The 115343-nt window shown below is 38.8% G+C and carries 89 protein-coding genes, 8 tRNA genes and 1 other RNA gene (1 of these 98 only partly in view); 67 read left to right on the top strand and 31 right to left on the bottom strand.

The genetic code is table 11. From position 1 onward, the window contains the following. Positions 1-108 precede the first annotated feature (108 nt). Positions 109-543, top strand: coding sequence for a hypothetical protein (locus tag BM143_RS16670; protein WP_090025663.1), 435 nt, complete (start codon positions 109-111; stop codon positions 541-543). Positions 544-568: 25 nt separating this feature from the next. After that, positions 569-5614 (top strand): DUF4132 domain-containing protein, encoded by a 5046-nt coding sequence (locus BM143_RS16665; RefSeq protein WP_090025661.1) that lies wholly within the window; start codon positions 569-571, stop codon positions 5612-5614. A 116-nt stretch (positions 5615-5730) separates the two neighbouring features. On the opposite strand, the gene BM143_RS16660 is transcribed toward BM143_RS16665, so the two are convergent. Then, positions 5731-6066, bottom strand: a complete 336-nt coding sequence (locus tag BM143_RS16660) for a DUF3276 family protein (protein WP_034701927.1) — start codon at positions 6064-6066, stop codon at positions 5731-5733. Positions 6067-6165: 99 nt separating this feature from the next. Next, entirely contained in the window at positions 6166-7827 is a 1662-nt protein-coding gene (locus tag BM143_RS16655) for an ABC transporter ATP-binding protein (protein WP_090025659.1), read from the bottom strand. A gap of 90 nt (positions 7828-7917) precedes the next feature. Here BM143_RS16655 and BM143_RS16650 point away from each other — a divergent pair, with 90 nt between their 5' ends. From BM143_RS16650 to BM143_RS16630, 5 genes are all read left to right on the top strand, one after another. Further along, complete coding sequence (locus tag BM143_RS16650; RefSeq protein WP_034723291.1) at positions 7918-8823, top strand: transcription antitermination protein NusB; 906 nt, start codon at positions 7918-7920, stop codon at positions 8821-8823. A 1-nt stretch (position 8824) separates the two neighbouring features. After that, positions 8825-9340, top strand: a complete 516-nt coding sequence (locus BM143_RS16645; protein WP_090025657.1) for a DUF1573 domain-containing protein — start codon at positions 8825-8827, stop codon at positions 9338-9340. 9 nt (positions 9341-9349) lie between these two features. Continuing rightward, a complete protein-coding gene (yajC, locus tag BM143_RS16640) occupies positions 9350-9712 on the top strand; it encodes a preprotein translocase subunit YajC (protein ID WP_090025655.1) in 363 nt (120 codons plus the stop codon). 314 nt (positions 9713-10026) lie between these two features. After that, entirely contained in the window at positions 10027-10761 is a 735-nt protein-coding gene (locus BM143_RS16635) for an SDR family NAD(P)-dependent oxidoreductase (protein WP_090025653.1), read from the top strand. A 377-nt stretch (positions 10762-11138) separates the two neighbouring features. Then, the gene (locus BM143_RS16630) at positions 11139-11984 is read left to right on the top strand and encodes a mechanosensitive ion channel family protein (protein ID WP_090025651.1); all 846 of its coding nucleotides are present in this window, start codon (positions 11139-11141) and stop codon (positions 11982-11984) included. Between the two features lie 125 nt (positions 11985-12109). On the opposite strand, the gene ligD is transcribed toward BM143_RS16630, so the two are convergent. The 3 genes from ligD to ku form a co-directional block, all read right to left on the bottom strand. Further along, positions 12110-13978 carry a DNA ligase D gene (gene ligD, locus BM143_RS16625; RefSeq protein WP_090025650.1) on the bottom strand — a complete coding sequence of 623 codons (1869 nt, stop codon included), beginning with the start codon at positions 13976-13978 and terminating at the stop codon, positions 12110-12112. 71 nt (positions 13979-14049) lie between these two features. Continuing rightward, positions 14050-14655: a DNA polymerase ligase N-terminal domain-containing protein gene (locus BM143_RS16620; protein WP_090025648.1), complete on the bottom strand. Its 606-nt coding sequence runs from the start codon at positions 14653-14655 to the stop codon at positions 14050-14052. Further along, positions 14655-15437, bottom strand: coding sequence for a non-homologous end joining protein Ku (gene ku, locus BM143_RS16615; RefSeq protein WP_072921334.1), 783 nt, complete (start codon positions 15435-15437; stop codon positions 14655-14657). The genes BM143_RS16620 and ku overlap by 1 nt, the downstream gene beginning before the upstream one ends. Before the next feature lie 145 nt (positions 15438-15582). Between ku and BM143_RS16610 the strand changes: the two genes are divergently transcribed. Both BM143_RS16610 and BM143_RS16605 read left to right on the top strand, forming a co-directional pair. After that, positions 15583-16152: a Crp/Fnr family transcriptional regulator gene (locus BM143_RS16610; protein WP_090025832.1), complete on the top strand. Its 570-nt coding sequence runs from the start codon at positions 15583-15585 to the stop codon at positions 16150-16152. A gap of 213 nt (positions 16153-16365) precedes the next feature. Then, positions 16366-17640, top strand: a complete 1275-nt coding sequence (locus tag BM143_RS16605; RefSeq protein ID WP_090025646.1) for an adenylosuccinate synthase — start codon at positions 16366-16368, stop codon at positions 17638-17640. Positions 17641-17705: 65 nt separating this feature from the next. On the opposite strand, the gene BM143_RS16600 is transcribed toward BM143_RS16605, so the two are convergent. The 4 genes from BM143_RS16600 to BM143_RS16585 form a co-directional block, all read right to left on the bottom strand. Continuing rightward, a complete protein-coding gene (locus BM143_RS16600) occupies positions 17706-19037 on the bottom strand; it encodes a M12 family metallopeptidase (RefSeq protein ID WP_090025644.1) in 1332 nt (443 codons plus the stop codon). A 340-nt stretch (positions 19038-19377) separates the two neighbouring features. Further along, positions 19378-20109 carry a carbon-nitrogen hydrolase family protein gene (locus BM143_RS16595; RefSeq protein WP_090025642.1) on the bottom strand — a complete coding sequence of 244 codons (732 nt, stop codon included), beginning with the start codon at positions 20107-20109 and terminating at the stop codon, positions 19378-19380. 43 nt (positions 20110-20152) lie between these two features. Beyond that, complete coding sequence (gene aspS / locus BM143_RS16590; protein ID WP_090025639.1) at positions 20153-21907, bottom strand: aspartate--tRNA ligase; 1755 nt, start codon at positions 21905-21907, stop codon at positions 20153-20155. A 158-nt stretch (positions 21908-22065) separates the two neighbouring features. Beyond that, entirely contained in the window at positions 22066-22425 is a 360-nt protein-coding gene (locus tag BM143_RS16585) for an ankyrin repeat domain-containing protein (RefSeq protein WP_167375304.1), read from the bottom strand. A gap of 112 nt (positions 22426-22537) precedes the next feature. Between BM143_RS16585 and BM143_RS16580 the strand changes: the two genes are divergently transcribed. Both BM143_RS16580 and BM143_RS16575 read left to right on the top strand, forming a co-directional pair. Next, positions 22538-23932 (top strand): MATE family efflux transporter, encoded by a 1395-nt coding sequence (locus tag BM143_RS16580; RefSeq protein ID WP_072921338.1) that lies wholly within the window; start codon positions 22538-22540, stop codon positions 23930-23932. Positions 23933-24107: 175 nt separating this feature from the next. Then, on the top strand, positions 24108-24227 hold the full coding sequence (locus BM143_RS16575) for a 30S ribosomal protein THX (RefSeq protein WP_072921339.1): 120 nt from the start codon (positions 24108-24110) through the stop codon (positions 24225-24227). Positions 24228-24281: 54 nt separating this feature from the next. Here BM143_RS16575 and BM143_RS16570 read toward each other — a convergent pair whose 3' ends face one another. The 4 genes from BM143_RS16570 to BM143_RS16555 form a co-directional block, all read right to left on the bottom strand. After that, positions 24282-24941 (bottom strand): DUF937 domain-containing protein, encoded by a 660-nt coding sequence (locus BM143_RS16570; protein ID WP_090025636.1) that lies wholly within the window; start codon positions 24939-24941, stop codon positions 24282-24284. Between the two features lie 84 nt (positions 24942-25025). After that, positions 25026-26291: a protein O-mannosyl-transferase family gene (locus BM143_RS16565; protein WP_090025634.1), complete on the bottom strand. Its 1266-nt coding sequence runs from the start codon at positions 26289-26291 to the stop codon at positions 25026-25028. A gap of 40 nt (positions 26292-26331) precedes the next feature. Next, a complete protein-coding gene (locus BM143_RS16560; RefSeq protein WP_090025632.1) occupies positions 26332-27591 on the bottom strand; it encodes a protein O-mannosyl-transferase family in 1260 nt (419 codons plus the stop codon). Position 27592: 1 nt separating this feature from the next. Beyond that, the gene (locus tag BM143_RS16555) at positions 27593-28102 is read right to left on the bottom strand and encodes a DUF2480 family protein (protein ID WP_090025631.1); all 510 of its coding nucleotides are present in this window, start codon (positions 28100-28102) and stop codon (positions 27593-27595) included. Between the two features lie 165 nt (positions 28103-28267). Between BM143_RS16555 and lpxB the strand changes: the two genes are divergently transcribed. The 15 genes from lpxB to BM143_RS16480 all read left to right on the top strand — a co-directional run bounded on the left by lpxB (position 28268) and on the right by BM143_RS16480 (position 56850). Next, a complete protein-coding gene (gene lpxB / locus BM143_RS16550; RefSeq protein ID WP_090025629.1) occupies positions 28268-29371 on the top strand; it encodes a lipid-A-disaccharide synthase in 1104 nt (367 codons plus the stop codon). Positions 29372-29429: 58 nt separating this feature from the next. Continuing rightward, the gene (locus tag BM143_RS16545) at positions 29430-30518 is read left to right on the top strand and encodes a glycoside hydrolase family 99 protein (protein ID WP_090025628.1); all 1089 of its coding nucleotides are present in this window, start codon (positions 29430-29432) and stop codon (positions 30516-30518) included. 271 nt (positions 30519-30789) lie between these two features. Then, positions 30790-32559 carry a ComEC/Rec2 family competence protein gene (locus tag BM143_RS16540; RefSeq protein WP_090025626.1) on the top strand — a complete coding sequence of 590 codons (1770 nt, stop codon included), beginning with the start codon at positions 30790-30792 and terminating at the stop codon, positions 32557-32559. A gap of 143 nt (positions 32560-32702) precedes the next feature. Beyond that, entirely contained in the window at positions 32703-33365 is a 663-nt protein-coding gene (locus BM143_RS16535) for a succinate dehydrogenase cytochrome b subunit (RefSeq protein ID WP_034723325.1), read from the top strand. Between the two features lie 15 nt (positions 33366-33380). Further along, positions 33381-35393 (top strand): fumarate reductase/succinate dehydrogenase flavoprotein subunit, encoded by a 2013-nt coding sequence (locus tag BM143_RS16530; protein ID WP_034723327.1) that lies wholly within the window; start codon positions 33381-33383, stop codon positions 35391-35393. A gap of 24 nt (positions 35394-35417) precedes the next feature. After that, on the top strand, positions 35418-36185 hold the full coding sequence (locus tag BM143_RS16525; RefSeq protein WP_034723328.1) for a succinate dehydrogenase/fumarate reductase iron-sulfur subunit: 768 nt from the start codon (positions 35418-35420) through the stop codon (positions 36183-36185). 557 nt (positions 36186-36742) lie between these two features. Next, complete coding sequence (locus tag BM143_RS16520) at positions 36743-38269, top strand: TlpA family protein disulfide reductase (protein ID WP_090025625.1); 1527 nt, start codon at positions 36743-36745, stop codon at positions 38267-38269. Positions 38270-38438: 169 nt separating this feature from the next. After that, positions 38439-39845, top strand: coding sequence for a 23S rRNA (uracil(1939)-C(5))-methyltransferase RlmD (gene rlmD, locus BM143_RS16515; RefSeq protein WP_090025623.1), 1407 nt, complete (start codon positions 38439-38441; stop codon positions 39843-39845). A 36-nt stretch (positions 39846-39881) separates the two neighbouring features. Continuing rightward, positions 39882-42356, top strand: coding sequence for a zinc-dependent metalloprotease (locus BM143_RS16510; protein ID WP_090025622.1), 2475 nt, complete (start codon positions 39882-39884; stop codon positions 42354-42356). A gap of 6 nt (positions 42357-42362) precedes the next feature. Then, positions 42363-42842: a DUF6452 family protein gene (locus BM143_RS16505; RefSeq protein ID WP_090025620.1), complete on the top strand. Its 480-nt coding sequence runs from the start codon at positions 42363-42365 to the stop codon at positions 42840-42842. Then, the gene (locus BM143_RS16500) at positions 42808-43476 is read left to right on the top strand and encodes a DUF6048 family protein (protein WP_090025619.1); all 669 of its coding nucleotides are present in this window, start codon (positions 42808-42810) and stop codon (positions 43474-43476) included. The genes BM143_RS16505 and BM143_RS16500 overlap by 35 nt, the downstream gene beginning before the upstream one ends. Positions 43477-43710: 234 nt before the next feature. Continuing rightward, complete coding sequence (locus BM143_RS16495) at positions 43711-46119, top strand: reprolysin-like metallopeptidase (protein WP_090025617.1); 2409 nt, start codon at positions 43711-43713, stop codon at positions 46117-46119. Continuing rightward, complete coding sequence (locus BM143_RS16490; protein WP_090025616.1) at positions 46116-46640, top strand: GEVED domain-containing protein; 525 nt, start codon at positions 46116-46118, stop codon at positions 46638-46640. The genes BM143_RS16495 and BM143_RS16490 overlap by 4 nt, the downstream gene beginning before the upstream one ends. Positions 46641-46936: 296 nt before the next feature. After that, entirely contained in the window at positions 46937-51616 is a 4680-nt protein-coding gene (locus tag BM143_RS16485; protein WP_090025614.1) for a GEVED domain-containing protein, read from the top strand. Positions 51617-51873: 257 nt separating this feature from the next. Then, the gene (locus BM143_RS16480) at positions 51874-56850 is read left to right on the top strand and encodes a GEVED domain-containing protein (protein ID WP_090025613.1); all 4977 of its coding nucleotides are present in this window, start codon (positions 51874-51876) and stop codon (positions 56848-56850) included. 149 nt (positions 56851-56999) lie between these two features. Here BM143_RS16480 and coaE read toward each other — a convergent pair whose 3' ends face one another. Genes coaE through ruvB form a run of 4 tightly spaced genes read right to left on the bottom strand, consistent with a single transcriptional unit; the run spans position 57000 to position 60160 of the window. Continuing rightward, complete coding sequence (gene coaE / locus BM143_RS16475; RefSeq protein WP_090025611.1) at positions 57000-57629, bottom strand: dephospho-CoA kinase; 630 nt, start codon at positions 57627-57629, stop codon at positions 57000-57002. Between the two features lie 9 nt (positions 57630-57638). Further along, positions 57639-58505 carry an MBL fold metallo-hydrolase gene (locus BM143_RS16470; protein WP_090025609.1) on the bottom strand — a complete coding sequence of 289 codons (867 nt, stop codon included), beginning with the start codon at positions 58503-58505 and terminating at the stop codon, positions 57639-57641. Between the two features lie 14 nt (positions 58506-58519). Then, positions 58520-59131: an FMN-binding negative transcriptional regulator gene (locus tag BM143_RS16465; protein ID WP_090025608.1), complete on the bottom strand. Its 612-nt coding sequence runs from the start codon at positions 59129-59131 to the stop codon at positions 58520-58522. A 6-nt stretch (positions 59132-59137) separates the two neighbouring features. After that, positions 59138-60160 carry a Holliday junction branch migration DNA helicase RuvB gene (gene ruvB, locus BM143_RS16460; protein ID WP_090025607.1) on the bottom strand — a complete coding sequence of 341 codons (1023 nt, stop codon included), beginning with the start codon at positions 60158-60160 and terminating at the stop codon, positions 59138-59140. Between the two features lie 199 nt (positions 60161-60359). Between ruvB and hutI the strand changes: the two genes are divergently transcribed. The 5 genes from hutI (at position 60360) to BM143_RS16435 (ending at position 67440) form a co-directional block, all read left to right on the top strand. After that, positions 60360-61586: an imidazolonepropionase gene (hutI, locus tag BM143_RS16455; protein WP_090025605.1), complete on the top strand. Its 1227-nt coding sequence runs from the start codon at positions 60360-60362 to the stop codon at positions 61584-61586. 3 nt (positions 61587-61589) lie between these two features. Then, the gene (locus BM143_RS16450; RefSeq protein ID WP_090025604.1) at positions 61590-62684 is read left to right on the top strand and encodes a DUF695 domain-containing protein; all 1095 of its coding nucleotides are present in this window, start codon (positions 61590-61592) and stop codon (positions 62682-62684) included. Between the two features lie 248 nt (positions 62685-62932). Continuing rightward, complete coding sequence (locus BM143_RS16445) at positions 62933-64945, top strand: BCCT family transporter (RefSeq protein WP_167375303.1); 2013 nt, start codon at positions 62933-62935, stop codon at positions 64943-64945. Between the two features lie 140 nt (positions 64946-65085). Then, positions 65086-66009 carry a formimidoylglutamase gene (hutG, locus tag BM143_RS16440; protein WP_090025601.1) on the top strand — a complete coding sequence of 308 codons (924 nt, stop codon included), beginning with the start codon at positions 65086-65088 and terminating at the stop codon, positions 66007-66009. A 138-nt stretch (positions 66010-66147) separates the two neighbouring features. Continuing rightward, entirely contained in the window at positions 66148-67440 is a 1293-nt protein-coding gene (locus BM143_RS16435) for an aldehyde dehydrogenase family protein (protein WP_090025599.1), read from the top strand. Positions 67441-67624: 184 nt separating this feature from the next. On the opposite strand, the gene pyk is transcribed toward BM143_RS16435, so the two are convergent. The 5 genes from pyk to BM143_RS16410 are packed head-to-tail and all read right to left on the bottom strand — an operon-like array spanning position 67625 to position 71803. After that, positions 67625-69070 (bottom strand): pyruvate kinase, encoded by a 1446-nt coding sequence (gene pyk, locus BM143_RS16430; protein ID WP_047452867.1) that lies wholly within the window; start codon positions 69068-69070, stop codon positions 67625-67627. Further along, positions 69063-69536, bottom strand: coding sequence for an IPExxxVDY family protein (locus BM143_RS16425; RefSeq protein ID WP_034723356.1), 474 nt, complete (start codon positions 69534-69536; stop codon positions 69063-69065). The genes pyk and BM143_RS16425 overlap by 8 nt, the downstream gene beginning before the upstream one ends. Next, on the bottom strand, positions 69514-70275 hold the full coding sequence (rnc, locus tag BM143_RS16420) for a ribonuclease III (RefSeq protein ID WP_034723357.1): 762 nt from the start codon (positions 70273-70275) through the stop codon (positions 69514-69516). Before rnc ends, BM143_RS16425 begins: the two co-directional genes overlap by 23 nt. A 9-nt stretch (positions 70276-70284) precedes the next feature. Continuing rightward, entirely contained in the window at positions 70285-71529 is a 1245-nt protein-coding gene (gene fabF, locus BM143_RS16415; RefSeq protein ID WP_034723358.1) for a beta-ketoacyl-ACP synthase II, read from the bottom strand. A gap of 34 nt (positions 71530-71563) precedes the next feature. Further along, a complete protein-coding gene (locus BM143_RS16410; RefSeq protein ID WP_002976354.1) occupies positions 71564-71803 on the bottom strand; it encodes an acyl carrier protein in 240 nt (79 codons plus the stop codon). A gap of 445 nt (positions 71804-72248) precedes the next feature. Between BM143_RS16410 and BM143_RS16405 the strand changes: the two genes are divergently transcribed. From BM143_RS16405 to BM143_RS16395, 3 genes are all read left to right on the top strand, one after another. Further along, on the top strand, positions 72249-73664 hold the full coding sequence (locus BM143_RS16405; protein ID WP_090025597.1) for an aldehyde dehydrogenase family protein: 1416 nt from the start codon (positions 72249-72251) through the stop codon (positions 73662-73664). A gap of 216 nt (positions 73665-73880) precedes the next feature. After that, positions 73881-74675, top strand: a complete 795-nt coding sequence (locus BM143_RS16400) for a helix-turn-helix domain-containing protein (RefSeq protein WP_090025596.1) — start codon at positions 73881-73883, stop codon at positions 74673-74675. Between the two features lie 350 nt (positions 74676-75025). Beyond that, a complete protein-coding gene (locus BM143_RS16395) occupies positions 75026-76042 on the top strand; it encodes a hypothetical protein (protein ID WP_090025594.1) in 1017 nt (338 codons plus the stop codon). A 256-nt stretch (positions 76043-76298) separates the two neighbouring features. On the opposite strand, the gene BM143_RS16390 is transcribed toward BM143_RS16395, so the two are convergent. From BM143_RS16390 to BM143_RS16380, 3 genes are read right to left on the bottom strand one after another with little or no spacing between them, the layout of a single operon-like run. Beyond that, positions 76299-77066: a hypothetical protein gene (locus tag BM143_RS16390; protein WP_090025591.1), complete on the bottom strand. Its 768-nt coding sequence runs from the start codon at positions 77064-77066 to the stop codon at positions 76299-76301. A 17-nt stretch (positions 77067-77083) separates the two neighbouring features. Continuing rightward, positions 77084-77956, bottom strand: a complete 873-nt coding sequence (locus BM143_RS16385; RefSeq protein WP_090025590.1) for a hypothetical protein — start codon at positions 77954-77956, stop codon at positions 77084-77086. An 18-nt stretch (positions 77957-77974) separates the two neighbouring features. Next, positions 77975-78790, bottom strand: coding sequence for a hypothetical protein (locus BM143_RS16380; protein ID WP_090025588.1), 816 nt, complete (start codon positions 78788-78790; stop codon positions 77975-77977). 1036 nt (positions 78791-79826) lie between these two features. On the opposite strand from BM143_RS16380, the gene BM143_RS16370 reads away from it, so the two are divergent. Further along, entirely contained in the window at positions 79827-80396 is a 570-nt protein-coding gene (locus BM143_RS16370; RefSeq protein WP_090025585.1) for a Crp/Fnr family transcriptional regulator, read from the top strand. A gap of 28 nt (positions 80397-80424) precedes the next feature. Here the strand turns inward: BM143_RS16370 and BM143_RS16365 are convergent, their stop codons facing one another. From BM143_RS16365 to BM143_RS16350, 4 genes are all read right to left on the bottom strand, one after another. Continuing rightward, positions 80425-81174, bottom strand: coding sequence for a M15 family metallopeptidase domain-containing protein (locus BM143_RS16365; RefSeq protein WP_090025584.1), 750 nt, complete (start codon positions 81172-81174; stop codon positions 80425-80427). A 30-nt stretch (positions 81175-81204) separates the two neighbouring features. Then, the gene (locus tag BM143_RS16360; protein WP_090025582.1) at positions 81205-82017 is read right to left on the bottom strand and encodes a hypothetical protein; all 813 of its coding nucleotides are present in this window, start codon (positions 82015-82017) and stop codon (positions 81205-81207) included. A 222-nt stretch (positions 82018-82239) separates the two neighbouring features. After that, positions 82240-82638, bottom strand: a transfer-messenger RNA (tmRNA) gene (gene ssrA / locus BM143_RS16355). Between the two features lie 141 nt (positions 82639-82779). After that, positions 82780-86613: a T9SS type B sorting domain-containing protein gene (locus tag BM143_RS16350; protein ID WP_139222063.1), complete on the bottom strand. Its 3834-nt coding sequence runs from the start codon at positions 86611-86613 to the stop codon at positions 82780-82782. Between the two features lie 396 nt (positions 86614-87009). Between BM143_RS16350 and rpsU the strand changes: the two genes are divergently transcribed. The 17 genes from rpsU to BM143_RS16270 all read left to right on the top strand — a co-directional run bounded on the left by rpsU (position 87010) and on the right by BM143_RS16270 (position 98929). Beyond that, positions 87010-87207: a 30S ribosomal protein S21 gene (gene rpsU / locus BM143_RS16345; RefSeq protein WP_034723363.1), complete on the top strand. Its 198-nt coding sequence runs from the start codon at positions 87010-87012 to the stop codon at positions 87205-87207. 81 nt (positions 87208-87288) lie between these two features. Next, complete coding sequence (locus tag BM143_RS16340; RefSeq protein ID WP_090025579.1) at positions 87289-88176, top strand: tyrosine-type recombinase/integrase; 888 nt, start codon at positions 87289-87291, stop codon at positions 88174-88176. Next, on the top strand, positions 88173-88463 hold the full coding sequence (locus BM143_RS16335) for an HPF/RaiA family ribosome-associated protein (protein WP_034723368.1): 291 nt from the start codon (positions 88173-88175) through the stop codon (positions 88461-88463). Before BM143_RS16340 ends, BM143_RS16335 begins: the two co-directional genes overlap by 4 nt. A gap of 108 nt (positions 88464-88571) precedes the next feature. Then, a tRNA-Thr gene (locus tag BM143_RS16330) sits at positions 88572-88645 on the top strand. An 18-nt stretch (positions 88646-88663) separates the two neighbouring features. Further along, positions 88664-88744, top strand: a tRNA-Tyr gene (locus tag BM143_RS16325). Positions 88745-88833: 89 nt separating this feature from the next. Further along, positions 88834-88906 (top strand) — tRNA-Gly (locus BM143_RS16320). 93 nt (positions 88907-88999) lie between these two features. Beyond that, a tRNA-Thr gene (locus tag BM143_RS16315) sits at positions 89000-89073 on the top strand. Between the two features lie 20 nt (positions 89074-89093). Further along, positions 89094-89174: transfer RNA gene (locus tag BM143_RS16310), tRNA-Tyr, on the top strand. Between the two features lie 86 nt (positions 89175-89260). Further along, positions 89261-89333, top strand: a tRNA-Gly gene (locus BM143_RS16305). Between the two features lie 42 nt (positions 89334-89375). Then, a tRNA-Thr gene (locus BM143_RS16300) sits at positions 89376-89447 on the top strand. 494 nt (positions 89448-89941) lie between these two features. After that, on the top strand, positions 89942-90151 hold the full coding sequence (locus BM143_RS23775) for a bacteriocin-like protein (RefSeq protein WP_139222062.1): 210 nt from the start codon (positions 89942-89944) through the stop codon (positions 90149-90151). 42 nt (positions 90152-90193) lie between these two features. Beyond that, the gene (locus tag BM143_RS16295) at positions 90194-91009 is read left to right on the top strand and encodes a GLPGLI family protein (RefSeq protein WP_090025577.1); all 816 of its coding nucleotides are present in this window, start codon (positions 90194-90196) and stop codon (positions 91007-91009) included. Between the two features lie 76 nt (positions 91010-91085). Continuing rightward, positions 91086-91766: a response regulator transcription factor gene (locus BM143_RS16290; RefSeq protein ID WP_090025576.1), complete on the top strand. Its 681-nt coding sequence runs from the start codon at positions 91086-91088 to the stop codon at positions 91764-91766. Further along, complete coding sequence (locus tag BM143_RS16285; protein WP_090025574.1) at positions 91767-93137, top strand: ATP-binding protein; 1371 nt, start codon at positions 91767-91769, stop codon at positions 93135-93137. It begins immediately after the preceding gene. Positions 93138-93311: 174 nt separating this feature from the next. Beyond that, positions 93312-94553 (top strand): TolC family protein, encoded by a 1242-nt coding sequence (locus tag BM143_RS16280; protein WP_090025572.1) that lies wholly within the window; start codon positions 93312-93314, stop codon positions 94551-94553. A gap of 3 nt (positions 94554-94556) precedes the next feature. Continuing rightward, positions 94557-95642, top strand: a complete 1086-nt coding sequence (locus tag BM143_RS16275) for an efflux RND transporter periplasmic adaptor subunit (protein WP_090025570.1) — start codon at positions 94557-94559, stop codon at positions 95640-95642. 188 nt (positions 95643-95830) lie between these two features. After that, positions 95831-98929 carry an efflux RND transporter permease subunit gene (locus BM143_RS16270; RefSeq protein WP_090025569.1) on the top strand — a complete coding sequence of 1033 codons (3099 nt, stop codon included), beginning with the start codon at positions 95831-95833 and terminating at the stop codon, positions 98927-98929. An 84-nt stretch (positions 98930-99013) separates the two neighbouring features. On the opposite strand, the gene BM143_RS16265 is transcribed toward BM143_RS16270, so the two are convergent. Next, positions 99014-100516 (bottom strand): DUF4394 domain-containing protein, encoded by a 1503-nt coding sequence (locus BM143_RS16265; protein WP_090025567.1) that lies wholly within the window; start codon positions 100514-100516, stop codon positions 99014-99016. Positions 100517-100848: 332 nt separating this feature from the next. Between BM143_RS16265 and tuf the strand changes: the two genes are divergently transcribed. The 7 genes from tuf to BM143_RS16230 all read left to right on the top strand — a co-directional run bounded on the left by tuf (position 100849) and on the right by BM143_RS16230 (position 105303). After that, positions 100849-102060, top strand: a complete 1212-nt coding sequence (gene tuf / locus BM143_RS16260; RefSeq protein WP_034723377.1) for an elongation factor Tu — start codon at positions 100849-100851, stop codon at positions 102058-102060. Positions 102061-102115: 55 nt separating this feature from the next. After that, a tRNA-Trp gene (locus BM143_RS16255) sits at positions 102116-102186 on the top strand. Positions 102187-102198: 12 nt separating this feature from the next. Beyond that, positions 102199-102405: a preprotein translocase subunit SecE gene (gene secE / locus BM143_RS16250; RefSeq protein ID WP_034723808.1), complete on the top strand. Its 207-nt coding sequence runs from the start codon at positions 102199-102201 to the stop codon at positions 102403-102405. Positions 102406-102422: 17 nt separating this feature from the next. Beyond that, positions 102423-102965, top strand: coding sequence for a transcription termination/antitermination protein NusG (gene nusG, locus BM143_RS16245; RefSeq protein WP_034702030.1), 543 nt, complete (start codon positions 102423-102425; stop codon positions 102963-102965). A gap of 383 nt (positions 102966-103348) precedes the next feature. Further along, positions 103349-103966, top strand: a complete 618-nt coding sequence (locus tag BM143_RS16240; protein ID WP_090025566.1) for a hypothetical protein — start codon at positions 103349-103351, stop codon at positions 103964-103966. A 12-nt stretch (positions 103967-103978) separates the two neighbouring features. Further along, positions 103979-104626 (top strand): hypothetical protein, encoded by a 648-nt coding sequence (locus tag BM143_RS16235; protein WP_090025564.1) that lies wholly within the window; start codon positions 103979-103981, stop codon positions 104624-104626. Positions 104627-104634: 8 nt separating this feature from the next. After that, complete coding sequence (locus BM143_RS16230; RefSeq protein WP_090025830.1) at positions 104635-105303, top strand: hypothetical protein; 669 nt, start codon at positions 104635-104637, stop codon at positions 105301-105303. Between the two features lie 328 nt (positions 105304-105631). Here the strand turns inward: BM143_RS16230 and BM143_RS24045 are convergent, their stop codons facing one another. Beyond that, complete coding sequence (locus BM143_RS24045; RefSeq protein ID WP_167375302.1) at positions 105632-107590, bottom strand: BspA family leucine-rich repeat surface protein; 1959 nt, start codon at positions 107588-107590, stop codon at positions 105632-105634. Positions 107591-107786: 196 nt separating this feature from the next. On the opposite strand from BM143_RS24045, the gene rplK reads away from it, so the two are divergent. The 8 genes from rplK to rpoB form a co-directional block, all read left to right on the top strand. After that, entirely contained in the window at positions 107787-108233 is a 447-nt protein-coding gene (gene rplK / locus BM143_RS16220; RefSeq protein WP_034723381.1) for a 50S ribosomal protein L11, read from the top strand. 11 nt (positions 108234-108244) lie between these two features. Then, the gene (gene rplA / locus BM143_RS16215; RefSeq protein ID WP_034723382.1) at positions 108245-108937 is read left to right on the top strand and encodes a 50S ribosomal protein L1; all 693 of its coding nucleotides are present in this window, start codon (positions 108245-108247) and stop codon (positions 108935-108937) included. A gap of 17 nt (positions 108938-108954) precedes the next feature. Next, a complete protein-coding gene (gene rplJ / locus BM143_RS16210) occupies positions 108955-109551 on the top strand; it encodes a 50S ribosomal protein L10 (protein WP_090025562.1) in 597 nt (198 codons plus the stop codon). 46 nt (positions 109552-109597) lie between these two features. After that, a complete protein-coding gene (gene rplL, locus BM143_RS16205; protein ID WP_034723387.1) occupies positions 109598-109966 on the top strand; it encodes a 50S ribosomal protein L7/L12 in 369 nt (122 codons plus the stop codon). A 272-nt stretch (positions 109967-110238) separates the two neighbouring features. Continuing rightward, positions 110239-110772 carry a hypothetical protein gene (locus tag BM143_RS16200; protein ID WP_139222061.1) on the top strand — a complete coding sequence of 178 codons (534 nt, stop codon included), beginning with the start codon at positions 110239-110241 and terminating at the stop codon, positions 110770-110772. A 136-nt stretch (positions 110773-110908) separates the two neighbouring features. Then, positions 110909-112081 (top strand): hypothetical protein, encoded by a 1173-nt coding sequence (locus BM143_RS16195; RefSeq protein WP_139222060.1) that lies wholly within the window; start codon positions 110909-110911, stop codon positions 112079-112081. Positions 112082-112120: 39 nt separating this feature from the next. Continuing rightward, a complete protein-coding gene (locus tag BM143_RS16190; RefSeq protein ID WP_090025557.1) occupies positions 112121-114718 on the top strand; it encodes a T9SS type A sorting domain-containing protein in 2598 nt (865 codons plus the stop codon). A gap of 461 nt (positions 114719-115179) precedes the next feature. Beyond that, positions 115180-115343 carry the beginning of a DNA-directed RNA polymerase subunit beta gene (rpoB, locus tag BM143_RS16185; RefSeq protein WP_034723396.1) on the top strand. It continues 3658 nt past the right edge of the window, so the window shows 164 of its 3822 coding nt (coding positions 1-164); the start codon lies at positions 115180-115182; the stop codon falls past the right edge of the window.

Below are 115343 nucleotides of genomic sequence, written 5' to 3'. Positions count from 1 at the left end.
AAAAATGTAATTTTTTCGGATTGATGATTTAATTCATACCCTTTCTTCAAGGTCTTAAAACAGTCTCCGTTAAAAATTTCCCTATATTTATTGATATCAACTTCACATATGGAAATAAAGGTAACGGTAAAGCAATTAGGCAGGAAACATCCTGTTCTTTCGGAGCAGAAGCTTGAAATCAGATATGATGATTCCAGAATATCTTTGGAGGATTTATTAAAACTAATTGTTCAGCAGCAGGTGGAAGCATTCAATGCTCAATCATTTGAATTGGAAGATACAGATTACACGAAAATACCTTCGGAAAATTATCTGAATATTCTTACAGACACCGGTAAGGCAGGCTTCGGAAGTATTTATAATGAGAAGAAAGCTAATCTTCAGAAGGCACAGGAAAATGCGACGCAGGCTTTCGAAGACGGAATGTTTGCCGTATTTTATAATGACGGGCAGCTGGAACACCTTTCCGAAACAATAGACCTAGGGCTAGAACACACATTCACTTTTATCCGGCTTACCTTTCTAGCAGGAAGTTACTGGTAATTAAAAACACTGAATCTCAAAATACATGGAAATTATAGAAAAATTAGAATCGAAAAAGACCGTCAACCATTATCGGAATTTAAGGAAAGATTTAAAAGAGCAAACAGAAAAAGGTTTATTATCCCAAGTTTTTTCAAAACCTCAACTTAAGAAAGAGGTAGCGGAACTGGGATTATTAATAGTGGGTAAAACCAACTATTTTGAAGATTTAAGCCTGGGCTCCGAACGTATGGAAAAAATCAAAAAATATATCAAACCCAATATGTGGGATGATAATGACTATGATCAACTTTTGGTTTATTTCTTTGGACATCATGCAGATCTGGTAAAGCACGCCTTGACTAGAATGCCCCAGAAAATGTATCAGACAGGATACTACAGACGTTCTTTCCGTGCTCCCCACAATGAAAATTATATCCTTCTCAACCAGATTAATTTAATTGGAGGCTTGTTGCAGCTGCCAAGTAGCTATTCTTACATCAATGGAGGAGAACAGTTTTATGACCTGACGCTGGAAGAGCAGATCATCTATGACAGCGCCATATCAAACAGTTTAAACCAATTCTATATCTGGTCCGCAGCGATTGATACAGGAAATACAGCTATCTATCAATTGATAGAAGACATTATTTTCAATAAACATCCTGAAGGAAAAGTATCCCGGAATATCATCAAAGCATTACTCAATAGCGAGCAGAAACATTGTTGGGAACTCGTGGAAAAACTCCTTTTGGCGGCACAGCGACAGGAAGGTTTAAGACAAACTGTTCTGGAAGCTCTGGATGAAACAAGCATCGGTGCGTTGGAATATATGACCAATGTGATTGTAGAACATAAACTCACCCGTTTTTCATCCGTTGTGCGTTCCATAGATACTTGGACAGGCCTGGGTTGGGATGCCGAAAAAGAATCGGTGGTGAAGAATATTGTTTCACTCGCTCATACCTACTTCAACAATCCCGAACTGATTCCGGATGCTATAAAAAGCAAAAATAATAACGAAGTCTATATGGCGCTTTGGGTACAGTCTGTATGGGATGTGGAAAAAGCAGTTCCATATCTGCATCAGTTGTATGACCATGACAGTGTGGAAAAGAAATGTCTGGCCATAAAATTCGCGGGAGAAACCCATGATCCGTATATCCAAATGCCGTTATATTACAAAGCGGTACTGGAAGGTGATCTGCAGGTTTTGGCTTTTGCGGGTGAATCTTTATCAACGTTATTAAATGCCAATGCAGCTTCAAAATTCTATATCAACAATACCGATTATCCTGATTTCTTTGAAAAACTTCACGAGCTTACCCAAAAGATTGATGTAAAGGAAAAGAAATTTGAAGGGAAGATATTCTCCTGGCTCAATGCAACGTTCAGCAAAAGTAATTTATACGCGTCGATGTTTTATTTGGTGGGCGAGGATCAAGAAAAGCGGGATCTGGTTCTTTCTTATTTTGATCAGTTTGACCTTTCATTGCGTGAACAGTTGTCAAGAGGTATTTTAGGAGATTTCTACTGCTATTCCTACTCTTATAATTTCGGAAAGAAAAAGCAGGCAGTAACGCCGTTCCAGAAAGAATTTGCCTTTAAAATCATAAAAGACAGAGGAGAATCTTTAGTGGCTTCAGGGATCAATGTGCTTCAGCAAAACCCTTTGAGCAAAGAGGAACTGATGATTTTCTTTGATATGTTCAAAAGAAAAGGCGGCACACTTCGGAAGAAACTGATAGAATTGGTCGTACAGCAGGAAGATGGAGTAGTGAGTCCATTGGTTGAAGAATTAATGGTAAAAGGAGATATAGAACAGCGAACGGCTTCCCTGGATATTATGCTTCAGCTTCATAAAGATAAAAGAGTCTCTGCTCAGATCGGAAGCTGGACCCAACAGTTTTCAGAAAAGGCGAAAGTATCAGAAAGGGAACAGAGCCTTTTGGATCAGCTTAATCCTTCTGATGATCAAAAAGTACTTTCCGCAGACAACGGATTCGGGTTCTATGATCCTTCCGTGATCTCAAAATTTGAACTGCCCGTAGTGGAAGCCAATTCTGTATACGCACAGGCTACGAAAAAAGATAAGTATGGTTTTACACAATCCATGAACCATATCAAAGGGGAATTAGAAAAACTCAATGCTCTATTCCTTAAAAATAAAGATTATGAATACGAAGTAGACGACTGGAATGGCTCAAAAATAACTGTATTGATGGGCAATACCCTCCGACACATCAGAAACAATACGGAAGGTTTTACCTCTGAACAGATTGCTGAAAACTATCCTCTGCACGAAGTATGGGCACAGTGGTATAAAGATTCAGGACTTCAGCCGCGGGATTTATTCCTGCTGACTTTCGCTGAAAACTGCGACCGTAAAAAGTTCAGAGATTTCCTGGAAAACTATATGTTTTATCACAAGGATATTATTCCTAATCCTTTGAAAAGCGACTACTACTGGGATAATCCTGTTAAAAGAATTCTGGAAGTTTTACAGTATAAATTTGTATTTGAAGAGAAAACAGATTTCCTGATCGATGCATGCAGTACTCTGTTTGCTCATTTACCGGAGGAGGTCATTAACTACAAAGCAAAAGAAAATACCTATTATTATGGTGGAGGAGCCGGCTGGCAGCAGCTGGGCTTTTTCAATGTGTTTTTACAGGCAGTACCTTTTAAAGACCTTACCGATGAACAGTATATCAAACAGTGGAATCTTTACCGATGGATGCAGTATAATGGTTTGGAAGAAAATAAAAAACATTCAGTTCCGAATTTCCAATTATTCTGCAAAATGTATGAGTTAAACGTCATTACAAAAGATGAACTTTATGAAGGGATTTTCACGGCAGACTCCGTTATAAGGGATCTTACCAGAGCTAAAACCCATACGATTTACCATCATCAGGAAAAATATACAGATACATTTCCTTTCCTGAAACCGATTATCGAAGACATTCAGAATAAGTTCCTGGATGTAGAACTTATTCGCGGTGATGCGAATACTGCCGTTTCTCAATTTGTACAGGAATTTCAGACCATCTACGGAACCAACCGTCTTGTGCAGCTTTTAAAAGGGCTTGGGAAATCAACATTGTATGCCAACTACATTTATAGTTATGGCAATGAAAGTATGACCAAGCAGAAACTGTTCTCTTATCTCATCAAAAATTCTTATCCTTTGGAAAGTGATACTCAGGAATCATTCAATGAAATGATGAAGAAAGAGAAGATCTCGGAACTGCGTTTGATCCAGGCAGCTGTTTATGCGCCGCAGTGGCAGAAACTCATCAGTACTTATTTAGGCTGGAAAGGTTTAGATTCTGCGATCTGGTGGATGCATGCTCATACCAAAACCAGCACCTATCAGGCTCAGAATTCAGAACTGGAAAGTGAAGTGGCCAAATATTCATCCGTAGATGTTCAGGAGTTTCAGGATGGGGCAGTGGACAAAGACTGGTTTACACAAGCTTACAAAGAATTAGGAAAAGCCCGTTGGGAAATGCTGTATGAATCTGCTAAATATATTTCCGATGGAAACGGACACCGCCGGGCACGACTGTATTCCGATACGCTTACCGGCGATTTAAAAATCAAAGAAGTAACAGCTAAAGTGAAAGATAAGCGTGATCAGGATTATCTCCGGGTGTATGGACTTGTGCCATTGAGCAAAGCTAATTCGGAAAAAGATGTCCTGAGCCGCTATGAATACATTCAGCAGTTTAAAAAGGAAAGTAAGGAATTTGGTTCCATGAAACAGGCGAGTGAAGCACTGGCGATTCGTGTGGCATTGGAAAACTTAGCCCGAAATGCAGGCTATCCGGATCCGATCCGATTGACCTGGGCGATGGAAACCAAACAGATTCAAACCATTTTATCAAAAGAAACGCAGGTGACGATTGATGGAGTGACAGTAGGTTTGATTATAGAAGACGATGGAAAAGCCGAAATGGTCGTATTCAGGGATGATAAACAGCTTAAATCCATTCCGCCGAAAATCAAAAAAGATAAAGCGATCATAGAATTAGGAAATTACCGTAAAATCATGCGTGAACAATGGACCCGTTCCCGAAAAGGGCTGGAAGAAGCCATGATAAGAGGTGACGAGTTCTTTTTTGCAGAAATTAAAAACCTTTTTGAACATCCGGTTATTGTAAAACATCTGGAAAAGCTCGTATTCATTTCCAATGATGATAAAATAGGATTCTATCATGATGGAAATCTGGTGAATGCTCATGGAGAAATTCAGGAATTAAATGAAACCAATACGCTGCGGATTGTCCATTGCGTCGATCTTCATCAGCACGGGGTCTGGAGCGATTATCAGCACTATTGTTTTACGGAAAAACTGATCCAGCCGTTCAAGCAGATATTCAGGGAACTGTATGTGCCTACACAGGATGAGCTGAAGGAAAAATCTGTGTCACGCCGTTATGCCGGACATCAGGTTCAGCCGAAACAGGCATTGGCACTGCTTAAAACACGAGGCTGGAAAGTAGATTACGAAGAAGGTCTTCAGAAAGTGTATCATAAGGAAGGCTTCCAGGTGAAAATGTATGCCGCTGCCAATTGGTTTTCACCAGCCGAAGTGGAAAGTCCGACTTTGGAAACCATAGAATTCCATTCATTAAAAGATTATAAAAATATTCCTTTTGAAGATATCAATCCACGACTGTTTTCAGAGGTGATGCGCGATATAGATCTGGTGGTATCGGTAGCTCACGTAGGGGGAGTAGATCCGGAAGCAAGTCATTCTTCCATTGAAATGCGTGCAGTACTTATGAAAGAAACGGCCCGCTTATTTAAACTGGATAACGTAAGTATTGAAGGCTCTCATGTATTGGTGAAAGGGAAAATGGGAGACTATAGTGTGCATTTAGGCAGTGCGGTTGTACATCAGGTTCCGGGCAAATACCTGTCTATCCTTCCTGTTCACTCGCAACATAGAGGAAGACTGTTCCTGCCTTTTGCAGATGACGATCCGAAATCTGCAGAAGTGATGTCTAAAGTATTACTGTTAGCCAAAGACGATGAAATCCAGGATCCAACGATTCTTACACAGATCAAAAGAGAATTTGTATAAAATCAAAGAGGTGCATTTTTTAAAGATGTGCCTCTTTTTTTTAATTTGCAATAAGCCTATTTTAGGCACAAAAAAAGCACCTTTTTCAGATGCTTGTGTTTTTAGATATTCTTTTGTTAAACTTCGTCGTCAGAATCAATAGTGAATGATTTGCTTTTGAAGTCTTTGTCGTGTTTTTCTGATATTACATCCTCACCCTTCTCGTTAATGATGAAATCTGTGGATTCATTAAACATCTCCTGAAAACTTTTAAAATCTTCTTTGTAAAGATAAATTTTGTGCTTCTCGAATGTAGCTTCCCCATTCTCCCCGAAGTTCTTTTTACTTTCGGTAATCGTAAGATAATAATCTCCTGCTTTCGTCTCGCGCACATCAAAGAAATAAGTTCTTCTCCCTGCTTTTAACACCTTAGTGAAAATTTCATTTTCATGGCGTTCCTTGTATTCACTCATTGTTAGATATTTTTTAATCTTGTTAAGAACAAATATAAAAGAATTCTTTTAATCACAAAATTTTTTTTATGATTTATTTAACAATTGAGAATGAAACGGCTAAGCAGTTACAGAATTAGCAATTTCGGTAAGGTTGATGATTTTATCGGCTTTTTGAGCGCTAGACTCTCTGTGTGTGATAATTATGGACGTGGCATTGTTGATTTTCCGGTCGATATTTTCAAGGATATTCTGTTCCGTTTCCGTGTCCAGGGCAGACAAAGAATCATCAAAAATGATGATATTCGGATCCTTTATTAAAGCTCTTGCGATACAAATCCTTTGCTTCTGGCCTCCCGAAAGCATTACCCCGCGTTCACCAACAAGTGTTTTATACTGCTCTTTAAATTCAACAATATTTTTATCTACATCCGCAATTTTGGCATATTCCACCACTTTTTCGTGGGAAGGATGATCAATGGCAAAACCGATATTATTTTCAATAGAATCCGAGAATAAATAGCTTTCCTGAGGAATATATCCAATGAAATTTCTGTAATTGGTCAGGTTATGATCTTTCAGATTCTTCCCGTCAATCAGGATTTCACCCTCCGTAGGATCAATAAGTCTGCACAGCAGAAGGGCAATCGTTGATTTTCCGCTTCCTGTTTTACCCATGATCGCTAAAGATTCACCGGCTTTGATTGTAAAGCTTAAATTATCTAATGCTTTGATGCCTGTGTTTGGATAAACGTAGGAAACATTTCTGAATTCAATATCTCCTTTAATAGGATAGTTTTCAAAGTTGGTGTTAATAACTTCTGATTTTTTATCAAGAAATTCATTGATCCTCTGCATTGAAGCCTCCGCTCTCTGGTTTACAGAAGTTACCCAACCTACCATGGAGAATGGCCAGATGAGGATATTGATATACATGAAGAAATCGGCAATTTTACCCACGCTAAGTTCTCCGGCAATATATTTCTGTCCGCCTACAAGAATAACAGCCACGTTCAGTAATCCGATTACAAATAAAATAATGGTAAAGAAATACGCTTCTGTTTTCGCTAAATCCAAAGCTTTGTTTTGATAATCAGTAACTTTGATACCGTAATTCTTCTTGATGTAATTTTCTTTAGCAAAAAACTTCACCACTCTGATGCCCGAGAAACTGTCCTGTACAAAAGTAGAAATCGCAGACTGACTTTTCTGCATGATCTTCGACTTCTGATTGATGATCGAACTCACCTTAAATATAATATAGGATAGAATAGGAAGTGGCAACAACGTCCATACCGTCATAGACGTATCTGTTTTCAACATATAAATGCTGGTGATCACAAGGAGAATCACCAGGTTCACCACATACATTACACCAGGTCCCAAATACATTCTTACCGCCACCACGTCTTCACTTAACCTGTTCATAAGGTCACCAATCGTAGTCTGTTTGTAGTCTGTAAGCGAAAGTTCCTGATAATGTCTGTAGATCTTGTTTTTCAGTTCATATTCAATTCTTCTGGATGCAACGATGATCGTCTGGCGCATCATAAAAGTGAAAAATCCGGTCAGAAGTGAACAGCCTACAATAATGGCGACATACACCAAAACCTGATTGTTGAAGCCCAGATTGCCGCTTTTGGTAAGTTCGTCCACAGATTTTCCTACAAACTGAACTTTATATATATTGAAGAAATTACTGGCAATGATAAATAACAACCCCCAAAACAATAATATTTTGTGCTTCCAAAAGTAAGGGTTTAAGGTTTTTAGCGCTTTCATAAAGTTTTACAAATTTACAAAAATGTAGGCAGACTACGAATTTCATCAATTTTAATTTTTGTATCTTTGCACCCATAAAAAGCTCTTTGAATGTTAGGAAGACGACAAATCCGTGAAAAAGTAGTACAAACAGTGTATTCTTACTATCAGAATCCTGTAAAGTTTGATATTTTAGAGAAAAATATGTTCTCTGGGATAGAGAAAATCTATAATCTCTATATCTATCAGCTTAATTTTTTGGTAGCTCTGAAAGAATTGGCAGAGACTCAGATCGAAATTGGGAAGAATAAATATCTTAAAACCGATGCTGAAATAAATCCTAACCAAAAATTCATCAATAACCAGGTACTGATCAAGCTGGAAGAAAATCCTGAGAGATTGTTTTTCACAGGCCAGCACAAGCAGGTGAAGTGGGATATGCATGATGATATATTGGTGAAAACTTTCCAGAGAATTACTGCAGGAAAGCGTTACCAGGATTTCATGAAGGAAGACGGATATTCTTTTGAAGAAGATCAGAAGTTTATCGGGAAACTGTTTTTAAGATACATCGCTGAGAATGATGATTTTCAGGAATATCTTAGTGATAAAGAACTTTCATGGTACGATGATATCCACATCGCCAACTCTATGGTACAGAAAACAATCGGTTTCCTTAAGGAGGATGAAGAAAGCAGAACATTAATCAAAATGATTAAGGATGAAGAGGATAAAGATTTCGCAGGAAAACTTCTGAGAGATACCCTGAACAACTGGGAAGCTAATGAGAAAAAGCTGAGTGAAAGGTTGGAAAACTGGGATCTGGAAAGAGTTTCTTTAATGGATAAAGTCATTTTGTCAACAGCACTTTCTGAGCTGGATAATTTTCCTTTTACGCCTTCAAGAGTTATTATCAATGAATATATTGAAATTGCAAAAGTATATGCAACGGACCGTTCCAATATCTTCATTAACGGAATTTTGGATAAATATTGTAAAGATCAAAATAGAATTTAACATGAAAAAGACGTTATCAATTGTCGCTTTGTCTATCATAGGCCTTGGTTTGGTTTCTTGTAAAAAAGAAAATCAACAAGCTGCTACAGGTGCAGAAGTTGCTAATATTACAGATTCTACAGCGGGTGCTACTAATTTAGCTCCTACTGCCGCTGCTCCGGTTTCGGCTGAAGGTGCTACTACAGCTCCGGTTTCTAATCAGCCATTGACATCTGTTGCTCTATCTGAAAACAACTTCGATTTTGGAAAAATCAAAAAAGGAGATAAAGTACAGCACATTTACGAGATTACAAATACAGGGAAAAATCCTTTGGTAATTTCTGAAGTAAAGCCCGGATGCGGATGTACTGCTCCTGATTTTACAAAAGAACCAATTCTTCCTGGTAAAAAAGGAAAAATCACTTTGCATTTTGACTCTTCAAGCTTCGACGGAAACGTTCAGAAGTATGCAGATGTATTTGCTAACGTAGATAAGGCTCCTATCAAATTAACGTTCACAGCGAACATCCAACCATAATATAACTATATGTTGACAATCTTTTTACAGGCACAGCAGGGGTCTTCATCTATGATGCTGATCATGATGGGGGTAATGTTTGTGGGGTTTTATTTTCTGATGATAAGACCACAGATGAGAAAACAGAAGCAAGAGAAAACCTTCCAGGAAACTTTAAAAGTAGGAACCAGAGTAGTCCTTACTTCAGGTCTTCACGGTAGAATTGCTCAGGTTCAGGATGACGGATTCGTTATTGAAACCTTATCTGGAAAACTGAAATTCGAAAAAGCAGCCGTTTCAAGAGAATTTACTGAAGCGCGTTTTGGAGAAAAAGCAAAAGCAGCTGCTGAAAAAACAGCTGAGAAAAAAGAAATTGATACTGAAAAGAAATAATTTTTCAGTTTGAAAATATCGCTCGGCGCGGTGAACGAAGTTCACCGCGCCGAGTTTTTTATAGCTAAAGAATCAAGAGTCAAGATTTCAGATGGAAGACTTTTTTAGGTTAAGGCTAAGATTGAGATTGGGAAATGTCAATGGTGAATTTTGCTTCGCCAGTGAATGATGAAACACTCCAGCTCAGAAACCCACCTCAAATAACTCATCACTCATCATTTAAAACTCATAACTTTTAATAATTAGTGTTATCCGTGAACCTATTCGTGAAATTTGTGTTTAAAAATTAAAATCAAATAAAATATCTTTGCACCATGAATCAAAAGACAGACAAAACAGTTCTCATTCTGGGCGCCAATTCAGACGTGGCCAAACAATGTATCATACAGTACATTCAGAAAGGATTTTCTGTTATTGCAGCTTCAAGGGATACTTCCTCACTTGAAAAATTTGTCGCAGACAACAGACTGGATGCTTCAAAGGTGACCATTCTCTATTTTGACGCTGTAGATTTTGATTCTCATCAGAAATTTTATGATGCTCTTCCGGTAAAACCACATATTGCAGTGTACGCAGCGGGTTTTCTGGTTGACAATGAAAAAGCATTGATTGAATTTAAAGGTACTCAACAAATGATGCAGGTCAATTATATGGGAGCCGTTTCCATCCTGAACATCATTGCCATGGATGAGAAGAACATACATCTGGAAAGAATCATCGGTTTATCTTCACTGTCCGGAGTGAGAGGAAGGAAAAGTAATTTTGTGTATGGAAGTACCAAAGCAGCGTTTACGCAATATTTAGCAGGCTTAAGGCAGGAATTGGCATCAAGAAAAATAAAAGTCAATGCTTTGGTGATCGGTTATATCAGAACAAAGATCAATGAAGGCCTGCAGCTCAACGAATCCTTGATTATGGAACCTGATTATGTGGCAAAACATATTGTCAATGCTGGAAATTCGTTTACTATCGTTCCGAATTTTAAGTGGAAGATGATTTATCTGATTTTGAAAATTCTTCCGGAAGGTTTGGTGGCTAAGCTTCCTTAATATTTCTCATTAAATCTCTATTTTTAGAAAATAAGGGTTATAAAATGTAATGATAAATTCTATTTATTGTTTTGTTCTTATAGCCTGAACTTTATCATTGAAAAAACGGTTGTATACCCAACTGAGCATCCATATTTTTTTCATTATTTTTATCACTCAGAATTTTTCCTTACACAGGATTCGACTTCTAAAACGATCATTGAGTAAAGCCAAAACAGGCTTTCGCGCTATCCAACCATAATTTCTTTGAACATTACTTTAGGCCAAAAGGTTTAAGGGTGTATTTCAGTGTTCACTATGTCACATTTCCCCTGGAAATTCGGTTGCCGGCAAAATTCGGTCAATAAAATATTTAAATTAAAAATAAACAGTAGAAAATGGATGATTTAAAATTAAACAGTATTCAACAGCATTGGGATCACTTCATATCCTCAGCAATTGCCTGGGCTCCTAAGATTATTACCGCTGTTATTTCAGCATTTCTGATCTATCTGATTGGGTCGTGGCTTATCAGAATGATTAAAAAACTCGTTGAAAAAGCTTTTAAAAAGCGTAATATGGAAGCTTCATTGCAGCTATTCCTTTTAAATATCATCAGCTGGGCTCTTAATATTCTGCTCTTTATTGTGGTCGTTACCCAGCTGGGAGTACAGACCTCTGCATTTGTAGCGATGATAGGTGCGGCGGGATTGGCTGTAGGTCTGGCTTTGCAAGGTTCTCTGACAAATTTTGCAGGAGGGATACTTATTTTACTGTTGAAGCCTTTCAAAATAGGTGATTTTATCTCAGTCAGTTCAGGGGTTTCCGGAACGGTGAATGCTATAGATGTTTTTCATACAAGATTGATCACACCACAGAATCAGTTAATTGTCATTCCCAATGGAGAAATTTCAAATAAAAGTATCACCAATTATACCCAGTTGGGAACACGGAGAACCTGGTTTGATATTGGGGTTTCCTATACTGCTGATTTAAAACAGGCAAAAGAAATTTTATTGTCAGTTATTAACAGTAACCAATATGCTCTTAAGGAACCTGCCCCACAAGTAGTCGTTACAGAGCTAGGAGACAGCGCCGTGAATTTATCCGTACGGGCTACGGCAACCAATGAAAATTTCTGGGCAATGAATGAAGAGTTAATTATCAACTGTAAAGCAGCTCTTGATAAAGCCGGAATTGAAATACCCTTTCCTCAAAGAGATATTCATGTTTATAACCAATAACACATGTGTTTTTAACAAGTACCAACAGCTCCTGCATTTATTTTAGTGCAGGATTTTTTATTGAAGATGTGATATTTCAGATTCCCAACCCCGCAACTCTAAAACTCTCCGACCCTAAAACCCTCCTATTCTCCAGCTCCCAACAATTCCAACGCCTTCATCATATCAATTCCCTTTCCCAAAACAGGTTTAAACAAATCACCCTTCTCCTTGATTCTCTCCAAAGCATTATGAATGGTAAAATCAGTTGGTTTCAGACCCGGTTTTACCTCTTCCCAATCCAAAGGCATAGAAACAGAAGCGCCTTCTTTAGGTCTCAAACTGTATACACTTGCTAAAGTCTGTCCCGTCCGGTTTTGCAGATAATCCAGATAAATTTTCTTATCATCCCTTTTCTGTAGGCTTCGTTCAAGAGTGGTCAGTTTCGGTAGCTTTTCATTCACCTGTTTCATCAGAATGTGTGCAAAATCTTTTACCTGGTCAAAATCATACTTTCCACCCATCGGAATATAGATATGAATTCCCGTACTTCCCGAAGTTTTGCAGTAGCCTTTAATTTTAATTGCATCTAAAACTTCATTCACCTGAAGCGCTGTTTCAACCACATCATCAAATGTATTCTTCTTAGAAGGATCTAAATCCAGTACCAGATAATCCGGATGTTCCAGATCAGGAAGCGAACTGTTCCAAGGGTTCAGATCGATGCAGCCTAAATTATTCAGATACGCTAAAGTTGCTTTGTCATTACAGTACACATAATCAATGTATTTGTCATTGGATTCCGAATAAACTTTTGTTGTTTTGATCCAGTCCGGCATACTGTCACCTGCATCCTTCTGATAAAATCCCTGCTCTTCAATGCCGTTGGGGAAACGGTTGAGAGAAAGCGGACGGTTTTTCAAATATGGAAGAATATAAGAAGCAACGGACTGGTAATAGGCTATGACATCTCCTTTCGTAATGTCATCTTTGGGGAAATAAATCTTATCCTGATTGGTGAGTTTTACCTTGTGCTGGTCTAAAGTAATTTCCTTTTCTTTTTCGGAGTTCTCAGCTTTCTTTAAAGGTTTTTTTGCTTTCATTTCTTTAGGATTTTCATTGGTTGGAGTGTCTGTGTCTTCAGGTTCTTTATCTTCGCGGATGGCCACAAAAACAGGATGACGATAAATTCCGTCTTTGGTAACTTCAGAATATTTAATTTCACAAACCAGCTCAGGTTTTGTCCATGTTACGGGCATATTCGTCTTCGGAACCGTTTCAAATGGAGATGTTTTTATGACAAGTTTTTGGAGCCTGTCATAAAGCTGTTTTAAAGATTCATTATTAAAACCTGTTCCTGTATGGCCACAGTAAATTAGCTTTCCTGAAATGTATTTTCCTAAAATTAAAGCTCCAAAGCTTTCCCGTGAGCCCCGGGGTTCTGTAAATCCACAGATAATGGCTTCGTCTGTATTCGTAAATTTTATTTTTAGCCAGTCATTCGTTCTGTGATTTTCCACATATAAACTGTCGGCTTTTTTGGCAATCATTCCTTCCAGCTTCATTTTTTTCATCTGGTTAAAAAAAGCAATTCCTTTTTCGGGAATATGATCGCAATATTTGATCACATCAGTTTCCGTTAAAGCTTCTTTTAAAAGTTCCTTGCGTTGTACGAGAGGGAGTTCTTCTGTAGAATGACCATTCAGCCAGAGAAGATCAAAAACTTGGTAGGTTAAGGCCATATCAGGATGATCGCCAATCTGTTGCAGAAGCTGGAAATTAGGTTTTCCATGCTCGTCATAAGCCACAATTTCACCATCCAGAATCATTTTATATTTCTGCTGATCAAAGTCTTTCGTAATTTTTTCAAATTTTGATAAAAATGAAATCCCGTTTCTGGAGTAGAACAGGGGATTGGTATGGCTGAGATCGGCAACAGCTCGGTAGCCGTCCCATTTGATTTCAAAAACCCAGTCCTCATCGTCGAATGCTTGATCAAAAGGTTTGGCCAGCATCGGTTTGATGAATGAGCTTAGCTTTTTTTCGTTCGTTAATGAATTGAAATTTTTAAACCTTTTTTCAGAGGTTACAACTTCTTTTTTTTCTTTATTTTTGGGCTTTTTTTTTCCTCTAAGAATTTCGTCACAAGAGATTTGGGTGAAGTGTTTTCCTCAGCATTATAAGGACTTTCTTCAAATTGGTCTTTGTGTTTAATGAGCAGCCAGGCATTATCCTCCGTGTTTTTCATTTTCACAAGAGCAAATTCTCCCTTCAGTTTTTTTCCGTGCAGAATAAATTTTAATGAACCGGCACGAAGTTCTTTCAGGAGCTCTTTTTCATCCGACAGTTTGCTGTCTTTATCCAAAGGCTCATACGTTCCGCTGTCCCAGACTTCCACCTGGCCTGCTCCATAATTTCCTTCTGGAATGTTTCCTTCAAAATCTTTATAATCATAGGGGTGGTCTTCCACCATCATCGCCAGTCTTTTATCTTTGGGATCTAATGAAGGACCTTTCGGAACCGCCCAGCTTTTCAGGACTCCATCCATTTCCAGACGGAAATCATAATGAAGACGCGATGCGGCATGCCTCTGGATAACAAAAATAAGCTGGTCTTTGCTTTTTTTCGTTTTGCCCTCAGGTTCGGTAGTTTCATCGAACTTTCTTTTATTCTGGTAATCTTTCAGAGCCATTAGGATGCAGATTTAGATTTGGGACTTTGTAAACTGGCTTTCAGCTGAGCCATAAGGTCTATCACCTTACCTTCTTTTGCAGGTTCGGCTTTTTTCGTTTTAATGCTTTTGCCTTTTGCTTTTTTTCTGATAATCTTCATCAGTTCATCAGAATAAGTGTCTTTGTACATCGCCGGATCAAAATCCTGAGAAAGCTGTTTGATAAGACTTACCGCCATTTTCAGTTCTGCAGGTTTGGGAGCTTTTGCGGCAGGAATTTTCAGATCTTTATAATCTCTTATTTCCTGATCAAATCGGAGACGGTTCAGAACGAGTATATCTTTGTAAGGCCTGATCATCCCAATCGCCTCACTGTCCCGAAGAACGAAGGTACCGATGCCTGCCATTTCTGTTTCCTGTAAAGCTTTTAACAGAAGCCTGTATGCGTTTTCACCATTTTTCTGAGGTTCCAGATAATAAGGATTTTCAAAGTACACACTATCTACTTCAGCTTCCTTTACAAATTGATCGATGGAGAGTATTTTTGTTTTCTCGGGGCTGGCTGCCTCATAATCTTCCTCATCAAGAACGATGTATTTATCATCCATGAGATAGCCTTTCACAATGTTTTCCCATTTCACTTCTTTTCCTGTACTCTCGTTGACTCTTTTAAATTTGATATTGGAAAAATCAGATTTATCGAGCATATCGAGGTCCAGTTTCGTGGTTTCTGTGGCGGAATAAATTTTAACCGGGATATTGACTAAACCGAAGCCAATGGCGCCGTTCCAGATTGCTTTCATTGTCTTACGTTTTTAAAAATCAATCAATTAACATGCCGTGAGACGGTGATGTGGTATATTTTATATGCTTTGTTGTCAAATGACAATGGGTTCTCCGGCGTATTTTTATACTTTTATAGTTCCGGACTATTCAGGCAACATAAACATGGAAGAACTTTTTAATTACATCCGCAAATTCGGAATACTCAATGCCGAGGAAGAACAGCTGATCGCGGAAGGTCTGCAGGAAATCACCATAGAAAAAGGAGAAGCTTTCATAGAAGCCGGAAAGGTGAGCCGAAAGATCGCATTTGTAAAAGAAGGCGTTTTCCGGTCTCTGTACTACAATAAACTGGGGGATGATTTTACCCGCTACTTTATCTATGAAGGAAGGTTTATCGGAGATTTCCATGGCTTTGCAGATCAGATGCCCTCACTTGAATACATTGAAGCTATCACAGACGGAGTTTTGCTGTCCATAGATCTTGATCATTTTAAAAAGCTGGAAAAAGAAATTGCCATCTGGCCTTTTTTGTTCGCCAAAGTACATGCTTTTGTGGCAGAGAATAAACTTAAGGTTGTAAGCACAATGCTCAATCTGGATGCCAAGGCTCGTTACATTCATTTTTTAGATCATTATCCGGGGCTTGCCAACAGGGTTCCACAATCTATGCTCGCATCTTATCTTGGAATTACCCCTTCGTCTTTAAGCCGTATAAGAAGGAATATTGTATAAAAATCAATAAGAACCGGCTTCAGCCCGTTTTAATATTAACAAATTTCCACCGGCTCCAGCCGAAAGTGTATCTGTTTAAACATCAGGTTTTCATCGTTATCAATACTTTTTACATTATACATTATACATTATACAAGGAAATATTCTTTTTTGCCAAATGACAATGGCCTCATTTCAAAACCATCATAGCTTTGCAGCATAAAATTTAAATATATGGACATTGTATTAGGCCTGCAGTGGGGTGATGAAGGTAAAGGAAAATTTATTGATCTCATCAGCGAAGGTTATCACATGACGGCCCGTTTTAATGGCGGTGCCAATGCCGGACACAGTATAGAACGAAATGGTAAGAGAATCACTTTAAAATCACTTCCTTCCGGGATTTTTATGAAAGGCGTTCAGAATGTTATAGGAACAGGAACGGTACTGGATCCGGTAAGTCTGCGAAAAGAAATTTTAAATCTTAAACAATTTGACGAAACGATTGAGCCTGAAAACAGTCTGATGATTTCTAAAAAGGCACACCTTGTTCTACCTACCCATAGACTTTTGGATTGCTTTATGGAAGACAATCCGGATTATACCACCATCGGAACAACGAGAAATGGTATTGCACAGGCGTATTCCAATAAGATCTTAAGACAGAACCTGAGGGTTGGCGATATAGATGCTCCGGATTTTAGAAACAAAGTAGAACAGATTTTAGAAAGAGATTACAGGCTTCTTGCCGGAGGAGATATGGTGCTTCCTTCATTAGAGGAAATCAGCAGTGAGTTTTTTGAAGCAATAGATTTCCTGAAAAAATTCACTCGTACAGAAACAGAGCTGGTGCTGAATACAGCTTTATCTGAAGGTAAAAAGATTCTTGCAGAAGGATCAGAGGCAGTGATGCTGGATATAGATCATGGTACATATCCTTATGTAACTTCCTCATCTACCACAGCTGCAGGAGCATGTGTTGGACTGGGTGTTTCACCTAAGAAAGTCGGTGAAATATTCGGGATTGCAAAAGCATATTGCACAAGGGTAGGAAATGGCATGTTTCCTACAGAAATTTTTGACAGCGTTGGTGAAGAGATCAGACAGAAAGGAAATGAATTCGGTTCCAATACAGGTCGTCCCAGAAGAATCGGCTGGCTGGATCTTCCGGCTTTACGATATGCCATTATGATCACCGGAACTACTCAGGTTATTCTGACCAAAGCTGATGTTTTAAGCGGAATGGAATCCGTGGCAGTTTGCACCCATTATGAGCTTGAAGATGGAAATCTGGCCCGGACTTCAGGAACGCTTCCTGAAAATGCCCGTCCGGTTTTAAAACAGATGAAAGGCTGGGAAGGCGATATTACCGCAATTCAGGGTTCTTCCAACCTACCCGAAGAATTGAAAGCTTTTCTTTCTTTTCTGAATGATGAGCTGGGTGTTCCCATTACTTATCTTTCTACGGGACCGGGAAGAGATGAGATATTGAAATTAAACAGTAAATAATTATAAAACAAAAGAGGTTAAGGAAAATAAATTCCCTAACCTCTTTATCTGGATAAAAAAATATATTAATTAACTTTTGTAAGTTTAAAACGTTGCTTTGTAGGCGGCTGAACCGTTTGATCCGTACTACCGATTACAATAGGAGTAAGGTTGGCGGTTAGACCTCCCTTTACCTCTAATCTCAGGGATGGTGCATTCTTAGGAGCGAAGGCAAAACCATTATTTCCCAGATTGAATAATAACCATTTCTGAGCATCGGTATTAGAATTAGTTCTAATTTCTACTGCTGTTCCATTTGCTGTTCCGCTGCTCTTTACAGTTAAAACCTTTGTCGGATCCAAAGTAGATTTGATGGTATAATACCCATGATCAGATTTAGTGAAAGTAAATCTCTGGTTATTCCCCGTAGAGGCCGAATACAGAATCACACTGGTACCATCTGTAGTGGAGCTTCCGGAAATATCTACATTTTTATCATTCGCTAAAGAAGTTGTAAAAGTATAAGTTCCGTTGACTGCAGAAGTCGCATTAACAGGACCGTACAAATGGTTAATTCCTGCATAGTCACCGGCAGACAATCCTGTTCTTTGTTTGGTAAAAGTAGAACCGTCCAGTTTAGTCATTACAGGCTGGCTTGAGTTGATCGCAAAATCTGTAGACTGATACATCATCACCGAACCGAAATCAAATGCACCGTGTCCTGCGTAATCATTGTAAAGGTTGAAGTTATGACGGCTTCCTTCTACCGCTCTGTTTACATCTACAATAATATACTGATCTCTGTCCGGACGGCACTGTTCATGCATGATTCCCATAGAGTGCATCACTTCATGGGCAATAATGGCCGGATAGGTAATATTATAAATTTTAATACCATTTACTCTGTTTTGCTGCCATCCGAGCGGAGAACTGTTACCTGTTGAATAGGTAAAGGTGATATATTCTGTCTGGTTGGTACGTTGAACAAACTGAACACTGGTTTGAGAAGAAATCATATCAAACGCTTTGTTAATGTTGGTAAGAAACGTATTGTAGTTCTGAGTACTCAGCGTTCCCTGACTGGGTAATGTATAATAGACTGTTGCGCTTGGCCATGTCTTGATAAAAGAGCTTACGATGGTACTTTTCTCCGATGTTGACAGTTCGGAATTGGCCTGCATCTTTAATTTGTTAAACTGTTCAGATGAAATCGTAATGTCGTCTGCGTAAAAATATTCACCATTGACTTCATTGACATACGTGTAAGTTCCGTTGATTAATAATTTGTGAACCGTCGTATTATCCAGCTTAGCCGTTGTGTGATCCATTGGATTGGCTTGCGCATTTTCAATATCCGACCTACAAGAATTCAGTGCCAGAACAAGGCACCCCGATAAGAGTAATAGTTTGCTTTTCATATGATTTAAATATTGGTGTATCGGTAAGGTTTTTCCAATATGAACGATGAGATTGTTATCATATTCACATAAGAATTATAAATATACCAATAAAAACTATATTTAAACATAACATAATATAATAGTTGTTTTACTGTTTATTTTCTTGAATTGTTTATTTATTTCGTTAATAAATTTATTTCTTGTGATTTTATTCTATCAAATTAAAGTTTTAATTATTTCACGTATATTTGATATAATGGTCGAAATGACTCCATATTAGGATTGAAAACCGAGTTAAACTGAATGTTTCTATAATTTTGGATGAAAAAACGGAATTTTTTGTTCCCTTTGGTAAATATCAGTTGATATAAATTTTTTCGAACTGATCATTATTGGTGTCTACAATCAGAATCCCTTCATTTTCACTATTGAGCTGGTCTATTAAACTTCCTGTATTACTCCAGACAGAAGATTTTCCGGCGCATTCATAACCTCCGGATTCCCCAATGAAATTGGCCATTACAACATGCATATGATATTTTTCTGCGCTGTTGGAAAGCTTACTAATATCTTCATCGATGCCATTGACCGAATTGAGTACACTTGCTGCATATATATTTGAACCTTCCTGATAAGCTTCCTGTGAATGCATCGGATCTGATAAATCATAGCATATGGCTAATGATATTTTATTCTGAAAAACTTCCAGCTGACAAAAGCAATCTCCTTTCGAAAAAATTTCGATTTCTGTTGGGAAAAGATTCCGTTTTGAATACACTTTTCTCCTTTTCCCCGGCTCGAATATAATACTGCTTATAAATAGCTGATCGTCTGATTTTGTTGGCATTCCTACGATAATACTCATGTTATTATTGTCTGCCATTTTTTGAAAGACATCTAAAATCTGATCTTCATAATCAATGGAAAGCTGTTCTGCTAATTCAGGTTCATAGCCAGTAATTGAAAGCTCAGGAAAAATAATCAGATCTACATTTTCAGTGGATGCTGCTTTGATTACTGTTTTATGATTTTCAATGTTTTTTAGAATATCTCCTTTTATGGGTTTGATTTGTGCTGCTGCGATTTTCATAGGATATCAATAAAAAAGCGGAGAAAAAATCTCCGCTTTCAGTTTATGCTTTTAAGTTCAATTGTATTTCCAGTTCGTCCAGTTGTGCATCAGCGATGGATGCCGGCGCGTCGATCATCACATCACGCCCTGAATTATTCTTAGGGAATGCGATATAATCCCTGATCACTTCGTTTCCGTCAAGAATAGCCACCAAACGGTCAAATCCGAAAGCCAATCCACCGTGAGGCGGTGCTCCGTATTTAAAGGCATTCATCAGGAATCCGAACTGAGCTTCTGCTTCTTCTTTCGTAAATCCTAAGAGGTCAAACATTTTAGACTGAAGATCTTTATCGAAAATTCTGATAGAACCTCCACCGATCTCGTTTCCGTTAAGAACCATATCATAAGCATTGGCTCTTGCTTTACCCGGATCTGTTTCCAGTAAGTGGATATCTTCAGGCTTAGGAGAGGTGAAAGGGTGGTGCATTGCGTGGTAACGTCCGCTTTCTTCATCAAATTCCAATAACGGGAAGTCTACTACCCAAAGCGGTGCAAATACATCTCCTTTTCTCAGTCCCAAACGGTTTCCAAGTTCCATTCTTAAGGCAGAAAGCTGAGCTCTTACTTTATGTTCGTTTCCGGATAAGATCAACATTAAGTCACCTTCTTTAGCTCCGAATTTTTCAATGATCTTCGCCAGATCTTCCTCGTTGTAGAATTTGTTGACAGATGAGGTTTTCACACCATCATTCTGGAATTTAGCCCAAACCATTCCGGATGCTCCGATCTGGGGACGTTTTACCCATTCTACCAATTCATCGATCTGCTTTCTTGTATAATCAGCACATCCTTCTACATTGATTCCGACTACCAATTCAGCGTCGTCAAATATTTTGAAATCTTTTCCTTTGACAAGCTCGTTAAGTTCCACGAACTCCATTCCGAAACGGATATCCGGTTTGTCGTTTCCGTATTTTCTCATCGCATCAGCGAAAGTCATTCTCGGAAAAGCACCGAATTCCTGTCCTGTAATATCTTTGATCAGTGTTTTCGTCATGCCTTCAAAGACATTCATAATATCTTCCTGCTTTACGAAAGCCATCTCACAGTCGATTTGTGTAAATTCCGGCTGTCTGTCCGCTCTTAAATCTTCATCACGGAAACATTTTACGATCTGGAAATATTTATCCATTCCACCTACCATCAGAAGCTGCTTGAACGTCTGTGGCGATTGTGGTAGAGCATAAAATTGTCCCGGATTCATTCTACTCGGAACTACAAAATCTCTTGCCCCTTCCGGTGTAGATTTGATTAAAACCGGAGTTTCCACTTCGATAAATCCTTCGTCTGAAAGATAATTTCTCACCTTCTGCGCCATTTTATGACGGAAGATCAGTTTATCTCTTACCGGTGCTCTTCTGATATCCAGGTATCGGTATTTCATTCTTAATTCTTCACCGCCATCTGTTTCATCCTCAATAGTGAAAGGAGGAAGTTGAGACTCATTAAGAACGGCCAGTTTTTCAACTAAAATTTCAATTTCTCCGGTTGGAATATTTGGATTTTTGCTTACTCTTTCGATTACTTTTCCTGTCACCTGAATCACGAATTCGCGTCCCAGTTTTTTAGCTTCTTCCATCAATTGTGCAGAAGAACGGTCCTGGTCAAAAACCAGTTGGGTAATTCCGTAACGATCTCGAAGATCTATCCAAATCATAAATCCTTTATCACGGATAGTCTGTACCCATCCGGAAAGTGTAACTTCTTCATTAAGATTTTTCAGAGATAATTCTCCGTTCGTGTGTGATCGAAACATAATTATTTGTTTAAGGTTCAATGTTTAAGATATAGGGTTAAGCTTTCTGATCGTGAAATTCTCAACCCTAATTTCCGGTTGCAAAGATAAGATTTTTGCAGGTTCTGTAAACAAAAAAAACTTCCTTTCGGAAGTCTTGTATATTATTTTATGGCTTTTTAATTGTTGGTAGCGCCTTTTTGTATCAGTAGCTGGGCAGTTTGTTCTTTATTTCCCAATTTAGCCCATGAAAGCGGAGTTTTACCATTACACTCTTTGTTTACGTCTGCCTTATTTTCCAGAAGATACTTTATAATATTATTTCTACCATAAAGAGAGCTGAAACCCAATGCACTGAACATTTCATCTTTAAGAGGAAAGCATTTGTTGTACTCTGCTTTTGAAAAATTCTTTTTAAATGAAGTAACGTTGTCAGATTGAATAGCCTGCATCTGAGCTGAGCTTAGTGACTGAGCAGAAAGCATACCGGCAGATGCCGAGATGGTAAGTATAAAAACAGTAGAGATTATTTTTTTCATAAGATTCATTTTAAGAATATACAAATCTAAATTATTTTTTTGATATGAGTAACTAAATTTTTATAAGAATTGAATTTGTATTTTTGATAATCAGATAATTATTGATTAGGAAATGACTAGATATATAGATTTTTTGAAAAAAGCTTTCAGCGGTGAAGAGGTGGATTATACCAAAATAACGATCAGAAGCGCTGTACTTCTTCTGGCTGTTCCTATGATGCTGGAAATGGCTATGGAATCCGTTTTCGCATTGGTAGACCTGTATTTTGTAGGGCATCTGAAAGAAAGCGGATATGCCATCCAGACGGTAGGTTTGACAGAATCGGTGCTTTCTGTGATGTACTCTATTGCGATAGGGATGAGTATGGCTGCAACGGCTTTGGTGGCACGGCGGATTGGAGAGAAGAATCCGGAGCAGGCTTCCAGAAGTGCTGCACAGGTGTTGCTCGTTTCATTTGTCATTACCTTTTTGCTAAGCTTATTAGGGGTTATTTATGCAGAGGAAATTTTGATCCTGATGGGTTCAAAGCCTGAAGCTGCGGCTTACGGAAAAGATTTCACGAGGATTATGATGGGAAGCAGTGTCATTATTATGCTTTTATTTTTGATCAACGGAATCTTCAGAGGAGCAGGAAATGCAGCCATTGCGATGAAATCTCTATGGATCGCCAATATTGTGAATATTATTCTTTGCCCTGTCCTGATTAAAGGTTTTGGACCTGTTCCTGCTATGGGGCTTACCGGAGCTGCTTTGGCAACTACCATAGGGAGAAGTATCGGGGTGGTTTATCAGCTGTATCACCTTTTGGTTGCAGATACCCAGATCCGTATTGCGCTTCCTTATTTTACTCCGGATTTCAAACAGATCAAATCCATTGTTAAAATAGCGACACCTGGAATTTTCCAGTTTGTGATTGCATCATGCAGTTGGATTTTTCTGGCCCAACTGGTAGCGACTACCGGAGGCGAGAATGCTTCTGCAGGATATCAGACGGCTTTAAGGCTGATGATGTTCTTTATGCTTCCTGCCTGGGGATTGAGTAATGCCGCGTCTACGCTGGTAGGGCAGAATATGGGCGCCAATGAAATGCTGAGAGCAGAACAGTCGGTGATGAAAACCGTAAAATATAATGTGATCTTCATGCTGGCGGTAAGTTTAATATTTTTCCTGCTTGGAGATTTTCTGGTTGGATTTTTTACTCAGGAAGTCCATATCAAGGAGTTTGCTAAAAATGCACTGCACATTATGAGTGTAGGATTTATTTTTTATGGAATAGGGATGGTGCTCATCAATGCATTTAATGGAGCAGGGGATACCTGGACACCAACCTGGGTGAATTTCTTCGGGTTCTGGCTGTTTCAGATTCCGCTGGCTTATTTTCTTTCAAAACATTTCGGGATGGGGCCTAAAGGGGTTTTCATCTCCATTCCGGCGGCAGAAACTTTGATTACCATTGTGGCTTTTATTCTGTTTAAAAAAGGGAAATGGAAGACGGTGAAAGTATAGTGGGTGAGAAATTGAAAGAGGGAGAAGCTCATGTTTGCGACCTCAATAAATTCCCTCTTCCAGCCTCAGGCTTACCTTCTTATGCCTCGATTTTATAAAAATTTTAACAGCCTTAATTTTTGATTGTAAGCCATATTCCCTAATTTAGTATTTAATCAATAAAACATTTATCATTATGGGAAAAGGAGACAAGAAATCAAGAAGAGGCAAGATCAATTCTGGAAGTTATGGTAAAAGAAGACCTAGAAAAGGTTCTAAGTCCGTTGGTTCCTCTGAAACTAAAGCAAAAAGCTAAAAATAAAAAAGGCTGAAGATCAATCTTCAGCCTTTTTTGATATACAAAATTAAATTATTTTCCTCCTAAAATATTACCAAGGATGCTTCCTAATCCACCTCCCTGCTGCTGTTGCTGTCCCCCGCCACCGCCGAGTACACTTCCTAAAATATCATTAAGCGGGTTTCCTCCAGACTGCGACTGACCGCTTCCCAGAACACTTCCCAAGATATCATTCAATGGACTTGACTGCTGCGTCTGAGCCTGGCTGGATGCATTTCCAAGAATGCCTCCCAAAAGATCTCCTAAACCTCCTGCTCCTACATTATTCTGTTGTTTCTCTTTACCGATGTATCCCATGATTACCGGAGCCAGCATAGCTAGAATAGGTCCGATTTTATCGATGGAGATTCCTGTATTCTGAGAAAGTTCATTTTCTACATTGCTTTTCTGCCCTCCGAAAACGTGGTCAAGGATGGATCCTCCTTCAGCCTGTCTTGCTTCAGCTTGTGATGCATCATCAAGAATACTTCCGTCGTGGTCTTTATCTAAGGCATTGTTTAAGGCTTCTGCTTCGTTAGCATCCTGAGATTTGTTTCTAAGGTAAGAAATCACCAAGGGAGCTGCTACAGCCAATAAGGCAATAATCTGGTTTCTGCTGATCCCGAATTTGTTTTCTGCCTGCTCAGCAACCTGGTTGCTGGTGTTACCTGTAAGTAGGTCAATTAAACTCATAGTTTGTGTTTATTTTAAAGTATTAAGTAAATCAAAGTTATCAAAAAATGTGACTCACAAAATCTTTTCACTTCACAATTATTGTTAAAGTTTTTTAATCTCCTCCTCAGTATATCCCTTGCTTTTCAGCAGCTTTATGTATTCTACGGCACTTACGGTCATCCAGTTAATAGGTTCCGGTGCGGTCTTTTTATCAATCGTGAACTCTAGGATGCCTTCGTTATTGTTCATCCATGGAAGCATGTAATAATTCAGCCCTCCTTTATACTTTTTGAAAGTGTGAAATGTAGTTCCTTTTTCTGTCTGGATAACGGCTTTATAAGCGATGAAATACCCTAACGGAATAAAAAGGCATACCCATGAAAGTTTTTTAATAGCGGTATATTTAGGATGAGCCAATCCGTATCCCACAGACAGTGCAAAGATGACATTGAAAGGAAGGAAGAAAACATAATTGTCCGAAACGGCATAAAATGTTGAAAATCCGTATACACAAAGAGATCCGGCGAGAAAAACAAAAAACATTTTTCTATTGGAACTGTAAAGAAAAACAGCCCCCATCGCCCCGAAAAAAGTAAATATATTGAAATTGTAAATAAGGTAAACAAAAGACTGAAAGAAATCCTTTACATACTGCATAAAAGTCTTTCTGAAGGATTCTTCCACCCAGTTTCCCTGATCTGAACTGTAGGGTGATTTGAAAGGAAGCCCCTGAGACATATTCAGGACAAATAATGAAGTGAACAGCAATCCGAAAATCAATAAGGATGAATAGGCATATTTTTTTTCACTTTTAAAATAAAAAAGGAAAACAAAAAAAGCAGGAATCAGTAAAATATTCTGGATATGAACCCAAAGGCTGATGCCTAAAAAGATACCGGCCCATACGATATACTTTTTTTTATGTTCTGTAAAAGTCTTGATCACTGCAAAGAAAAAAAGGCTTACCCATAAAGTATTGTAGGTATAAACTTCTACTATCTCTGCATTTCTCCAGAACGAGAAACTGAATCCGAAAACAAACGCTGCCGCTACGGAAGCCCATTCTGTTTCAGTAATACTTTTAACCGTAAGATAGATCACAGAAACTGTTGCGGCTCCTGAAAGAACAATCAGTAAGCGGCTGGCCTCTATACCATTAAGTCCAAATATATTTTTAATTAAAATGACAGTATTAATATATAGAAAATGAGAAGTTGCCGTAGCTGTTGTGATGAATGTACCCTTTTCAGCATCCAAAACAAAACCAACGCAGTCTGCAAAAGGAATTTTTGTAAAACTTCCGGCGTAGTAAATAGCTGTGAAGATAAAAAATATAGATACTGCGTATAAAGTTTTAAGCTTAGGCATAAATTAATTCTTTGTAATTGAAACTGTTGCGCTGTAATGATTAAAATTCTCGGAGCTCATCTTCTGTATATCCTTTGGTTTTCATCAGCTCAATATATTCACGGGCAATGGTCTTCATCCATTGTACGGGCTCCGGAGCTGTTTTATCATCAATTGTGAATTCCAGAATACCGGGATTGTTGTTCATCCAGGGAAGAATAAAATAATTTAAACCTCCTTTATGTTGTTTGGATGTGTGAAAGGCTCTTCCTTTTTCGGTTGAAAATGCAACTTTATAGATCGCCAGATACCCCAGAGGAATAAGAAGACAAACCCATGAAAACTTTTTCACCACCGCATATTTCGGAGCTGAAAGTCCATATCCAATAGATAGTGCAAAAATAATATTAAATGGAAGAAAGAACACATAATTATCCGAAACCGCATAAAATGTAGAAAAACCGTACACACAAACGGCTCCGGTCAGGAATACAAAAAACATCTTCCTGTTTGCTTTGTACAGCAGAATTATACCTATCAGCCCAAAAAAGGTAAACAGGTTAAAATTATAAATAAGATAAGCCAGTGATTTTATAAGATCATTGACATACTGCATGAATGTTTTTTTGAAAGAATCTTCCACCCAGGTTCCATGCTCGGAACTGTAAACAGAACTTAGTGGTAATCCCTGTACTGTATTCAGAATAAACAGAGACGAGAAAAGCAATCCAAAAATCAATAAGGAACTGTATGCATATTTTTTCTCATGTCTAAAGTGAAAAAGAAAAACTAAAAATGCCGGAATGAGCAGGATGTTCTGAATATGCAGCCATAAACTGATTCCCAGAAAAAGTCCACTCAGGAGAATATATTTTTTTTTATTTTCTACAAAAGTTTTAATTATTGAAAGGAAAAAAAGACTTAGCCACAGACAATTATAAGTGTAAACTTCTACAATTTCTGCATTTCTCCAGAATGTAAAGCTCAACCCAAATACAATGGCTGCAGTGACAGAAGCCCATTCTGTTTTGGTAATACTTTTGACCGCTAAATAAATAACTGAAACTGTTGCCGCTCCTGAAAAGATCACCAGAAGACGGTTGGCTTCAATGGCATTGAGACCGGTCAGGGTTTTTAAAGCAATGGCTGTATTAACGTAAAGAAAGTGAGTCGTAGCTGCAGAAGTACCGATCCATTTGCCTTTTTCTACATCCAGCACAAAACCCAAACAGTCCGCAAACGGAATTTTTGTAAAACTTCCGGCATAGTAGACTGCCAGGAAAATAAAGAATAGAAATAAGGCAGATAAATATCGCTTCATATTAATTCTTTACAATAGGAACAAAGGAGCAGGCTTCACCAAACATTAGAGATTTAACGATTGGTTTTAGTTGCTCAACCAGTTCTATGTAAGCATTTTCAGGGATTTCTTTATCCGAACATCCCTTTACCAGAACTCGTTTTCCTCTCATATCTTCAAAATCATGAGTCTGAATAACGTTATGCATAATGATCACTTCCAGATCTTCACGATTCCCAAAAATGATTTTTTTGGCCACATCAGTAAGTTTGGCTGTCAGGACAAAATAAGCCCACAGCGGAACAATAGTATCCACAGAATTGTAAATATAGATGTAAGCGTCTTTGTATTCTTCAGGATTTATAGCATCTACTTTTTCCCTGAAGTCTTTTTCCTTCAGGATCATTTCCTGGAAAAGAAAATCCTTAAGGTCAATACCCTTTCTTATCCCCTTAGGAATCAGAGTGGATAAGTCAAAATTCACAAGGCCGCTTTCAGCAACTTTATTTCGGATTTCAAATTCTTCTGACATTTTTTATCATTATCTTTGGACAAATTTACAAATTAAGATCATGTAAACCTTAATTTGTTCTCTATCCTTACCATAGAAACCTCCCATAATTCGAAATCATTCTGGAAAGCGAAATCAGGGAAGGTTTGTGATGGCTATAAAAACAAATAAAAGATTTCGGAAGAAATGAAATATTACATTATTGCAGGAGAAGCCTCCGGTGATCTGCATGGAAGCAATTTAATGAAAGCCCTTTTACAGAAAGATCCGCAGGCGGAAATCAGATTCTGGGGCGGAGATCTTATGACAGCACAGGGCGGTACATTGGTAAAACATTACCGGGATCTGGCATTTATGGGGTTTCTGGAAGTGGCGATGAATCTGAGGACCATTCTCAACAATATCAAATTCTGTAAAGAAGACATCAAAAATAATAAACCGGATGTTTTGATTCTGATCGATTATCCCGGATTTAACTTAAGGATTGCCCGTTTTGCAAAAGAATTGGGGATCAAAGTGGTTTATTACATCTCTCCACAGCTCTGGGCCTGGAAAGAAGGCCGGGTAGAAATCATTAAAAAATATGTGGATGAAATGATGGTTATTCTTCCTTTCGAAGAAGATTTTTATAAAAAACATGGGGTTCATTCCCATTTTGTGGGACATCCGTTGCTGGATGCTATTTCAAGTTTAAAAGAAATCAGTACGGAAGAATTTAAAAAAGAAAACGGACTGAACGAGAAAGAGATTATTGCGCTTCTTCCCGGTTCCAGAAAACAGGAGGTTGAAAAGATGCTTGAAATCATGCTTTCCGTGAGGCCTTACTTTAAAAACTATCAGTTTGTGATTGCCGGTGCACCAAGTCTTACGAAAGAATTTTATCAGAAATATGTAGATGACAATGTTCATTTTGTTTCCAACAGAACTTATGATTTGCTTCGATGTTCAAAAGCTGCGCTTGTCACTTCAGGAACGGCAACTCTGGAAACGGCTTTGTTGAATATTCCGGAAGTAGTCTGCTACCGTGGAAGCAAAATTTCATACGCCATCGCAAAAAGGCTGGTGAAAAATATCAAATATATTTCTCTGGTCAATCTGATTATGGACAGGGAAGTAGTAAAGGAACTGATCCAGACCGATCTGAATACCAAAAATCTCGTGGAAGAACTGAATAAAATGATAGAAGGAGAAAAAAGAAACCAGGTTCTGGCAGATTACAGTCTTTTAAGAGAAAAACTTGGAGGAAAAGGAGCCAGTGAAAAGGCTGCTGAGGTGATTTTAAGTGTTTAGTACACATTTGCGATTGATTTTATGCTGAATGGTTTCATGGATTTAAATTTTTATTAAAATGAATTTTAAAAGCTTACTTATATTCATTCTTTTGACGGGTTTTTCCCTGAAAAGTTTTGCTCAACAAACTAAATCCCGTGAGCAGGTTCAGATCTTCTATTACGGCTGGTACGCGAACCCTGCTGTGGATGGAAAATATGACCACTGGAATCATGATATTCTGCCACACTGGAGCAATCCGAAGTGGAACAACTTAGGACATTACAAAGGAGGAGATGATATCGGAGCCAACTTCTACCCGGAGTTGGGAAATTACAGTTCCAATGATCCGGCGATCATTAAAAAGCACATGAAAATGATTAAAGATTCCGGTGTGGGAGTCGTTGTTTTGAGCTGGCTTGGAAAAGATTCGTTTGTGGATAAAAGTATCTCCAGATATCTGGATATCGCTGATGAGTTTGACTTGAAGGTTGCTTTTCACATAGAGCCATTCTATAAAAACATTACAGAACTTAGAGATCAACTTTCGTATCTGGTAAAGACCTATTCTCAGCATCACGCTTTTTATAAGAAAGACGGAAAGCCTCTGTACTACGTATATGACAGTTATAAAATCGCTCCGGAAGAATGGTCAAAACTATTATCTGAAAAAGGAGAAAAAACAGTTAGACATACAGAGCTGGACGGGTTGTACATCGGTTTGTGGGTTGAAAAAGAACATGCTAAGTTTTTTGAAACCTCCGGATTTGACGGTTTTTATACTTATTTTGCCAGTGAAGGCTTTGTTTTCGGGAGCACAACTTCCAACTGGACGTATCTTTCTCAATATGCAAAAGATCACAAGCTTATTTTTATTCCTTGTGTAGGCCCAGGATATTCTGACACAAGGATAAGACCATGGAATGAAGCCAATTTTAAAAGTAGGGAAAACGGGAAATACTATGAGAGAATGTTTGATGCAGCAGCAAAACTTAATCCGAATTTCATAGGAATTACTTCTTTCAATGAATGGCATGAAGGAACACAGATAGAACCGGCAATTCCAAAAAAGACAGGCAATTTCAAATATGAAGATTATGGAAAAGATCCGCAGCTTTATATCAAAGAAACCAGAAGATTAACGGACCGATTTTTAAAAGCGAAATAAGTTCAATTCTTAAAACGTAGAATTTATTACTTCGGATGATATTTTATTTAAAATTTTAATTAAAAAATAAGTCTGCCTTTGCAGATATTTTTCAAATACAAAAGCTGTCTCATCGAGGCAGTTTTCTTTTTTTGTGTAAATCTAATTTAGTAGTAAATAATCAAGCCCTCAGTTAGTCATTTGGAAGAAGATGACATCAGAATTCTGCAAAATCTGTGTTATTGAAGAGTCAGATAAATTATTATTTTTTGATTATCAAGAATAACATCATTTGAACAAACAGCCGCTTCTTATTCTGACCCTATGTTTTATCCTCGGAATCTTTTTTCAGGACAAATTGGTCTTGGAAGAAGTTTTGATTTACGTGGCTTTTGCGGGCTGCCTGCTGATTCTGCTTTCATTTCTTTTTCATTCTTACTTTCTGCATAGCATAAGGGCTTTTCTAATGGGACTGATGTTTTTCGGAACAGGAATCATCCTTCATTTTTTCAGCAGCTTTTCATCTGATCATTCTTCAGTTCCTCAAAATGCAATGATCACTTTTAAGATCTCGAAGAAATTAAATTCTACCGAGAAATATAAAAAATATGAAGCCCTTGTTTCTACGGAAAAAGAAAATTTTAATGCTGTTATGTATCTCCCGAAAAAAGATAAAGAACTGGATTTTAAACATTATTATAAAGCAGATGCCTATCTCTCAAAGCCGAGGCCGCCACAGTATGATTTTCAGTTTGATTATGCCGGGTATTTAAAAAGGAAAAAGATTGAATACCAGTGCTATATCTCTAAAGGAATTTCCTTCGCCAATAGAGGTGATCTGACCTTCAATGAAAGGATTCAGCAGCATCGTTTTAAACTACTACAGAAGATCGATAGCGCTGAAATGTCACCCAAAACCAGAGCATTTTTAAAAGGAATTATCCTAGCCGACCGAACGGAAACGGATCCGGAAACGGTGCAGGATTTTAACAGGTCTGGGATGGTTCACCTGCTTGCTATTTCAGGAACACATATCGTGGTGATCTTTGGAATATTTTACTTTCTTTTAACCAGATTCAGCCCTCTCAGGCTCAGAAAATACGCGATTGTTACCAGTATTTCTTTCATTTGGCTTTTTGCTGCATTTATTGGATTCGGGAATTCTGTGATGCGCTCCTGTATGATGCTGACGGTTTATTTTGTCTATGTGATTTTGCAGAGAAAACCGGATTTATTACATTCTTTATCCCTGTCGGCAATGATTATTCTGGTTGCAGATACGCAGCAAATTTTTGACGTTGGTTTTCAGCTTAGCTTTCTGGCTGTTTTAGGAATCTACTGGCTGAATCAACCCCTTTTAAAATACTTCCCCAAACAGGATGGCTACTTAAAAAAACTCTTCTTCAATGCGGTGACGATATCGTTTTCTGCACAATTGGCGACACTTCCGTTGGTTCTTTATTATTTTCATCAGTTTTCATTGGTTTCTATTCCAGCGAATATCGTGATTGTCCCCTTTTCAGAGCTCATCATTGTGTTTTCATTTCTGGTAACGATTCTTATTGGTCTGCAGATAGACTTTAGCTTAATCAATGCCATTTACGATGGTTCAATTCAGATTTTACTAAAACTGATCCACTGGTTTGCGGAAACGGATTTGCTCTTTTTTTCCAATATTCCGATGAATATTGCTGAGGTTTTGATTTTATTTGCTGTGGTTTATTGGCTGAGATCATTGCTTTTAAAAATTAATTTTAAAAATTCAATGAAACTTGTAAAAATTGTTCTCCTCTTTTTTATCCTCAGAACTACGTTTACTATTTTTGAAAACAGGAAGAATGAGCTCCTTATTCATGATTTTAATACAACCAAGGTATTGTCCGTAAAGAAGGGGAACAAAGTCTGTTTCTGGGCGGTTGAAAATTCGGATGAAAAGAAGTTAATGAGTTTTATAGCAGCTCCTTATTGCGCTTCAAGACGCATCCGCAATATGGAAATTAAGACTTTTCCAAAAGCAGCCCAAAAAGTGGTTTTTAACGGCAAAATATATGATTTAAAATAATAATTGGTATTTTGCATTTTATCCTCACACAATGCCTTAGATTCTTATTTAGAAAGATTACAAACTGGCTAATTGTGAGATTTCTCACTTCCCGATATTGTTAACATTTCTTAATTTTGTGGGAAATTCAAATTTAAACTTATATGGCAGGTTTAACGAGTTCTACGATAGGTAGAAAATATGCGATGGCATTATCAGCTATGTTTTTGCTGATCTTTCTTATACTGCATTTGACGACCAATTTGTTATCAGTCCTGAATCGTGATGCATTCAATACAGCATCAGATTTTATGGGCTATAATCCTTTTGTGCAGTTCTTAATGCAGCCTGTTCTTGGTTTTGCAGTTCTTTTCCATTTCATCATGGGATTTGTACTGGAAATTAAGAACAATAAAGCGCGTCCGGTAAAGTACGCTTCAAACAACCCTTCTGTGAACTCTTCATGGATGTCCCGAAATATGATTATTTCAGGTGCAGTTGTTTTGGCTTTCCTTGCGCTTCACTTATATGATTTCTGGCTACATGAAATCAACTACAAGTATGTGGAAGGAATTGCTCCTGATGCGGAACGTTTCTGGCCGGAGTTACATGAGAAGTTTGCAGATCTTTGGAGAGTTGCACTATACGTGATCTCTTTTGTTTTGCTTGGACTGCATTTGGCTCACGGTTTCCAATCTTCGTTCCAGTCTATTGGTGCCAGACATCCGAAATATACTCCGGTAATTAAAGCTTTTGGAAAATGGTATTCCATCCTTATTCCTGCAGGTTTTATTTTTATTGCAATTTTTCACTTCGTAACTCAATAATATCAATATACCAATATGAGTAAATTAGATTCAAAAATTCCGGCTGGTCCTTTAAAGGATAAATGGAAGCATCATAAAGACCATATGAACCTTGTTGCACCAAACAACAGAGATAAGATTGATATTATTGTTGTAGGGACAGGTTTGGCAGGAGGTTCTGCTGCAGCTACATTAGCTGAGCAGGGATATAACGTAAAAGCATTCTGCTACCAGGATTCTCCAAGAAGAGCACACTCTATTGCTGCACAGGGAGGTATCAACGCCGCTAAAAACTATCAGGGTGACGGTGACTCTACATACAGATTATTCTATGACACCATCAAAGGTGGTGACTACAGAGCGAGAGAGGCTAACGTTTACAGACTAGCTGAAGTTTCTGCCAATATCATCGACCAGTGTGTTTCTCAGGGAGTACCTTTCGGAAGAGATTACGGCGGTCAGTTAGATAACCGTTCATTTGGTGGGGTTCAGGTAAAAAGAACATTCTACGCAAAAGGACAGACAGGACAGCAGTTATTGCTAGGTGCCTATTCTTCAATGAGCCGTCAGATCGGTAAAGGAAGAATCAAAATGTACAACCGTCATGAAATGCTTGATCTTGTTATTGTAGACGGAAAAGCAAGAGGGATCATCGCAAGAAACCTGGTAACAGGTGAAATCGAAAGACATTCTGCTCACGCAGTAGTTATTGCTTCGGGAGGTTACGGAAACGTATATTTCCTTTCTACCAATGCTATGGGATCCAACGTTTCTGCAGCATGGAAGATTCACAAAAAAGGAGCATACTTCGCCAACCCTTGTTATGTACAGATTCACCCGACTTGTATTCCGGTTCACGGAACACAGCAGTCTAAACTGACTTTGATGTCTGAATCTCTTAGAAACTCAGGAAGAATCTGGGTTCCTAAGAAAATCGAAGATTCTGTAGCCATCAGAGAAGGGAAATTAAGACCTGAAAATATTAAAGAAGAAGATAGAGATTATTATTTAGAAAGAAGATATCCTGCATTCGGAAACTTAGTGCCTAGAGACGTTGCGTCCAGAGCTGGTAAAGAAAGATGTGATGCTGGTTTCGGAATCGAGAATAATGATACTAAAGAAGGTGTTTACTTAGATTTCTCTACAGAGATTATCAAAAAAGGTAAAGAAGCCGCTATCGAAAAACATATTCACAATCCTACAGATCAGCAGATCTATGATTTAGGAAAAGCCTGGATCGAGGAGAAATACGGTAACTTATTCGTAATGTACGAAAAGATTACAGCCGATGATCCTTACAAAACGCCAATGAAGATCTATCCTGCGGTTCACTACACAATGGGTGGTGTTTGGGTTGATTATAACTTACAGTCTACAATCCCTGGATGTTTCGTAATCGGTGAAGCTAACTTCTCAGATCACGGAGCTAACAGATTGGGAGCTTCTGCTTTGATGCAAGGTTTGGCAGACGGATATTTCGTACTTCCTTACACGATTGCAGATTATCTTTCAGCAGACATCAGAACAGGAACAATTCCTACAAACTCTGCAGATTTTGATCAGGCTGAAAAAGGAATTAAAGATAAAGTAGATTTCTTCTTAAATAATAAAGGAACTCATTCTGTAGATCATTTCCACAAAAAATTAGGACACATCATGTGGAATAAGGTGGGAATGGGAAGAACTCCTGAAGGCTTGAAAGAAGCTATTGCTGAAATCGCTCAGGTGAAAAAAGAATTCTGGGCAGACGTTAAAGTTCCTGGTGATGCCGATGGAATGAATACTGAACTTGAAAAAGCATTCAGAGTAGCAGATTTCATCGAGCTTGGACAATTGATGGCTATTGATGCTCTACACAGAAACGAATCTTGTGGAGGACACTTCAGAGAAGATCATGCTACTTCAGAAGGGGAAGCAGAAAGAGACGATGTTAACTTCAAATATGTGGGAGCTTGGGAATATCAAACAGATGATATCACCACTGAAGTTCTGCACAAAGAAGATCTGATCTACGAAAACATTGAAGTTAAAGCAAGAAGTTACAAATAATCTCCAACCTATAAATAAATAATTATGAGTGCAAAAAAAGGCCTTCATCTTACCCTAAAAATTTGGAGACAAAAAAATAGCAAAACTAAAGGTCAGTTTGAGACCTACAAGATATCAGATGTTTCTACAGATTCTTCTTTCTTAGAAATGTTAGATATTTTGAATGAAAATATTATTAACGAAGGAAAAGAACCTATCGCTTTCGACCACGACTGTCGTGAAGGAATCTGCGGTATGTGTTCTCTTTACATCAATGGTAGAGCGCACGGTCCGGATACGGGTATCACGACTTGTCAGCTTCACATGAGAATGTTCAAAGACGGTGAAACCATCGTTATTGAGCCTTGGAGAAGTGCTGCTTTCCCGGTTATTAAAGACTTAATGGTAGACAGAAGCGCATTCGACAGAGTAATGGCTGCAGGTGGATTCATTTCGGTGAACACTTCAGGAAATACTTTGGACGCTAATGCAATTCCGGTTCCTAAAGAAGATGCAGACAAAGCAATGGATGCTGCAGCATGTATCGGATGTGGTGCTTGTGTAGCGACTTGTAAAAACGGATCTGCAATGCTATTCGTTGGAGCAAAAGTTTCTCAGTATGCTCTTTTACCTCAGGGTAGAGTAGAGGCAAGCAGAAGAGTTCTGAACATGGTGAAAGCTATGGACGAAGAAGGATTCGGAAACTGTTCAAATACAGGTGCTTGTGAAGTAGAATGTCCAAAAGGAATTTCTCTTGAAAACATCGCCAGAATGAACAGAGAATATATGGCTGCTATGGTAGACAAAGGATAGAATCTATTCGAAATATATATATAAATCGTCTTCATTATGGAGACGATTTTTTTTTGTATTAACCTGAGCTGAGTTATAAGTTATGAGTTATGAGTTATGAGTTATGAGTTATGAGTTTCGGGATATGAGCTAGGACTTAGCTCTTACTAAAATCAAAGACCATAATTTCAACCTTCGGAACAATCCCTACAACCTACAATCTACAACCTGCCACCTGCTACCTGCCACCTGCTACCTGACATCTGCCACCTAATACCTGTCACCAAAAAAACGTTTTAGCCCTAACACATGTTATACTATGCTTTTAGTTGTTAAAATTTGTTAAGTTGTTGAGCAGATAAGACATTCTTTATTTAATAAGTCTATATTTGGTGAACACTATTTACGAAAAGAGAAGCAATCCTCACTCATAGATTTTTGTCGAGAACTAAAAATCTAAGCAGATAAAATGGCTTCAAAGGCCCTCTCCATAGGATTTCATAAAATTTTCAAAAAAAATAAATAGTGTTAATCAACAAGCCGTAAAAAACGTATTTTTGTGTAATATTAAAATTGAAATGAAAAAATATCTTTTATTGTTTATCATCACAGTATTTGTGATGTCTTGTTCAAAAAAAGTTGAAGTAAAAGGAAAGATTGCCGGAAGTTCACCGCTCGAAAGAATTGAATTCGTTGAAGCTTCTGGTGTAGCAACACTTCCACTTGTTAATATAGGTTTAGATAAAAATGGAAACTTTACAGGAAGCTTTGATGCTCCTAAAGACGGAATGTATGTGATCAACTATGCAGGAAGACAAAATCTGATTTATCTAGAAGGCGGACAGAAATTAAACATTTCTGGAAACTCAATGACCTTTCCAAATGAATTCGTAGTTACAGGAGACGCTAAGAAAAATAATGATTTCCTTCAGGCGAGCCAAAAATTTTTAGGTGAGTACGGAAGTAAAATCAACATCCAGCAGCTAATGTCAGGTGATGAAAAAACGTTCTTGAAAGGAGCGCAGAAAATCGAAGCTGATATCAACAAAAATGTGGATGACCTTGCTAAGAAAAACAACCCGGGCAAAGGAATGCTTGAGTGGAAAAAGAATGACGTGAAAGTGACTATTCTGAACCTTTTGGCCAACTATGAAATGGCGCAGCGTCAGATGTCAGGAAATCCTTCATTTAAAGTGTCAAAAGCTTTCACGGATTATGAGACTAAATTAGAAGAGAACAAAGACTTAATGGTAAAAACTATTCCATTATACAGACAGTATCTTCTTGTGAAAATGAGTCCGGACTTCCAGAAATTTGCTGAAGCTAAAACAAAAGGAAAAACAGATGTTATCACTTCTGAAGTTTTCGCACAGTTCCTGAAAGACAGAAAAGAAGTATCGCAGACTGCTAAAGATTATCTTTTGGCATTTGTAGTAGCTCAGGATATTCATCCGGGTGCTCCTGCAAAAAATACAGAGAAGATCAAAAAAATTATCGATACAGATATTACAGATGGTGGTATCAAAGCTGATTTAGGTAAAATGCAGATCGCTATCAACGGACTTAAAGTAGGAGAAGTTGCTCCTGAAGGTTCATTGGTAAAAGCAGACGGTAAATCTTACCAGCTTTCTGAAAACAAAGGAAAACCTTACATGTTGTTCTTCTACGCTTCTTGGAACCCTTACATCAGCGAAGCTACTGTACCGGTATTAAAAGAAGTAGTGAATTTCTATAAATCTAAAATGAACTTTGTTTTTGTAAACGTAGACGATACTAAAGATCAGTTTGTAAAAACAAGCAGTGCATTATTAAAAGGAATTCCTGGAACCAATGTATACGGAGAAAAAGGTTTGGAATCTGATATCGCTAAAAAATATGGGGTGTACGGATTTAAATTACCTTGCTTCATCGTAGTGGATAAAGACGGTAAGATCGCAAGCAGATCTTTTGTAAACTTAGGTGAGCAGGAGGTTGTAACTATCCTTGACAAACTTACAGGTCTTTCTGCACCTAAAGTAGAGCAACAGCCTATGCAAATGCAGCCGGGAATGATGATAGATCCTTCAGGACAACCTGTAAATCCACAGCCTGCTCCTACAAAATAATAAACTTTAATATAGATGGAAACCTTATCTTCGGATAAGGTTTTTTTTTATTGTATTTTTGCAAATTGAACCCGGATGGTTTTCCGGGATATATTAGAAAAAATAGAAATAGAATTAGCGGATGAGACTGGAGAGTTTCGTTCGTGCGTTAAAGAAATTGAGTTTACGGATGAGAAAGAAGAAAGATATTATTCTTGAAAATATTAAGCTGTTCGGGGCAGGGGCGAAAGGCGTTGCGATAGGAAGAACAGAAGAAGGAAAAACGGTACTGATCTCTGGAGCCGTTCCCGGAGATGTAGTGAATGCCAGAGTAAAGAAATCCAAGTCCAAATACTATGAAGCGGAAACCGTGGAAGTAGTGGAGCCTTCTCCCTACAGAGTGGAAGCTAAATGTATTCATTTCGGAACTTGCGGAGGATGCAAATGGCAGAATATGAGCTATGAAAAACAGCTTGATTTCAAACAGGAAGAAGTATACAATAATATCAAAAGAATCGGTGGAATTGAAGACTTTGAAACCGTTCCGATTTTAGGTGCCGAAGAACAGTATTTCTACAGAAACAAAATGGAGTTTTCTTTCTCAAACGCGAGATGGCTGACTCAACACGAAATAAGCTCTGAAGAAAATTTCGGAAGCAAAGACGCTCTTGGTTTCCATATTCCGGGAATGTGGAGCAAGATCCTGGATCTTAAAGAATGTTTCCTTCAGGAAGAGCCTTCCAATGCGATTCGTCTGGCTGTGAAAAAATTCGGGGTAGATAATGGATTCGATTTCTTTGATGTGAAAAATCAGGAAGGATTCCTGAGAACACTGATGATGAGACAAAACTCTAAAGGAGAGTGGATGGTCTTATTCCAGCTGTACAGAGAAGAAAAAGAAAACAGAGAAAAGCTTTTCCAGTTTTTACTTGAAAAATTCCCACAGATCAAAACATTGGTGTATGCCATCAATCCAAAACAGAATGATTCCATTTATGATTTAGATGTTAAAATCTATTTCGGAGAAGGATTCCTGATGGAAGAAATGGACGGGCTGAAGTTTAAAATCGGACCGAAATCATTCTTTCAGACCAATTACAAACAAGCATTAGAACTTTACAGAAAAACCCTTGAGTTTGCGGATTTAAAAGGTGATGAAGTAGTTTATGACCTTTACACAGGGACAGGAACTATTGCTCAGTATGTGGCCAGAAATGCAAAACATGTGATCGGGATAGAATCTGTTCAGGAAGCTATAGATGCAGCCATTGAACATGCTGAATTAAATGGTCTTACCAACACTACATTCTATTGTGGAGATATGAAAAATGTCTTCAACGATGAATTCCTGGAAAACCACCCGAAAGCAGATGTTTTAATTACCGACCCACCAAGAGACGGAATGCACCAGAAAGTAGTGGAGCAGATCCTGAAGCTGGCACCGGAAAAAGTGGTGTATGTAAGCTGTAACTCAGCGACGCAGGCAAGAGATCTGGCTTTGATGAAAGAACATTACACCCTTGTGAAAATACTACCGGTAGATATGTTCCCGCAAACGCACCACGTGGAGAATATAGCATTACTAATCAAAAAATAATTACTTAAATTTGAATATATTAATCTGAAAATTTAAATGAAAAGAGTGAAAAACCTGGGTGCCGCTTTTATTGTATTGGTTTTGATGTTGAGTCAGACCGAACTGAAAGGGCAGGAAAAAGATTCTGTAGCAGTAAAAACAGATACTGCAAAAGTTAAAAAAGACGATCCCAAGAAAAAGCCGGTGATAAAATCCTATAAAGAGGTTATTACTGATAAAGCGGTTTCGGACCAGGGCGTTTTCACCGTTCATAAATTGGAAGATAAATATTACTTCGAGATTCCTGACAGAATGCTGAAAAAGGAATTTCTTTTAGTAACAAGACTTACAAAAGCTGCTGCCGGTATGCGTTCCGGAAGTACCGGATATGCAGGAGATCAGATCGGCCAGCAGGTAGTGGCTTTTGAAAAAGGTCCCAAAGACAAAATCCTTCTGAGAGCTATTTCTTTTGTAGATTATGCAAAAGATTCCACCTCGGATATGTACAATTCTGTGATCAGAAACAATGTACAGCCTATCATTAAATCCTTTGATGTAAAAACGTACGGAGACAATAAAAAATCTTCAGTCATTGATGTCACGGATCTTCTGAACTCTGATAACGAAACAGTTTCTTTTTCTGTAAATTATAAAGACGCCTTCAAAGTGGGGGCTTTCCAGAAAGATATGTCATTCGTCAACTTTGTAAAATCGTTCCCGAATAATATCGAGATCAATACCACCAAAACTTTCGCACGTACTTTGGGAAGACCGTTGCCGGGAGCTACTCCAGCCAACACTCCGAAAATAAGCGGGAATTATACGGTAGAAATCAACGCTTCATTTGTTCTTCTTCCTGAAAACAAAATGCAGGCAAGATACTTTGACCCGAGGGTGGGTTATTTTACAGTTGGGTATACAGATTTTGATCTTGATCCTCAAGGCGTAAAAAGGATTTCCCTGGTTAAAAGATGGAGACTGGAACCAAAACCTCAGGATCTTGAAAAATACAAAAGAGGAGAACTGGTAGAACCTGCAAAACCAATTGTATTCTATATTGATCCGGCAACCCCAAAAAAATGGGTTCCTTACCTGATTCAGGGAGTGGATGACTGGAAGAAAGCTTTTGAAAAAGCAGGTTTCAAAAATGCTATTTATGCAAAAGTACCGGATTCAAAAGTGGATACGGAATGGAGCCTTGAAGACGCAAGATTCTCCGCTATTGTTTATAAACCTTCAGATGTACCGAATGCTTCCGGACCTTCGATCTCAGATCCGAGAACGGGAGAAATTCTGGAAAGTCATATCAACTGGTATCACAATGTCATGATGCTTCTGAGAAACTGGTATTTTGTGCAGGCTGCACCCAATGATGAAAGAGCACGAAAAATTAAGTTTGATGATAAATTAATGGGTGAGCTGATCCGTTTTGTTTCTTCTCATGAAGTAGGACATACTTTAGGATTAAGACATAACTTCGGTTCAAGTTCTACCGTGCCTGTTGAAAAACTAAGAGATAAAAAGTGGCTTGAAAAGAATGGCCACACCCCATCGATCATGGATTATGCGAGATTTAATTACGTGGCACAACCGGAAGATAACATCGGAGATTCAGGGATTATGCCGAGAATCGGAGATTATGATGACTGGGCCATTGAGTGGGGTTACAAAAGATTTTATCAGTACAACACCCCGGATTCAGAAAAAGAATATCTGAACAAATGGGTCATTAAAAATTTAAAAAACGAAAGACTTTGGTTCGGGACAGAATCCAATCCTCTTGATCCGAGATCTCAGAGCGAGCAGGTAGGAGACAATGCCATGATAGCAAGTACCTACGGAATCAAAAATCTGAAGAGAATTATAGATAATCTGGAAAAATGGACAGCAAGTCCGAATGAAGATTACGAAAACCTCGGAATGATGTATGATCAGGTCACCGGGCAGTTCAGAAGATATGCCGGTCATGTTTCAAAATACATCGGAGGACAGATGGAGACGCCTAAAACTGCTGAACAGTCAGGGCCGGTATATGAAGCCGTAGCTAAAAAAGATCAGCAGGAAGCGATGAGATTTCTTGAAGAAAATGTTTTCACCACACCACAGTGGCTGATCAAAAAAGAAGTATTTGAGAAGACGGGGAAAACGCCGGTGAAAACCATTGAAGACATTCAGAATGGAGTTCTTTCAAGAATTTTAAGTCCGATTGTTTTACAGAATATGTACCAGATGGAAGCTGTAGATCAGAATACTTATACCCTGGTTGATTTGTTTTCAGACCTGAATAATTCCATCATCAGAAAAGCAAACCCTGATGTATACGGAAGAAACCTTCAGAGAAATTATGTAGACAATATGATTAAACTTGTTGATGCAAAAAATCCTGATAAATCTGATGTTTCTGCTATTGTAAGAGGAAACTTAATCACGATTAAAAAAGAACTTTCAGCAAAAGCAGATGTCAATATAGTAAATAAATACCATTATGAAGATCTTGCTTTCCGAATTGAAAAAGCCTTAGATCCAAAATAAAAAAAAATGAAATATCTTACATACCTTATAATAATTATATGCGGTATCTTCATGATCTCATCCTGTGGCGGAGACGATGATATCTGTGAGAGTGGAGAAGGAACTCCTCGCCTTAAAGTAGCGTTCAAATCTGCAGCAGATGGTAAAACGATGCCTTTGGATTCGTTATATGTAGCCGTAGATTACGGTTCCGGAAAAGTGCAGCTGGGTAAGCTTGAGAAGATAGATTCAAGGCTGATCCCGTTAAGGGTAGATGACTCTCCCTATACAGACGTGTATTTCAGGTTTGCAAATAAAGGTCCTGAATCTCACGTACGAATCGGTTATACCACGAAGACGGCCTATGTTTCTCCGGGATGCGGGATCAAAAAAACGTACGAAAATTTAAGTTCGGAATTAAAACAATCTAATCCTGTACAAAAAGTAGAAGCAGGACAAAACCAAATAGTGAATGAAGACAAGATTAATCTTTACCTTCTTTTTTAGCATCGTAGGAATGCTGGGAATGGCCCAGGAAAAAAAGGAAACCAAAGAAACCAAAAAAGTTCATGAGAAATATAAGCCTAACTTCATGGTGGGTTTTGATGTTTTGAATGCCGGTGTATCTTTTTTCTCAGACAGAGTGCTGTATCAGGGATTTATTTCATCCAAGATAAGAGGGAATGTTCATGCGGTTGCCGAAGCCGGTTTTGAGAAAAATGTATATCAGAAGAATGGTTATGATGCAAAAGCAAGTGGTCCATTCGTAAAGCTGGGAGCATTCTATATGCTGGCCAAAGACCCTGAAAATGAATTCAACGGTTTCTATGCCGGAGGTAAAATAGGAGGTGCTTTTTACAATCAGGAATATATGGCAGTTCCGGTCCGCGGATTTGGGGGGAGTGCTTCTTCTGTGGCATTTCCATCATCATCACAGACCTCTGCATGGCTGGAAGGCACACTGGGAGGAAGAGTACAGTTGTTTGAATCTAACTTTTATATCGATATCAATCTTCAACCGAAATATTTAGTATACACGTCCAAACAGGATGATATTACGCCAATGATTGTCCCGGGCTTCGGAAGAAGCTCAGCTAAATTCAATATGGGTTTCGCATGGAATATTGCGTATAAATTTTAAAAGAAAATACAACAGATTTTTACTGTTAAAAAAATAAAGCAGTCTTTATAAGAAGCATAAGGTCATGCATCATGAATAATGAATCCCCGGGTCTCTATCCGGGGATTTTTATTATCAATCATTCAATCATAAAATAAATTAAAGTGATTATTATTCATTAAAAATTAATATTTAATGATTTTATTTTAATAGAAATATTATATTTGTGACATTAATCTAATATTTCAAGAAATTATGAAGAAAATTTTTACTTCAGTATTTTCTCTTTGTATGTTCGCTGCTGCTACAGCACAGTGGGCGCCTTCAACAGGAAGATCCGGAGAGGTGGTACAACGGTCGGATATCAAAGACTATTATTCCTTAGATATTTCTTTATTGAGAACGCAGCTTTCAGGAGCCCAGGAAATGGGTAAAAATGCAAAACCTATTGCTGTTGCCCTTCCAACTTTAGACGGCAAGATTGAAAGATTTAATGTGTACAGTTTTCCGGTTATAGATAAAGTCCTTGCAGATCAGTATCAGCTGGGATCATACGTTGGAGTGGGTATAGATGATCCTTCCAAATATTTAAGATTTTCACTGGCTCCGAATGACTTTCAGTCTATGATCATTAAGGATGGAGTGTACCAGTTCATCGAGCCACAAAATGCTTCCAAAACAATTTATGGGGTACATGGAAAGACTATAGGCGCAGGATCTCAGGGTTTCCTTTGTTCTATGGATGAAGATATTCTTTCTAAAAGTGAAATAGCAAAGCTGTACAATACCAATAAATCCTTTACCAATAACACATCAGATTTTTCTAAATCTTCAGATAAAAAATACAGAACACTTAGATTAGCGCTTTCTGTAACTGCAGAGTATACAACTTACTTCGGAGGTACACAGGCGGGAGCGCTTACTGCGATGAACGCCACACTTTCAAGAGTAAATGGGGTTTTTGAAAAAGATTTGGCTATACACCTGAATATGGTGAATTACCCTGCCTTGATTTATATGGATGCAGCTACCGATCCTTATTCTCCTGCGGCTCAGATGGGGAACTGGAACGTTCAGCTTCAGCAGACCCTTACCAGTGTGGTGGGAAATGAAAACTATGATATCGGACACTTATTCGGAAGAAGCGGAGGCGGAGGAAATGCCGGATGTATCGGATGTATTTGTGTAGATCCAACCGGTCCTACCAACAAAGCTAAAGGTTCAGGATATACGTCACCGGCCAATGCTATTCCACAGGGAGATACATTTGATATCGACTATGTAGCTCACGAAATGGGACATCAGTTGGGAGCCAACCATACATTCTCTCATGCTCTGGAATCTGCAGGTGTAAATATGGAGCCGGGCTCAGGATCTACCATTATGGGATATGCAGGGATTACAGGTGTCAATGTTCAGATGAATTCTGATCCTTATTTCCATGTAGTAAGTCTTCTTCAGATTCAGAATAATTTGGTGGCTAAAACACGTGATGTTGAAACTACAGTGACCAACAATCCACCGGTGATTTCTGCCTTAAATGATTATGCCATTCCAAAAGGGACAGCATTTGCTCTTACGGGTAATGCTACAGATCCTGAAGGAAATCCTATGACTTTTACATGGGAACAGTTTGATAATGCTGCTTCGACGGTAACTTCTGTGAATGGAAATACCGGAGTAGGTCCGCTCTTCAGATCAATTCTTCCGTCTACTTCACCTACAAGATATTTTCCTAAGTTGAATACTGTATTGGCAGGAAACCTTTCTTCTGCAGTAGATTGGGAAACGGTATCCAACAGAGCAAGATCTACCAGTTTTGTATTTACGGCAAGAGATAATAGTCCCGCTATAGCAGAGCAGCAGACTAATTCCGCCCTTCAGAAAATCAATGTTGGGAATGAAGGTCCTTTTAATGTGACCTCTACTACAGTGTATAATAATGCCGCGGGTGCTGTAACCTGGAATGTTGTCAATACAAATTCCGGAATCTACAATACCCCAAATGTTAAAATAGATTATACTGCGGATAATGGAGTAACGTGGGTAGTACTTACGCCATCCACCCCTAATGACGGAGCGGAAGCATTTACATTTTCTTCTCTTGCAACGGGAGCTAATATAAAAATCAGAGTAAGTGCTATTGGAAATGTTTTCTATGCCATTGGAAATGCAACCGTAGCAGCCTCAATGGCGACATGCTCTTCTACAGCTACTGCAGGAGTTGCTGCTTCAGGACTTACCATTTCTTCAGGAAATATCAGCTGGACACCGGTTCAGGGTGCTACCTATTCTCTGAGATACAGAAAAACCGGCACTACAAACTGGGTTACGGTTAGTGTTCCTACAAACTCTTATTATATTGCAGGCCTTGATGATACTACTCAGTATGAAGTACAGGTTGCCAATATTTGCGGAAGTACGGCAGGTGAGTATTCTGCAAGTACCAACTTCAGCACATTGGCTTATGCTTTCTGTACTAACAGTTCCGGAAATTTTGACGATGAGTTTATCTCCAATGTTTCTGTAACTCCTATAGGAATGAGTGTGGTTTCAAATACGAGTACAGGTTCTACTTATACAGATTATACCGCCGATCCTTCAAAAGTAATTACGCTTAGAAGAGGAAGCTCAGGCAATGCAATCAGTGTGACAAAAGCATGACAGGGCAATCATACAGTGAAGGCGTAACCGCCTGGATAGATTTCAACAGAGACGGGAATTTCTCAGATTCTGAAAAGATCTTTACAAGTCCCTCCAATACAGTAACACCGGTTTCCGGAACATTCTCTGTTCCTGCCAATGCATATACAGACAAGAAAGTGATTATGAGAGTTGCTATGGCTTACCAAAATCAGCCTGAAAACGGATGTAACCCTTTTGCTTATGGGGAAATTGAGGATTATCCTGTTCAGATTCAGGTGTCATTGGGCACAAGCGAAGTGAATGGTGCTAATAACAATGGTATCCAGATCTATCCTAATCCGGTAAGTGATATTCTGAATGTGACCAAGGTTTCAGATAAAACGGTATATAAAATTTACAATGCTGCAGGCCAGCTTGTAGGAGAAGGAAATATCAATGGCGGAAAAATCAATGTTTCATCTCTGGTGAAGGGCGGATATGTCATCACAATTGATGAAAAGGGGAAAGATCAGTTCCGATCCAAGTTTATCAAAAAGTAAAATAATTAGAATATATAAAATCCTCAGACTCTTCTGGGGATTTTATATTTTAATGTATAAAATGTGGAATTATTATGGAACTTTAACAAAAAAATATTTGAATGAATGTATTAATAATGAAAAAATTATTAGATTTGTGTAATTATAAAATTGTTAGCGTATGAATTAAAAAATTATTCTTTTCAGTACAGAATATCTGTAAAAAAATGGATGTTTCAAAAAAAACATTTGAACACCAAAAAAATAGGAAACACTATACTTACTTACTATTGTTATCACTACTAAACTAAAAAAATATGAGTGGATTTTTACTCTGTAAAATGGGCAGGCCCTATAGGGTGCTCATAACATTGCTGTGTATGGTCTTCGGGCTATTTTCACAGGCACAAACAGTCACTATTGGTACAGGAACCAGTACTCAGAGATATCCTTTGGCCCCCTATTACGGGCACCAGAGAGATGCTTCACTTTATACTGCAACTGAAATAAACCTTCCCGCCGGTGGAAGTGTCTTATCAGTAGCATGGAATGCTACAGTCGCTACGACTATAGCTACTCCGGTTAAAATTTATTTAAAAACCGTTCCTGCTGCTACCACTACCATCACGGCACAAAACTGGGTTACGGCTACTACCGGTGCTACCTTAGTGTACGACGGAAACATAGCCAGCATACCTACAGGATGGAATACCGTTACGCTTCAAAACCCTTATTATTATAACGGGGTGGAAAATCTGGTAGTATTGGTTGAAACCAACTACGGAGGAAGCGGAACCGGATCATTAGGTGGAAATTCCTTTACCTATTCCAGCAATACATCAAAACATATGTATATAGAGGGGGACAATACGCCACCTGTTGGTAACGGTACAGTGGATGCCAACAGACCCAACGTTCAGTTGACTTTTGGCCCGCCACCAGCTTGTCTGCCTCCTATAGGATTGACTTCAGGAGCAACTACACCAACTACAGCTGCAATCAGCTGGACGGCACCTTCTTCTGCACCTGCAGGAGGATATGATGTATATTACAGTACAACAGCTACAGCACCAACGGCTGCAACTACGCCTTCACAAACGGTTACCACAGGAACAGGGGTGACCCTTTCTCCATTGGTAGCTAATACCACATACTATATATGGATAAGATCAAGATGTAGTGGTACTAGCCAAAGTACATGGATCGGACAATTAACGGTAACGACACCTCCTTCATGTTTGGCCCCAACGGCTCTAACTCTGGGAACGGTAGTACCAACCAGCGCCAATATCAGCTGGACAGCTCCTTCAATTGCACCTGCAGGAGGATATGATGTATATTACAGTACATCTGCTACAGCTCCAACAGCGGCAACTGTACCATCACAAACTGTGACAGGAACGACTGCAACGATTTCTCCTCTGGTAGCCAATACAACTTATTATGTATGGGTAAGATCAAGATGTACTGCAACAGATCAAAGTTCCTGGACAGGACCTCTGACTGTGCTTACAGGATACTGTGCACCAACAGGGGGTAGCAGTTCAACGTCTTATTACCTGAAGACTATTAATACGACAGGTGGAATTACAAACTTAAACTACACAGCGAATTCCTATACAGCTTATGTTAATAATTCAGCTACTGTTTTCTCAGGGTTACCTACCAATACAATAACCATGAACCTGAACAGTGGAACCAGCACTTATAATTATTATGTTTGGGTGGACTGGAATAATAACATGAGTTTTAATGATCCGGGTGAAACCATTCTGGCTACTCCTGGTTACGTGACTTCAGCTACAGCATCTATTGTTATACCTGGATCACAGCCTCCTGGAAATTATAGAGTAAGAACATCAACATCATTTATTGGAACCAATACTTCATGTGGACCAGCTCCGTATGGTAATTTTGTAGACTTTACATTAAATGTTATCGCTTTACAGCCATGTACCACTGCACCTCCAACGAATATTACAGTTTCAAACCTTACTCCAACTTCTGCTCAGATTGGGTGGATGCCTTCAACGGGAGCTACCTATGTACTTCAGTATAGATCATTACCTGGAGGAGCATGGACACCGGTAAGTATTACTACGCCACTTGCAAGTAGTTATACTATTACAAACCTTACAGAACAGACTCAGTATGAATTTCAGATAGCTACGATTTGTGGAGGTACTCAGGGACCATTCTCTACAGCGACTCCTTTTACAACTCCGGCTATTACCTATTGTACTTCTGCTTCTACAAGTACCACGATTGACGGATTTATCAGCAAGGTTGCTGTAGTTCCGAATTCTGCAATACCGATGAACAGTGATTCTGGTTTCAGTAACTATACAGATTACAGTACAGATCCTACAAGACTGGTCACTTTGGTAAGAGGTCTTGCAAATAATACAGTTACCGTTAATAAAAGCTGGCCGGGAACTCAATGGTCTTTCGGAACAGGAGTTTGGATTGACTTTAACAGAAATGGAATTTTTGAAGCCAGCGAGCAGGTATTGAATTCACCAAGCAACACGACAACTCCGGTTACAGCTACTTTTGCTGTTCCTAACGTTGCAGGTGGTGTTTATACAGGAAACCTTACGACACGTATGCGTGTAGCATTGAGAGAAAGTGCTGCTGCTGCTGCTTGTGGAACATTCACTTGGGGTGAAGTAGAAGACTATGCGGTAAAACTTATTGATCAGCCGCCTTGTACTACAGCGCCACCTACAAACATTACAGTAACCAACCTTACGGCAACTACGGCTACAGTATATTGGTTCGGGGCTGCCAATGCTACTTATACCATCAGATGGAAATTAGCGACAGCAGGAACTTATACTATTCCACCGGTTGTTTTAGCACCAGGTGTAAATACGTACACGATTCCGGGACTTACTGAGCAGACTAAGTATGATGTACAGATTTCTACTACATGTGGAGGTTCTACAGGAGCATACTCTACAGCAGTACAGTTTACGACACCACCACTTTCATACTGCCCTATGACAGGTACAGGAACTAACGACCACATTTCAAATGTAACAGTTACTTCTTCTAACCCTGGAGTACCGGTAATGAATAATACAAGTGTACAGACTAACTATACAAGCTATATTACGCCTCAGACACTGATCACTCTTGATGCAGGTTCTGCAAACAATAAGATCTCAGTATCAAAAGGATGGACAGGGGCAACAGCCAATGTGGCGGTTTCAGCCTGGATTGATTATAACAGAAACGGAGTTTTTGAAACATCAGAACAGATACTGAACTCGGCACCAAATACTACTACTCCTATAACAAATCTTAACTTCACAGTTCCTGCAACAGCTTATACAGGTCCGCTTACGACCACTATGAGAGTCGTGCTTAAACGTACAAGTGCTCCGGTACTATGCGTGGATCCTGTGAATGGAGAAGTTGAAGATTATGCAGTAAAAATCAGACCATGTGCTAATGGTACACCAAACCTGCCAGGGATCACAGCTACGCATAACTCTGCGACGTTAACCCTTTCAGGAGTTGCGAACACTACTACTTACCTGGTAAGATACAGACTTCAGGGACCTCCTCCGGGAGCTTGGACGGAAGTATATGCTTCAACAATGCTAAATAACATTCCACTGGTAATAACAGGTTTAACGCCTGCTACCAACTACGAAGTGCAGGTGGCTGCGGTATGTGGAGATGTTATAGGTACATTTACTGCTATTAAGCCGTTTGTTACAAGATGTGATCCTACACCTCCGAATGTTACAGTAAGTAATATCACTACCAACTCTGCACTGATTACCTGGGCACCGCTTGCTGCGAGCTCTACGTATACACTGGAGTGGAGAAAAGTAGGAGCCCCTACATGGACTCAGGTGCCAAACATTGCTCCTCCTACAAACACTTATGCATTAACAAACTTAGACCCATATACAAAATATGAAGTAAGAGTTGCTAACAAGTGTGTTGGAGAAACGGCTCTTAACCCGTACTCAAATCCTAAAGTATTTACTACGGAAAGAACATGTGAACTTCCTCCTCCGGGATTAACTATTTTACAGCTTACTCCTACATCAGCTGAAGTAACATGGGAAGGCTTCCCTGGTGCAACTTATGTACTGAGATATAGAAAAGTAGGTATTCCTAGCTGGACGAATGTTCCTCTGATTACAAATACTTATACAATTACAGGATTATTGGAAGAAACGAAATATGAAATGCAGGTGATGAATATTTGTAACGGTACGCCGGGTACACCTACACCTCCATACTATTTCACAACACCTACTGTAATTTATTGCCAGATGGGATCTCAAAACTCTGTCAACGAGCATATCGCTAAAGTGACAGTGATGCCGAACGGAAGACCTAAAATGGAGAACGCTTCAGGACCATCAAGCTATACCGATTATACAGGAGTACCTGCTACATTTATAGAAATGGTTCAGGGATCTACTGGAAACCAGATCACGATTGAGAAAAAATGGAACGGAACCAATCATGACGAAGGTATCGCTGTATGGATTGACTTCAACAGAAACGGGTATTTCGATCTTGATGAAAGAGTATTCACTTCACCTCCGAACACGACAAGCCCTGTAACAGGAACATTCAGTGTACCGGTAGATGCTTATGTAAGCATGACAAACTATAAGTATGTGGTGATGAGAGTGGCTATGATGAGAGACGGAGTTCCTGTGAACTGTGCTAATTTTGCCAACGGTGAAGTAGAGGATTACTCAGTAAGAATCGCTAAACCGGGAGTACCGAACTCTGTAAACCAAACTGAAATCCTGATTTACCCTAACCCGGTAAGCTCCGTATTGTATGTGAAAAATATCAGCAAAAAAGCGAAATATAAAATCTACAATTCTGCAGGACAGATTATCGGTGACGGTATCTTATTAAATAACCAGATCAATGTAAGCAAACTGATCAACGGAATTTATGTAATAGATATTGAAGATAACGGTGTAACGGTTCAAAAGAAATTTATCAAAGAATAATATGTAAATTTCAAATAAATGAAGCCCTCAGAAATGAGGGCTTTTTTTTGTTATAAGATTTCTTTGAGCGATTATGAAATTTTTTAACTAATAATTCAACAAACGTTGAAATTTTAAACATAAATATAATTGTTGATTATTTTTTTTAATCTTTCGATGGTTTTATTGTTTATTTCTCAATAAATTAAAGGTATATATTTTTTTTTAATAAAAAATACGCTAGATTTGTGGGATTATTACAAAATATTGAAAAAGTTATGAAGAAAATTTCTATTTCTTTCTTTTTCCTTTGTTTGTTTGCAATGATCCATGCACAATGGGCACCTGCAGTATATAATGGAAAAGGAGCTAATGATGGCTCAAAATCAGACAGCTATTACTCTTTGGACATTTCACAGCTGAAATTGCAACTGGCCAAAGCAGATGAAACTGGTAAAAATGCAAAACCAGTAATCATATCTCTCCCGACCATGAATGGGAAGATTGAAAAATTTGCAGTCTACAGCTTTCCCGTTGTAGTCAAAGAGCTCGCAGATCAGTATCAGCTGGGCTCTTTTGTTGGAGTAGGGATAGATGATCCTTCCAAATACTTAAGATTCAGTTTGGCACCTAATGATTTTCAATCCATGATTATTCAGGACGGAAATTATGAATTTATAGAACCTGCCAATGCTGCAAAGACGATTTACAGAATTCATCCGAAAACAGGAAAAGACAAAAAAGGATTCGTATGTTCCACTGAGGAAAGCGAACATGCAAGGCATGATATAGATGAGCTTCGCCAGAAAGGAAAGGCTTTTTTTAATCAGCCTACTGACTTTGCCAAAAACTCAGATAAAAAATACAGAACTTTAAGACTTGCTCTTTCGGTATGTGGGGAATATACCCAGTACCATGGAGGCACGGTAGCCGGAGCACTCGCTGCAATGAATGCTACCCTTACAAGAATCAATGGAGTCTATGAAAAAGATTTTGCACTCCATCTTAATCTACAGAATTATCCGAATTTAATTTATACTGATGCTGCCACAGATCCTTATTCAGCAACGCAGGGTGGAACTACCAACGGTATTGTGGGATGGAACTCTCAGGTGCAGAATGTTATTACGGCAGCAGTAGGAAATGCAAACTATGATGTAGGACATTTATTTTCTCCTCCGGGAGCCGGTGGAAATGCCGGATGTGTAGGCTGTATATGCCGCGATAATACCGTTCCTACTTCTAATGATAAAGGATCAGGATGGACATCACCGGGAAATAATCCGCCAACAGGAGACAATTTTGATATCGATTATGTAGCTCATGAAATAGGACATCAGCTTGGAGGAGTCCATAGTTTTTCTTACGATCCTCCGCAATTGGGATCTGCTACCAGTGTAGAACCTGGTTCTGGCTCAAGTATTATGGGGTATGCAGGGATTACGGGGCCAACTACCGATGTGCAGCCACATTCAGATCCGTATTTTAATGTAACTAATATTACAGCTATTCAGGCGAATCTGATCAATAAAACATGTGATGTAGAAACAGTGATTACCAATACACCGCCGGTAATTGCTGCGCTTCCTACTTATAATATTCCTAAGGGAACTGCTTTTGTTCTGACGGCTTCTGCTACCGATGCTGAGAACGACCCTATGACATTTAACTGGGAGGAAGTAGATATCGCTAATGTAGTGATTAATAACGCTAACTTAGGAAATACAACTTCAGGTCCTTCTTTTAGATCTGTGGCTCCAACGGCCAGCCCAACGCGTTACTTTCCAAGACTGTCTTCAGTGCTTGCAGGTGTTTTAAATAATGCCAACAGCCTTTGGGAAGCAGTATCTACAGTGGCGAGAACAACCAAGTTTACGGTTACTGCCAGAGATAACAATCCGGTTGCCAATCAGCAGCAGACCCAATCAGCAACGCAGACGATTATTGTTGGAAACAACGGACCGTTTAAAGTAAACCCAACCGTCATATATAACAATGGACCTACCAATGTTACCTGGGATGTTGTGAATACCAATGCGGCACCTTACAATGCTCCCAATGTAAAAATAGATTTTACCACTGATAATGGAACGACATGGAATGTCGTAGCTGCTTCAACACCGAATGACGGAAACCAGGCTGTAGATTTTACGGCTTTTCCTTTAACGGTAGGAGGGACTGCTAAAATTCGTGTAAGTGCTATCAACAATGTATTTTATGCCATCGGAACGGCTTCCATAGAAACGCTTCCTATCTGTACAACTACTGCACCGGGAGGAATTGTGGTTTCTGCCATTACCCAAACACAGGCAACGATAACCTGGAACGCATCATTTAATGCAACCTATGTTTTCCAATACCGTGTTGCAGGAACTACAGCATGGACAACAGTTACTCCTGCACCGACTACCAATACAGTGACGCTTTCCACCCTTACGGCAGGAACTCATTATGAATTCCAGATTGCCAATGTATGTACGGGTACGCAGGGTGCTTTTTCACCGGTTTCAACTTTTGTAACGCTATACTGTGCAGCAACTTCTACGAATACAGATAACGGGTATATTTCCAATGTAACCGTAGCTGCTACCAACTCATATACGATGAGTAATACGTCAACAGCAGCTAACTATACCGATTATTCATCTGATGCTACAAAACTGATCACACTGGTTCGTGGATCAAACAACAACAGTGTAACGATTGCCAAGTCATGGCCGGCAGCTGTATCCAGCAAAGCGGTAAGTGTCTGGATAGATTTTAATAAAAACGGTACTTTTGAAACGATTGAAAGAGTTTTAAACGCCGCAAATAATACAACGACTCCGGTTACTGCAGCATTTACAGTACCTGCCGGGGCTTACTCAGGACCGCTTACAACCCGTATGCGTGTTGTGCTGAGAGATACTGCCAATCCTGCCGCATGTGGTAACTTTACGAATGGTGAAGTAGAAGATTATGCAGTGAAATTAATAGACCAGCCGGCATGTACAACTGCGGCGCCATCTAATATTACTATAACAAACCTTACTCCGGCTACAGCCGACGTTTCATGGTCGGCATCCACCGGGGCAACTTATGTGTTAAGATATAGAAAAGTAGGAACAGCCACGTGGACTACCGTGGATCCTGTACCTGCTCCCGGAAATACCTACACCATTCCTGGGCTTACTGAGCAGACTCAATACGAAGTACAGATTGCAACAAAATGTAATGGAACTCAGGGAACATTCTCGCCTTCCACACAATTTACAACGCCTCCTGTTACGTACTGTCCGATGACAGGTACCGGAACCAACGACCACATTTCAAATGTAACCGTTACGTCTATCAACCCGGCACTTGCAGTAATGAACAATACAACGGTACAGAACAACTATACGAGTTATAATACACCGGCTACCCTTATTACCCTGGAAATAGGTTCTGTTGGGAATAAAATCTCAGTAGCAAAAGGATGGACAGGGGTAACGAGCAGCGATGCCGTGAGTACCTGGATCGATTTCAACAGGAACGGAGTTTTTGAAACATCAGAGCAGATCTTAAATTCACCATCCAATACAAATACTCCTGTTACCGCTAATTTCGGAGTTCCGGCAGGAGCTTATAACGGACCACTGAACACAACCATGAGAGTGGTATTGAGACGTTCAAGCGCCCCTGTAATGTGTCAGAATGCAGTAAATGGTGAAGTTGAAGACTATGTGGTAAAATTGAGACCATGTAGTACAAGCACGCCTACCAATCCTACATTTACTGCGGTAACTCATAATTCAGCTATTATTAACTGGACAGCAGCAACCAATAACCTTAGTTATCTGCTTCAATACAGAGTACTGGGAACTACTGCATGGACATCGGTATATGTTACAACGGTTCCTCACACTTTAACCAACCTGATTCCTTTTACGACTTATGAGGTACAGATTGCGGCCAACTGTGGAACTTCAACAGGTACCTTTACAGCGATCAGAGCATTTACTACAAAATGTGATCCTACACCTCCGGGTGTTTCAGTGACGAATATCACGACTACCTCGGCACTGGTGACATGGACCCCATTAGTAACAGGATCAAGCTACGTGATGAGATGGAGAAAAGTAGGTGCAGCAGCATGGACTCTTGTCAATTTGCCAGCTCCTCCTGCCAATACGTATCCACTGAATAATTTAGATCCTTACACAAAATATGAAGTACAGGTAGCCAATCAGTGTACGGGAGATCCTAATCCGAATCCATATTCAAATCCTGTGGTATTTACGACGTTGAGAACATGTGAATTGCCTCCTCCGGGATTGATGATCACGCAATTAACGCCTACATCAGCTGAGGTTACATGGGAAGGATTCACTGGAGCAACTTACATCCTTAGATATAGAAAAGTGGGTATTCCAAGCTGGACGAATATTCCGGTAGCGACTAATGCTCATACGATAACAGGATTACTGGAAGATACAAAATACGAAATGCAGGTAGTGAACATATGTAATGGTACACCGGGAACTTATACGCCTCCGTATTATTTTACGACACCTACTGTAATCTATTGTCAAATGTCTTCTCAAAATTCTGTGAACGAGCATATCGCTAAAGTGACAGTAACCCCGAACGGAAGACCTAAAATGGAGAACGCCTCGGGACCGTCCAATTATACAGATTATACAGGAGTACCTGCTACATTCATAGAAATGGTTCAGGGATCTTCGGGAAACCAGATCACGATTGAGAAAAAATGGAACGGAACCAATCATGACGAAGGAATTGCTGTCTGGATTGATTTCAACAGAAACGGATACTTTGATATTGATGAAAGAGTATTCACCTCACCTCCGAACACGACAAGTCCAGTGACAGGAACATTCAGCATCCCTGCTGATGCTTTTGTAAGCATGACTACTTATAAATATGTGGTGATGAGAGTGGCATTGATGAGAGACGGTGTTCCGGTGAACTGTATGAGATTTGCCAATGGGGAAGTAGAGGATTACTCCGTAAGAATCTCTAAACCTGCAATAGGTAATCCGGTGAACCAGACGGATATCATGATCTATCCTAACCCGGTAAGTTCTGTACTGTATGTGAAGAATATCAGCAAAAGAGCGAAATATAAGATCTACAATGCAGCAGCACAAATCATTGGGCAAGGTATTCTATTGAACAACCAGATCAATGTAAGCAAACTGATCAACGGAGTTTATGTAATAGATATTGAAGACAACGGTAAATCCGTACAGAAGAAGTTTATCAAAGAATAATACGTAAATTTTAAATACTAGGAAGCCCTCAGAAATGGGGGCTTTTTCTATGAGTAATAGGTAATGAGTAATAGGTAATAAGGAGGGAAAGAATTTCTTTAATCAGAAAATAAAAAACCTCGCTAGAGCTATTCTAACGAGGTTCTTTTTTATTCAATACTGAAGATGATCCGTTCGGTCTGTTCCTTAAGATCCTCCAGGTTGGTATTGTTATGTATAATGCAGTCTGCCAGTTTGATTTTATCCTTTTCAGACATCTGTTTTTCCATGACGGCTTCTACTTCTCTGTAGGTCTTTCCGTCCCTGTCCATCACTCTTTTGGCTCTGATATTATCTTCCGCAGTCACCAGAAGTGATTTATAGCATTGTCTGTTCAGTTTTAATTCAAACAGGAGTGCCGTTTCTTTAAAGACTAAATATTTCGTCTGTTTTTTCAGCCATTCTTCAAAATCGATCTTTACAGCGGGGTGTATGATTTCATTGAGTTCGTGCAGCTGTTCCTTATTGTTGAAAACCTTTTCTGCGACAAACTTTCTGTCATAAAGGCCATTGGCATCATAAGCTTCATCGCCAAGGAGTTCTTTGATCCTGATCTTTAAGTCTTCACTCTCATTCACGATCATTTTTGCCCTGTCATCGGAATAATAAACCGGGAATCCAAACTCTTCAATGAAGTGGGCTACGGTAGTCTTTCCTGAACCTATGCCACCGGTAAGCCCGATGATCTTGGGTGACGGTTCCGGTTCTGCTTTCTGGGTCTCTGAATGTAATTCTTCCATAATCAAAAATTAATATCCAAAAACATCATTAAAACTGTGAATCTCGTCCAATCTCACTCCTTTTTCAGTCATTTTAAGACTGGCCAGTTCATTATGGGCATCGTGCTCAAAGAACAGTAAATATTCGTTATCTACGCACTGTTTCAGGAACTTTCCTTTCTCTTCCATCGTGAGAAGAGGTCTGGTATCATATCCCATCACATACACCTGGTTGATGTGTCCTGCAGTAGGAATAAGGTCTGCTGCGAAAACAACCGTTTTTTCCTGGTACTGGATCACCGGAAGCATTTGTTTTTCTGTGTGTCCGTCTACAAAGATCACATCCATTTTCAGATCAGGAGCAAAACCGTAATTTCCTGTTGTAGGAAGAGGTAAGTAGTTAAGCTGCCCGCTTTCCTGGATCGGAAGGATATTCTCCTTCAGGAAACTTGCTTTTTCTCTTGGGTTGGGTTCTGTAGCCCATTTCCAGTGGTTTTCATTCGTCCAGAACTGTGCGTTTTTAAAAGCCGGTCTGTATCCTGTTCTGTCGTCATTCCATTCAATAGCGCCACCACAGTGGTCAAAGTGAAGGTGCGTAAAGAATACATCCGTAATATCTTCTCTTACGAAACCGAATTTCTTTAAATTTTTATCAAGGCTGTCATCTCCCCAAAGCGAATAATGCCCGAAGAATTTATCATCTTGTTTATTGCCGAGACCGCAGTCCACAAGAATCAGTTTCTTGCCGTCTTCTATAAGCAGGGATCTTGTTCCCAGTTCGATCAGATTTTTTTCGTCTGCAGGATTGGTTTTTTCCCACAAACTCTTTGGGACGACTCCAAACATGGCACCGCCATCCAGTTTAAATTTTCCACATTGTATTGGATATAGCTTCATATATATTTTGATTATTATTTCTTTATTAATTTCATCTTTTCAGCGATCTTTCTTCCGTTCTCATCTGAATTTTCCAGCTCCGAAATGATATTTTGATAATCATGCTCCTTTCTGTTCTGAGAAAGTTTTTGCTTGATAGATATTTCTGTCGGATATATTTTCATTCCGAAAGCACCCTTCATTTCCTTTTCCACAAATTCACGTCCCATATCTTTGACCATCATCGGACATTTCTGGAAATTTTCGTATTTGGAAGTTAATTTTTCCAGATGACTGTACAGCTCATCGTTATTCATCAGCTGTACTTTTCCATGGATCTGTACCGCTTCATAATTCCACGTCGAAACATTAATATGATCATACCAGCTGCTCGAAATATAGGCATGCGCTCCCAGGAAATCACAGAGGACTTCATCTCCGTCCTTTATGGTCTTTGCCTGAGGATTGGCTCTGGAAATATGGGTTTCCACATAGATATTCTCTGGATCATCTTCATTAAGTATCATCATCGCATGAGTCGCTCTTATTTTATCAACTGAAGAGATAAGTAAGGCAAATGCATTTTCCCTGATGATTTCTTTCATCAGATTGTGATCTTCGCTTCTGTATAATTTGGGAATAAACATAGGTCGTTAAAATAGTTCTCCAGGACTTTTCGGTCTGGTTATATTTAAATGCTGATAAGCTTTGTCGGTCACTTCTCTTCCTCTTGGTGTTCTGATGATGAATCCTTCCTGAATCAGAAACGGTTCGTAAACCTCTTCCAGCGTTTCCGGATTTTCAGCAATGGAAGTCGCCAGTGCGGAAATTCCTACCGGTTTTCCTTTGAAGTTTTCAATCATGACACGCATGATTTTATTATCCATTTCATCTAAACCGAATTCATCCACATTAAGAGAATTCAATGCATATTTTGTAATGTTGATCTCTATTTCTCCGTTTCCTTTGATCTCAGCGAAATCACGTACCCTTCTTAGCAGAGCATTCGCAATCCTGGGAGTTCCACGGCTTCTTCTTGCAATCTCTATAGCTGCATCTTCATAAATTGTAGATCCTAAAACCCTTGCACTTCTCTGAATAATCATCGATAAAAGCTCCACCGAATAATATTCAAGTCTGCTTTGAATCCCGAATCTCGCCAGCATCGGCTTTGTCAGCATTCCGCTTCTTGTCGTAGCTCCCACCAAAGTAAAAGGATTCAGCCCGATTTGAACGCTTCTTGCATTAGGTCCGGTTTCCAGCATAATGTCTATCTTATAATCCTCCATGGCAGAATACAGGTATTCCTCCACAATAGGAGACAGACGGTGGATTTCATCAATAAAAAGAACGTCATTTTCCTCCAGATTCGTCAGTAATCCTGCTAAACTTCCAGGTTTGTCAAGAACAGGACCGGAAGTGATCTTACAGCCTACGCCAAGTTCATTGGCTATAATATTGGCTAAAGTGGTTTTCCCCAGACCCGGCGGACCATGAAGAAGAACATGATCAAGGGCACCACCACGTCTTTTGGCAGCACTTACAAAAACCTCAAGGTTTTCCAAAGTTTTTCTCTGCCCCGCAAAGTCCTTAAAACTCTGGGGACGGATCTGCTCCTCCTGCATAAGCTCATCATGCGAGTAGTTTTCCTTATCTGGATGTAAAAAATCTGGCATTAATTCATTTCATTTACCTCAAAGATAACAAATTTAGACTAAGGTTGAGGATTAGGCTGTGAAATTTCAGGGATAGAAAAAGGCTGAGATAGAGGCTGAGGTAGAGGTAAAGGCTAACTTGGATTTAGAGGATTAATATATTTTAAGTATTTTTGAGAGTAAATTAATTATAAACAAGCGGGAGCTTAATCTTAGATCAATGAAGTTAATAGGACCCTTTAAGCAGATTGTAACATTAGCAGACCTTCCACTGAGAGGGAAATTATCTGATGAACAATTACAAGTTATTACGGACGGAGGAATTGTAGTGAATGACGGTAAAATTCAAAACATCGGAAATTTCGAAGTACTGAAATCTGAAAATCAAAATATAGAGACTGAAACCATTGAAGGAGAGCAGATTGTATTTCCCGGGTTTGTAGATGCTCATACACATATTTGTTTTGGAGGAAACCGTGCCAACGATTTCGCGATGCGTAATGCAGGGAAAACCTATCTTGAAATTGCAGAAAGTGGTGGTGGAATCTGGAGTTCCGTACAGCATACAAGAAATGCTTCGGAAGAAGAATTGCTTAGAACTTTACTGGAAAGAATTGGTTTCCTGGTATCGCTGGGAATTACAACGATTGAAATAAAAAGCGGTTACGGACTAGATGTGGAAAACGAGCTGAAAATGCTTAGAATAATTAAAAAAGCACAGGAGCAGACGAAAGCTAAATTAGTTCCTACGTGTCTTTCCGCGCACCTGAAGCCGAGAGATTTTGAAGGAAGCAATACAGAATATTTGAACTATATCCTTACTGAAATTTTACCCAAAGTAAAAGAAGAAGGATTGGCCAGGCGTGTAGATATCTTTATTGAGAAATCTGCGTTCCAGCCGGAAGAAAGTAAAGATTTCCTTCTTAAAACTAAAGATTTAGGTTTTGATATTACCGTTCATGCTGATCAGTTTACACCGGGAAGTTCAAGAATTGCTGTGGAAGTAGGAGCGAAATCTGCAGACCATCTTGAAGCAACCATTGACGAAGATATTGAGTTTCTGGCACAATCAGACACTGTAGCTACGGCACTTCCGGGAGCAAGTTTAGGATTAGGTGAAAAATTTACACCCGCCAGAAAATTACTGGATGCCGGAGCTATTGTAGCCATTGCCAGTGACTGGAATCCGGGATCTGCACCGATGGGAAATTTAATTACCCAGGCTTCTATTTTAGCAACATTTGAAAAACTAACGACCGCTGAGGTATTGGCCGGAATGACTTTCCGTGCTGCCTATGCATTAGGTCTTGAAGACATAGGAAAACTCGAAACCGGTAAAAAGGCAGATTTTGTCACTTTTAAAACCGATAATTTCCAGAATGTTCTGTACAATCAGGGAAGTCTGAATGCAGAACATGTGTATATAGACGGAACTCAAATTCATTAGAGTATGGGGATTTTTGATAAGATTCTGGGCAAAAAACAACCGGAAAAGGAAACCAGAACCTATAAAGAGTTTTGGGATTGGTTTTTAACCAAAGAGAAAACATTTTTTGAAGTGGTTAAAAACAGAGAACATATTGAAGGACAGTTTTTTGATGTGATGGCTCCGGAGCTTTCCAAAATACATGAGGGATATTATTTCCTCTCAGGAATGTCTGATGACCATACGGCAGAACTTATCATTACCGTGGAAGGTGAGATTAAAAAAATGATTTTTGCGGAGGAACTCGTTGCCGCTGCTCCAAAGATGGATCGCTGGAAGATAACCGCCCTTAAGCCGGAAACTGATATTGAAAACGTAGGAATCCGTATGAATGACTGCGAGTTCACAAAAGACAATATCTACTTTTACTCCAATGAAATAGAAGGCTATCCGGATGAGATCGATCTGGCCTTCGTCTATAGTGACCTAAACGAGGAAAACAGAGGGGCAGCTACGACAGGAATCTGTATTTTTCTGGATAATTTCCTGGGTGAACTGAATTTCGCCACTCAGATTGATACTTTCAGTGTGATGGGTAAAAATGAAGCTGAACAGGAACTTATTCCGATAGAAAAGTTAAAAGAATTTCTTCTCTGGAGAGAAAGGGAATTTACGGAGAAATATAAAGATATGAAGCTCGAAACGGAAGATCAGTTTTCCCTTCTTGAAGCTACTCTGGAAAACGGAATGCCATTGATGGCCACTGTGAATGCTTCTTTACTGAAATACAATGCAAAAGCTTCCTATCCGTGGATCTCGGTGCTGAAGATTTCTTACGATGGAAACAGGAATGATGGTTTTCCGGAAGAAAAAGATTACAATACGATGAACATCATCGAAGATTATGCAGTAGAAGTTCTGACTCCTGAAAATGGACATCTGTACATCGGGAGAGAAACGGCAGACAGCTGTAAAAGTATTTATTTTGCCAGCAAAGACTTCAGGCAGCCTTCAAAAGTTTTTGACCAGATCATCAAAGAAAATCCTCAATATAAAATTTCACTTGAAATTTATAAGGATAAATACTGGCAAAGTTTTGAACACTTTAACGTCAATTAAAGCAGATTTTTAGCGGGCTGGGACAGACGGATGAGACCGATTCCCAGCCTTGATTTTTATTTTTTTATATAAGTTTCCTTATATTGTGCCCCCGTTACTGTTCAGTCTTCAAAGAAAACAGTAACTTTCTATAGTTCTTAAGTACACTCCTTGATAAGGAAAATAAAGCAGTCATATTATTCTTTGAGTACTTCAGCCAGGGCTATGCCAGGTGTCTGTCAATATTAAAATACGAAAAAATAAAGGTGATGAAATTTAAAAATCTAAAGTCTACTTTCAATAAAGGTGTAACTGTTCCAAGTCTCATTTTTATTATCGGAACGTGTTTTCTTTCGGCTCTCTATCCCAAACCGACGGAAAATATTTTAAACGGGATTAAACAGTTTATATTTGTTAATCTCAATTGGGTGTATGTCTGGGCGGTCACTTTATTTGTGGTCTTCCTGGTTTATCTGCTCTTCAGTAAATATGCAAACATAAAGCTGGGTGCTAACGACAGTAAACCGGAATATTCCTTTTTTTCCTGGATTTCAATGCTTTTTGCCGCAGGAATGGGAATCGGACTGATTTATTTTAGTGTAGCAGAACCTATGCAGCACTATTCTTCCGAAGTTTTTGCCGATAATCATTATGTGAGCAGAGCCAAGCAGGCACAGTTATATACTTTCTTTCACTGGGGAGTTCATGCCTGGGCGATTTACGGAGTGGTAGGACTTTCCTTATCATACTTCGCGTATCGCTACAGACTGCCACTTTCCCTACGAAGCTGTTTTTATCCATTGCTGAAAGATAAGATTAACGGCAAATGGGGAAATGCGATTGATGTATTTGCACTATGCTGTACTTTCTTCGGATTGACCACGACTTTAGGATTTGGCGTGGTGCAGATCAGTTCTGGATTAAATATCCTCCACATCACCGCAGAAAACAGTTTTACCAATCAGGTGATTATTGTGATCAGTCTTATTGCGCTTTCTGTTTTTTCAGCGATCAGCGGAGTGGATAAAGGCGTGAAGATCTTAAGTAACATTAATGTAATGAGTGTCATTGTCCTCTTACTTTTTGTTCTGATATTAGGCCCGACGGTCTATCTGATAGGAAGCTTTACAGATGGATTGGGAAACTATATCAATAATTTTTTCAATCTTACTTTCAATACCCATGTTTACGAGAAAAATGCATTGCCATGGTTCTATGACTGGACTATTTTATACTGGGCGTGGTGGATTTCATGGTCGCCTTATGTAGGGTTGTTTATCGCACGAATTTCAAAAGGACGTACCATCAGGGAATTTATTCTCGCAGTTTTAGTCCTTCCTACCTTATTCAATTTTATCTGGATGTCTGTATTTGGAAACAGTGCCATATGGTTCGATTTAAATGTAGCCAACGGAAAATTAAGCCAGCTGGCATCCGATCCTGATGCACTGATGTTCCGGTTTTTAGAATATATGCCTTTATCAACCCTGACTGGGTTTTTCGTTATTGCCATCATCATTATTTTCTTTGTGACCTCCGCCGATTCGGGAATATTTGTCATGAACAGCATCGCTACTAAAAATTCCACTAAATCTCCGAAATGGCAGATCGTATTCTGGGGTATTTTACTCGCCGTGCTTTCTCTTTTACTGTTAAATGCCGGCGGATTAAAAGCACTCCAAAGCATGACTTTAATTACAGCATTACCCTTTTCAATCATCGTCCTCTTATTTATCGTCAGTCTGATGAAAGGATTGATCATCGACCAGAAATATTATGACACCAACTTTTCAGCATCAACCGTTCCCTGGTCCGGAGAATTTTGGAAAGAACGTTTAAAAAATATCGTTTCCTTTAAAGATAATTCCTCAGTAGATCATTTTATTCAGGTTAAAACAAAAGAAGCCTTTACAGATCTCCAGCAGGAATTTGCCGCCAATGGAATTGAAGCGAAAATAAACCATTACGAAAGTCCTGTCAGAACAGAAATAGAAATCCACCAGGGAGTCGTCAATAATTTTATCTACGGTGTTGAAAACAGAATAAAAACCGTTTCTGAATACATGATCAATGAAGAAAATCTTCCCGATCTAGATGATAAGAAAACCCACTATCCAAGGTCCTATTTTGGGGATGGAAGAGAAGGGTATGACGTTCAGTATTTTACAAAAAATGAACTGATTTCCGATGTCCTCAAGCATTATGAGCGGTTTCTGGAAATTGTTTCAGAAGAGCGCAATGAAATGTTCATCAGCAGTAATGCGAATCAGGGGAAAAAATAACTTGAAAAAGCACATTTTAAGGGAATGACGGATGTCATGGAATGCTGCTGAAATTGAATACAGGAGCGTTTTAATATGTAAACAATATTATTTAGATTTACCATATAAAACGATGTCATTAAAAATTTAATTTAAATTCTATGTTTCAGGACACTTGGAAAGGCAGATTAGACGGAGAAGAACTTCTTTTCCACAGAATATTTCAGAGAGTTAAAGAAGAACATAATTACGACCAGATTGTGGCAGATGATTTTGTCCTGCATGGCTTTGCCGTAGATGAAGGAGTTAGACGAAATAAAGGTCGTCAGGGAGCAAAAGATGCTCCGGATGTGATCCGAAAAAATATGTCTAATTTCCCGGTGATCCGTCCGGATTTTTCCCTTCTGGATTTCGGAAATGTGACCTGTGAAGACGGCGACCTTGAAAGCACCCAGAACAGCCTTGCTAAAAATGTATCCAAAGTATTGCTGAAAGGTGGAAAATCACTTGTTTTAGGTGGTGGTCATGAAGTAACGTATGCCCATTATTTAGGCGTAAAAACAGCTTTTCCGGAACAGAAAATCGGGATCATTAATATCGATGCTCATTTTGACAACAGACAGCCTGAAGAAGGAGTAGGGCCAAGCTCAGGAACCGGATTCTGGCAGATCGCACAGGAAGGACAGATCAACTCACTGCATATCGGAATTCAGAGAAATTCAAATACCCTGAAACTCTTTGATACAGCCCATCAGTACGGAATGAAATACATCCTTGCAGACGAACTTTTTTTCGAAAATCTTCCTTCGATTTATCAGCGCATTGATGAACTTACGGAAAGTGTAGATTTTATTTATCTTACGATCTGTATGGATGTTTTCAATGCATCAATCGCTCCGGGGGTTTCCGCTTCCGCATATAATGGTATCTTTGCAGATACGCCTTTTATGCATTTGTACAGGCATATTTTAAAAAATAAAAAACTCATAGCGCTGGATGCCGCAGAAGTCAATCCTTCCCTTGATATTCAGGAAAGAACGGCACGGCTTGCTGCGTGTCTTGTGAATGAATGGTTTATGATCTAGGTAGAAATTATATTATTTCGATAGAGAAAATCATTCCTTTATTAACCCTTAAAGGAACAAAATTTGTTACTTTCACGGTGCTTTTTAGAATAAAGGCATTAATAAATTCATTTTTGAATTTAAAACAGAAATTAGATTATGGAACAGTTAATTGAAAATAAGCTTATTAAAGCAGATAAGACATTTTCAGAATGGAGAAAAGTACCGTTTGAAGAAAAGCAGAAGCTGATCTCAAAAGCGGCAGAAATTTTAAAGAACAATTCGGAGAAATTTGGCAGGATCATCACCACAGAGATGAATAAACCTATTTCAGAGTCAATTGCTGAGGTGGAAAAATGTGCATTAATGATGAATTATTACGCAGCTGCTGAAAATATTTTAAAACCCGAAAAAATTGAATCTGAATTTTCTTATTCTGAAGTTCATTATGTTCCGAAAGGTGTGATTTTAGGAGTAATGCCATGGAATTTTCCTTTCTGGCAGGTACTGAGGTTCGCTACACCAGCGATTTTGGCCGGAAATACAGTAGTTCTTAAACATGCTTCCATCTGTTTCGGAAGTGGAAATGCTATCGAACAGGTATTCCTGGAGGCAGGTTTTCCGGAAGGTGTTTTCCTCAATCTGGAAGTAGGACATCAGGCTGTAAAAGAAATTCTTGAGCACGATGCTGTAAAAGGAGTAAGTCTTACAGGCAGCGGAAAAGCGGGTGGAGAAGTTGCTTCCATCGCCGGTTTAAACATTAAAAAATCTTTACTGGAACTAGGCGGAAGTGATGCATTCATTATTTTCGATGATGCAGATTTGGATGCAGCAGCAAAAGCAGGCGCAAAATCCAGACTTCAGAATTGCGGACAAACCTGTACTGCCGCTAAAAGATTTATTATTGACGAAAAAATTGAAGATGAATTCTTACCGAAATTCATTGAGGAATATAAAACATATGAGATTGGAGATCCTTTAGATAAGGAAACTAAATTAGCGGGAATGGCAAGACCGGACCTCGCTGATGAGTTGGAAGCTCAGTTCAACAGGGCACTGGAAAACGGTGCTGAAATTATTATTCCTTTGGAAAGAATTTCTGAAAATGAATTTAAACCAGGTTTAATTCGCGTTCAGGAAGGAAATCCTATTTTAAAGGAAGAACTTTTTGGACCTCTTGGTATGATCATGATTGCTAAAAGTGATGAAGAAGCATTACAGATGGCGAATGATATTCCTTTTGGACTTTCCAATTCTGTTTGGACGAAAAAAACAGACCGCCAGTTATTTTTTATTGAAAACCTTGAATCGGGAACAGTCAATATCAACAGAATGACAAGTTCTGATCCGCGTTTTCCATTTGGTGGAAGCAAGGCTTCAGGATATGGGACGGAGCTGTCTTTATTAGCCTTAAAAGAGTTTGTGACGGCAAGAACGATTGTAGGGAACTAGCTGTATGATGTACAATGTACAAAGTATAATGTATTAATGTAATTTACAGTCATTAAATATAAAAAATCCCGGAAATATCTATTTCCGGGATTTTTTTATGCTCGTCAAAAAGTAATTTTGCTTATTGCTTATTGCTTATTGCTTATTGCTTATTGCTTATTGCTTATTGCTTATTGCTTATTGCTTATACCGTCGTCAGTCTCAGTGTATTTGTTTTTCCGCCTTCGTAAGATGGAGTAGCGTTGATATTGATAACAAAATCTCCGCTTTCGATATACCCATGGTTGTGAGTCAGCATATTCACCTGAATGATCGTCTCATCCGTAGACTTTTTCATGTCATAGTAGTAAGCATGAACGCCCCAAAGAAGGTTCAGCATCGTGATTACTCTTCTGTTTCCACTGTATACAATGATTTGTGAATTCGGTCTGTGAGCCGCAAGCTGGAATGCTGTATATCCTGAGTGCGTCAGTGTAACAATTGCAGAAACGTTGGTCGTTTTAGCAATTCTTACGGCTGCAAGACATACTCTGTTCGTAATGAATCTTTCGTCGATGCAGTTGTAATCTTTTTCCATTGGCTCATTTTTATGTTGGTAAAAATGAGTGGTCTCGATATTCTTTACAATCTTCGTCATGTTTTCAACCACCTGAATCGGGTATCTTCCTACAGACGTTTCTCCTGAAAGCATTACGGCATCCGCACCGTCCAATACAGAGTTGGCAACGTCATTTACTTCCGCTCTGGTAGGCGTAAGACTGTTGATCATGGTTTCCATCATCTGCGTAGCGATAATGACCGGCTTTGAATAGAATCTTGCCTTCTCTACCAAAGTTTTCTGGATAGCAGGAACTTCTTCCATCGGAACTTCCACACCAAGGTCACCACGGGCAACCATCAGTCCGTCACATTCCAATAGAATTTCGTCAATATTTTTAACACCTTCCGGCTTTTCAATCTTAGCAATGATCGGCGTTTTGAATTTTCCGTTCGGATGGCTGTCGATCAGTTTTTTAAGGTCAATGATATCCTGAGCATGACGAACGAAAGAAAGGGCAATCCAATCAACCTCCATGTCAAGCATGAAATTGGCATCCTGAATGTCTTTTTCCGTAAGAGCTGGAAGAGATACATTGGTATTTGGCAGGTTCACCCCTTTCTTGGAACTTAGAGGTCCCCCTTGGATGGTTTTTGCTTTTACCGTATCTATTTCGTTGGTTTCAATAACCTCCAACATCAGTTTTCCGTCATCAATAAGGATTTTCTCCCCAACTTTTACGTCCTGAGGAAACTGCTGGTAGGTCATGTAAACCTTTGTAGAATCTCCCTCTATTTTCTCATTTGTAAAGGTAAGAACATCTCCCGGGTTCAGGTAAGAACCTTCCTTTACAACGCCCACTCTCAGTTTAGGGCCCTGAAGGTCTCCTAAGATTCCCACAGAATAACCATATTCCTGATTAAGCTCTCTGATAATTTCAATATTATTTCGAACTAAGTCGTAGTCTGCATGTGAAAAATTTATTCTGAAAATATCAACACCCGCTTTCATTAGTCCTAACATTACCTCCTTCGATGACGAAGCAGGCCCTAGTGTTGCAATAATTTTTGTCTTCTTTAAATACTTATTCATAATACTGGATAATTTGATAAAGTTCCTCTTCAGAACTCAGTGTATAATCTTGTATCGGAAATACAAGATTTTCCGGGAGCAAAATTACGGAAAAATCAGGAATTTGTTCCGATGTATGCAGAATATATTCCACATCTACCTGATTATTTAATAAAAATTTAATGTTTTCTTCTTCTGTGAAGAGCTCGGTCTGCAGTTTTTTTTGCTTACTTTCCGAAGACCGGTTCGAAATGAACGTAAAACACGTTTTCGTAAATTTATGGTAAGCTTCAAATCTTGGAAAATAGTAGTCGTAGTAAGCCCCGTGAATAATCACATCCTTTTTTCGGGAAAAAGTGAGGCCGTTGATTTGATTAATCTTGTAGAAAAACTCATGAGCAGGTACATCTTTTGCTAATCTTACCAATCCTATGGCAATATCTTCAAATTCTATATCGTCTAGATCATAAAGTTTTTGGATTTCCAAGTATGTTTTCTTTTTTGTTTAAAATATAAAACGCTCTCTGTGCTGCCTTCTCTTCTGCCTTCTTTTTGGAAGTTTCTGTCGCATTGGCGATTTTTTCTTCTCCCAGCCAGACGTGGCACCTGAACACGATTGCTTTATTAGCCTGAATTTCTTCGCAGGTCTCGTATTTTATATTTACTTTTTTCTTCTGGCTCCATTCAAGCAGAAGACCTTTGTAGCTTACAATTTTATTTTCAAGCTTATTAATTTCAGAAGGCGTCAGTAATCTTTCCAGAATGATCCTTTTACAGGCGTCATACTGGAAGTCCAGATAAACAGCACCAATAAGTGCCTCAAATAAATTTCCGGAAATATTTTCACCCAATGCTGCGGATCCCTGCTTCTGCAAGAGATCGATAAGCTTCAGGTCTTCACCTAATTTATTAAGATTCTTCCTATTAACAATTTTAGATTTCATCTGCGTGAGATATCCTTCGTTGGCCTGAGGATAAGTCTGGAACAGATGACAGGAAATAATTGTACCCAAAACAGAATCTCCCAAAAATTCAAGTCGTTCGTAATTGCTGTCTTGATTTTTAGAAGAACTTTTTAAAGAAAAAGCTTCCCGGTAAAGAGCCACATTCTGAACCTCGGCGCCCAGCATTTTTTTCAGCTCGGTACTGAGAAAATAGTCTCTCTCCGTTAATTTTCTTTTTCTTTGTCTGAGAAGGAATTTAGAAAAGTATTTCTGTAACTCCATTCATTGAATTTAGATTTTCTTAAATAGAACGCAAGCGTTGTGCCCGCCAAATCCAAAAGTATTGCTCATGGCTACTTTTACATCTTTCTTCACAGCGTCGTTGAATGTGAAATTCAGTCTGCTGTCAATGTTTTCATCATCAGTAAAATGGTTGATGGTAGGCGGAACGATACCATGAATAATAGTTCCTAATGCAGCGATAGCCTCAATAACTCCAGCTGCACCCAGAAGGTGACCGGTCATTGATTTTGTAGAATTGATCTGAATATCAAAAGCGTGCTCGCCTAATAATTTCGAAATTGCGTTGGATTCTGCAATATCTCCTAATGGAGTAGAGGTACCATGCATGTTGATATGGTCTACTTCATCAGCAGTTAAGCCTGCATCTTCCAGACAGTTTTTCATTACCAGATAAGCGCCTAATCCTTCAGGATGCGGAGCAGTCATATGATGTGCATCTGCACTCATACCACCACCTAGCAATTCTGCATAAATTGTAGCGCCACGTTTTACCGCGTGCTCATATTCTTCAAGAATGATTGTACCTGCACCTTCACCTAACACAAAGCCATCTCTGTCTTTATCAAAAGGTCTTGAAGCGGTGGTAGGGCTGTCATTTCTTGTAGAAAGTGCCATCATCGCATTAAATCCACCGACACCACTTGCTGTAACGGCTGCTTCAGAGCCTCCGCATACAATAACATCAGCTTTTCCTAGCTGGATAATCATCTTGGCATCAATTAAAGCATTGGCTGAAGATGCACAGGCAGATACCGTAGTATAATTCGGCCCGTGAAAACCGTACTCAATTGAGATATGTCCAGGAGTGATATCCGCGATCATTTTAGGAATAAAGAAAGGGTTGAATCTTGGAATTTCAGTATTCGCCCATCCTAAAACCTCAGTTTCGAAAGTCTCTAAACCTCCGATACCGGAACCCCAAATTACACCGACTCTGTTTTTATCAACATTGTCTTCCATAATTCTGGAGTGTGCTACTGCTTCTCTTGCGGCTACAAGCCCAAGCTGAGTATTTCGGTCCATTTTCTTTGCTTCTTTCTTATCGAAATGCTGCAACGGATCGAAACCTTTCACTTCACAAGCGAACTTAGTTTTAAAGTTTGTGGCATCAAAAAGAGTAATCGGAGCAGCACCGCTCTCACCTTTAAGAAGATTTTCCCAGTATTCTTTTGCATTATTTCCAATCGGTGTTATTGCGCCAAAACCGGTTACAACTACTCTTTTTAATTCCATAAACTTTTAAAATTTTCTTTTTTGTTGAAGAATATTATTTATTTACTACTTCTTCGATGTAAGCGATAGCGTGACCTACAGTAGTAATTTTTTCAGCCTGATCATCAGGGATTTGAATGTTGAATTCTTTTTCAAATTCCATGATTAGCTCAACTGTATCCAATGAATCAGCTCCTAAATCGTTAGTGAAGCTAGCTTCAGGAGTTACTTCTGTTTCTTCAACGTCAAGCTTATCAGCGATGATAGCTTTTACTCTTGATGCAATGTCTGACATAGTAAATTATTTTTTTAATTGTTAGATGGTGCAAATATATAAAATTCTTCACGATAAAACATTTTTTTAGTCTTTTTTGTGGGTAGACTATACTTATTTTATAGTCAGAAGTTTTAGTGTTTTCGTTTTCAGGTATTTATGTTTGCTATGTAAATCATAAGTAAAATAACTTCTTATTCAGGATGGAGGTGGGGTGAAAAAGGGTTGTGACACTAGCCTCACAGTGTATATTTCCATCTGAAACAGGAGTAAATGACAAGGAGTGATATCCATTTTATTTTTTGCCGGATGGGGCGATAAAAGATCATTTTCAATTTTAGTTGAAAGAATTCAGGGCTAATCCTATCCATATTTTGAGCTTTTAAGCAAAGTTGAATTGAGCCATGTGACAAAACACTTCTTTTGAAATTGTGGGAACTTTGTCCTTACAATTAAAATAAATAATATGAAACGTATAGAACATGCCTACATCAACGGTGAATTTTCAGCATTACACGGGACAGAAGTATTCGATCTGATTAATCCTTCCAATCATGAAAAGATTGGAGAAGTGGTTTTAGGAGATGAAAAAGATACTCAAAAAGCCATTGCAGCAGCGAAAGAAGCTTTTAAAGCATTTTCAAAAACGACCATAGAAGAACGTATTGAAATTCTTAAAAACTTAAAGAAGGCTGTAGAAAAGCGCAAAGAAGAGCTTATCGAAACCATGATCCTGGAGTACGGCGGCACCCGACAGTTTTGCACGGCAGGCTATCAGAATATGGTAGGTGCCTTTGAACACATGATAGAAACCCTCAGTGATTTCGAATTTGAAAGAAGAGCTGGCAAAACCCTTGTACAGATGGCTCCCATTGGAGTAGTCGGTATTATTACCCCATGGAATTCCAGCAACGGTTTTATATGCAGTAAATTCGCTACAGCAGTGGCCGCAGGTTGTACAGTCGTTGTAAAACCTAGTGAAATGAGCGCACTTCAGACGGAAATCATTATAGAATGTTTCCACGAAGCTGGCCTGCCAAGAGGAATTTTTAATGTTGTGAACGGATTGGGAAATGTCGTTGGAAATGAAATTGTAAGCCATCCTGATATTGCTAAAATCTCTTTTACCGGTTCTACCCAAACAGGAAAAATGATTGCTAAAGGTGCTGTAGACAGTATGAAAAGGGTTACTTTAGAACTTGGCGGGAAATCACCTAATATTATTTTAGATGATGCTGATTTTACGCAAGCCATTCCTCAGGCAGTCTTCGGAGCTTATATGAATAGCGGGCAGGCCTGTATTGCTCCGACACGTCTACTGGTTCCCCAGTCAAGGCTGGAAGAAGTCAATAGAATTGCGAAAGAAACAGCGTTTCAGGTTGTCGTGGGAAATCCATCCAATGAACATACAAATGTAGGTCCGATGGTTTCTGAAAAACAGTATGAACGCGTGCAAAGTTACATTCAGTTAGGTCTGGACGAAGGTGCAGACTTGTTAGCGGGTGGTATCGGAAAACCGGAAGGTCTTGAAAATGGAAATTTCGTTAAAGCTACCATTTTCACCAATGTCAGAAATGATATGCGCATTGCACAGGAAGAAATTTTTGGACCTGTCCTTTCGATCATCGCTTATGAAAATGAAGAAGAGGCGATCGCAATTGCGAATGATACTCCTTATGGATTGGCTGCTTATGTGACTTCTTCGGATGAGAGCCGTGCCATCAGAGTGGCTTCTCAGATTGAAGCGGGAAGAGTTTGTGTGAATGGTTTCAAGCATGATCCACTGGCACCGTTTGGAGGATTCAAACAGTCGGGGATTGGTAGGGAATTCGGAGCATTTGGCCTGGAAGAATATTTGGAGCCTAAATCAATTTTGGTGTAAGTTATTGAAGTCCGAAGATAGAAATACAGGGTGTTTTATTAATCTTTTAATACTATTTTAATAAACTTAAAGGAATTGTTAAGTACTTACTGCCCAATAGTAACTTCCATCTTCCAACCATTTTATCTTAACTTTTTATCCCAAACTCAGGTTAAAAAATATTATATTGAACAGTCAAGCCAGAGCTTTCCGGCTTGACTTTAATTACGAAAAGAAATGTCCGAAAATATCGATTACATCAATTATTCCTGCTACTTCACCGTTTTTCGCGAAGGGGAACAGTTCGTGTCCTATAATGCATTATCGATGGTGATTTCAGGAGAAATGGAACTCAATGATGGTGTTCACCGGAAAATGTTCCGGAGCGGGGATATCTATCTTGTCCGGAAAAATCAATTGTTGAAATTTCTGAAAAAACCGGGTGAGGAAGCGGAATTCAAATCATTATCCATCAGATTTGACGATGAACTGCTGAAGGAGATGAGCACCGAAGAACATTTTGTACTCCCGGAAAGATCAAAAACGTCTGCTTTTACTGATGTATCAGAGGTAAAGCATCTGAAATATTTTATGGAATCCTTGCTGCAGTATCAGGATCTGTTGGAAAATAAATCTCCTGAGTTGGCTCTGTTGAAGCAGAAAGAAGCTTTATTTCTACTATTTGGACATGATCCGTCACTAAAAAATATTCTGTATGATATTTCTGATCCGTATAAAATAGATCTTGAAGGTTTTATGCAGAAGAACTATCATTTTAATGTAAAGCTGGACCGTTTTGCTTATCTGACGGGAAGAAGTCTCGCAACCTTCAAAAGGGATTTTGAAAAAATATTCGGAACCGCACCAAGAAAATGGCTGCTCGAAAAAAGACTTCAGGAAGCCCGCTATCTTCTGGAAAAAGGGAAAAAAGCGACGGATATTTATCTGGATCTTGGTTTTGAAGACCTTTCCCATTTTTCATTTGCTTTTAAAAAACAGTATGGCCTGCCGCCAAGCAGATTATCTATATAAAATAAAAACCTCCAATCAACTGGTATTGACTGTCTCCATGTTTTTATTAGATTTTAATGACAGGCTTTATTCAACATGAACTTTAATTTTTAAAGAGTAAGGTTGTTAATCAATGTACTTTATCCCTGAAGCAATATGATCGATCTTTAAATAAGTCACTAAATGAATTAGATGTATAATTAACTTTTTTCAATATTATAATACTGATATTAAGTGTTTTATATTTTTAAATGTTAACTGTTTATTGATGTTAATCTGTAATTTGCTAACACATTGTTAACAAAATAATTCAATGTAATCCTCTTAAAATAATTTTCTTTGAATTCAAAATTTTAAAAACGGTTAATATTATGATGAAAAAGAATTTTCTATTTATTGGATTGTTGCCTGGTTTTATTTTTTCTCAGGTTGGAGTTAATACTGTTCTGCCACAATCTACACTCGATGTTGTTGGGAAAAAAGGCACTACGGATAAAGACGGTTTACAGGCACCAAGATTAACCAGAGCTGAGCTTACCAATAAAGGTAACTCCCTTTATGGAACCGGGCAAACAGGAACATTGATTTATATTAGTGATGTTTCCGGAGGTGATGCACTCTTGCAAAGAATTAATATCACTGACAGTGGGTATTATTATTTTAATGGAAGTGTTTGGCAGAAAGTACTCAATCAGTCTTCTTTAACAGCTTCAAACGGAATAAACATTGTTTCGGGAGGGAATATTAAATTAGGAGGACCGCTTACCGGAGTTACAGCTATAGGAACTTCAGCTGCGAATACGCTGGCTTTAACCGGTTTGTCAACCACAACAGATAACACCCAAATGCTTACGGTAAATGGGGCTGGTGTTATCAGTACACAAGCCATTCCCGGTGCTGTTTCAACGCTTGCAGGAAGTACAAATTATGATAAATCAGACGGTTCTGCAACTGCATCAAATGGAGTGGGAAGTACTATGGTCGCTATTGCCAACACCACTACCACGATGACATTAGCAAGTGCCAGATCTATTTTTTTTAATGCCAATGTAGGAATTGATGATTATACATCGACTCAGGCAGGTGCTCCTTACTATAAAGCAGAGCTCTACTTAGATGATGCCCCTATTGCTTCACCTGCGAAAATATTTACAGCAATTCAGGAGAATGGATCATCAGTATCAGCAAACCCTTGGACATCTGGTGCAAGATACTTAGCAGATGGTGTTGGAGGAGCGTTAAATTTTACTTTAAGTGGTATTATTAATGTTCCTGCGGGTACCCATACGGTTAAATTGTATATGAGAAAATCTTCTAATAATAATTTTAATGGAAATGCAGACCTTAGGCTAATAGCCTACAGTGCATCAGGAGTTTATATTAACTAAGGAAAATATAAATTCTGATTAACAGAATACCCTTTGTTGAATTGAAAGTTTCAACAAAGGGTATTTTATTGATGTTTTTAATGTAAAACCAGATCGTTTTGCAGATATGACATGAGGAAGTCTGGTAACCTTTAAACGGAATTTTGAAAAATAAAAACCTCCAATCAACTGGTATTGGAGGTCTACAGATTTCTATTAAATGTAATGACAGGTTTTATTCTACATGAGCTTTATTTTTTAAGAGTTAAATTTATAATTACAGTATTTTTTCAAAGCTTACATTGCTGTCCGCTGTTCCCCCAAACGTATAGCCAGATATCGAGAACGCACTGTTGTCGATGGATATTCTGAAATTCACATTGCTATTCACATCCAGAAACAATACCGTATCTGCAGACACCGCATAGTTGTTCAGGCTTATAAATGCGGCATTAGCAGACATGTATGCTTTTTGCTCTCCATTCACCAGGATGGCAATATTAATTTTAGTTCCTGTAAATCCTACATTAATTCCTCCGAATACAGCATTGAAATTGATTCTGTAAATTCCTTTCTGGCGCATGCGAAAAGTGTCTGCCGAATGCCGGATCGATAAATGATCTGCAAACTGAGGATCATTAGCAGGAATAGAAAGTGGCAGATTGTTGGAGCTGCATAAAATTGAAAGACAAGCTGCAGAAGCAGATTCAATTCTTGCCCTGGTCCAGGTGGTTGCTGTATGTTCAGGGATAAAAGCCTGTTTCCACGAAGATCCGTCGTACACCTTAGTGATTTGGGCTTTTTTATCATACATGAGCATTCCTTCCATGGTGGGATCATTATTATATCCGTCCGTTTGTAACACATTATATTGTGGCAAAGTAGTATTATCGTTGGTCGCAGGAAGTATTAATGCCTTTTTTTCATCCGTATTCTGAAGTTCCAGTTGAGTGTAAGGATTAGAAATATTGTTTCCTCCTATGATGATCTGCGCATTGATAGCGATACAGGGGATGATACTGACTAATGATGCATATTTTTTCATTGTTTCGGAATGAGGGATTATTTTAATTTTTTTATATTGATAAAAGTATCTTTATGAGCTGTAGAGCTTGAGTACACAGATACTACGGCCTCTGTGGAAACCGATGCGGCGAGTCTTATTCTTGCGTTAGCCGGTAAAGTAACCGTTGCAGAAACACTGGCACTTTTATCACCGGCCTGGCCTACATCTATGAAAAGACCACCATACTGAAGGGTTTGGCTGAAGGCTAAAGTATTCCAGGTGGCTCCATTATCATAGCTCACGTCCAGATTCACCCAGTAAGAAACATTGTCTCCTAAACCTAAAACACTGGTTCCGCTAAATCCTACCACCCCTGAAACATGATAGAGGCCGGCTGCGGGTATCGTTACATAATCAGCTCCTGTGGCCAGATTTAAATTGTTGACCAGCAATTGAGAACGGCTAGCGATAGTTGATAAAGGAATTATTTTCCTGTTATTGGTCCCGAATAGCTGGCCCAGACTGCAGGTGTTAAGTCCGGGTAGGCCTATACATGACCATTGTTGTGAGGTATTTGCCTTTTGGCGGGTTTCGAAAGGATTATAGAAGGCGCCAAGCTGAAGTGCCGGGATCCAGACGGTTCCGTCATATTTGTAATATTGTTTGTCTTCTTTGTTATAAATGATAGCCCCTTCCAATGAAGGCAGATCACCGAAAAAATCCTCTTCAAGGTTATTGTACAAAGGAAAACTACTGATATTATCTGCTTTTGTAAAAATAGCCCCCTTTTTAGAATCCTTAATGTCCAGTAAAGCATTAGGATGAGGATTAAAGATTCCCGGAGTATTGGAAATCATTACTTGTGAAGTCGCCCTGATTCCGAATATGACGGTGAAAATCAGACTGTAAACGAATGTTTTAGTTTTCATTGTATGTTTTTATATCGGTTATAGAATGATTTTTTCAAAAATAAATTCACCCGTTCCATATGTATTCCTATTTTGAAAAGTAGTGGAAGAAGTAATGATAGGGGACAAACCTGATTCCATGTGCCCTTGAAGTCGGAATTTATCGCCGGCATTGGCCTGTAGTACAATAGAACCGTTAAATACAGGATTATAACCCAATCCATCATTGGTATCCGTAAATTCCTTATAATCAATAGTGGTGAAGCTATTTGGAGTTGCTGAATTTGCTTTCTGAAGACGAAGCTGGATCAAATCTGTATTGAGGCCTTGAAAAACGGCGTAAGAACGATAGGTGATTCTGTAGGTTCCGGCCTCATTGACCGTAATGACATTCGACGCGATAGATAATTTAATTAAACTTCCTATGAAATCTGAAGGACCTGTTCCGGTGAGCGGAATAATGCCATCTGCTGAACATCCGTAAGGTGGAAGAATACCCGATGAACAGGATAGATTCAGGTCAGAAGGTCTTGAGAAATGAGCCAGATACTGAGGTTGGAGCTCTGCAGTATATTGATAAACACTACGCCAGTTTGTTCCATCATGTTCGTAGATTGAGCCATTGCCTTTGTTGTAGATAATAGCCCCTTTAAAAGCTTCATCGGCATCCGGATCTGTTGCATTCCCTATTTGTGTAACTGTTGGAAGCATGACTGCTTTGGCTGGAAAGGTAGATTTTACATCGAGTATTGCATTGGGATGAGGCTGCTGATCAGCCGGATTGCTGGAAATGCCTACTTGGGCATTGATGCTCAACCCTGATGAGAAGAGAAGAGCATAATACATTTTTTTCATATTTATTTTTTGGTGTGAACAGGAAATAAGCTGCCTGAAGCTACGGTGTACAGCTCCTTATCTGGAAATATTAATCATTGTGAAAAAAAAACTAAATGCCAGGTGGCGGACGTGAAAAATAAGAAATGGAAAGTATAGTATCGGAAAGCTTTTTCTGAATAGAAAGAACTTCTATCTTTTTCGCAAAGCAACATAGCAAAATGACACTTTTTGAAAAATCCGTTACTATACTCTTCTTTAAGGTTGTTTGAAGTCCGGATTTCGGAAATACGGCTTTCAGGCAGCGAATTGTATAGGTATAGTTAAAATGGTTCTTTGGATCTAACCTGTTCTGAGGTGTATTATTAAATGTTATTACAGACGCATTAGGCTTATTTAAAGAATAAAACAGAAGAGAAAAAAGAGTAAAAGAAAGAACAAAAGGAAAAACAATTGTTGGGAGACTTTTAAAAAGCTCCCACAATTGTACTGTATATAAAATTGTGTTTCCCATTGTTTTTTATTACCGACAGATTCTATACTACTTATTTAAAAAAGTGCTTGTCTTAAAATGAAAGACCTTATATCTTACTTTGAAATGTGGCTTCGGGATAAAATAATAAGGTCTTTTCGGTAGTCAAATATAGACAGTATAGCCCTATAAAATTTTCATCTATCTTAAAATCCATCGTTTAGTTTTTGACTTTGGAAATTCTCTAAAACCTGCTGTTTCAGGCGCTTTACAAGGTGTTGAAGTGCGATGTGATCATAATGCGGTAATGATTTGTGAAAATCCTGACAAAGTAGAATTTAAAATTCTACTAATTTTGTAGAGTATACATCCGGTTGGGTAAAAAAAGTTTCTGGAATTCTATTGAATGAAAACCTGATTTTTTTTTGATTTAATGAATATTGCCTGATCAGTGATGGTATAAGAATGATTCTTTTGAAGACCTTGCAGTTATTACAACTGGGTTGAAATTGGATTGAATTTTAATTAAACTCCTGAAAAGTGTTTATTAATAAGATAACACATTTTCGGGTCATAAAACTTGACATGAAATTACGATTGTACCTTCAGAATGAAATAGGTCTGATGCCAGAAACGGTGATGGCACTGGATGAATTATTTGCGTATAAAGAATTGCCAAAAAATCATATGCTATGTTCCAGTGGAGGCCGTTCAAAAGATGTTTTCTTTATTGAAGAAGGGCTGGTCCGCTCTTTTTATCACAAGGATGGAAAAGATATTACCGACTTTTTTTATAAGGAAAATACATTTTTTCTGTCGGTGGAAAATATATTTCTCAACAGAGAAGATCATTATAACGGTGAGCTGTTGGAGAAGAGCAAAATAAGGATGATAAATTACAACTTACTGGAACCATTTCTGGATAATGTTCAGAAACTGAACTATTTCATGCGCCACACTATGGCTTATCATATCAAACTGCTGAATGACCGTTTATACGATATTCAGTTTCAGTCCGCCGAATACAGGTATCAAAAACTGATGGAAAATTCGCCGGACCTTATTTTAAGAGCTTCTCTGGGAAATATTGCTTCTTATCTGGGAATTACCCAGCAAACCCTTAGTGTGATAAGGGCTGGGCAAAAGCGGAAATGATATTTTTGTGTGATTTTAAAATTTTATTTTAAAGGAGGATTGGACTTCTGTATTCATTCGTGAATTTTTCCTGAACGAGATCTTCAGTTTCAGATAAAATTTCATCCAGATTATTAATTGTGAAGATTAATCCTAATTCGCTAAGCGCTTTTTTGGTGTTCTTTCCAATCTGGCCATCGAGGTTCCCGATCTCTTTCCCAAGTCTGATAAGATGGGACTGGATCATCGCCTGTTTTTGATTATCTCCAAAGAAATCCACATGAACTCCAATAGAAAGGATGGCGCTTGCCGCTGCCGCTTTGTAAGGTTTGAAATTCGTGCCTTTTTTTGCGGTGTAGTAATCATAGATAATCTGGTGGCTTCCTCTGCATTCAAAATGCCAGGCTTCAGAGATGCTTTTTTTAGGTTCATCAATAATGGGTACAACGCCATACTTTTTAGCCATCTTCCAGAAATCGGATAATGAAATTTTAATGGAACTTAAATCCAGATCAAAAGCTCTTCCCGCTTCATGGAAACTTCCTCCCGGAGCCGGGCTGAAAGCAGATTTCTTTCCGGATTTATAATCATTATGGGATTGTGCCTGCATTTCGTAACTTCTGAAGAGGTCGCTCAGAATCAGTTTCCCACCTTTTGATGCAAGTTCAGTAGAAATATTAATCAATGCAGTATAGGTGTCAGAGGTACACTTGGCCATTCTCTTGGGTAATGGAAGGAGATCTCCAAGTTCATTTTTGTAGATCGAAATAATCTTAATCGGGAATAAGGGTGATTTCATGATGAGTGGGTTTGAAATTTAATAAATATCTCAAGTATTCAGAAACTCTTCGGCCATCCTTTTTTGCTCTCTGGTTGGCTCTGTATTTTCATCCAGAATCAGGAATTTGGCGTATGCCGCTTTAATCGTTGAAATATTGAATCTATTTTTAGCGTTTGTTATGGCAGTTTTCATTGTATCTCTGGAAGCAATACTGCGCATACTGAACAGAATCGCCTTGCTATCTGTAAATACATCTTTATGGCTGTCATCCGAAATAAAGACCTGAAAAGGTTTGGGTTGTAGCTCACTTGCATGTTCTGCCATGAATTTTTTTACAACGTCTACAGCATCCAGTATTTTCTTATAGTTGGAAAAATTGAAGTCTCCCGGTCCCGGAAGTACGGAGAGAATATCCGGTTTGCTGATTCCTATTCCATTAATTTCATACTCTACTTTTGCAAGCCCTAATTCTGCACTGGCTGCAATTGCTCCAAAATTGAAATTTGCATTGGATTTAATTTCGGAAATTTTTAAAACAACCCGTAGTCCTGCGCCCCATCTTGTTCCGTATATTTTGCCGCCAATTGGAGTTTCTATAATTTTTTCAGTAAAAACCATTGCCTCATAAGATAGTACAAACGCACTGTAATTACCGCTTATGGAGCTTACGCCGATTCCTAAATTGGCCGCTGTTTGTACGCTGAGGGAATTTTGAATCACCCGGAATTGCGAAAAAGGATCTGTTCCTTCATCTAAAGGGATTGGTTTCAGAGATTTTGCATTGTCTTCATAGGCAAATGCTGAAAAATTTCCTTTATCCGTAAGAGTAGGACTGATTGGGTACCATGATAAATTTGACATAATTATTTGTTTTTATAAAATCAAATTTACAACCTATAATTAAAGTTTAAAATACTCCTTTTGTGTGATTTTGTAGTTTTTTTTGTGTGGATATATTTAAAATGATTGCTATTGTTTATATGGTGAGATGAATTGATTGTCTGGTATTGGGGAAAATAGAGAAGTTAACCTCGGTAAGGATTGGTAATAAAAAAGAGAACCTGTATTTTACAGACTCTCTTTTTGTGGAGTTGGAGGGATTCGAACCCTCGTCCAAACAAGCAATACATAAGATTTCTACATGCTTATTCTACCATTGATTTTCGACTGAAGGCAGAGGATAGACACCCAACATCCAGCTTATCTTCTAAAGTTTTCGAGTTTCAGCCGAAGCGTCAGAAACCTTATTTCTACATTCCTATATCTCAGGATCAAACGCCGTAGAACGGAGCATTTGTGAGATATCTTGCTTCCTTACTATCTTCGGGAAAGCGCTTGAATCTTACTTTATTCGGATTAAGCTGCAAGAGCGAACTCTTCGTTGCCAGTTAAAGTTGTGTAGCAAGGGATTTAAGAGATCGCGCTACGGTTCTCTGCATGCTTACTTACCCATTGATCTTGCTGTCGAAACCAGTCAACCCCATGAATAAAGTGAATGCAAAGATAGAGATTTTTGTTTAAATACAGTTAATATCACAGATTGCTTTTTAAATAAGACCGGATTTTTAAAGGAATTGGATATAAAAACTGCCGACAGTATCGCTGTCGGCAGGTGAAGATTGATTAATCCCTGTTTTTTAACAGGACCCATCCCGATATTTCTACCGGTTTTTTACTGACCCTGTCTTCCCAGAATAATCTATACCAATAGGTGTCGGAAGGAAGAGGTCTGTCGAGATACCTTCCGTTCCATATTGGTGTTTTTGTACTTATTTTGAAAACTTCTTTTCCATACTTATCAAATATACTTCCCTGGAAATTTCCATATTTGCTGATCTCGCTGAAATTGATAACATCATTTTTACCGTCGCTGTTGGGTGTGATGACATTCGACATGAAGAAAGTATAATAGGTGGCGTTTGTTTCACACAAGGCGCCTCTGTTTCTTACTTTAACAGGATATTGAGTATTTCTCAGAACATTCGTAAATACATTCGAAGACTGCCACGTCAATCCTCCGTCAATGGAGTATTCAGCAGGAAGATTTCCGCTGTTCTTTATATTGATGGTTAATGTAGGGTCTTTATAAACGATACTCAGGATTTCAGGAGTAACGATATAGTTTACCGTTGCTGTAAATGTCTTTGAACACACTCCGTTGCTAATCGTTACAGAATAAGTTCCTGCCAGTTCTACATTGATGGTGCGTGTTGTTGCACCTGTACTCCAGAGGTAGGTGTAGTTAGGTCCTGCACCGGCGTCCAGTATGGATTTATCCCCTTTACAGATTTCAATATCATGTAATGCAGAAACAATTTCAGGAACAACCTTAATGGTTATAGTGGCTGGTGTAAGCGCTGTACATCCGTTAGCCCCGGTTCCTGTTACCGTGTAAGTTGTCGTTGTGGTTGGTGACACCATTTGTGTATTTCCATTGCCGGGAAGTCCTGTCCATGTATAAGTTGCAGCTCCTGTTGCGGTTAATAGTACGGATTCTCCCATACAGATGGTAAGCTTAGGCGCAGAAACACTTAGTGTGGGAGGTGTTGTGTTTTTTATCACGGTTACGGAAGCCTGGTTGCTACATCCGAAAGGTGTCGCGCTGGTGATGGTAAGCGTATAAGTTCCGCTATTATTGACTGTTGGGGTTAAAGTATTAGCTCCGGAAACAATCACTCCTCCGTTGCTGGCAGTCCATGCAAATGTGGAACCCGGTTGGTAAATTGAAGCTGTTGCATTTAAAGTGATTTGCGAGTTTGTACAAGTAATCTGTGCTGGAGGAGCAATGTTCACAATGATCGCGGCATCCATCACGACTGTTGCGGATTTTTGATATTGGCAGCCGGAAGGTTTTGTTATCGTAACGGTATAAGTTCCTGGCACATTAACGGTATTCACTGCTCCGTTCACACTATTTGACCACACAAAAGTATTCCCGGTTCCCTGGGCAGATGCAGTGAGTGTTGTTGAGGCTCCCTGGCAGAAAGTCAGATTTCCTGAGATATTGATAGTAGGATTGGTTTCTGATAAAATGGTTACAGATGCCGGGGTGCTGGCACATAACCCGTTTGAACCTGTTAAAGTATAAGTTCCAGGAGTGGTGATTGTAATAGAGGGTGTTGTGGCACCTGTAGACCAGGTATTTCCTGTTGCATTGCTTGATGTTAAAGTTACACTTCCTCCATAGCAAATCGTAGAAGAAGATGCTGTAATGGTTGGCACAGGGAATTGAGTGACGGAAAGCTGCAGCTGGGCCACTTTAAAGCATGTTGAAGATTTTACACGGACGTAGACTGTAGTATTTCCTGAGGTATACGCCGTGGGATTGGGAATGGTGTTCGCGTTTCCTGCGAGAGCATCCGCCTGATTCACATAATAATCAAAACTTAAAGCTGTCATCGTACTGATGCCTTGTTGAGATGAGGTGAGATTAAAGACAGCAGTCGCTGAATTGGAGCATTGACTTAAACTTGAATTCTGAATAGTAGGAACAACACCTTGTGTTACCGTCACGGATTTTGTGTATTCACAATTGGCTGGCGTTTTTACGGTTACAGTATATGTTCCCGGTGCTGTAACTGAAACAGTATTTCCTGTTGTACCCGTAGACCATGTATACGTGTTTCCTGTTCCGGCTGAAGAGGCGGTAAGTTGTGTACTTGGCGAGTCACAAAGCAATAAATTCCCGGTAATTTCTACATTAGGATTATTTTCCTGGTTGATCGTAACAGAGGCAGGAGTGCTTGTGCAGCTTCCGATGGTATTGGTCAAAGTATAAGTTCCGGGGGTGGTAATGGTGATTGATGCTGTTGTCGCTCCGGTAGACCATGTATTTCCTGTCGTAATACTTGAGGTTAAAATAACGTTTCCTCCGTAGCAGATTGTTGGGGATGATGGAGTAATAGTAGGAGTAATGGATTGAGTAATGTTTAATTGTAATTGAACTATTTTAAAACATGTTCCAGATTTTACCCGCACATATATTGTAGCATTTCCTGAAGTGTAAGCTGCCGGAGTGGAAATGGTATTGGTATTTCCTGCAAGCGCATCTGCTTGATTCAGATAATAATCAAAAGTTATATTAGCGGTGGTGCTGATGCTGGGTTGAGCAGAGGTAAGATCAAAGAGACCCGTAGTCGAATTGGAGCATTGACTTAAACTAGAATTCTGAACAACGGGAATGACCCCTTGAGTCACTGTTACAGATTTTGTATACTGGCAGTTGGCGGGTGTCTTTACCGTAACCGTATATGTTCCCGGCGTCGTAACTGAGATCGTGTTTCCTGTCGTACCTGTAGACCACGTGTAGGTATTTCCTGTTCCGTTTGAAGAAGCGGTAAGTTGGGAAGCTGTAGATTCGCAGAGCACAAGATTTCCTGCTATATCTACAGAAGGGTCGGTGTCCTGAGTAATGGTAATGGAAGCCGGACTGCTTGTACAGACTCTGTTCGTACTCGTTAAAGTATAAGTTCCGGGAGTTGTTACAGTGATGGTTGGTGTGGTAGCCCCCGTAGACCAGGTGTTCCCTGTAGCATTATTGGAGGTTAGGATAATGCTTCCCGCGGGGCATAAAACAGTAGCTGAAGGTGTTATGGAAGCGGTTAAGCTCTTGTTTTTAAATACAATGGCATTGGTTTGTTTACAGGCATTGATCGTGCTGCCAGAACTGTTCGGATCATGATAATTAATGTTATAATAATAGGTTGTCGTAGTATTGACATTAGTGGGGGTTGTAATAGGATTGGCTCCTGTTGCTGCATTATTGGCACTATTAAAATAAGTAACCGTAAAATTCGGATTTCCGTTTAATATACCTGTAGATAAAGAACTGAAGTCAAAAAGGGCAGTCGCTCCACAGATTCCGATTTCGCGCGGCGAGTTGACACCTGGACCCGGTGTACCCGGTGGAATGAACGGATTGGGAGCTGCTGTAGAATTATTAAAAGGTGAAACGAAGGTGGCTGTTCCTCCCCACGTCAGGTTAAAAGTATACACAGTCGTAGACCAGTTGTCCAGATACAAATAATAAGTCTGACCGGCCACTACATCCATGTACCGACAGTAAGGATCCGTATTTCCACCGGCAGACACTGTATTGTTGTTGGTCATATTCATTCCTGTACTGGTCAGGGCCCCTGAAGCATTGCAGCGGATAGGAGATCCCAGATTGTTGCAGCTTGCATTGGGTCCGTAAATAGCCCAGTCATAGTCTACAGGTCCCGTAGGAACAAGATTGAAAGTAAGGGTGCCGCTTGTTGCAATAGTAAATTTGTACCATACAGAATGATGTTCACCGGATAAACATCCTCCCACATCTTCGTTGATATTACCGATTCCGGAAGGGGTGTAATTGATATTGGAGTTTCCACATACCATTATAGCGAAGTTGCAGTCTTCCTGTGCAGAAAGAGAGGTGCAGAAAATGAATAAAAACAGGAGGAGTAGTTTTCTTATCATATCGGAAGAAGGGGGTTTGTGAAATAAAGTTTTTAGCAAATTGTACTGCCTTATAAATGAATGATTTGAGTAAGGTGGATGTTGTGAATCACAACTAAAAAGGAGTAATACGGGAAGAAATGTTCTTTTCCTTGGTTTTCATAGCAGTCTGGTTTTTAGAGTTTTAATAATTACAAATCTATTGAAATAAATTTATTTTAATAGATTTCGGTTATATTTTAAATTAATTTGATAATTAAGTTAAAATTGTAAATATTTAATACTAAAAACAATTAAAAAATATCGTTTAAATAATCAAATGAATGAAAATAATATGGGCGAAATTATTTTTAAAGGATATAATTTGTGAATTAATGAAAAAATGCTAACTTTGCAATCCAAAATGAGATGTAAAATATGTTAATAATTCCAGTAAAAGATGGGGAATCCATCGACAGAGCTTTAAAAAAATATAAAAGAAAATTTGATAAAACGGGTACAGTTCGTCAATTGAGATCTAGACAAGCGTTTATTAAGCCTTCTGTAACTTTAAGACAATCTAGACTAAAAGCCGCTTACAAACAAAGAGGCCTTAGTAAGGAAGAACAGGCTTAAGATTTTTCTTAACCACATATAATTCACTTCTTAAATATTCGTATATTTGAGAGGTGAATTTTTGTTTTTATACCTTAAGTGATGTTGGATAAATATATAGAATATGTACAGTTCGAGAAGAGGTATTCGCCTCATACCGTTACAAGCTACAAAAAAGACCTTGACGATTTTTCCCATTTCTATCTCAAAACAGAAGGTTCCGAAGATATTTCCAAAGCAGACAAAAAAGTCATCAGAAATTTTATCGTTGAATTGAGTGAAAATAATATTTCAAAAAGAAGTATTAATAGAAAATTATCCACTTTACGAAGTTTTTATCTTTTTCTTTTAAAAATCGGGGAGATTAAAGTTTCTCCCGCAGAAAGCATCTCTTCCCTGAAGTTTTACGCTGAAAAACAGATTCCTATGTCACAGGAAGAAATGCAGACCCTTAGCGATCGCGTCCTCCCGGAGCATCATGATCTCCTCGATCAGTGTATTATTGAAGTGTTGTATCAGACCGGAATGCGTAAAGCCGAGCTTTGTGGCCTGATGTTTGAGTATGTAAACATAAGCGGAAACGAGCTGAGGGTAATAGGAAAGGGAAATAAAGAACGCTTTATTCCCATCTCCGAAGATCTGTCTCATCTGCTCGAAAGTTACCTCAGAATAAGGAAACCGGAAGACCCATATAAATCATATTTTTTCGTCAATAAAAAGGGGAAAAAACTCTCCGAAAAATTTGTTTATGTGGTAGTTAATAAGTACCTTAGTCTTGTAACTACGAAAGAAAAAAGAAGTCCTCACATCCTTCGGCATAGCTTTGCTACGCATGTTTTGGATAATGGGGCGGAGATCTCCAAAGTAAAAAAAATATTAGGGCATTCCAGTCTTGCAAGTACTCAAGTCTATACGAATGCCAATATTGAACAATTGAAAAAAGTGTTTAATCAGGCTCATCCCAGAGCATCTAAAAAAGAAGAATTATGAAGATCACAGTTCAATCAATTGGTTTAACTCCACACGAACCATTAGAATCACACATTGACAAAAAAGTAAGCAAGTTGGAAACCTTCTATGATAAAATTCATGAGTGCAAGGTGTTCCTGAAAGTTGAAAACGCTTCGGATAGAAACAATAAAACTACCGAACTTATCTTAGCCGTTCCGGGTGACGATATCGTCGTAAAAAAGACATCCGAAACTTTTGAAGAAAGTTTGGACCTTTGTGTTGATACAGCTAAAAAGCTACTAATCAAGAAAAAAGAGATGGCGTAGAAAAAAAAGATAAAAAAAGTCATAAAAAAGTTTGAGAATTCAAAAAAACCGTTCTATATTTGCACTCGCAAAAAGGGAACAGCGTTCTTTTGAATTCTTTTTGTTTATGCCTCCATAGCTCAGTTGGCTAGAGCAGCTGATTTGTAATCAGCAGGTCGTGGGTTCGAGTCCCTCTGGAGGCTCTTTTAATATAAACATTCGGGAAGATTCCAGAGTGGCTAAATGGGACTGACTGTAACTCAGTTGCTTCGGCTTCGCAGGTTCGAATCCTGCTCTTCCCACAGTTTATATTTAAAAAAAAGTTTTGCAGGTTTCAAGAAAATTTCTTAGATTTGCAAACCGTTAAACCAATAGTTTTGGAAACAAAATTGCGAAAGTAGCTCAGTTGGTAGAGCGTCAGCCTTCCAAGCTGAATGTCGCGAGTTCGACCCTCGTCTTTCGCTCAAAAAGTCAGACTGAAAAAGAATGATTTTTTTAACTACTGAAAAGCTTAGAGTAGAATTTTCTCAAAAGCGTTCAGTCACAACATTAAAATTGCCTCCATAGCTCAGTTGGCTAGAGCAGCTGATTTGTAATCAGCAGGTCGTGGGTTCGAGTCCCTCTGGAGGCTCAATTTTAATATAAACATTCGGGAAGATTCCAGAGTGGCTAAATGGGACTGACTGTAACTCAGTTGCTTCGGCTTCGCAGGTTCGAATCCTGCTCTTCCCACAGTTTATATTAAAAAAAATCTTGCAGATTTAAAAGGATTTTCCTAGATTTGCAAAGCGTTTACCAATAGTTTTGGAAACAAAATTGCGGAAGTAGCTCAGTTGGTAGAGCGTCAGCCTTCCAAGCTGAATGTCGCGAGTTCGACCCTCGTCTTCCGCTCAAAGAAAATCACGCTGATTAGTGTGATTTTTTTTAGTTAGTGCCGACTTAGCTCAGCGGTAGAGTGCTTCCTTGGTAAGGAAGAGGTCACGGGTTCAAGTCCCGTAGTTGGCTCTCAAAATTTCCCGAATTTCCTTCGGGATTTTTTTTTGCCCAAAATTTTCCACGTTTCAAAATAAAAGATCAATGATCATGTCCAAAAGTGATTGAATAAACAAAGATTAATTTGCTATCCCAGATGATCCGACTAAAACAGATTATCAAAAAGTAAAATCTGCTCAATCTCTGCGTTAAATTTCAAATATTATATTCATCCCTTCATCAGAATTAACGAAGTTGATTCCGCCTTTGCTCTCCTTTATAAGCAGTATGATAATTTTCTTTGCGTTAGAAAAAAGTTACGGCTGCTCCACAAGCTTTGCACGTGATCAAATAATAATGTATTTTGATATTAATTCAAGTCTTTCGAAAAAAAACATCTAGTTCCTGCCTGATGAACACGTATTTTTAATCTATATTAAATAATGCTGAAAACTGATTTCCCTCATGTGTGATATTTTAGATGAAACATATATTTGTGATCTAAACTTTTAAACCAAAGTATTACAATGAAAAACTTAAAGAAGATTTCAAGAGCAGATTTGAAAGAAATTATTGGAAATGGCGGTGGCGGTATGGCCTGTCGTGGTGAAGAATGTATGGGAGGTATTGATGAGACCAGATTTATCAGATGCTGTACCGAGTTTTCGAATCCTCCTCAATGTGGAAGTTCTTGCGGAACAACATGTGGCAGGGGATATTATGCTCAATACTGTTAACTAAAAAAAATCAGGCTCCCGAATCGGGAGCTTATTTTATATATGATGAAAAACTTTCTTCCGAGACTTATTTCTTTTGTTGTTATTTTTTTTCTCAGCAATCAGGTATATTCCCAAAACTTAATGTTTGTATATGACTACACGTACAAGCCGGACAGCTTATCTGAGAACTCAGAAAAAGAGCCTATGTTTTTGTGGATAAACAACAAGCAATCTACATTTGCCAGCTACGAAAGACTGACGACAGATTCACTCTACGTGCATGACAAGAATACTGATTTTACCAAGGGGAAAATTTTCTGGAAGATCAATAAAAGCCTCAGTTCCGGGGAAATTACCGAAACTCAATACTCTTATCCTGTCATGTATTCATTTCCGGATGATATAAAACTGAGCTGGGAACTCATTAACGAAACAAAAACATCTTTCGGGTATACACTTTATAAAGCAAAAACCCGTTTTAGAGGAAGAATCTGGGAGGCCTGGTACTGTCCTAAAATACCCATCAGTGACGGACCTTTCAAATTCAAAGGTTTGCCAGGGATAATATTTGAAATTTCTGATACCCGGAACGCTCACAGTTTCTCCTTAATAAAACTATACAAGACAAATCTTGATGTATCGGGTTTAAAAAGTTCTCTCTTCATAGATAAGCAACAAAGAATTTCAAAGAAGGAATATTTGAAATTGAAAAAAATTGAATTGGATGATCCTGCGAGAGGTTTTAAAGCCGATGTATACAGCGGAAAGATTGTCCTGAAAGACAGAGATCCGAACGAGATCATCAGGGGAATCGAAAAGAAAGCTTTGGAAGACCGGAAGAAAAATAATAACCCCATTGAGCTGAATCAGCACTAAAACGATTGGACACAGCATCGCCAATTAACCTGAATACTCATAAATTTTCGTTAAATTCGTATCAAATAAATTTTTGATGAATATTCTTTTATTGGAAGATGACCTTATTCTCTCGGCAGAACTCTGCAGGTTTTTGGAATCGCACAGCTTTACCTGTGACAAAATCTATGACGGTGAAACCTTTCTCCGCCAGATCAAAAACAATACCTACGATCTGTATCTGCTGGATATTAATGTACCTAAAATAAATGGATTGGATGTCTGCCAGACCATCCGTTCTTTCGATAAAAATACACCCATCATCATTATTTCGGCTTACGGAGATATTTCCGATAAAAAGGATGCCTTCACAAGATTGGCCGACGATTATCTGGTAAAACCTTTTCAGTTTGAAGAGCTGCTGCTAAGAATCAACTCTCTGTTAAGGAGAAAAGCACCATCTGATACTGCAGATCAGGATATCATCAGAGTAGACGACCTCATCATCAATAAAACAGAACAGAAGGTGTACAGAGCCGGTAATGAGATCGCTCTTACGCTGAAGGAATTCCAGTTGCTGGTGTATCTTGCCGAAGCGCAGGGAAGAACCGTTTCCAAACAACAGATCACTGAACATGTATGGGAGCATAACTTCAATACGAATACCAATACTGTAGAAGTCTACATCAATTTTCTGCGAAAGAAGATCGATAAAGATTTTAAACTGAAACTTATCCACACCCGTTCCGGTTTCGGATATTACCTAAGCCCATTGTAGATGTCTTTAAAAAGAAAGATAGCATTAACGATCAGTATCGCTTTTTCCTTGCTCTTTGCAATGGTGATGGCGGTTATCTATCTGTCTTTTAACGATTTCAGAAGAGATGAATTTAAGGAAAGATTCAGGCAGCGCCTTGAATTTACCACCCACTTCATTTCAAAGTCTAAAGATTTCGAAGAAGAAGCTCCGATCTTTTTTAACGAAAACTCAGATAATATCCTTCTTAACGAAACCATCTTAATTTTCAACAGTGAGAAAGAACTGATCTACAGCACGATCAAAGACCGTAATGTCACCTGGGACAGTGCCCTTCTCAAAGAGCTGGATGAAAAGAAAATCATATACACGGAAAAAACAGTTCCCGAAATCTATGCGGCGCTCCGGAATATCAATGGTGAAAATTATTATATCCTCACCAGCGCATTTGATACCAACGGAAAATCAAAACTGGAATACCTTAAATACCTTTTGATCACGGCGTACGTGATGAGTACCCTTCTCATCGGGTTTTTCAGTTATTATTTCATGGGACAATTCCTCCGTCCTTTAGAAGATCTGAATACCGAAATCTCGGAAGTCACGGCTCATAAACTCACCACACAAATTCCTGTTCAGGAGTCGAATGATGAAATTAATGTTCTGGCTAAATCCTTCAATACCATGATTGCAAGGCTGGACGATGTTTTTCAGTCTCAGAAAGATTTTACGGCAAGTGCTTCCCATGAAATCAGGACTCCTATTACCAGGATGGCTTTCCAGCTTGAAAATCTGATCAAGTTTGAAGAGCATTCCCCTGAAACGTTAACTTCCTTAAAACAGATTCAGAAGGATGTTTATCAATTGTCGGATCTTACCAACTCTCTTTTGCTCCTTACCAAATTCGATAAAGAAAATATTCAGAGTATTTATGAAGAAGTAAGAATTGATGAAGTTATTTTTGAAGCTTTCGAAGCCGTAGAGAAAAGTTATCCATCACTGAAACTGGACTTCCTGATCTCTGAAGACACTTCCGAAAATGGTCTTCTGACCATAAGCGGTATTCAGTCCCTGTTGGTGATTGTTTTTATTAATCTTTTCAAAAACGCAGCGGTCTATTCCGATGATGAGGAAGTAGATGTTCTCATCACGGAAACGAATGACCAGCTTACAGTAGATGTCATTTCTCGTGGTAATACAATTCCTGAAGAAGAACAGGCTAAATTATTTGAAGCCTTTATGCGTGGAAATAATTCCCAAAACATTTCCGGCTCCGGCCTCGGCCTCCGAATCGTCAAGAGAATTCTTGAATACCACGGCGCGGAGATCATATATTCTTCTCCTGCTGAACAGACCAATACGTTTAGCGTAATCTTTAGTAAACACTTATAATTAAGTCCTCACTTTGTACTTCTATAATAAGTGAGCTTCCTTTCTTCCATCCTGTAATTTTCCGACAAATACAGCATTTATCGGTGTTTGTAACCAAATTTAATTTTTTTTTAAGGCTCCTTTAAGGTCGTTTTAATCGTATAGCGGCAATTTTGTACCATAAATAAAGATAGAATGAACAAAATTGCAGGGCTGTTTATTGCCATTTCCTCATTCATGGCAGGACAGCAACAGATGTCACTTTTGGAATGTGAAGAGGCTTTTCAGAAAAACAATCTTCAGCTTCTCGCAGAACAGTATAACATCAACATGGCCGATGCAGATATCCTGCAGGCTAAGATATGGGAACTTCCACAACTAAGCGGACAGATCAATGCCTATAATCCTGAAGGTAAGAAAGCCTTTGATATAGGCCATGCCAAAGGAGCACAGGTCACCCAACTGATCTATATGGGTGGGAAAAAGAAAAACGAAATTGCTTTTGCAAAATCGAACAAAGAACTCGCACAGCTTCAGTTTTCGCAACTTCTGGTAGATCTCAGAACCCAACTTCATGAAGCATATTTCAATCTGTATTACGAAAAACTGAAACTGGATAATACCAATAAGCAGTTAGGATATATGAATGATCTCTTAAGTGCTTACCGTGCGCAATCTGCCAAAGGTAACGTTTCCCTTAAAGACGAAGTAAGACTGCAGAGTCTCGTGATCCAGCTTAATAACGATAAACTGGGCATCAATAAAAACATCCTTGAATTTGAACAGAGTTTAAAAGTCCTTACGGGAATCTCAGATGATATAGAACCCCAGCTTTCTGAGGTGGATGCCAAAGAAATTCTTGCGGCTCAGCCTTTCGGAGATGAAGATGAATTGAAGAAAAAAGCCCTGGAAAATAATTCTGATTACCAGTATTTCTTAAAATTAATAGACAACAGTAAACTATACGCACAATGGCAGAAATCTCTGAATGTTCCGGATCTTAATGTAGGAGCCGGATGGGACCAAAACGGTGGAACCTTTAAAAACGAGGTGAATCTGATGGTGGGAATTCCGTTACCCTTATGGAAATCCAATCAGGGAAATGTGGTGAAGGCCAATTTCGCCATTCAGCAGAATCAGAAAAATGCAGATTATCAGAAACTGAATCTGGAAACCAAAGTACAGTCTGCCTATAAAACCTGGAAAAGCCAGTATGACCAGCTTGCCGAGATCAAATCCACAGACCTGAGCAATATGGAACTGGTGTATGACGGAATGCTGAAAAATTTCAGAAAAGGAAACGTCAACCTTATAGAATTTACAGATTTCATGGACAGCTACAGACAAACGGCGCTCCAGATCTATGATATGAAGAATGAAATCATGCAGTCGGCAGAACAACTTAATCAACTAATACAAACGAAAATCTTCTATTAAGCTATGAAAAAATATATAATCCCTGTACTGATAGCCCTTTCATTATTATCATGTACCAAAAAAGAGGAAGAAAAAGCACCACAGGCAAAGAAAGGTTTTGAACTGAGCAATACCATGCTTAATTCCATCGCTCTGGCCAAAGTGGAAACGAAAAATATAGAAGACCAATATAGCTTTTACGGAAAGATTTCTGCCGATAAAAACAGTTATATCGATGTATATCCTTTGGTAGGCGGAAATGTTTTGAGCGTAAATGCCGAACTTGGAGATTACGTGAGAAAAGGGCAGGTACTGGCTACGATTAGGAGTACTGAGCTGGCCGAAGTTCAGAAAGATGTAAGTGATGCGAAGACAGATCTTGTGGTGGCTCAGAATAATCTGCGTGTTGCCAAAGAAATGTACGAAGGAAAGCTGAATACGGAAAGAGAAGTTCTTGAAGCCAGAAGTGTCGTACAGAAAGCCCAGGACCAAATGCAGAGAGCTACAGCCGTAAGTACAGTTTATAATGTGAAAAAGGGAAATATCTACAGCGTTCTTGCCCCTATCAGCGGATACATCGTTCAGAAAAACATCAATAAAGATATGCAGCTGAGAAGCGACAGAAGTGAAAATATTTTTGACGTAGCGAATACAACCAACGTATGGGCCATCATGAATGTAAATGAAGCTGATATTGATAAAATAAGTCTGGGAATGAAAGCACAGGTTTCCACACTTTCCTATCCGGATAAAGTTTTTGACGGAAGAATTGATAAAATATTCAAGATCATTGATCCCGAAACCAATTCCATGCAGGCAAGAGTCGTACTGGATAATGCCAACGGCTTGCTGATCCCGGAAAGTAAGGCCACCATTAAAGTGTCAAGCTCTGAGAACAGCACAGCACTGACAGTCCCTTCAAAAGCCGTGATTTTCGATGACAACAGAAGTTTTGTCGTGGTTTTCAAATCCAGAACCGATATAAAAGTGAAAGAAATAAAGATATTAAAGCAGGTGGGAGATATCACCTATGTAGCCGGAGGCCTGTCTGAAGGGGAGGAAGTAATCACAAACAACCAGTTATTGATCTATCGTTCTCTGAACAGTTAAATTTTTATTTTGAATATATTAAGGAATTAAGGAATTAAGGAATTAAGGAATTAAGGAATTAAGGAATTAAGTTGAATTGCTAAACTTCACCACTTCATTTCCTTAACGGTTCAGAAAACATATTGAAAAAAACAGGAAGAATCAAAAATTTTTTCAACGGCTTTTTTAGGTCACCAATTTAATCTATCATGAATAAATTCATTAAAAATATAATTGCTTTCTCGTTAAAAAACAAAGCATTTACCTTTATCTGGGTAGCTATTTTGGCCATTGCGGGTTTTATAAGTTTCAAAAATATGCCCATTGAAGCTTTCCCTGATGTTACCAATACCCAGATTGTCATTATAACCCAATGGAATGGACGTAGTGCAGAAGAAGTGGAACGTTTTGTCACTACGCCCATTGAATTGGCCATGAGCCCGGTCCAGAAGAAAACGAGTGTGAGAAGTACCACGATGTTTGGGCTCTCTATCGTTAAAATTCTTTTCGATGATGGGGTGGATGATACTTTCGCCCGAAATCAGGTGAATAACCAATTAAGAACCGTAAGCCTTCCTGATGAGGTGGATCCGGAAGTTCAGCCACCCTACGGGCCTACCGGGGAAATTTTCAGATATACCCTGGAAAGTAAAACAAAAGATTCCAGAGAGCTGCTAACCCTGCAGAACTGGGTGATCGACCGTGCACTGAGAGGAGTTCCCGGAGTTGCAGACATCAATGTTTTCGGAGGTCAGGATAAAGTTTTCGAATTAAGTATTGACCCGAGAGCTTTGGATAAATACAATCTGACGCCGCTTCAGGTGTATGATGCCGTTACCAAAAGCAATTTAAATGTTGGAGGTGACGTGATCGAGAAAAACGGACAGGCCTATGTGGTAAGAGGAATCGGTCTGGTAAAATCTGTGGCAGACATTGGAAATATTACCATCCAGAATGACAGCGGAAACCCTGTACTGGTAAGATATGTGGCAGATGTTCACGAAAGTTCTATGCCGAGAGTAGGGCAGGCCGGTCTTAATAAGCATGAGGACACGGTAGAAGGAATCGTGGTGATGAGAAAAGGGGAGAACCCGAGGGAAGTTCTGGTTGGAGTAAAAGCGAAGATTAAAGAACTTAATGAGAAGGTCCTTCCGAAAGATGTCAAAATGGTAACGTTCTACGACCGTGACAATCTGATGGATTTCACGACACACACTGTGATGCACAACCTGATCGAGGGAATTATCCTGGTTACTGTGATCGTCCTGATCTTTATGGCCGACTGGAGAACGACATTTATCGTTTCCATTATTATCCCACTGTCCCTGTTGTTTGCATTTCTATGCTTAAAACTGGCGGGAATGAGTGCGAACCTGCTTTCATTGGGAGCGGTAGACTTCGGGATCATTATTGACGGAGCCGTCGTCATGGTGGAAGGGCTCTTTGTGATGCTCGACCACAAAGCCCTCAAATACGGAACAGAAAAATTTAATAAACTCTCAAAAGGAGGCTGGATCAAACAGACAGGAACAGGTTTAGGAAAGGCGATCTTCTTTTCAAAATTAATTATTATCACCTCTCTGATCCCTATTTTCTCCTTCCAGAAAGTGGAAGGAAAGATGTTCTCACCGCTGGCATTTACATTAGGATTTGCCCTGATAGGGGCATTGATATTCACATTGACACTGGTTCCGGTTCTTTCCCACATCTTATTAAACAAGAATGTAAGAGAAAAAAACAATCCGTTTGTGAATTTCTGGGACAGAATTGTACTGAAAGGATTCAACTATACCTTTAGACATAAAAAGATGAGTTTAATTGTTGCCATATCTTTCATGGTGGTCACCTTATTCTCCGGAAAATTCTTGGGAACGGAATTTCTGCCGCAGCTGAATGAAGGTTCACTTTGGATCACAGCGGAAATGCCGATGAGTTCATCATTAAAGGAATCATTGAAAACAGCGGACCTTTTAAAGAAAGACATTATGAGCTTCTCCGAGGTTACTGATGTTTTGGCTCAGACAGGACGTAGTAATGACGGAACAGACCCCAACGGATTCGGATTTGTACAGTTTGCCGTCAATCTGAAGCCTAAAGATGAATGGAAACGAAAGATCAGCTATGAAGAACTGATCGAAGAGATTGATAAAAAACTCAGAAGCTACCAGGGAATTACCTTTAATTATTCCCAGCCGATCTCAGATAACGTGGCAGAAGCCGTAGCCGGTTTCAAAGCGGAGAACGGGATCAAAATTTATGGAGACAATCTCGAAACTTTAGATAAACTGGCTGATCAGGTATTAAAACAGATCAAAGATGTAGAAGGAGTAAAAGATCCTGGAATCATTAAAAATATCGGACAGCCGGAAGTAAGCGTAGTCCTAGACAGAGATAAAATGGCGGCTTACGGTGTAATGCCGGATGATGCACAGTCTGTATTGGAAATGGCGTTTGGAGGGAAAACCGCTTCGGAAATGTTTGACGGGGAAAGAAAATTCCCGATCCGTCTTCGTTACTCCCAGGAATACAGAAAAGATGAGAATGATATCGCTTCATTAATGGTTCCTACACAGGGTGGCGCAAAAATTCCACTGAAAGAGATCAGTACCATTGTAAAAGATAACGGAGCAGCATTTATTTACAGAGATGATATTAAACGATACATCGGGGTTAAATTCTCGATCCGTGACCGTGACTTAGGAAGCACCATTGCCGATGCACAGAAAAAAGTAGCGAATATTGATCTTCCGGATGGCTATTCCATCGGCTGGACAGGTCAGTTTGAAAACCAGCAGAGAGCTTCACACAGGCTTGCGCAGGTGGTTCCGATCAGTATTCTGGGAATCTTCTTCTTACTGTTTATCCTGTTTGGAAATATGAAAGACTCGTTACTGGTATTGGCGAATGTGCCTTTCGCATTGATTGGAGGAATTATTGCCCTTCATCTGACCAGAATGAATTTCGGAATTTCCGCAGGGGTAGGAATGATTGCCCTGCTCGGAATCTGTATCCAGAACGGAGTTATCCTGATCACAGAGTTCCATCAGAATGTCAAGAACGGACTGACTTTAGATAATGCCATATTAAACGGGGTAAAATCCAGAACCCGTCCTGTTATCATGACTGCCCTGATGGCTTCGATAGGCTTGATGCCGGCTGCATTGTCCACAGGAATAGGTTCGGAGTCTCAGAAACCTTTAGCGATCGTCATTATCGGAGGATTGATTACAGCGACGGTATTAACCTTGTTGATCTTCCCTATTATCTTCTGGATCTTCAACAGGACAAAGAAGTCCCAACAGATTTAAAGTTTCTTCTATCTATATTAAGTGAAGCGCGGAAAACATAGTTTTCCGCGCTTCTTGGTATCGAAATAATTATTATGAGTCTTTTTAAAATCCTAATCCTACGGCAAAAGCTTTTACGGTATTAGGGTAATCAGAAACAGCTGTTGCAGCTCCCGATGTGGTATTGACCGTATATAGTTTCGTTGAGGTTCCTACGGTAGCCATCAGATAGGCTTTCTGGCTTGCACTTCCGATATCAAAACCGTTCGCATTCGTAATATTGATGCCTAAAGAACCGGTTTCTACCAGAGTTCCGTTGTTCGGAGGCGTTTGCTGGTATAATTTATCTGTGTTATGATCGATCACAAATAGAGTAGTGGATGTAGCGCCTGCAAAATTATTGGTATAAGCCGCAGCACCGATCATCGCTGTAACCGGAGTAATAGCTGTGTCTACTGCGGTGATGCCTCCGGTAACAGGATCTAAACGAAGATTTTGTCCGGTATTGCTTACTACCCGTATTTTATCAACCATTGGATTGAAATCAAATCCGAAATCTGTTCCTGCCAGTAAAGTCGCGAAAGGGGAACTTCCCACAGCCGTAGCAGCCCCGGTTCCTAAATTGATCGTATAAATTCTGCTTGAACTTCCCAAAGCATACAATTGCCCGTTCAAAGGACGGAAATCAATTCCTAAAATATTTTCTCCGGTTTGAAGTCCTGCCACTGTTTTTGAAACCGGCATCGGGCTGTTTGGGTTAAATATTTGCAGATTGTTTGAATTATCTATAGCATAGGCTACGGCTTTAGTAGGAATCGCAAGATCTATCACAGCTTGTGGAAATGATCCTATAAAAGTAGCTTTACCGCTATTCAGATCCAGCACATGTAATTTTTCGTTTAAGGCCAGTAAAGAAGTGCTGTTATCAAATTTAATATCAAAAGCAGCCTGTCCTGAGAAGGTAGCCCCAAGACTTCCTACTTCCACCAAAGTTCCGTTATTCGGTGGATCCTGTTTAAATAATTTTCCGGCCACGGGATCAATATCGTATAAAACAGTGGAGGAAGCACCTGCTTTACTGTTGGTATAGGCTACTCCGTTAATGCTTGGCGTTCCGGTACCGGAGATGTTGATATCCGTTGCTGCCACAGCTCCCGTTTCAGGGTGAAGTCTTAAATTTTGTCCGGTATTGCTCACCAAACGGATTCTGTCTACCGTAGGATTGAAATCAATGGAAGCTATCGTTCCGGAAACGGCAGGTGCGAAAGCTGTAGCACTTACCATTCTTGCAGAAGCACTGGCTGTATTGATGATGTATAATTTGCTGGCATTCGACAAAGCATATAATTCTCCGGTAGCGGGTCTGAAATCTATACTCATGAGTTTTTCGCCGGCTGTAATTCCTGTAATGGCTGTTTTGGCAGCAAATGTTTTAGGATTATTGGCATTGAAAGAAACAAGTTCATTCATTCCTGTAAGTCCGTAAGCCATAAGATCAGGCCCGGTTACATTGCTGTCCGGCATCATCATCGGATCATCGGAATTGTCGCACGAAAAAAATGTCGTCACGGTCATCAGGACCAGAAAGAAGTGTAATAGTGTTCTCATAATATTATTTTTAATGGTTTATAGTATGTACGAGAAAACCATTAAAGCGGTTTTTTTGTGGTGAATTTTGTGGATAAAAAAATATTTTAGGCTTCTATACTATTCAGAACGAATCAGATACTTTATAATTTGGACTAAAAAGGGTGTGGATGATTTTTTTCAATCCGGAAATTTGTGTAAATTTGCAGTCTCAATACATTGAAATATAAGGTTTGTGCTTCTTTGATTTGAATATTGAAACTTTTTTAATGAAAAAGGTTTTGGTATTTAAAAAAATCATTATATTTGCACACCGAAAAATTGAAAAATAATAAAATAAATAATTTTAAATCATGGCAAAGGAAACGTTTAATCGTAACAAACCACACTTGAACATTGGTACTATTGGTCACGTTGACCATGGTAAAACTACTCTTACAGCTGCAATTTCTGCTGTATTAGCTAGCAAAGGTCTTGCTGAGAAAAAAGACTTCTCTGCAATTGACTCTGCTCCAGAAGAAAAAGAAAGAGGTATTACTATCAATACTGCTCACATCGAATACGAAACTGAAAAAAGACACTATGCTCACGTTGACTGTCCAGGTCACGCGGATTACGTAAAGAACATGGTAACTGGTGCTGCTCAGATGGACGGAGCTATCGTAGTATGTGCTGCAACTGACGGTCCTATGCCTCAGACTAGAGAACATATCCTACTTTGTCGTCAGGTAAACGTACCTAGAATCGTTGTTTTCATGAACAAAGTTGACATGGTAGATGATGCTGAGTTATTAGAGCTTGTTGAAATGGAACTTAGAGACTTATTGTCTACTTACGAATTCGACGGTGATAACTCTCCAGTAATTCAAGGTTCTGCATTAGGTGCTCTTACAGCAGCTACAGCAGCTACTCCTGATACTGAAGACAAGTGGTTCAAGAGCGTTGAAGAATTAATGGATGCTGTTGATACTTGGATCGAGCAACCACCAAGAGATACTGATAAGCCTTTCTTGATGCCAATCGAAGACGTATTCTCTATTACAGGTAGAGGTACTGTTGCAACTGGTAGAATCGAGGCTGGTATTATCAACACAGGTGATCCTGTTGATATCATCGGTATGGGTGAAGAAAAATTAACTTCTACTATTACAGGAGTTGAGATGTTCAGAAAAATCCTTGACAGAGGTGAAGCTGGAGATAACGTAGGTCTATTGTTGAGAGGTATTGAAAAAACTGACATCAAGAGAGGTATGGTTATCGCTAAGAAAGATTCTGTTAAGCCACACAAAAAATTCAAAGCATCTGTTTATATCCTTTCTAAGGAAGAAGGTGGACGTCACACTCCATTCCACAACAAGTACCGTCCTCAGTTCTACGTAAGAACTACTGACGTTACAGGTGAGATCTTCTTACCAGAAGGTGTAGAAATGGTAATGCCTGGTGATAACTTAGAGATCACTGTAGAATTGTTACAGCCAATCGCTCTTAACGTAGGTCTTAGATTTGCGATCAGAGAAGGAGGTAGAACAGTTGGTTCAGGTCAGGTAACTGAAATCTTAGACTAATCATCTTAAAATAAATAAGGCTTCCGGAAGGAAACTCTCCGGAAGCTTTTTATCTACGGGCATCGTCCAATGGTAGGATACCGGTCTCCAAAACCGTTGATCAGGGTTCGAATCCTTGTGCCCGTGCAAATATTAATTATGAGTTCATTTGTTGATTTTTTAAAAGGTTCTTATAACGAATTCAGACATAAAGTTGAATGGCCAAAGTGGTCTGATCTTCAGTCTTCCACTATTGTAGTAACTATAGCTACAGTGATTTTGGCATTGTTTACCTTTGGGGTTGATGAATTGTTTTCAAAAGCAATCAGCAACATAATTGGAATGCTAATTAACGTGTTCAACTAAAAAAGTATTTTCCCATAATGAGCGAATTGAAATGGTATGTGCTGAAAGCGATCAGCGGACAGGAAAATAAAGTGAAAAACTATATTGAGACAGAAATCAAACGTCTAGGGTTTGAGCAGTACGTTACTCAAGTGGTTATTCCTATGGAAAAGGTTATACAGATTAGAAACGGAAAAAAAGTTCCTAAAGAGAAGCCTTACTATCCTGGATACCTGATGATCGAAGCTGATCTGATGGGTGAAATTCCTCACGCGATTAAGAACATTCCGGGAGTAATATCTTTCCTTAGCTTAACGAAAGGAGGTGATCCTGTTCCCATGAGAAAGTCTGAAGTAAACAGAATGTTGGGAAGAATGGATGAGCTTTCAGAATTTGCAAGCGATGTTGAGATTCCATTCATTGTAGGTGAAAACGTTAAAGTAATTGACGGACCTTTCAATGGATTCAACGGAACGGTTGAGAAGATTCTTGAAGACAAAAAGAAAATCGAAGTTTCTGTATTGATCTTCGGTAGAAAAACTCCAATGGAGTTGAGCTATATGCAGGTAGAAAAAGTATAATTCATACTTTTAAAATATATTAAGACCGCTTTTCAGCGGTCTTTTTTTGTGCTTTATTGTTGGTAGTGACCTCCATTTATTAAAATGATATTTCTTAAGATGTGCTCATTGTAGATTTCGTATAAAAGAATATGTGTTTTTGTTTAGTTTTCACTGTTTTGTGAAAAGATAGTAGATTTTTATCGATATAAAGATTTATTTTTTGATTTATTTTCATGTGGCATGCTTCTTGCAAACTAGTACCCAATTAATCCATAAAGTTTTATCCTTTTAAATGGTATACTGTGCAAAGCAGAGTATAGGAAAGCTGTATGCTTTTTTAGAAAAAGTGAAAGGAAAATGAAATGATGGAAGATTAATAAAACAAACACAATACAAGTTCAATGACTAAAATTATTTCAATGGTGCTTTTTGCATGCACTGTATTCGTGAGCGCTCAGGTAGGTATAAATACTTCTAAACCTGAAAAAGATCTTACAGTAAACGGAACGATGAAGACTTCAGGAATGATCTTCAAAAAACCTTTAGAAAAATTGGGAGCTGATGAAAATTATACTTTCGTGATCAAGTCTCCGGCTCCGGAAAACAAAATTACGGCCTACAATGATACTTTTGTACCGAACTCTCCCGCACCGATCAATCTTATTCAGTTTAAAATCACTTGCGACCCTTCAGATAAAGACTGGGTGAATCAGTTTGATACCAAGATCAATTCCAATAAGTTTCTTGTTGTGATCTCTTCATTTGGATTTACGCAGCCTGTAAGAACCTATTCAGCAGATTGGCTGACCCCGGTACCGCAGATTTTCGCCTATCCTTCCGGCGGAACATGGAAACTGAAAGCGGATTACCAGGGATTTGCCCCGGATAATTCTTTTCCTACCGGAGAATGGACGTTGAATTTGCTGGTTTTTGACAAAGCCTATGCAAAAGAACTGAATACAACACAGGATTTAGGAACTTCTACTACCGGTGCTGCTGCAGCTCCATTAATTCAATAAAAACACAACGTAATGAAAAAAATCACCACATTATTCCTTTTAGCAGGTTCTTTTTTAGGACTTCATGCACAAGTGGGTATTAATACCGAAAATCCTCAGGGAACTTTGGATGTAGCCGGAGAAACTCTGGTGGAATCTTATCTTGTAGACACGGTAAACTCACCGGCAAGGGGAAATTATTTTCTTTTAACCCGTTCAAAAGATACTTCTCCTGTGGGAAAAATTAAGATGCTGGATATTTCGCTTCGTAATGTTGCGCCAGTAAATACCTACAATATCATTTTAAAAAATGTAAGTCAGGATGAAGTTATTAATCTGAACACAGGTTTGGAAACCGGTAAATATGTAGTAGCTATCACGGGTGCTGTTTTTTCCAACGCTGTTTCGGCGGCGAACACTTCTACAAGTCCTAAGTCTTTCGGGGCTTATTCTACAGAAGTGACGCAGGTGACGAGTAGTGGAAAGACCTATCACGCCATCAATTTAAGTTTTAAAGGAGCGGGTACGGTATCTTCTACAAACGGAACATGGACACTTACACTGAACGTGTTTGAAAAATCTCTGGTAAAAGAATGGGGAACATTCACCGGATCTGTTTCTGCATCGGCTTCACCGATTTATTCAGGAGTTTCAACTAACACGCCTTTAGGGCTTCAATAATGATGATCATGGAAAAAAGAATTTATATTATCACGATATTATTTCTGGGAATTTTTATGAATGCCCAGTCCGGAAGAGTAGGAATTAAAACCATTGATCCGAAAGAAACACTGGACGTCAACGGTCAAACCTATACAAACACGCTGTATCTTAGAAGCCCGGGAGAACCTACAATGACAGGAGGAAGCTTTCTGGCAACTTCTGAAAATTCACTTCAGTTATATGATCCTACTTTGGAAAGCAGCGGATTGTTTAATTATCTTAAACTTTCTCTTACCGGAATTTCGGGAGCTGGAATTACAGATTACGACACCAAAATTGATGCGGATAAATTCCTTGTTGTAGTTCACAATTACTCATTTAAAATGAATGACGGAACGACCAATGTAGCTCTCGACTATGGGGATAATGGAACCAATGACAACAGACAGGGATCTCCTGATGTGACGGCATTCAAAAGTAAAGGAACATGGCACATCAGAGCAAGGTTTACAGACAGCAAGCTGATTGCTCTTACCTCTGCCAATCCGGCAAGAACATACAATAACTTTACCATAGATCTTTATCTGATGGCCTACAAAAGACTGATCACAAAACAGAACATCACCGATATCACGACTGATCTTGGAGGAACAAACGGTTCTGCACGTACAGTGAATAAGCCTTCAGGATTTTAACCGAAAGATCAATATTTGAACAATATAGTAAGCCACATCTGAGGATGTGGCTTTTATTTGGGGATAAACTCATTTTGCGCTTTGATACTACTACAAAACATAAAAAACACATAAAAGTAAATGTTAAATTTTTATAGATATCGTTTTTAAAAAGCAACTGATTCCATTGGGGAATTCAAAAATATCACACAATTATACACATGAAAAATTATTTTGCTTTATTGAATAATTAAAAAGGAGGAATATTTTCAAAATCATTAAGTATTGAACTAAAAAATCCCTTGCAAAAATTTTGAAGGGATTTAAATAAGGTGATCATCTTATCACATTAATCTTTTATAAACTTTTTGTGCACTGTATTTCCTGTTTTATCTATTGCCTTCATTAAATATATACCTTTTGGTAGTTCAGAAACATCTGCATGTTTTCCGGTTGAATTATCACTGTGTAATAATCTCCCTTCCAAACTGTAAATTTCGATTTTTGATACTTCATCTGTAAAAAAGAGTGTGTGTTTTACAGGATTGGGATAAGTGCTAAATTCCTTTTTAACATTTTCAGACGTAGAAAGCACTGGGTTGCAATTAGGGTCATAATAATCATTTGTAATATTCCAGCCTTTTGTATTCTTTAAGAAATTTCTTGCATTCACAGCTGCTTGTGAAGAATATCTTTTTGCACCGCTTGTTAAAATTACATTATTGTTCGTTGCGGGATTATTCGCCCATCCTATAAGAGTTGAATCATAATTGATACATGATAAATTGGAATCGGTAAAGAGTTCACGTAAATTTTTAACACGGTTTAAGTTCCAGTTACCCAGAGATTGGTTAAAAGCTTTTGCAAAATAGAACATATATCCCATGTACTCAACCTTTGAGGTATCCCAGTTTCCGATAGGTTGGTTGAATACATCTGTATAATCAAACATGTATTCCATATTTGTCACCTTCGAGGTATCCCAGCTTCCGATAGGCTGATTAAATACTTTAGACTCTGTAAACATTGATCTCATATCAGTAACATTAGAAGTATTCCAGGTTCCTATAGGCTGGTTAAATAATTTTGCCTTGGCAAACATACTGATCATACTTGTTACATTGGAAGTATTCCAGGTTCCGATAGGCTGGTTAAATGCTTCGGTATCATAGAACATACTGATCATATCGGTTACACTCGAAGTATTCCAGCTTCCGATAGGCTGATTGAAAAATCTTGTATAAGCAAACATGCTATACATACTTTTCACATTGGAAACATCCCAATTTCCAATAGGTTGATTAAAACGTGATCCATAAAACATATTGGCCATATTGGTTACATCGGAAACATCCCAATTTCCAATGGGTTGGCTGAAAAAGGATCCACCAAACATACTAGACATATCCGTTACGTTAGAAGTATCCCAATTTTCGATAGGCTGATTAAAGGGAGTTGACTGAAATGTTGCAGACATATTAGTGACTTTAGAGACATTCCAGTTTCCGATAGGCTGGTTGAACTGATGTGCACTGGCGAACAGTCCAGACATATTGATAACCTTTGAAGTATCCCAAGTTCCAATAGGCTGATTAAATACTTCTGCCTGTCTAAACATATCTGACATATTGATCACATTCGAGGTATTCCAGGTTCCAAGAGGCTGGTTAAATAATTTTGCCTGATTAAACATATTGGACATATTGGTCACGTTAGAAGTATTCCAATTTCCTATAGGCTGATTAAAAGTTCGTGCATTATAGAACATATTAGATAAATTAACAGCAGAAGACATGTTCCAATTATTAAAAGAAGGATGTCCAGCCATAACATAACAATTATAAAACATCCCTGAAAAATCTGTTACATTGGAAACATTAGGTATATCGGGTGCTGTAATCGCTAAATTTGTACAGTTATAAAATGCCAATGCCATACTAGACCACTGAATGCTATTGCCCCATTGATCAATATTAATAATGGATTTATTACCATCTAAACGAATCCTGTTAAAATTACCATTTCCATTGCTGATCCTTAAAATATACATGGCGCCGGGGCTTGGAAGACCTAAATCTAAAGTAACAAGACTATTGGTAGAAGTTACGTTTGTTAAAGTCTCAGAATGGGAAGGGTTTCCTACTTCCTCCCAAGAAATGCTGTAATTAGTTCCCTGGGCGTAAAAACTAATTTTATTGTTTGGGCTTCCTCCCATGCCTGGTCTCCAAATAGTAATAAATTCGCTTTGTGCACTTAGAATTGAAAAAAATGATAAAAATAGAATTAGAAATAAAGTTTTTACTTTCATGTTATTAATTTTTGTACGTACAAATTTATTTATTTTTTTATATATCTTTTGAAAAATCAACACATTCCATTTGCTAATTCAAAAATATTTCATAATTTTGCAGTCCGAAAAGTAGATTTACTGTATGTGAGTCGGTAATCTGCTGAATAATAAATGCTTCCAAACTCATTAATTATTCAAACTAAAAAAATTAAAAATGGCTAAGAAAGTCTTTAAAATGGTAAAGCTTCAGGTGAAAGGTGGCGCAGCTAACCCTTCTCCACCAGTAGGTCCAGCATTGGGTTCTGCAGGTGTGAACATCATGGAGTTTTGTAAGCAATTTAACGGGAGAACCCAAGATAAGCCAGGGCAAGTTTTACCTGTAGTAATTACAGTATACGAAGACAAATCTTTTGAATTCGTTATTAAAACTCCACCTGCAGCGATCCAATTAATGGATGCAGCTAAGATCAAGGGAGGTTCCGGTGAACCAAACAGAAACAAAGTAGGTTCTGTGTCTTGGGATCAGGTGAAGAAAATCGCTGAGGATAAAATGACTGACCTTAACTGCTTTACAATCGATTCTGCAGTTTCTATGGTTGCAGGTACTGCTAGATCTATGGGATTAAGAGTAACAGGAACTAAACCAACTTTTAACGCTTAAAACTAATAGAAATGGCAAAATTGACTAAAAAGCAAAAGGAAGCTTTAAGCAAAGTAGAAAAAGGAAGAATCTATAGCCTTGAAGAGGGTTCTGCTCTTGTAAAAGAAGTAAACACTACGAAGTTTGATGCTTCTGTAGATATCGCTGTTAGATTGGGTGTAGATCCAAGAAAAGCAAACCAAATGGTAAGAGGTGTAGTATCTCTTCCTCACGGTACTGGTAAAGATGTTAAAGTTTTAGCTCTTGTTACACCAGATAAAGAAGCTGAAGCTAAAGAAGCTGGAGCTGATTATGTAGGTCTTGACGAATATTTACAGAAAATAAAAGAAGGTTGGACAGACGTTGACGTTATCGTTACGATGCCAGCTGTTATGGGTAAATTAGGTCCATTAGGTAGAGTACTAGGTCCAAGAGGTCTAATGCCTAACCCTAAATCAGGAACTGTAACCATGGAAATTGGTAAAGCAGTAGCTGAAGTAAAAGCAGGTAAAATTGATTTCAAAGTAGACAAGTATGGTATCATCCATGCTGGTATTGGTAAAGTATCTTTCGATGCTGCTAAGATCAAAGAAAATGCTCAGGAATTAATTTCGACATTGATCAAAATGAAACCAACTGCTGCTAAAGGTACTTATGTGAAGAGTGTTTATCTTTCTTCTACAATGAGCCCGGGTATTGCAATTGATAGTAAATCTGTTAACTAATAATAATCCTTAAGACAATGACAAAAGACCAAAAAGTTGTAGCAATACAAGAGATCAAAGATTTGCTTCAGGATGCGAAAGTAGTTTATGTAGCAGATCTAGACGGTTTGAACGCTGCTAAATCTTCTGATTTCAGAAGACAGGCTTTCAAGCAGAATATCAAAGTGAAAGTGGTAAAAAATACACTTTTACAAAAAGCAATGGAGCAAATTGACGGAGTAGATTTCTCTGAAATGTTTGAAACTTTCAAAGGTAACTCTGCTTTGATGATTGCTGAAACAGCTAATGCTCCTGCAAAATTAATCAAAGACTTTAGAAAAAAAGAAGAGAAGCCGGCTTTAAAATCTGCTTTTGTTCAGGAAACTTTCTATGTTGGTGACAACAACCTTGATGCTCTAGTAAGCATTAAGTCTAGAGAAGAAATGATCGGTGAAATCATCGGATTACTTCAGTCTCCAATTCAAAGAGTTGTTTCTGCTCTTCAAAACAAATCTGAAACAGTAGAAGCTACAACTGAAGAAGTTGCTGCACCTGCTGTAGAAGAAACTCCTGCTGCTGAGGCTACAGAAGCTCCTGCTGCAGAAAGCACTGACGAAACGCCAGCTGCTGAATAATTACTCTCAAAAAATTAAATAAATAATCAACAAAAACATTACAACAATGTCAGATTTAAAAAATTTAGCTGAAACGCTAGTAAACCTAACAGTAAAAGACGTAAACGAATTAGCTACTATCCTTAAGGATGAGTACGGAATTGAGCCAGCTGCTGCTGCTGTAGTAGTTGCTGCAGGTGGTGCAGGTGAAGCTGCTGAAGAAAAGACTGAATTCGACGTAATTCTTAAGTCTGCAGGTGCTTCTAAATTGGCTATCGTTAAATTAGTAAAAGATTTAACTGGTGCTGGTCTTAAAGAAGCTAAAGATATCGTAGACGGAGCTCCTGCTGCTATCAAGCAAGGAATCTCTAAAGACGAAGCTGAAGCTCTTAAGAAGCAATTAGAAGAAGCTGGTGCTGAAGTAGAATTGAAATAATTCAATTTACTATAAAATAGGAAGCCCGGACAGCAATGTCCGGGCTTTTTTGTTATTATAACATCCTGAAACCGTGCATATTTCTCAGTGGTATTTCAATATGTTTGCTGTGTGTTGCTGTATATTCAAATATGATTATGAATTTACTTTAATTTAACATAATTAAATATTTATTATTCATAGAATTGTATATTTTGTATCAAAATTTAATATTAAAATATTGTTTTGATTGAAAAATTACTATATTTGTACCGAAAAAAACACACACACATTTGAAAAGAAGTTACTTTATCTTCTATGGCTCTGCTGTAGCATATTGTATCAGTATGCTGGCCGCACTGCAGATAGGAAGTCTAAGCACCATATCTTCAACAGTACAGCAATCTACTGCCTCCTCGTGCTATTCTCATAAAACAGACTGTTTTGAAACCCCTGCAGAGAGTTTAGGAAAAGATAAAAGTGTAAGTTCCGCTATTGAACCATGTATTCCTGCTGTCAGTAATATTTCTCCGGAAATGGATGCTGATAGAGAACAGCAGAAGAATAAGATGAGTTTCAAAAACGCATATCATATGAAAATAGGGAGTGGAGAATCTATCCGCCCTGCTTTGATTCATCATGATTCCTTAAAGAAAATCCTTTCTTTTATGACATCCGATAAACTGTGTACCAGTCAGTCTTTAGATTTTTTATCTGCTGATATGGAAACTGAGTTATACGGGGAAACAGTCAGGTATCCCGCTGGAGATTCTAAAAGTCTGGGAGGTTTTGATTCTATTATTGAATTTCCGGATAAATTATCTTAATCCTACCGCAGGCACACTACATCCATTTACTTTAACGAAAATAAACATTTTCCGCTCCTGACCAGAGTGTAAAAAGGACCTTTATGCCTCTTCTTAACAAATGAAACACACAAAAAAAAGACAAATATCACTACAAATGAAAAACAGATTATTGACGCTCGCGGCTTTCTCTTTCTACATCGGGATAAACGCACAAGTAGGAATTAATACAAATCTAGGCCAGGCAACCCTGGATGTGGTTGGGTCTCCTTCGGTGACAACTAAAATGGATGGGATTATTGCTCCCAGGCTGACCGAGACAGAGCTGAATAAAAAAAACTATGGAACGGCTCAGACAGGAGCGTTGGTCTATGTGACACTGGCAGACATTGCTCCGGCCGGACAAACAGTAAATATTACCACTCCGGGATATTATTATTTCGACGGTACACAGTGGCAAAAACAAACAGGAACAGAATGGCAGGTAAAAGGAAATGCCAGCGGTGAGATTTCTACATCGGCAGAGGTTTTAGGAGCTGCACCAGTTTCCGCCAATTATCTTGGAACTAAAGGAACTGCTGACCTTGTGACGATCACTGCTAATAAAGTGCATGCAGTTCTTGATGCTGCGGGAGGTTTGTCAGGAGGCGGAGAAAATGCTTCCAGTCTTTCATGGGGTAGTACGAATGTGATCAATGCTACTTCAAATAACATAGCACTGGGAAGAGGAAATACAGCGACTGCAGCAGCAGCTAATTTCCCTGGAGTTGCTATTGGATCAACAAATGTAGTGAGTAATGGTGGGAAAGCTTTTGGCGCTGGGAATACAGCAGTATCTGCCAATAATTTCGCTTTCGGAGGATTTAACAAAACAGGAAACTCTGTTGCAGTTGCGGTAGGATATTCCAATGATGCTTCAGGGGGAGGTTTTGCTTTTGGAGCCAATAACACGGTTACCCTGAATAATTTCGCTTTTGGTAGTAATAACACAGTAGGTGGAACAGGTTCTATTGCCATAGGAATTGGAGGAACTTCTACGGGTAGCCAGTCTACTTATGCCAATACCACACAGGTGTTTTCCGGACAGGGCGCTGTAGGTACGGTCCTTACTGATGTGGGAATCAACATGAATCCCAATTCTACAAACTATGCAGATCTGGAAGTAAGCAAGGCTGTTCAGATTAAATCTACTGCTACAAGACCTACCTGTGATGCCAGTAATGCAGGATCCATTATTTATGAGGTGACCACTGTGCTGGGTGTAACATCTGGTAACTTCGTAGGCTGCAGACAAACGAATACGACCACTTACGGGTGGCAGACTTTATAATAGAAAACACAAACTTTAACATAAAACAAAAACAAAACAATGGCAAAAAAATTATTCGATAGATTGGCGGCGATACTCATGGTCTTCATGATGTCTGCGGCATTATCTGCTCAAAAAGGGTACGAACCGATCCGTGGGATGGGGGTAGAGGCAAAACCTGTGAACAATTCAGGAATCTGTTTGGCATGTTATAGCGGAAGTATGAATCCGGTAGTGGATGCAAACCTTGATAACAGCGTAAGTATGGGGAATTTTGCTTCCCTTTTGAGTGGAAACGGTATTTCTGTAAAGAATACAAACGGAATGTATCCGGCTGGATATATTACCGGATTTAATGTTGATCTTGGAACAAGTTTCATTACAGTAGACTTACTAAGTTCACTAAGAATCAGTACCTATAAAAACGGTGTGCTTCAGGAAACAACCAGCAGCAGTACCTTATTATCTGTTCCTGCATTCGGAGGAAGCAAGAACAGAATTTTTCTTCATTTAAAAACGACAAAAGAATTTAATGAAGTAAGATTATATCAAACGAATGCATTGTCTGTATTCAGTTCAATGAATGTGTATTATGCATTTGCATTCGATCCTGCCAAAGTACCGGTTGACCAAAATGGTATCTGTGATGACATCATTGCGGGAAGTGGTGTAGACGGGAACGTATCGGGAAGCAGCAGTTTCCTGGCTCCGCTTTCATTTATCCAGAACAAAGAAAGAATCGGAGACGGTGACAAAAACTCTTACGGGTCTGTTGTGTTGCCTGTGGGTCTTCTTGGATCTTATTCAGTGGGTGTATTAGACAAAAATCAGGTATATCCGGCTGGAAACAAAACCGGCTTTGTTATTTCTCCTGATGATGAAGGAAAACTGTTAAGTGCAGAATTTCTTAAAAATATTACAGTAGAAACGTATTTATATGGTCAGCTTCAGGATTCCAAAACATTATTTGATGGAGGAGGACTGATTAATATTAAAGTTTTAGGCTTCGGTTCAGGAAAACAGAAAGTGACATTGACTTCTTCCAAGCCTTTCAACGAAGTACGTTTGAAAATTACTCAGACTTTAGGGGTTAATTTAGGATCGCTTAAAGTATATTATGCATTTGAAGAGCCTGCATCTTGTGACTGTAATGATAAGATTCAGACCAGCGGTTCTGCTATTCCCGGAAATATCGTGACTGGATCTAACTGGACTTCCGGTCCTGGATTTCTAGGTCTTATCTTAGCGAAAATGACTAATACGTCAGCTATTGTAGATACCAATACTTCTAATTATGCAACGGCAACACTTCCTGCAGCTTCATTCCTAAGTATATTCTCGGCTTATGCTACGGTAGGTACTAATACTTTGCTTCCTGCCAATACCTATGCAGGATTTACATTGGAAAAAGCGGCTAACCTGATTGGGGTAAGTGTACTTGAAAATATTACGGTAACGCTTTACAACAATAATACACAAACGGATAGTTTTACAAGTACTGGAAGTTTGATTAGTGGAAATTTCTTCACGACAGATTCCAATAAATTCTATGTGGGTGGAAAATCTACAAAGCCATTCAACCGTATTAAGGTAACTTTCTACAGTGGTACGGGTGTACGTATTCCTCAAAACTATAATATCTACAATGCTTTTGCTAGCAGAGATGATGATAATGATGGCGTTCCTAACTGTTTTGACCAATGTCCAAACGGTAATGACAGTATTGACTTAAACGGAAACGGTATTCCTGACTGTGCAGAAGGATGTACGGCTGTAAATGACAAATCGCCTACCCTGGATACAGATGGTGATGGTATTATGGATGCTTGTGATCTTGATTCTGACAATGATGGAATTCCTGATGCAATAGAAGATCTTGACAAGAATGGTAAGTTTGAAGATGATGATACAGAAGGAGTATTTGGACCTGTTCAGGTACTGGGAGACGGAATTGCAGCTTATCTGGATCTTGATTCTGATAATGATGGAATCTTAGATTTATTTGAATCCGGTATTCCAACATCAGTGATCAACCAGATTGATACAGACCGTAACGGTATTATTGATAAAGGGGTTGCGGTAGGAGCCAACGGTATTGCAGATATCCTAGAAACTTCTCCGGATTCCGGAATCTTGAAGTACCCTCTTAAAAATACGGATGGTGATGATAAACCGGATTTCGTTGACTTAAATTCAAACGGAGATGTGTATGACCTGTATGCAATTGATAAAGCTGACCTTGATGATTTCGGAGCAGGATTTATTTCCAGAATTGTAGATCTTGACAAAGACGGTATTCAGGCAGTTGTAGATACAGATCTTGTGAAAAGAGGAGCGCCAAATTCTCCACTTTCACCGTATGCTACTCTGATGAAAAACGCTCAGATGAAGTCTGGAAAAGGAATCGATGCTGATATTACAGAAAAAGCTAATGACATTAAAGTATATCCAAACCCCGTAAAATCTGGTGAAAACCTTAATGTAAGATCTGAAGAAAATGGTGTTTATACCTTATTCTCTGCTCAGGGGCAGTTGATTAGATCGGATAAATTCTCAGGTAATGCTGAAATCAATACGGCTTCACTTCCGGCTGGAATCTATGTGGTAAAAATAGAAACCAAGTCAACCGTGAAATCTTATAAGATCATTGTGAAGTAATTTTTCATAATCTATACATGAAAGGCCGTCCCTCAGGGACGGCCTTTCTTATGTAAATACGTTTAACGTTCTCAAAATGAAGCGGTTTTATTTGCCTATGTGGATAAGTTTTTGTACCTTTGTCCCTCTTTTGGCGCGAATCATTGTACGAAAATCTATAAAATACTGGAAATCAGCTCTTTCATCAAAATAATGAAAGGGATTTCTCGTATGTAGATACTGCGGCTCATTCCGCCTCAAAAGTAATAAAAATATTTTGCATTACGCTGTGAAAAGATATACCAGCGTTGCAGTTAGAAGTTAGATCAAAGACTTTTTAGAATAAAGAACAAAGAATAAAGACCGATAATTGCGCCAAAATTTTCCCACTTATTCTTTTCTCTTTCCTCTTTTCTCTTTTTGTCTTCTTCTGATATTTTTGAATGAATCAAAATATTTTTTAACCCTTTCTTAAAAGTTTTATGAGTAAAACAACAGCAACAACAAGGGGGAATCAGAGAATTAACTTCTCATCAGCTAAAGGAAAAATTATCACTCCTGACTTCCTGGACATCCAGTTAGAGTCTTTCAGAGATTTTTTCCAGCTTGATACCCTTCCAGAAGACAGAACAGACGAAGGTTTATA

This window comes from Chryseobacterium oleae (assembly GCF_900115055.1).
GTDB lineage: Bacteria > Bacteroidota > Bacteroidia > Flavobacteriales > Weeksellaceae > Chryseobacterium > Chryseobacterium oleae.
Note: the sequence above shows the minus strand (reverse complement) of the source record. Positions and strands in the feature narration are given on the sequence as shown.

What these genes read in the sequence shown, in the direction of transcription:
- BM143_RS16670 (WP_090025663.1), top strand. Translation starts at nt 109, where the DNA reads ATGGAAATAAAGGTAACGGTAAAGCAATTAGGCAGGAAACATCCTGTT.
- BM143_RS16665 (WP_090025661.1), top strand. Translation starts at nt 569, where the DNA reads ATGGAAATTATAGAAAAATTAGAATCGAAAAAGACCGTCAACCATTAT.
- BM143_RS16660 (WP_034701927.1), bottom strand. Translation starts at nt 6,066, where the DNA reads ATGAGTGAATACAAGGAACGCCATGAAAATGAAATTTTCACTAAGGTG.
- BM143_RS16655 (WP_090025659.1), bottom strand. Translation starts at nt 7,827, where the DNA reads ATGAAAGCGCTAAAAACCTTAAACCCTTACTTTTGGAAGCACAAAATA.
- BM143_RS16650 (WP_034723291.1), top strand. Translation starts at nt 7,918, where the DNA reads ATGTTAGGAAGACGACAAATCCGTGAAAAAGTAGTACAAACAGTGTAT.
- BM143_RS16645 (WP_090025657.1), top strand. Translation starts at nt 8,825, where the DNA reads ATGAAAAAGACGTTATCAATTGTCGCTTTGTCTATCATAGGCCTTGGT.
- yajC (WP_090025655.1), top strand. Translation starts at nt 9,350, where the DNA reads ATGTTGACAATCTTTTTACAGGCACAGCAGGGGTCTTCATCTATGATG.
- BM143_RS16635 (WP_090025653.1), top strand. Translation starts at nt 10,027, where the DNA reads ATGAATCAAAAGACAGACAAAACAGTTCTCATTCTGGGCGCCAATTCA.
- BM143_RS16630 (WP_090025651.1), top strand. Translation starts at nt 11,139, where the DNA reads ATGGATGATTTAAAATTAAACAGTATTCAACAGCATTGGGATCACTTC.
- ligD (WP_090025650.1), bottom strand. Translation starts at nt 13,978, where the DNA reads ATGCTGGCCAAACCTTTTGATCAAGCATTCGACGATGAGGACTGGGTT.
- BM143_RS16620 (WP_090025648.1), bottom strand. Translation starts at nt 14,655, where the DNA reads ATGGCTCTGAAAGATTACCAGAATAAAAGAAAGTTCGATGAAACTACC.
- ku (WP_072921334.1), bottom strand. Translation starts at nt 15,437, where the DNA reads ATGAAAGCAATCTGGAACGGCGCCATTGGCTTCGGTTTAGTCAATATC.
- BM143_RS16610 (WP_090025832.1), top strand. Translation starts at nt 15,583, where the DNA reads ATGGAAGAACTTTTTAATTACATCCGCAAATTCGGAATACTCAATGCC.
- BM143_RS16605 (WP_090025646.1), top strand. Translation starts at nt 16,366, where the DNA reads ATGGACATTGTATTAGGCCTGCAGTGGGGTGATGAAGGTAAAGGAAAA.
- BM143_RS16600 (WP_090025644.1), bottom strand. Translation starts at nt 19,037, where the DNA reads ATGAAAAGCAAACTATTACTCTTATCGGGGTGCCTTGTTCTGGCACTG.
- BM143_RS16595 (WP_090025642.1), bottom strand. Translation starts at nt 20,109, where the DNA reads ATGAAAATCGCAGCAGCACAAATCAAACCCATAAAAGGAGATATTCTA.
- aspS (WP_090025639.1), bottom strand. Translation starts at nt 21,907, where the DNA reads ATGTTTCGATCACACACGAACGGAGAATTATCTCTGAAAAATCTTAAT.
- BM143_RS16585 (WP_167375304.1), bottom strand. Translation starts at nt 22,425, where the DNA reads ATGAAAAAAATAATCTCTACTGTTTTTATACTTACCATCTCGGCATCT.
- BM143_RS16580 (WP_072921338.1), top strand. Translation starts at nt 22,538, where the DNA reads ATGACTAGATATATAGATTTTTTGAAAAAAGCTTTCAGCGGTGAAGAG.
- BM143_RS16575 (WP_072921339.1), top strand. Translation starts at nt 24,108, where the DNA reads ATGGGAAAAGGAGACAAGAAATCAAGAAGAGGCAAGATCAATTCTGGA.
- BM143_RS16570 (WP_090025636.1), bottom strand. Translation starts at nt 24,941, where the DNA reads ATGAGTTTAATTGACCTACTTACAGGTAACACCAGCAACCAGGTTGCT.
- BM143_RS16565 (WP_090025634.1), bottom strand. Translation starts at nt 26,291, where the DNA reads ATGCCTAAGCTTAAAACTTTATACGCAGTATCTATATTTTTTATCTTC.
- BM143_RS16560 (WP_090025632.1), bottom strand. Translation starts at nt 27,591, where the DNA reads ATGAAGCGATATTTATCTGCCTTATTTCTATTCTTTATTTTCCTGGCA.
- BM143_RS16555 (WP_090025631.1), bottom strand. Translation starts at nt 28,102, where the DNA reads ATGTCAGAAGAATTTGAAATCCGAAATAAAGTTGCTGAAAGCGGCCTT.
- lpxB (WP_090025629.1), top strand. Translation starts at nt 28,268, where the DNA reads ATGAAATATTACATTATTGCAGGAGAAGCCTCCGGTGATCTGCATGGA.
- BM143_RS16545 (WP_090025628.1), top strand. Translation starts at nt 29,430, where the DNA reads ATGAATTTTAAAAGCTTACTTATATTCATTCTTTTGACGGGTTTTTCC.
- BM143_RS16535 (WP_034723325.1), top strand. Translation starts at nt 32,703, where the DNA reads ATGGCAGGTTTAACGAGTTCTACGATAGGTAGAAAATATGCGATGGCA.
- BM143_RS16530 (WP_034723327.1), top strand. Translation starts at nt 33,381, where the DNA reads ATGAGTAAATTAGATTCAAAAATTCCGGCTGGTCCTTTAAAGGATAAA.
- BM143_RS16525 (WP_034723328.1), top strand. Translation starts at nt 35,418, where the DNA reads ATGAGTGCAAAAAAAGGCCTTCATCTTACCCTAAAAATTTGGAGACAA.
- BM143_RS16520 (WP_090025625.1), top strand. Translation starts at nt 36,743, where the DNA reads ATGAAAAAATATCTTTTATTGTTTATCATCACAGTATTTGTGATGTCT.
- rlmD (WP_090025623.1), top strand. Translation starts at nt 38,439, where the DNA reads ATGAGAAAGAAGAAAGATATTATTCTTGAAAATATTAAGCTGTTCGGG.
- BM143_RS16510 (WP_090025622.1), top strand. Translation starts at nt 39,882, where the DNA reads ATGAAAAGAGTGAAAAACCTGGGTGCCGCTTTTATTGTATTGGTTTTG.
- BM143_RS16505 (WP_090025620.1), top strand. Translation starts at nt 42,363, where the DNA reads ATGAAATATCTTACATACCTTATAATAATTATATGCGGTATCTTCATG.
- BM143_RS16500 (WP_090025619.1), top strand. Translation starts at nt 42,808, where the DNA reads ATGAAGACAAGATTAATCTTTACCTTCTTTTTTAGCATCGTAGGAATG.
- BM143_RS16495 (WP_090025617.1), top strand. Translation starts at nt 43,711, where the DNA reads ATGAAGAAAATTTTTACTTCAGTATTTTCTCTTTGTATGTTCGCTGCT.
- BM143_RS16490 (WP_090025616.1), top strand. Translation starts at nt 46,116, where the DNA reads ATGACAGGGCAATCATACAGTGAAGGCGTAACCGCCTGGATAGATTTC.
- BM143_RS16485 (WP_090025614.1), top strand. Translation starts at nt 46,937, where the DNA reads ATGAGTGGATTTTTACTCTGTAAAATGGGCAGGCCCTATAGGGTGCTC.
- BM143_RS16480 (WP_090025613.1), top strand. Translation starts at nt 51,874, where the DNA reads ATGAAGAAAATTTCTATTTCTTTCTTTTTCCTTTGTTTGTTTGCAATG.
- coaE (WP_090025611.1), bottom strand. Translation starts at nt 57,629, where the DNA reads ATGGAAGAATTACATTCAGAGACCCAGAAAGCAGAACCGGAACCGTCA.
- BM143_RS16470 (WP_090025609.1), bottom strand. Translation starts at nt 58,505, where the DNA reads ATGAAGCTATATCCAATACAATGTGGAAAATTTAAACTGGATGGCGGT.
- BM143_RS16465 (WP_090025608.1), bottom strand. Translation starts at nt 59,131, where the DNA reads ATGTTTATTCCCAAATTATACAGAAGCGAAGATCACAATCTGATGAAA.
- ruvB (WP_090025607.1), bottom strand. Translation starts at nt 60,160, where the DNA reads ATGCCAGATTTTTTACATCCAGATAAGGAAAACTACTCGCATGATGAG.
- hutI (WP_090025605.1), top strand. Translation starts at nt 60,360, where the DNA reads ATGAAGTTAATAGGACCCTTTAAGCAGATTGTAACATTAGCAGACCTT.
- BM143_RS16450 (WP_090025604.1), top strand. Translation starts at nt 61,590, where the DNA reads ATGGGGATTTTTGATAAGATTCTGGGCAAAAAACAACCGGAAAAGGAA.
- BM143_RS16445 (WP_167375303.1), top strand. Translation starts at nt 62,933, where the DNA reads ATGAAATTTAAAAATCTAAAGTCTACTTTCAATAAAGGTGTAACTGTT.
- hutG (WP_090025601.1), top strand. Translation starts at nt 65,086, where the DNA reads ATGTTTCAGGACACTTGGAAAGGCAGATTAGACGGAGAAGAACTTCTT.
- BM143_RS16435 (WP_090025599.1), top strand. Translation starts at nt 66,148, where the DNA reads ATGGAACAGTTAATTGAAAATAAGCTTATTAAAGCAGATAAGACATTT.
- pyk (WP_047452867.1), bottom strand. Translation starts at nt 69,070, where the DNA reads ATGAATAAGTATTTAAAGAAGACAAAAATTATTGCAACACTAGGGCCT.
- rnc (WP_034723357.1), bottom strand. Translation starts at nt 70,275, where the DNA reads ATGGAGTTACAGAAATACTTTTCTAAATTCCTTCTCAGACAAAGAAAA.
- fabF (WP_034723358.1), bottom strand. Translation starts at nt 71,529, where the DNA reads ATGGAATTAAAAAGAGTAGTTGTAACCGGTTTTGGCGCAATAACACCG.
- BM143_RS16410 (WP_002976354.1), bottom strand. Translation starts at nt 71,803, where the DNA reads ATGTCAGACATTGCATCAAGAGTAAAAGCTATCATCGCTGATAAGCTT.
- BM143_RS16405 (WP_090025597.1), top strand. Translation starts at nt 72,249, where the DNA reads ATGAAACGTATAGAACATGCCTACATCAACGGTGAATTTTCAGCATTA.
- BM143_RS16400 (WP_090025596.1), top strand. Translation starts at nt 73,881, where the DNA reads ATGTCCGAAAATATCGATTACATCAATTATTCCTGCTACTTCACCGTT.
- BM143_RS16395 (WP_090025594.1), top strand. Translation starts at nt 75,026, where the DNA reads ATGATGAAAAAGAATTTTCTATTTATTGGATTGTTGCCTGGTTTTATT.
- BM143_RS16390 (WP_090025591.1), bottom strand. Translation starts at nt 77,066, where the DNA reads ATGAAAAAATATGCATCATTAGTCAGTATCATCCCCTGTATCGCTATC.
- BM143_RS16385 (WP_090025590.1), bottom strand. Translation starts at nt 77,956, where the DNA reads ATGAAAACTAAAACATTCGTTTACAGTCTGATTTTCACCGTCATATTC.
- BM143_RS16380 (WP_090025588.1), bottom strand. Translation starts at nt 78,790, where the DNA reads ATGAAAAAAATGTATTATGCTCTTCTCTTCTCATCAGGGTTGAGCATC.
- BM143_RS16370 (WP_090025585.1), top strand. Translation starts at nt 79,827, where the DNA reads ATGAAATTACGATTGTACCTTCAGAATGAAATAGGTCTGATGCCAGAA.
- BM143_RS16365 (WP_090025584.1), bottom strand. Translation starts at nt 81,174, where the DNA reads ATGAAATCACCCTTATTCCCGATTAAGATTATTTCGATCTACAAAAAT.
- BM143_RS16360 (WP_090025582.1), bottom strand. Translation starts at nt 82,017, where the DNA reads ATGTCAAATTTATCATGGTACCCAATCAGTCCTACTCTTACGGATAAA.
- BM143_RS16350 (WP_139222063.1), bottom strand. Translation starts at nt 86,613, where the DNA reads ATGATAAGAAAACTACTCCTCCTGTTTTTATTCATTTTCTGCACCTCT.
- rpsU (WP_034723363.1), top strand. Translation starts at nt 87,010, where the DNA reads ATGTTAATAATTCCAGTAAAAGATGGGGAATCCATCGACAGAGCTTTA.
- BM143_RS16340 (WP_090025579.1), top strand. Translation starts at nt 87,289, where the DNA reads ATGTTGGATAAATATATAGAATATGTACAGTTCGAGAAGAGGTATTCG.
- BM143_RS16335 (WP_034723368.1), top strand. Translation starts at nt 88,173, where the DNA reads ATGAAGATCACAGTTCAATCAATTGGTTTAACTCCACACGAACCATTA.
- BM143_RS23775 (WP_139222062.1), top strand. Translation starts at nt 89,942, where the DNA reads ATGAAAAACTTAAAGAAGATTTCAAGAGCAGATTTGAAAGAAATTATT.
- BM143_RS16295 (WP_090025577.1), top strand. Translation starts at nt 90,194, where the DNA reads ATGATGAAAAACTTTCTTCCGAGACTTATTTCTTTTGTTGTTATTTTT.
- BM143_RS16290 (WP_090025576.1), top strand. Translation starts at nt 91,086, where the DNA reads ATGAATATTCTTTTATTGGAAGATGACCTTATTCTCTCGGCAGAACTC.
- BM143_RS16285 (WP_090025574.1), top strand. Translation starts at nt 91,767, where the DNA reads ATGTCTTTAAAAAGAAAGATAGCATTAACGATCAGTATCGCTTTTTCC.
- BM143_RS16280 (WP_090025572.1), top strand. Translation starts at nt 93,312, where the DNA reads ATGAACAAAATTGCAGGGCTGTTTATTGCCATTTCCTCATTCATGGCA.
- BM143_RS16275 (WP_090025570.1), top strand. Translation starts at nt 94,557, where the DNA reads ATGAAAAAATATATAATCCCTGTACTGATAGCCCTTTCATTATTATCA.
- BM143_RS16270 (WP_090025569.1), top strand. Translation starts at nt 95,831, where the DNA reads ATGAATAAATTCATTAAAAATATAATTGCTTTCTCGTTAAAAAACAAA.
- BM143_RS16265 (WP_090025567.1), bottom strand. Translation starts at nt 100,516, where the DNA reads ATGAGAACACTATTACACTTCTTTCTGGTCCTGATGACCGTGACGACA.
- tuf (WP_034723377.1), top strand. Translation starts at nt 100,849, where the DNA reads ATGGCAAAGGAAACGTTTAATCGTAACAAACCACACTTGAACATTGGT.
- secE (WP_034723808.1), top strand. Translation starts at nt 102,199, where the DNA reads ATGAGTTCATTTGTTGATTTTTTAAAAGGTTCTTATAACGAATTCAGA.
- nusG (WP_034702030.1), top strand. Translation starts at nt 102,423, where the DNA reads ATGAGCGAATTGAAATGGTATGTGCTGAAAGCGATCAGCGGACAGGAA.
- BM143_RS16240 (WP_090025566.1), top strand. Translation starts at nt 103,349, where the DNA reads ATGACTAAAATTATTTCAATGGTGCTTTTTGCATGCACTGTATTCGTG.
- BM143_RS16235 (WP_090025564.1), top strand. Translation starts at nt 103,979, where the DNA reads ATGAAAAAAATCACCACATTATTCCTTTTAGCAGGTTCTTTTTTAGGA.
- BM143_RS16230 (WP_090025830.1), top strand. Translation starts at nt 104,635, where the DNA reads ATGGAAAAAAGAATTTATATTATCACGATATTATTTCTGGGAATTTTT.
- BM143_RS24045 (WP_167375302.1), bottom strand. Translation starts at nt 107,590, where the DNA reads ATGAAAGTAAAAACTTTATTTCTAATTCTATTTTTATCATTTTTTTCA.
- rplK (WP_034723381.1), top strand. Translation starts at nt 107,787, where the DNA reads ATGGCTAAGAAAGTCTTTAAAATGGTAAAGCTTCAGGTGAAAGGTGGC.
- rplA (WP_034723382.1), top strand. Translation starts at nt 108,245, where the DNA reads ATGGCAAAATTGACTAAAAAGCAAAAGGAAGCTTTAAGCAAAGTAGAA.
- rplJ (WP_090025562.1), top strand. Translation starts at nt 108,955, where the DNA reads ATGACAAAAGACCAAAAAGTTGTAGCAATACAAGAGATCAAAGATTTG.
- rplL (WP_034723387.1), top strand. Translation starts at nt 109,598, where the DNA reads ATGTCAGATTTAAAAAATTTAGCTGAAACGCTAGTAAACCTAACAGTA.
- BM143_RS16195 (WP_139222060.1), top strand. Translation starts at nt 110,909, where the DNA reads ATGAAAAACAGATTATTGACGCTCGCGGCTTTCTCTTTCTACATCGGG.
- BM143_RS16190 (WP_090025557.1), top strand. Translation starts at nt 112,121, where the DNA reads ATGGCAAAAAAATTATTCGATAGATTGGCGGCGATACTCATGGTCTTC.